The sequence below is a fragment of the Muriicola sp. Z0-33 genome (assembly GCF_026126425.1).
Taxonomy (GTDB): domain Bacteria; phylum Bacteroidota; class Bacteroidia; order Flavobacteriales; family Flavobacteriaceae; genus JAFMPW01.
Genome location: NZ_JAFMPW010000002.1, coordinates 1 through 115,343, shown reverse-complemented (window position 1 = coordinate 115,343; position 115,343 = coordinate 1). Strand labels below are relative to the sequence as shown.

Sequence of the window (115,343 nt, the reverse complement as noted above, 5' to 3'; positions counted from 1 at the left end):
ACTACCCTTTGGGAAAATCAGCCGGGCCCATTTTTCTATTTGGAGGGTGAAGGAAAATTAGGAACCAGTCCCAAAGGGAAGACGGCCAGGATCTATCACGGATTTGAATACAAGCCTTTAGAATTACAAATCCCGGAAGACGGAAAAGTAAATGTGGCTATGGAGCGCTGGATTAATATGCCCCATTTGGGTTGGTATTCCGGACAGACCCATATCCATACCACAGATTTAGGAAGTCCGGTACAATTTAGTCAGTATTGGCCGCTGGTTTCACGGGCAGAAGATTTAAAAGCTTCGTATATATTAACCCTTAAAGGGGAATGGAACACACATGCCATATATGCCAATGAGTATCCGATGGGTCCCAGAGACGCTTTTAGCACTGAGGAGCATCATATCAGCTACGGGGAAGAGTTTAGAAACAACCCCTATGGGCATCTTGCTTTTCTTGGACTTGGCTCTTTGATACAACCCATCAGTACAGGGGCACTGGGGGAAGTTGGAGGTCCCGATTATCCTGCCAATGCCACTATTCTAGATAAGGCTCTGGCACAGGGTGCAAATACTATTGCCGCACATTTCGGTGTTTTCAGGGCAAATAAGATTGGACAGATAAAGGCTGGTTGGCCTTCAACCGGCTTTGAAATGCCGGTGGATGTTGCGCTTGGAAAAATTCAAATAGCAGAAATTGAAGGCAATGGCGGGCAAACCGATGTCTGGTATGATCTTCTCAATTGCGGATTTAAGATTCCGGCCACGGCAGGCCCCGACTGGTTCCTGAAAGATACGCCCAGGGTCTATGTTTATTTAGGAGAGCAAAAATTTACCATGGATAACTGGAGAAAAAGATTGCGAGAGGGAAACAGTTTTATCACCCGCGGGCCCATGTTGTTTTTTAGTGTTAATGGTGAGCATCCCGGGAGTACTCTGGATGTTAAAAATGAACAGACTGTTTTTGAGATAAAGGCCCAGGCACTTAGTCCGAACGGTGCATTGCCCGTTGAAGTAGTATATAATGGGAAAGTCATACTTAAAACTTCTCAGACCTCTATTCAGGTAAATTTAAAAGATTCTGGATGGTTAGCGGTACGGTGCCAGGGGGCACATTCTAATCCTGTATATATTAATATGGAAGGAAGACCCGCAGGCCAGGCTGAACCGGCCAAAAAATTTATACAAATTACAGATCGTCTGGCCGATTGGGTTAAAACGAAAGGGTTATTTGATAATGAAAATCAAAAAACAGAAGTGCTCAGGATCATTGAAGAAGGCAGAATGGTTTATGAGGACATAGTGAAAAGCGCGACGGCCTTAGGACGAGAATAGACAAAAATATGCTAGCTATTATAACTGATTTATTAGGAGTGAATCTAATCCTACCAGGACAGCTCACCACTATCAACCCCTTTTCCGATACGCCGAAGGTGTAATCCCTTCAAACTTTTTAAAGGCGGTATTAAAGGAAGATAAACTGCTGAACCCTATATCAAAGGCGATAGAAGAAATGGTATACTTTTCTGCATGCCCATCTAGCAACAGACTTTTTGCATGCTGAATGCGGTAGTAGTTTATAAAATCATTAAAATTCTGTTTGGCATACTGGTTAATAGCCTCCGAGGTCTTCTGGGTGCTTTTTTCAAGAAGGGCACTTAAACTGCCCAGGGAAACATCGGATTCCAGGTAGATCTTTTTTTCTTGCATAATCCCGGTAATCTCTTCAAACAAAATAGCATTGTCGTTTTTGGCAAATACTTCGCCGTCTATCTGGGTGGCCTTCAGCCTGAAGGCCTGGTAACTTAAATAATAGATGACTAAAGAATACACAATAGGACCTACGATATAGGGCACTGTGTCTTCAATAATATTCAGGACATACGATCCCCATATAAACACAAAACCCACCAACAATAACCTTAACCATTTCAGCAGGGCGGTTTGTGATTTTGTGCGTTGAGCCTTCGGATGGTCAATGGCAATTTTCTTTACCATACGGGCGCTCATTAATATGTAAAAAGCCAAATGCAGGTAGATGAAGATTATACTACTGGCAAAGACGATTACAGCCTGTTTGTTGTTTTCATCAAACCAATCTTTGGTGATAAAAAAACTCATAACCAAAACCAGTATAAACGGCACCAGTTCTGCCAGGAAATTCCTGGGGATCCTAAAATGTGCCCTGGTCATTGTTAATACATACCATCGCAATAAGGGCCCTATAACAAGAAGCAGGGATAATCCGGCAAAAATAAACAGCGGCTCCAATTCATCTCCAAAATACAGCATGACAGATTTCCCGATCCTGAAGGCCATGAAAACCAGTACCAATCCCAGTAACAGGTTAGGGAGTGTTCTTTTCTTATTAAAAAAACAGAGATAGCTTGCAAAAAATACTCCATGCAAAAGCCCGGCACTACTGATTAGTATAAGAAGTATATCTGAAAACCCCAACTGCCTATTTTTCCCAAATTTAACTATAATCTATCCGCTAGCCTTCCATTTTTTTGGCAAAAGAAACCAGACCGATAAGATCATAGAACCCTCCAACATTGCCTTTCATTACCGCAATGATACCGTGTTTTGCAATCAGTACCCGGTTAACAGGGGTATTAGCATTACCCGCCATTTCTCTTAGCATTGTTCTGGCCTCTTCGGTACCTTGCTCATGATAGGCATTCAGGACTTTCACCGCATTTTCCTCATCAGTAATTTCACGGTACTTTGGGGTATATCCCAATTGCTTTACCATAGTTTCGGCCACTGCCCAAACAGACCAGGGATTCTGACCTGTGACCAAATTCTGGTCATGACTCATTTTTTCAAGGTACATAGCCCCGGCACTAAAGCGCGCCCCTCTTGAGGTTAACTTATCTTGTAAAAGAAAGGGGAATATAGATGCTGCATCAGGAATTAATAAGAGCTCCTCTTCATTGGTAAAACTACTCACGGTTTTATTCTCCAGAATAGATTTGCCATTCTCTAAGGTAACGTTCACCAGGGCGGCCGGGCCATGGCATACAGCTCCTACCACTTTGTTGTTCTGATAGTAGTTTCTTATAATACTTTGAATCTTTTTGTTTTCAGGAAAATCAAACATGGCCCCTTTACCCCCAACAAAGAAGACCGCTTCATAATCCTCTTCAACCACTTCCTCTATGGCAATGGTGTTATTTGCCTTCTTCTGGGCATTCGAATCATTTAGAAACGCGAAATCATAGGCGCCCATATCTTCATCATCTATAACCACAGGCGGTTTCCCTCCTTTTGGGCTTGCGACATCTACCTCAAAACCGTTGGCTTTAAAAACATAATAGGCGCGGGCCAGTTCAGTTAACTCATAGCCAGTAGTTTTTCCACTGCTACCCATAAGATCTGTACTGGTCACCACAGCAAGTATCTTTCCCCTTGTCTGAGGAACATTTTCAGATACATACGGAAGGTTTTCTACCAGGGTGTTCCCTATTTGTTTGTCACTTGGAGGAATTAAACCTTTAAACCAGAGTCCAAAGGAAAAGAGAAGAACAATTAAACCAGTAATGGTGATTAAGGTCCATTTTAAAATCGGATATTTTTTCAACATGATAATTAAGATTACTTATTAGATTTTGGGCTAAATAAGACCTTATATATCGTAAAAGCTGTTTAAATGATAATTCCGTCAGTATTAAATTACTTTAGAAGTATTGAAAAATTGGGATAGTAGAAAAGTATTTTAATCATAAGCAATCTTTGTCTGCACATAACACCAAATAACAAGAACACCCTATTCCGCAAGGGCTTTCGCTATTAACACATCCATTATCTGCTGTGTTTCCTTGTTGTTTTCCTTATGTACCTCAAAGATAGTGGCCACCGGATTTACCAGTGCCGCATTAGGAGAGTCCTTATCCAGGGTTGAAAACTTTTTATTTATCACATCTTTAATTAATGAAATGGCATCGGGGTATCCCAGGAACAAAATATTATCTAAACGCACTGTATTTAACAATAGATTTACTTCGTATTCACAACCTTTATTTTTTTCCGAAAAGCCCCTCAAATCCATCAGCACCACATTGGCTGTTACAACCAGCCGTTCTACCGTAAGCTTCCAGGTATTGTCATAACAAGACATGGGTTTTTCTTTAAATGTATTGTCTAGTTTTACCGGTTGCATTTCCAGTTTGTTAAGCTCTTTCTCTAGTGCAACCTTATCACTCACAAAATTAGACTTCAGGCGTTTAACACTAATAACAATAAATATCAAAGCCCCAATAAAAAGTAAGAACAGAAATGGGCCAAAAGGAGAACCCGAACCAGAATCGGACATAGAGTTCTCTATTTGGGTATAGACTAAAAATAACAGCACAATAAATACAGGAAACACATGGTTAAACCTTCTTTTCCAATAGACCTTGTAAAATGATGGGTCTGCCACAGTAAAGTACGCGCCAAAATGTTTCCAGAACCTGGCCAGTCTTGAAAAAGTAAACATAGAAGTTTTATTGATCAGGAATACCCTTAGAATAAGAAGCTTAAGATTAGGGCGTTTTTTAGCCCGGCCCCTGACTCGCAATATTATAACAATATGCAGCAACACCGGGAAGAGCATCGTCAACCCTTCGCTTGTAAGACCTGCAATGGTGGCAAAGGCACCATTCACAAAAGAATTCAACAAGACTACTGCCGCCAACAACATATACCACCTCGACTGAAATACCGCAAATACAAATTTCCACAACGGAGATATTAGTCCAAATATTCCTTCCTGGTAGGCCTTAAACTGATGTCTGAAACCAATATACCTCATAACTACCCAAACAAGGAAGAGGCCCAAATACAGAAAATAAAACATTCCCCGTTTTAATGTCTCTATATATAAGCCTTCGGCATTTTCATACCCGGTAATTAAAACGTAATTCTCGTATCCGGTGAATGCCTCCATATAAACAATTAAACCTGCTATGGCATAGATTACAACAATTAGCAAATCGAGCTTAAAATGCTGGGTCATACCCTTTTTGGCTCTGCTAACCATTGTTTCTCTGTCTACCGCGGTACTGCTAAAATCTGCATTGGTATCCAGCATATTAAAGCTGATGCCTGAGCTGTTTTTAACTTCAGGAGTGTTGTTTTCCTTTTCCTCAATAACTGCTTTCTCGGAGGCAGACATCATCCAGTGGTTCATCCTTTTAAGTAAGAAGAACCTGGAAACATAGGCAATACCTATCGCAACAAGAATAAAAACAAATCTATTGCCTAATCCGGTTTCAGGATCCTGTACCATCATATTGGCAAAAAATGAATATGATGCATTAATAAAGTTTGGTGGGTACATGCTAAAGAATTATGGTTGGTTGAAGTTTGTTTTCGATTTTTTGAAGATAGGAATTTTAATGAAAATGAATGAATATGCAGGCTTTCGTTCTCCTCTCAGAAAGTAATCCTCCCATAGTTATAGTGCATACTGCTATTCTAAAGAATATGGCCATAGAAAGAAATAAATAACCGCAATTAAAATAAAGATAATAACCGCGGCACAACCCACAAAGAAGCAACTTTTATATACTTCTTTGGTCCTGACTACTTCTTCTCTCATACAATCTAGAATTTATGCGTTAAGATGAGCCCCTTATAAAAATTACCTCGAGATAATGCTTCATAACAGAATGCTACTCATAAGGGTAAAATTAATAAAGACTTCTTACTGCATTACCATATCTTAATCCGCTCAGATTCGGGTTTGTAATTCTTATCCCCAGGTTGAACATCAAAGGCTTCGTAAAAGGGGGTGAAATTCATCAGAGGTCCGTTAACCCTCCATATTGCAGGAGAATGAGGATCGGTGGTTACATAATTTCGCATAAACTCATCTCTGGTCTTTACCCTCCAAATTCTGGCAATAGATAAAAAGAAACGCTGATCCGGGGTGTAACCATCAATGCGAGTGGTGTCTTGCCCCTGTGCGGTCATTTTAAAAGCATCGTAGGCTATTGCTATCCCGCCAATATCTGCAGTGTTTTCACCAACCGTCAGAGCTCCTTTAAGATGAACACTATCCAGGACAGAAAATGAACTGTAGCGGTCTATCACCTGCTGAGTTTTCGCTTTAAATTTCTCATAATCTTCCTCTGTCCACCAGTTATTGACATTTCCATCTTTATCATACTGGGCACCCTGATCATCAAAGGCATGGGTAAACTCATGGCCAATAACCATTCCTATACCGCCGTAATTAATAGCATCATCTGCGTAAAGGTCAAAATAAGGATCCTGGAGTATCCCCGCCGGAAATACAATCTCATTTCGAGGAGGATTGTAATAAGCTGTAACTGTGGGCGGGGTAGTCCCCCACTCTTCTTTATTTGGGGGTTGGTTAAATTTCTTCAGATTATATTGGAAATTATTCTTCTGCAATGCCACCACATTTTCAAAATAGGTGTCCCTGGCAATGGCCACCCCATCATATTCTCTCCATACATCGGGGTAGCCTATTTTCTTGGTAATAGCATACAATTTGTCTTTAGCCTTTAATTTGGTGCTATCGCTCATCCAATCGAGCCGGTCTATCCTTATTTCAAAAGCCTTCTGCAGGTTATCTACCAGTTCATTGGCCCTCTTTTTTGCATCTTCGTTAAAATACCTTTGCACGTACAATTGTGCCAGGGCAAACCCTATCTGACGATCCACATTTTGTGCCATGAGCTCAGCACGGGTCTTTTGTTCGGATTGGCCTGTTAATACTTTAGAGTACTCAAAACTGGCATCCTGGAATGGCTTGCTTAAAATATTGGCATAGTTGGCAATGGTATTGGCCTTTAAATAGGTCTTCCAATTAGCAAGCGGCACAGATTTAAGCATGCTATTTAACCGGTCATAATAAGCAGGCTGTTTCATGTCTATTGAATCTGGTGATACACCCAAATGCCCAAACAGTTGATCCCAACCGATGTTCGCCTGATTTTGATTTATCTCTGCCAGTGACATCTTATTATAATTCTCTTTTACATTCCGGCGTTCAATCCTGGTTTTATGAGCATCCGCTAACTGCTCCTCAATTGCATAAACCACCTGGGATTTCTCTTTGGCGGCCTTATCTCCAACTAGTTCAAAAAGGGTTGTAAGGTACTGTTTATAAGCCTTCTGAATGGCAACAGTAGAAGAATCTGTTTTAAAGTAATAGTCCCTGTCTGGCAATCCAAGACCAGACTGTACAACATGCAAAATATTAATGTTGCTATTAGCATTATCCGGAGAAACGTATGGCACTACTATAGAATAATCACTGGCCAGAAGCTGATTGGCTACAAAACGCATCATGCCCGGAACATCATCAACAGCATCCAATTCTTTTAAGCGTGGCATAATTGGCTCATGCCCGCGTTGGTTAATACCCGTGGTATCCATTCCGGAAGCATAAAAATCTCCTACCATTTGTTCCTTGCTCCCAGCTACATGCTCTTCTGCAGACAGTTCTTCCAGAATTTTCTGGAGCAGTTTCTTTTGAGGAATATTTAAAAATCGGTATGCTCCCACCCCAACCTGGTCATCCGCGATCACCGCCTGGTCATACCAGGATTTATTTACATGTTCAAAGAAATTATCTCCTGGTTTTATGGAAGGGTCTATTCCGGAGAAATCTATTTTTTTTAATTCGGGGGTACTTTCTTTTTTGCAGGCACCAAGCAGCACAAGAAATAATGCGCAGTATAGAAGATGTTTCATAAAATAATGTAGTTTTCACAAATATAGCTGATTTTTCAAGTAGCGCTAATGCATTATGTTGCATCAAGAAGCAACAATGCTCATTTTTTAAAAGTACAGCCTCATAGAATTTTCCTGATAGCTATAACAGCTTTTATTGTATGGAAGGAATGCTATTTATTAAATATGCTGTTTGGCATATTTTGAAGGTAAAATCCCGAATTTATCCAAAAAGCATTTGGAAAAATAAGACGGACTTCTGAATCCGGATTCGGAAGCAATTTTGGAAACATTGCCAAATCCTTTGTGTAATAACCCCAGGGCTCTTTGCAATCTATACTCCCTGATGAAGGTGTTGGGGGATTTCCCAGTTAATTTTATGAGTTTTCTATACAATTGTGATTTGCTCCAGCCCATTTCCGCACTCATCTTACTCACACTAAAATTGGGCGTATTCCAGCTCTTTTCAATGTATTCCATTAGTTGGTCTAAAAATCGCTCCTCCCACTGCTTTAAAGTCCGTATGAGTTCCTGATCTATAAGGGCATTTTTATTCTCCTGTTCATAAGCCCTTTTTATTGCGGAAGTTATAATGAGCTCTCCCTCAACCACGGCACACATCCGGGAGACCCTGGTTATAACTTCAGGCATGGATTTATTACTTTTCTTTTCAGCCTTGGCGGCACTTATTCCTATTTTTAATTTTCTATCCCCAGGAAACACTTTTGGCGTGATATACTTATAATTTGCCTGTATTTTTAATGCACATAGAACTGCATTGGTAACCGATGTAAACAAAACCAAATAGGTGTTATTTTCTTGCCGGACTATTCTTCCTTTAAAATGATCAAAAGTTTTGGAGACGCTTTTATGAAATTTTTGTGTAAAGATGTCGAACTGGTTGGCCTCGAGCCTGTTCAGATAATTACTGGTCTCTAACCACATAAAAATCTGTATGGGCAGATCATCCTGTTTTAGGGAGGGATGTAGCTGGACGTCTAATCTGGCTACTTTTTCTGTATTTCCCGATCTTGAGTCCATCTTATCTCCCTTATTGATACCTTTCTATTTAGTCTTTTACCAAATTTCTTTGAATATTATCCGGCACTGCCTCAAAGGAGGAGAACACAGAATTAAAGGTGGCCTTACCCTGTGTCAGAGAACGCAGGTTAGTAGAATATCCATACAATTCTGATTCCGGGGTGGCACACTTTAATATCTGAAAGCGATCACTGCTATCTATTCCCAGGATGACAGATCTTCTGGATTGAAGGTCTGTCATAACATTGCCTACCATTTCCTCCGGAACCTTTACTGTCAGTTCCCGAATTGGCTCTAACAGCTTGGGCTTGGCATTAAGAAAGGCCGCCTTAAAAGCATGAGCCCCAGCAATTTTAAAGGCAATATCATTAGAGTCTACCGAGTGCATTTTACCATCGTAGACCATAACCCTGACATCTCTGATATAGGAACCAGTTAGTGGGCCAGATTCCATTACCTCAAGAATTCCTTTCCTAATCGAAGGCAAATACCTTAGATCTATTACCCCTCCCACAATACAATTGTAGAATATTAATTTTCCACCCCATGGAAGCTCTATTTCTTCTTTACCTCTGATATTGAAACCCTGAGGCTCTGGCATTCCCGGGTGCCAGGGTTCTATCTTCATATGCACCTGAGCAAACTGCCCTGCTCCCCCAGATTGCTTCTTATGCCTGTAATTAGCCGATGAAGAGCGCTTAATGGTTTCCCTATAAGCAATTCTGGGCTTTTCAAATCTGGCCTTCACCCCGTATATATTTTCAAGGGCCCAATCTATGGTCTGTAAATGCAACTCTCCCTGGCAGCCCAGTATCTGTTGTTTTAATTCTTTGGAATAGGAAACAATTACCGTGGGGTCCTGACTGTGAATTTTCTTCAAGGCATCACTCAATTTTTCTTCGGCATTTTTATTTATGGCAAAGACAGATTTTTTTGTTCTGGGCTCAGGATAGGCTATCGGTTTTATCTTTAATTGATGGTTTTGCTCGTACAACGTATCATTGGTTTCTGTATATTTTAGTTTTAAGGTTGCACCAATATCCCCTACGGTAAGTTTTGAAACAGGCTCTCTTTTTTTACCGTCCATAATAAACAACTGGTTCAGGATTTCTACCTCACCTGTTCTAGAATTAACTAATTTGTCGTTTACTTTGACTTCCCCTGATTTTACCTTGAAGAAGGTTATCTGCCCCAAATTGGTCAGATGCACTGTTTTAAATACAAAGAGAACGGTTGGTGCTTCTGTAGCGCGCACAACTGTTTTCTCTTCAACACTTTGTTCGGGTTTCAAGTCTGCCGCAGCTGGGGCAACATTATCAATAAAACCCATTAATCTTCCACTTCCCATGTCTTTAAGGGCCGATACACAGAAGACAGGAAAAAGCTCATGGTTAAGCATTCCTGCTTTGATGCCCTGCCTCATTTGGTCTTCGGTCAGGGTACCGTTATCAAAAAATAATTCTAAGAGCTCTTCGTCATTCTCAGCCGCTTTTTCTACCAGTTCATTGTGTAACTGGTCTGCCAGGGCTTTCTGGTCCTCAGGAATGGGAAACTTTTCGGGTTTTCCTCCTTCTTTTGAAAACTTATAGAGCTTCATTTTTAAAACATCTACGATGCATTGTGCCCCATCTACCTTAAGTGGATACTGAATTTTAACGGCGTTGTTTCCAACCAGAGCTTTAATATCCCTGAAACTGTCATCAAAATTGGCATTCATATGGTCTATTTGGTTCACCACAAACAGCGTTGGCTTGTTAAAATGGTCTACATAATTCCATATTATTTCTGTACCGATCTCTACTCCATGACGTCCGTTGAGTACAGTGACTATTGTATCGGCCACTCTTATAGATGAAAGTACTTCGCCAATAAAATCATCAAGGCCGGGAGTGTCTATGATATTAATTTTGTAGTTACGCCATTCGGTATGCAGGGGGGTAGCAAACACCGACGTACCCCTCAGGTGTTCAATTTCATGATAATCCGATACCGTATTTTTGTTTTCTACCGTACCCCGTCTGTTAATCAGTCCTGCCTCAAACACCATGGTTTCGGCAAGGGTGGTCTTTCCACTGCCGTGGGCCCCTACTAATACAATATTCTTTAGATGCTTATCGTCAAATACTTTCATAGTCAAACATATTTGCGGTTATACAAGTTTGTTTAGACTAATAAGATAAAGATAAAAGCATTTTAGGGCAAATAATCTGCTATTAAAAGCAACGGTAAACTACCATGTTTTAATAAAAAAAGGCCCAAACAGGACCTTTTTAGCTTCTTTTAAATTTAGTGATGATTATAATTTAAAATCTTCGGCCTTAAAACCATTGTTAAATTTAATATCCTTAAAGGTGTAGATGCCATTCATTTGATATTCCCCTTGCTCATTTGGCCCGTAGGATTTCCGCACGGTAGACAGATATATCCCATCAACTTGTTCGTATTCCAGCGTCATTTTTAAAATGGGTTTGTCAATACCCCAATCTGGCAGTGAAAAAAAGAAAAGATCTATCAAATGGGTATTTGGGTTAAAATACAAGATGTACTCGTCGTTCTTTTCTTTCTTAGTGATATCGGCATCATACATTAAACTTACTTTATCATAGGAAATATCCCCTATTTTTTCGGTTCCTAAATAAGTATAGTTTGTTCCGGGATCTTTTAATTTATACATCATAGTAAACCAGTAAAAGTTTACTTTCCGCAAGAATACTGTACCCGCAATGGCCTTTTCATCTGTAATGGCTTTCCCATCTAATGTTAAAGCCGGTTTGCCATGAACCAGAGATTGGATTGCAAGGCCTTTTTGATTAGGAAGTACATTTCGTGCGTGTTCTTTATAAGCACCCCAGGAATGTTCCCCGTTAAAAATATGGCGCTCGGTAGAAACATCTCTCCCTGCGTCCATATTATCATAGATATAAGTGAATTCTACATCCTTTTTTGAGGCGATTTTATGGTACCCCCCATTTACCTCAGTTAAGGCATCCAATAACGCACTGGACTTATCGTCTGCCTGCTGGGAATTCACCACCAAGGTAAAACACAATAGTGTTACAAGGAATTGAATTTTCGTAATTAATTGTTTTGGTTTTGTATTCATTTTTTTAATTTTTATTCGGTTAATAAGAATTAATCCTGGCTTTCAATTCCTATATGTCGTAAACCCATTCTTCTTCTTTCAAAATATAAGTAAATAGTGGTAGTTTTAGGCTCTCCGATCTATAAAGCAACTACAATTTTCCCCACCGTTCTGCCCGTTTCCTGTTGTTTATGTGCCAGCGCCATTTGGTCGAAAGGAAAAGTTTTGAATATATGGGGCTTTAGTACCCCGCTGACCAGCATATTCTTAAGTGTGTTCATATCATTGCCGTTAGATTGCACCATAAGATTTGACACATTCACATTTCGTTGTTTTGCCTTCTCCATAGTTTCATCAGAAATAACAGGACTCATTATTGAAATTACTGTTCCTCCATTTCTAACCACCTTGACCGAGTTAAACAAGATATCCCCACCAAACATATCAAATACAAAATCCAGATCGCCTAAGATATCATGAAATACCTGCGTTCTATAATCTATATGCTCATCGGCCCCTAAAGCCATTATAAAGTCTTTATTCTTTGCAGAACTGGTACTTATGACATAAGCTCCCAAAGCTTTAGCAATTTGTATGGCAAAATGCCCTACACCACCAGATCCGGCATGTATAAGTACCTTGTCTCCTTCACCTACCCTGCTCTCCAATACCTGTAATGCGGTTAATGCGGCCAAAGTAGTAGCTGCTGCTGCTTCAAATGAAATGCCCTCTGGTATTTTGGCCAGATGTTCTTGCGGAGCTGCTACAAATTCTGCATATGCGCTGCCTGCCCCCGGGAAATTCACCATTCCAAAAACCTTATCCCCTGCCGTAAACTGAGTAACATTTTGCCCAGTAGTTTCCACGATACCGGCAATATCCCAGCCCAGAATAGCCGGCATTTGTTCCCCATAAATCCTTCTTAGCATATCTTTATTAGCACGCACCTTATAATCTACCGGATTAATAGCAATTGCTTTCACCTTTACCAGTACTTCATCTTCTTTTACTTCTGGTGGCTTTATATCTTTAATGACCAGGTTTTCCGCTGCTCCGACTTCTTCTAATATTATCGCCTTCATATTACTAATTTAAACTGTTTAAAGTATAGTAGTAAAAGTAAACAGAGAATTACAACATTACAATACTGGCCAACCGGATAATACTAAAATGTTGCCTGCTACCATGTTATAATCCGGGAAGCATAACAGGAATTATTATTAAGGTCTTAATAATGTACCAGCAAAGCTTATAAAAAAAATGTTGAAGTCTGTATTTAATTAGTAAATTAAGCCTCAAAACCAAGCCGCTTTGCATTAATGGAACAACCAACCAATAACATGAAGAAATTTGGAACTTTTGGTGGGGTATTTACACCTACCTTACTCACCATTCTTGGGGTGATAATGTACCTGAGGTTGGGCTGGGTTGTAGGTAATGCTGGCCTTCTTGGCGCTTGGATGATTATTATAATTTCCTTTCTGATCACCTTGTGTACGGCCTTATCTATGTCTGCCATTACTACTAACATAAGAATTGGAGCCGGCGGGGCCTACGCTATTGTCTCCCAGGCTTTGGGGCTCGAAGTTGGAGGTAGTCTGGGTATTCCCAGGTATGTTTCTCAGGGATTGGCGGTCACCATGTATATTTTTGGTTTCAGGGAAGGTTGGATGGGGATCTTTCCGGATCACAACGCTTTTTTAGTTGATATCATCGTCTTTGGAGTGCTTTTTACCATTGCCTATATCAGCGCTAACCTGGCCATTAAAACCCAATTCATAATTATGGGGATCATATTCCTGTCGCTAATTTCTATTATAGTTGCGGCCTATTCGGGGTCTATGGAAATCCCCGCAAGTGATGCCCTTAGCTGGGGATCTTTTAAAGGGTCTATAGAAAATAAATTCTCAGGGAGCAGTTTTTGGATTGTTTTTGCAGTCTTCTTTCCGGCCGCCACGGGTATTATGGCAGGAGCCAATATGTCTGGAGAACTCAAAAGCCCCAAACGCAGTATCCCTAATGGGACACTATGGGCTATTGGAGTCAGTTTTGTAATCTATATGTTGTTAGCCTTATGGATCTCCAGAAGCGCCACGGAAGATGAATTGTTGAATAATTATTACGTCATGGTAGATAAGGCCTACTTTGGACCACTAATCATTGCTGGTATCCTGGGGGCTACCTTTTCATCTGCCCTGGCTTCAATAGTGGGGTCTTCCAGAATACTATTTGCCATGGGAGAACATAAAGTACTTCCCTTTTCCAAATTCCTGGCTGGTCAGAGCAGCAATGGGCAACCACGCAATGCGATGATGATCACAGGTATCCTCATTTTCTTAACCCTACTGCTACGAAATTTAAATGCGGTAGCTCCCCTGGTGACCCTTTTCTTCCTGATCACCTACGCCATGATCAATATTGTGGTAATCATAGAACAGAAACTGGGGTTGATCAGTTACCGGCCCGTATTTAAGATCAATAAATGGGTCCCATGGTTCGGGCTAATTTCTTCGATTTTCGCAATGTTTATTATCAATCCGACCGTTAGTCTTATATCCCTGATGATTGTCCTGATGGTCTACTGGTACTTGTCGCGTCAGAACCTGGAAACCCCTTTTGAGGATGTACGTTCAGGAATATTTGTCTCCTTTGCAGAATGGGCTGCCAAGCATACCTGGGCCATGAAAAATATGCAGCAAAGGGCCTGGAAGGCTAATTTAATGGTGCCAGTAAGGGATGTAGATGGCCTGAAAGGTACTTTTGAATTTTTACGGAACATTGCCAGGCCAAAGGGGTCGATAAAATTATTGGGGATTGAACCCTCATCCGAAACAAGTACACTGGCAGAGGAATTGGAAGCCATTTCTGAATCGTTCAGGCAAAAAGAGGTGTTTTCTACTGCCTCCGTAATTCATACATCCGAGTTTGCCAAAGGGATCAATTACGGAAACCAGGCACTACAAGGGGCTTTTTTCAGGCCGAATATCGTCTTTTTAAACCTTCAAAATCATGACGATTACGAAAATGAGTTAAGACCTGTGATGAAAGAATCTATCCGTCTGGAAATTGGTATTCTTCTATATCTGTCGCATCCAACCGCCTTGCTGGGACAACGCAATACCATTAATGTTTGGGTGAGCGACCGAAGAACCAAATGGGATCTGGGTTGGGATATTGGCAACCTGGACCTGTCCATACTAGTGGCATACAAACTAAAGATGAACTGGGGGGCACGTATACGACTAATAACAGTGGTGGCTGATCCCAACGAGGAAGAAAATGCCAAGGCATTTCTCAACTTGCTAATTAATTTGGCAAGGCTGCCACAAACCCTGACCGAAGTACATGTAGGCGCATTCAAAGATGTTATACTAAACGCTCCTGCTGCAGATCTGAACATTTTTGGAATGGATGAAGATCTTAAATTTGAATTTGTGAAAGAGATGTCCAAAAAGACAAAAAGCAGTTGCTTGTTTGTGAGAGATTCCGGGCACGAGAGTATTCTGGCTTAGTTCCAGAGGAGAAACGAATTGTATTCTACCTATACCTTATCTGTTTAGGATGTTTTCGACATTTTTGATTGTATTCTGAACAACATTATGCTTTCAGCTGACCAGAATTCCATCCGAATTATTATTTTTAAGGGCCTATAACTTTTAACCAAAGTAATAGCACCGACCAAATCCCACTATTTCAATGCCAAAATATTACTACCGAGCAATACTAGTTTTATTCTTTATTCATACTGCCGCGATATCACAAATATCTGTGGCCAGGCAGTGGAATGAAACGTTACTGGAAGCCATACGAAACGACTTTGCACGACCAACAGTACATGCCAGGAACCTGTTTCATGCTTCCATTGTCATGTACGATTCATGGGCAATTTTTGACGATAAAGCGGAGACCGTTTTTCTAGGAAAGCGTTTTGGGAATTATTACTGTGCCCTAAACGAAATACAGGACCCTGCCAATATTGATGATGCTATGCATGAAATGATGAGCTATGCCCTATTTCGACTATTAAATCATCGTTTTTTAAATTCTCCCGGGGCTCTGGAGTCCCTCCCTGCCTTCCGGAATCTTTTTGAGTCTTTTGGCTATGATATAAATTTCACTGCCACAGATTACAGCGATGGTTCCTATGCTGCCCTGGGTAATTATCTTGCCGAACAGCTGATAGCATTCGGACAAACAGATGGCGCCAATGAATCAGAGGATTACGCCTCGCCACAATATACTCCTGTTAATGAAGGCCTGCTGCTTTCTAATTATGATGATAACCTCCTAAACGATCCCAATAGGTGGCAACCCTTAGATTTTACGCTCTTTGTGGATCAGAGTGGCAATGTCATAACCGAAAGCCCCACCTTCCTAAGTCCGGATTGGGGGCAGGTTATTCCCTTTGCGCTTAAAGGTGAAGATTTACAGAAATTAAACAATGGCTTTGATAGCTATGTCTACAATGATCCGGGTGCACCCTACCCTATTCAGAATTCTGATGAAGACGGGATAGATGACCCTTATAAATGGAATTTTGCTCTTGTTCTTGCCTGGTCTGCCCATTTAGACCCAGATGACACTACATTGATAGACATCTCACCGGCCAGTATCGGGAACACTGCGCTGATAGATTTCCCAACAAGTTTTGAAGAGTATAAGACGTTTTATGATTTTACCAATGGAGGGGATATCGGCATAGGACACGCTATGAACCCGGTTACAGGACAACCCTATGCACCCCAGATGGTAAAAAGGGCGGACTATGCCAGGGTATTAGCAGAATTCTGGGCCGATGGTCCTGACTCTGAAACCCCTCCCGGACATTGGTTTACTATTCTGAATTATGTCAATGACCATCCGCTGACTGTTAAAAAGATAGGCGGAATGGGTGACACCTTGTCTAATTTGGAATGGGATGTAAAATGTTATCTGGCACTTGCCGGAGCCATGCACGATTCGGCCGTTAATGCATGGGGCATAAAAGGCTATTATGACTATATCCGGCCAATTTCTGCCATCAGGTATATGGCTACTAAAGGTCAGAGTACCGATGCTACTTTGCCCGGTTATGATCCTCATGGATTACCGCTTATACCAGGGCTGATAGAGCTGGTTAATCCGGGAGATCCTCTTGAAGGTGCCGGTGGTGAAAATATTGGAAAGATAAAAGTATTTGCATGGCAAGGGCCCGACTTTATTCCAGATCCTGAAACTGATGTTGCTGGTGTCGACTGGATATTAGGAACCCACTGGTGGCCATATCAGCGGCCTACTTTCGTAACTCCACCTTTTGCGGGTTACGTATCAGGGCATTCCACATTTTCAAGGGCTGCAGCCGAAGTAATGACACTGCTAACGGGGAGCGAATTTTTCCCTGGTGGAATGGGGACTTTTGATATCATTGAGAATGATTTCCTGGTGTTTGAAAACGGACCAACACAGAACATGACTTTGCAATGGGCCACCTACCAGGATGCTTCTGACCAGACCAGCCTTTCCAGGATATGGGGCGGTATTCACCCTCCTATAGATGATATCCCGGGAAGACTTATCGGGGATAAGATAGGAAAGGATGCCTTTGCCCTGGCCAATAATTATTTTGAAGGCATAGCCCCCAACCATTTTTTACTTACAACAATTAGTGAAAGTTGTGTTGACACAGATAATGGAGGTGTTGAAATTAAAGCGCTTGTAAACGGAAACTATGTGGCGGTTGTGGAAGGCGCGGAATATACTTTTATGGAAACACTATCGATAGACAACCTGAGTCCCGGTAGTTATGAGGTATGTATTTATGAAGCTTCTGATCCTGACTCTCAGAGCTGTTATTGGGTCACCATTGACGAATTAACCCCAATGGACGTTAGTTCAAAAATGTATGATTATGGCCAGAGTACCAAGCGTACTTTGAACTTAAATGTGGATAGCGGCACCTCGCCATTTACAGTGGAAGTAAACAAAAAAATAATCGGAGTATTTCGTAATAAGGAGATTAGCCTGAACGTGTCCGAAGGAGATGAAGTGGTAGTAAAAAGCAAGCTGGCCTGTGAAGGCACCTTCGAGATCACCATCCCATTTGGTGAAAAATTGATGGCCTATCCCAATCCAACCACCTCGGTTATCAAAATTCTTCTGAATGAAGTTGAAAATGGCCCTGTCCCTGCTCTTGTTTACGATGCTACTGGCAGGTTAATTAATAAGGGGAAAGTAGAAGTCAATAACAATACCCTGGAAATGCCCTTACTGCAATATCCTAATGGTATCTATTTTATAAAACTGCCTTCACTAAACAATAAGGTATTTAAAGTTTTGAAACAATAAGGCAGCTTATAGCACTACCTCTTTCCTCTGGCCATTAAAAATGTAATTTCATTCCTTCGTGGGTAGCGGCAAACCCAAGTTTTTGATAGAACGCTATAGCTTTAGGTCGTTTCTTGTCTGTGGTTAGCTGAAGTACATGGGCCTTTTTTTCTTTTGCCCTTTCTATGGCCCACTGAAACATTTTTACTCCTAATCCTTCTCCTCTATGGGCTTTATGTATCCTCACCGCTTCTATCTGGGCCCGAATTCCGCCCCTATAAGTTAAATACGGTATAAATGACAGTTGTAGAGTGCCAATAACACTGCCATCCTCGCTTTCGACCACCATGAGTTCCTGATTCTTATCCGCCTTTATATGTTCAAAAGCTCTTAGATACGTATCGGGTATTGGCAGTTGATAATTTTCACGTTGTTTTCCCAGCTCATCATCTGCCAACATGGCAACAATAGATGATACATCTTCTGTTCTTGCTTTTCTGATCTTCATATAGCCAAAATTATTAAATCTGTCCGGTCTGCCAAATCGGGGACATTACATTAAGAAATGAAAAAGGGGGAGACAATTTTAGTTCAAAGAACTATAAGTCGTATATCATATACAACAAGGTAGAGAACAAGCCATAGAGCGACCGTTCGAAGAATAATATAGGTAGGTTCGGTAAATGTATGGGGCAAAAAAGGATTAATCCTTCCTTAACATCGCACTTAATAAAAAGCCAATAAATACTCCTACATTAACAAGAATAAATGCAACCAGGTATGTCATATTGTTTAATATAGTTCCAACTTACGTTGGAATTTACATTCCAGAACGCAAGTTTACTACAACTATTATTAATTTTAACAAGTTTTCGACCAAGCGGTAAATAATTTAACAAGCATTTAGAAAAATAGCGTCAATAATCTCAATTCTGAGGCTAATTCTGATAAATTATTCGCATAAGATTAAGGTGAAGGCACAAAATTAACCAGATATCCCAGGTCCTTACCATCCTCCGCCATGCCTTTCATTGGACTATCAGAAGTTAGGGAATAATCATCATTTTCAGGGTCCTTAAAACCAGGAAAATAACCCGTGTTTGATGTTCCCTCAGGTACAGCAAAACCATTGCTGAAATTGGAGAAACTGTATTCTATATTTAATTCAAAAGGGCCAGAAGTACCTCCTCTTTTACCCGGGCCATCATGGTAAACGGCAAGGTATTTTGCACCGATGCCATCTACTATTGAATTTTTAAATACGACTCCCTTATTAGGTTTGTCTACTTCCCATAACCTGGACCAACCACCTGCAAATGTACAGTGGTCAATAGTCAGGTTTTTTGTTTCATACAGCTCGCCTGGAAAACTATACCCAATGGCCAGGGGCGAATAAGGTGATCCTTTATTTATAAACAAACAATTCCGGATTTTGGCATCTACTGCTGCCGAAGTGTAACTATCTGAATAAATATGTTCGTTCCAGCCTTTTGAAACCACTCTGGTATTTATAAAGACCGTATTCTCAATGGTCACATATCTGCTTCCATTTGCAATATTAGCCTCGTGAACCTCAGAGCGTTGATCGAAATCAGTATCTTCCAAAATTCCGTTTTTAAAGGTAATATAAGTACAATCCGGAAATTGAGTTTCTATTTTGGAGTTCCTCACATAGAAACCATCAAACAAATGATTTGTTGCCGGCTTTCCTTCATTGGGTTTTACTACAATCCCGTGGCCCGGAGATACATTTCCCTCAGATCGTATTACTTTGGTGTTTTTAAAAATACCCCCTTCAGTATTTGAAGAGACCAGAAATGCATAGTCTGTACCATTGCCATCTGCCTTTGTATGAGCGGTATACGGGCCAACCCCCTTTTGAGTATAAACAGTATTATCATATCCCCTCGGATTAAGGGACTTAATTAATTTAATCCCTTCTGCACCTGCATCCAGTATAAAGCAATTGCTAAACTTTATATAATCGCCTTCCAGAATGAGTCCCCAACCAGAATAGGCCCCGTTAGGAAAAGATGGACTAAAATTTTTCAGATCAGACGGATTGTGCGTTCCGGAAGTTGAAGAATATATATTGTCTACCACGGCATTATGACCACGAACCTGAATAGGTCGGAAATAGCCATAAAACTGAAAATTTCTTAAAACCAGGTAGTCCACATGAAATTGTAAACCGTTTTCTTCATTGGGTCTGCTATCTGTAATTGTTCCGATAATTGCCGGCATTTCTGAAGGATCTATTGCATTTTTACCACCTTGTTGCAAACTGTTACCCCCTCTAGCCACAATATCTCCTGGTTTGTTTTTATACCCAATAAAAGATATGGGGTTACCTTCTACCCCATCCTGGTACATGCTTTGTTGCACAGCTCCATAATTCCCGGCCCTTACATAGAATATATCACCTGGGGCTGCATTACTCATGGCATGCGCAAGGCTCCATGGGTTTTGCTCACTTAATCCATTGTTAGCACTATTGCCCAAAGCACTCACAAAATACGTCTGGGAATACAGGTTCTTCTTTTCTTCGAAATTTAAGACATCCCACTGCTGTTTGGATATATAGCACGAATAATGATCTTTATTTATAATCTTGTTTAAATAAGTATCATAATCTATAAACTGGGTATCGACAAATCCATTGATTGCAAATATTAAAGTAATGAGCAATTCCTTCATTTTTTTGGATTACTTTTTTCTGAATACATCAGGCGCATAAGAAATGGCCTGATAAGATGTGTGCAAATAGCATTCCAAATTAAAAAAAATAAATGGCTTAGGCAGACAAACTTGCCAATGAGCACCAGGCAACATAACTTCTAGAGCATTGGAGAGGGGAGTTATAAATCTAATAAGTAAGAAAGCGAATGCACCTTTCCCAATCATTAATTGCTGTCTTTATTTTTGATAAGGAACTAATACTCTCAGGTTTAGATTGCTTCATTGGTTATTGAAGCCGTCGCTATAAATATTTTTGAAGGTGCTTCTTAAAGAATGCGGCACTGTCTGTAATGCTCTGCATAGAATTAACAGCAAAATTTCCTCCTTGTTCCAGGTAGTAGTATTCCAGACCTGAAAGGGGCTCTGCATATGGAATTATCTTGGTATAATCTATTGAGCCATTACCCAGTTCAGTATAGTCCCTGGTAACCTTATCCATGTCCTTTATGTGCCACATCACAAATCGGCCAGGCTGTCTTTTAATCAGGTCTATGGGTTTTCCCGGATAGGAATGTACTGCCCAGTAAAGATCTAATTGCAACTTCACCAGGTCGGGATCTGTTTCTTCAAGTATAATGTCGTACCCATTTTGTCCGTTGTGGTCTATAAATTCAAAATCGTGATTGTGATAGGCAAATCCGAGACCGGCTTTATTTACTTGTTCTCCGATGGTATTAAGTTTACCGCTAAGAAGTTTAAATTTTTCAATTGTCCTGTTCTCAGGGTCTAGCCATGGCCAGGTGATATAACTTTGTTCTAAGGCTAAGGCACCTTCTATACATTGGTCTACATAACGCTCCAATTCTGATGCAGATTTCAGCAAAAAGGGATGAAATCCGTAATGCCCACTTGTAGTGGTTAAACCAAGATCGTCTAATATTTCTTTAAACCTTGCCGATTTAAAACCGTAGTAACTGCCGTTATTTTCATCGTAACCATAGATTTCCAAATCCTCATAACCCAAAGCTTTCACTTTTTTTAATGTCCCAACCGCATCTTTGGCCATGGCATCTCTTATGGTAAAGAGTTGTAGTCCCATTTTGTATTTATGAGCTGGTTTAATTGCAAAAGTACTTAGAGGAAGCATCGTTGCCGATAGCAATACCCCGGATTTTTGCAGAAATGATCTCCTCGGTATAGGTTTGTTCATATTGCTTTTCTATTTGAAGTACCTAAGATAGCCAAATTCCTTATCTTACTGTATACTCTTTAGTTCGTTGAAATGACAGACACAGGCTTACAGCTGGCTAATTTCTTTTTCTACGTTTTCCATACCGTACTGATATTTTTTAATTTATTTGGATGGATCCCGGCCAGAACACGGAAACTTAACCTCATAACCCTTTTGGCAACTTTTGCCTCCTGGATCATTTTGGGGATTTGGAAAGGCTGGGGATATTGTTTTTTGACAGACTGGCATTACGATATACTCAGAAATCTGGGGGAACAAGATTTACCCAATAGTTATATTGCCTTCCTTGTAGAAAAATTGAGTGGTTGGTTACCAAACGCAGACCTGATTAATAGCCTGACACTTGGCCTGGCACTATTAGCATTGGCTTGTTCTCTCTGGGTGAATTGGAGACGGTCAGGGCGGTGATCAGGGAAAGCAAAAATGTAATGAAATGGGCTCAATGATTATTTCCATGAGGCGAATCCCTATCTCTTGTCCGAAAAGCGCTGTTTATTTATCAGGAACTTTTTTAATTGCAGTATTCCTTTAATGTTAACCTTTTGGTGACTTAAAACACTAAAGAGTAGAACCCTTAAATATTCTCCGATGAAAACATTAATTATGAAGTACGACCTAAGGAGCTTATCCTACCATACAGAAGATGGCTGGTGCCTGCAAAGGTGTTTTGCAAATCGTGGAGCTTTCTGGATACAGCTTACTACATTGCATTTGAGTTAAGAATTATATTCTGTTATAAAGAACGCCAGCCTTGTGTGTTGCTTACCGAATTGCCAAGACCTCCTCAACCTGATTTATTTCTTCGGAAGTCAGGATGATATCCCCGGCTTTGGCAGTTTCAATAATCTGTGATGGCTTTCTTGCCCCTACGATTGCCGAAGTCATCTCCTTTTTTCTCAGCACCCAGGCCAAGGCCAGTTGAGGAAGTGATATGCCTTTTTGTTCTGCTATATTTTTTAACCCTTCTACAATCTTCAGATGAACAGATAATTGTGGTTCTCTAAAAAAAGGATGTTTTGTACGCCAATCTGTTTGGGGCATTTGTGCAACTCTATCAGCACTGAATTTTCCAGTAAGTAATCCGGCCTGCATCGGGCTGTAAGCAAGAATTCCGATCTGGTTTTCGCCGCAATAGGGAATGATCTCCTCTTCTATTTCCCTTCGCAGCATACTGTAAGGAGGTTGAAGAGATGCTATTGGGTGAATGGCCTGGGCACGTTTTAATTGTGCCAGATTGAAATTGGAAACACCACCATATCTTACTTTTCCTTCTTTTATTAACTCGCTAACAGTTGCCCAGCCTTCCTCAATTTCCTGGTCCGGTTCTGGCCAATGTATCTGATATAAATCAATTACTTCAATCTGCAGCCGTTGAAGACTTGCCTCTACCTCTTTCCTGATACTGTCGGCTTTTAAAGATTTACCTATGTCCCTGCTATCGCCTTCCCAAACCCGTCCGCATTTGGTTGCAATGAAAAGTGAATTGCGTATCTCTTTAATAGCCTTTCCTACTACGGTTTCAGAATGTCCATGGCCATATATGGCGGCAGTATCTATCCAGTTAATTCCCTGATCAATAGCTGCCCTTATGGCATCTTCAGAAGCTTTATCTTCCTGTGGACCCCATCCAAAATTCCAGTCTCCCCCACCCATAGCCCAGGTGCCTAATCCTATGGTAGAAAGTTCAAGTTCCGTATATCCCAATTTTCGGTATTGCATAGTGGTATATTTTAATTTACATAAAAGTAGTTAACGCCGCGGAATATTGAAACCTTCAAATTGTAATTAGAACAAACAAACAATTTGCTTACCCTAATTGATATCTTTGTAAAACCTATGAAAAAAGAGCATTATCACTTTAAGGTATACAAGCCATTTGGGATGCTTAGTCAGCTAAAATCTAACAATCATAAAGAGACAAGAACCAAGCGTTTCCTATCCGAATTGTACAATTTTCCGGAAGGGACCATGGCGATAGGTCGACTCGATGAAAAATCTGAAGGGTTGCTTTTTCTTACCACAGACGGGAAACGCAGCGATATTATTAACCGAAGTGGTATTGAAAAGGAATATTTTGCCCAGTTAGACGGTATAATTACCGAAAGCGCTATTGAAGCATTGGAAAAGGGAGTGGTAATCGGATTTGAAGGAAAGAAATACAAAACAAAGCAATGCAAGGCTACCCTGCTGCAAACTCCTCCTGATCTGCCCCTGCCAAACAGCAAATTACGAATAGGAAGACACCGGCCCACCTCCTGGATAAAAGTAGTAATTACAGAAGGTAAATTTCGACAACTACGGAAAATGACAGCTGCGGTAGGTTACCCTACAGTCAGACTCATAAGAACAAGAATTGGGAATACGCTGCTAAGAGGAATGCAACCTGGTGATGTATTGGCCGAAATTATAGATCAAATTGAAACTTAGTATAGCAAAAAAAAAGACCCACTCACATGGGTCTTAAATTATCACAAGTTTTTTCTATTATTTCCTGGCCTCTTTTTCAAGGGCTGCTCCACCCCCGCTATTGTAATGATTTACCATTTTAAGGAAGGAGGCCTCATAAGATTTATTTACCAGTTTACCTTGCTTTAGCTCTTCACTGAATTGATTGCGTAAGCCATAGAAATTGTTATCATAATTTTCTTTTACGATGGCATTGTCACCTATAAAATTCAACAGGTTTATATGAATCACATTTCTCGGGTTCTTATGCTCTTTTTTAATTAAAAGCTGAAAATTGTTTTGAATATAATCTATGAGGTTTCGGCGACCTTCAGCGCTTAAATTGGCCTCATGTGTTAAATCTGCCAATTCGTATGAGATTTTACCGGTAGTTCTGCTATACAATTTATATAGATCTATTTTGCCATCGGCTAGTTGTTCTACAATCATTCGCTTAGGCAGCATTTTCTTTACCTTCCCTGTAATATCCATGTACTTAATGGAACTGAAACGCTGTCCGTTGGCCAGTTCAAATCCTATTATTTCCTTAGGTTTTAATTTGATCTTTTTCTTATTCTTGACCTTGCCTTTTTTTAAGTACTTGGCGTGGGTCTTTGGAGTCAGATAAGTAATGCCGTTCTGGAATCTTTGTGGAAAAGCGTAATTCATCTGAATGAAGGCCGCTTCTTTTTTACCGTTTTTATGAATGACATCTCCTTTTTGATAGAGTTGCTGTGCCGATACATTGAACATAAAAAACTGCAGGGCCAGAATTGCAATAATACAGCTTGTTTTTTGACGCATAATTATATAGGTTAAGAATTGTGAATGTTATAACGCTGCTCAGAATGGCATTATTGTTCAATAAGGGGTATTAATGCTTGGTTATCAAGAATTTGCAACAAGCAAGCACTGCTTATAAAATTCAAATGGGGGTACTTTTAAAACCTGCATCTATAAAGCCCATAAAAAGAAGCGACAAAACTATTCTGCAGCTATGGCCTTTACCCTGCCGGTATAGCGCATTGGAAAACGCTGTGAACTATTGATCTGAATTTCAGATGTAAGATTTGGATATAAGGTGAGGGTTACATCAAAGGCCTCGGTTTTATTTCTAACATCAAACTTTATGGTATGCTTTAATGTTCTTTCATCTTTTACAGCTTCGTAATTCCTGGGAGTTCCTTGTAAAATAATCCCTGATCCTGCATTGTTATAGCCTCCACCTACCTGCCGCTCTCCAAAAAAGGGCAAGGAGGCATCTAGCTCCCCAACACTCATTCTTAGATGGTTTGAGGTTCCGATAATACTAATTCTATTGGCAGAGCTCCCTGGCGGCATTATTCCGGCATTGGTCACCTGGTTTAAACTATTGGTCATTAATGGTATTGCCCAATCCGAGTTAATTTCGAAAGATTTTTGAGCCACCCATTGATCTAGTTGTCTGCTTTGGGCAGAGGGTTCAACGATCTTATTCGAAGATCCACACCCCATGCACATCAGAATAAATAATAACAAAAGTGAAGATGAAATTTTCATAATAAATAGCAATTAAATTGAACATTAAGATACGTACAATTTCCCTGCCATTAATCTATTTAGTGATCAAAATTATTGTAATAAAATAAAAGAGCATTTGGCCTGCCGAATTTCATTTAACAACAATTTATGCCTTCGCACAGTAACAATATTCTATTCGGCACGTCTTTTGTATATAGTGTATAAGAAATCATCGTCATGAGAACACAAGTAATTAAATACGACAAACGCAGTTTGTATTACAGCGAGATAGACGGCTGGAGTATTAAGAGATACTACTGGTTGCGTTAATTCTGGCAACAGTAAAATATTGCGATTATCATAAGGTCCAAATTCGGAAAATTGTAAAGGAGATACTATAATCCTGAGCAATTCTCATACCACTATTCAGGACGTTTGCACTTTATCTAGAATTGCTACCATACATCTGATATTGTAAATAGATTGGATGCTTTGTGATACTTTTAACAGTATTATACAACACCCCTATTTAGTTGAGCATGCAGATTATTAAGTCCAGAGCCTGGATCATAGTTTTATTTTCTTTTTTACTACTGGCGGCTGTCCCCATCTTTCAGGGACCTGGTTTAACAAATGTATATCCGGTAGGCAATTATTTAAATGGGAATTTCCCCTCTTTATCGCCCTCTCCATTACCTTACAAACCAGCTTTTCCAAATCTGTCTTTTGATTCTCCTCTGACCTTCAATATGCACCCAACTCAGAATATCATAATCCTTGGGCAACGCGATGGAAAAATATACTGGTTCAATAATCAGGATCAGACCACTGATAAAAATTTATTACTAGACCTTTCATATGAGGTAGGTGTAGTGTGGGACGGAGGTTTTCTAGGACTTGCTTTACACCCAGATTTTGGTAGCGGCAATAATAGCTACATGTATACTTATTATACTACAAAAGATCAAAATGGGAATAACTTTCCCAATTCCTATACGGTTCAAAATTGTAATACCGAAGAATACTGGGGCAATCATTTAATGTTGACCAGATTTGAAGTAGACCCCGTTACCCTGGCAGTTGTACCTAATTCTAAAACCACACTATTTAAAGTAAGGATGTACGGGACTACCCATAGAGGTGGAGGATTACTTTTTGGTGATGATGGTTTTCTATACCTCGCAACTGGAGATCAGACAGAGTGGCCAAAATCTCAGGATATTGTAAACAATATAGACGGAGGGGTCTTAAGATTAGACGTGGATAAAGATCCTAATAAGAGTCATGCACCCACCAGACAAATGCCCGAGGATCACGGTTTTGCTGAAGAGGTAACCGGAAAAGAGTACTGGATACCAAACGACAACCCTTTCTTGAGTGCAAATGGTGATAACTTTGAAGAATACTATTCATTAGGGCATCGAAATCCCCATCGGATGACTAAAGACACTGAAACAGGTACTTTATATATAGGGGAAATAGGATTAAGTACGCACGAGGAGATTAACGTTGTCGCCAAAGGAAAAAACTACGGTTGGCCGGTATATGAAGGGAATGTAAAGAAGAATTTTTGCGGCAATACCCTTTATAATAATATGGCCCATGAAGGACCCTTGGTAGCCTTCCCCAGATCTGCAGCAAATGCTATAATGGGAGGCTATGTCTATAGAGGAACAGAAATTCCTGAATTATACGGGAAGTACATATGCGGTGACTACGGATCGGGAGAGGAAATTTGGTCTGTGGATGTCAATACGGGATCCTATGAATTACTTGGTAATTTTCAACCTAACAATATTATCTCCTTCGGTCAGGACAATCTGGGAGAAATTTATATTATGAAACAAGGGGTTTCCACTTTGTATAAACTGGTTCAAAAAAATGATGCCACTGATAATCTTCCGGAATGGTTATCGCAAACCGGGGCGTTTAGCAACCTTGCCAACCTCACTCCTGCCCAGGGTGTAATTGAATACGACCTTATAGAACCGTTTTGGTCCGATGGGGCAATAAAGAAGCGTTGGCTGGTGATTCCAAACAATGGTTCTTATAATACGGCCCAGGAACAGATACAATTTTCCGCGGATGACGTATGGAATTTTCCAGTTGGGTCAGTACTTATTAAACATTTTGAATTACCTCTAAATGCTCAAAATCCAAATAATACTAAGCGACTCGAAACCCGATTTTCTGTAAAAGGCGAAGATGGCCAATTTTATTTTGCAACTTATAAGTGGAATGCCGGGCAGACCGATGCACAACTTTTAGATTCCGGTCTGGATGAGACTATAAATATAATCGATGAGAACGGTCAGAGCCAACAGCAAGTATGGCATTACCCTAGTGAATCGGAATGCTTGTCATGTCATAATTCCGTTTCCGGAGGCACTTTAGGGCCTAGAACCAGGTACCTGAATAAAAATATAACCTATCAGGAAACGGGTATTAATGCCAATCAGTTGGTTACGCTTAGTAGCCTGGGTATTTTAGATGCGACAATTGTAGATGCGCAAACATCTGCTTATTTAACGGCTGCCGAATATGATTCCGGAGCTACTTTAGATGAAAAGGCCCGCTCATATCTCGACCTTAATTGTGCTTATTGTCATCGTCCCGGGACGGGAAACAGAGCTGAGTTCGATCTCAGACTAAAGAATTCTCTCGAAGAAACCGGATTACTAACAGCAGGATTCAGCTCCAATCTGGGTATTAGTGGCGCCGCAATTGTGGTAGAAGGAGATGCCTCAAAATCGCTCTTATACCATAGGTTAAATAGTGTAGATCCCAATATTATGATGCCGCCACTGGCTAAAAATGAGATCGATTCTGAAGCGGCTACAATGATACAAACCTGGATAAACCAATTAGGGCAAAGTGCAGACCTAACCCTTAATTATACCTTACAGGGAAGAGCAGATCACAGTACCAGCCTTGAAGTAAAATTGTACGAACAGGGAAGCAGTACCCCATTGCTACAATTTACCCCAACGGGTTCTGCTGGCGGTGTCGCAGATATTATGGATATTTTGCCAGGGACATATATAATGACGGTAAAGACCATTAATCATTTACAACGCGTTCAGACCATAACTCTTGTAAATGGTGCAAATACAGAAACGGTATCTGAACTAAATGCCGGGGATGCAAATAATGATAATTTGGTAAGCCTGGCAGATTTCTCCATTCTTTCACAAAGTTACAACTTGCAAAGCGGTGACATTAATTTTGATCCCAGGGCAGACTTCAATGGAGACGGCTTTGTGGTACTTAGCGATTTTTCATTATTATCTACCAACTTCAATACGGCCGGAGAAGAAATACCGTAATCTTAATGAGATATTCTTTTTAAGACCCTCCCCCTTCTTATATCCTGATTTAAGGTAAATTATCTTCTGGTTTTATGCGATCAAGATATTAATTATCGTGCACCTTAAATGTGGGTTGGCTACTAAAGATGAAGGCAAACAGATGATACCAGCCGAAAAGTCATATATTTATGTAATGAAGCCCGTAGTTCAGATTTCTTTAGACCTGACAAACATAGAAGAAGCACTGGCAACAGCTAAAATGGCTGTACGCTCTGGTGTAGATTGGTTAGAAGCAGGTACTCCGCTATTACTTGCTGAAGGTTTGCACGGCGTCGAAAAATTAAGGTCTTCCTTTCCCGAAATACCTATAGTTGCAGATCTTAAAACCATGGATGGCGGTTACCTGGAGACAGAAATGATGGCCAAAGCCGGGGCTACCCATGTGGTGGTTATGGCAAGAGCACATGAAGAAACTATCCGGGTGGTGGTGCAAGCCGGAAAAGATTTTGGGGTTAAAGTAATGGGAGACAATCTTGGGTGCCCTGATATGGTGGAGGGAGCCAGACGCCTTGAGAGGCTTGGTTGTGATTACATTATTCATCATATCGGATATGATGAGCGCCGGGGTATCGCCGCAAGAGGTTTGCCTATGCCCAGCCCGCTAGATCAGTTGCGAGAAGTAGTAGAAGCCGTAAATATACCGGTACAGGCCGTTGGCGGGTTAAGTCTGGAACAAGCTATTCGCTGTCCGGAATTTGGCGCCCCCATGGTGGTGTTAGGGGCTCCTCTTACTATAGATGCAGATGCGTTTAAAACAGCAGATGGTGACCTGGAGAGTTCACTAAAACTGATCTGCGATAAAATACATGCCTATGGCGAAGTTTAATATTAATTGAGTGTAAAAATGAAGTCAGCCGCAGTAGTAAATTTTGCCCCTGAAAGAGGCAGTGTGGAGCTAAGAGAAATTGATAAACCTATTATTGGAAATGAGGATGTTCTGTTACAGGTAGAAAACGTAGGAGTATGCGGCAGCGATTTACATCAATGGACCGCAGATCATAGTTGGCCTGTAAATTACCCTGTTGTCCTCGGACACGAGTTTGGTGGGCGTATTGTTGAAGTTGGTGCAGCAGTCATAGGCTGGAAAGAAGGAGATCGGGTGGTGAGTGAAACTGCTGCTGTAATTAATGTTAATAGCCCTCTTAGCAGGGAAGGACTATATAATTTGGATCCTTCAAGAAAAGGCTTTGGTTATGGTGTAAATGGAGCAATGACAAAATATGTGAGTGTCCCTGCCAGGTGCCTGCATCGCATTCCTGAAAAGCTAGCTTTTGAGCAGGCCTGCCTTACCGAACCCTGTGCTGTAGCCTACAATGCCGTCGTTGTGAACTCGGATATAAAACCAGGCGATCGGGTCATCGTAATTGGTCCTGGCACCATAGGAATTCTTTGTGCTGCTCTGGCCGTATTGTCTGGTGCTGAAGTGGGTGTAGTGGGCCTGGAGAACGACAAAGAGCGCTTGCAAATTGCTGCTGGCTATGGTTGTCATATCTTCACAGATAATGCAGAAGCCTGGGCAAAAAAGCAAGACGGATTAGGGGTAGATTGCGTAATAGATGCAGCAGGAGTGAGTGCTACACTGAAGTTGGCCTTGCAATTGGTTCGTCCAAACGGACAAATTACTAAAGTGGGATGGGGTCCCAGGCCATTGCAGTTCTCCTTAGATCCCCTGGTGCAAAAAAACGTAAAATTACAGGGAAGTTTTAGTCACAACTGGCCCATATGGGAAAAAGTTTTATCGCTGCTAAGCAGTGGTCGCCTGGATGTGAGACCCATAATTGGTGGTGTCTGGGGAGTAAATGACTGGCATAAAGCCTTTGAGGCAATGCATTCTGGTTCCATTGTAAAAAGTATTCTAAAACCTATTTAAATGCAATTAAAGAATAAAGTAATTCTCATCACCGGAGGGTATACTGGAATAGGTAAAGCCATTGTCGAAAGATGTATACAGGAAGGAGCAAAAATCCTGGCAAATGGTCTTCGTAAAGAAAAGGGGGAAGAACTTGTTAAGCAACTAGATTCAGATCGTCTGATTACACATGCCCAGGATATCACAGAAGAGGGTACTCCGAAAAGACTAATTGAAGTAGCTCTGAAAAACTATGGCAAACTGGATGCTGTAGTCAATAATGCCGCCATCATAAGGCCTTCAAATATTGGAACCACGGATATGCCCTTTTTAAAACGCATGCTCGAGGTAAATACAATAGCCCCTTTTGCAATTATACAGGCTGCCCTACCCTATTTGACGAAAACTAAGGGCTGCGTACTAAATATCGGCTCTATAAATGCATGGAGCGGCGAACCCAATTTACTTGCCTATAGCATTTCAAAAGGGGCGCTAATGACAATGAGCAGAAATCTGGGCGACACTTTATTCAGAGAAAATGGGGTTAGAGTAAATCAAATTAACCCTGGCTGGGTGCTTACAGATAATGAATTTATCAATCAAAAAGAGCAGGGTAAAAAAGACGATTGGCATTTAAACCTTCCGGAGGTCTTTGCCCCTGCAAAACGCCTCTTTAAACCGGAGGAACTGGCAACGGCAGCCTTGTATTTATTATCCGACCAGTGCGGCCCGGTAAGCGGGCAGGTTCTGGAAGTAGAACAATTCCCTATGATTGGCCGTAATATGCCCAAAGAATGGTGAACCCTTATGTCTAACCTCTTTAATATCCTGTAATGCCCAAACTAGCAGTCTTTCCAAAAGCATATATGCAAGCACTTTGCAAGGATGGAACGATGAAAGTTTCACAATGGATAGATTTGGCTTGTAATCTCGATATCGACGGGTTGGAATGGTATGCCGGATTTTTAGAAATGGAAGATCGCAGAAACTGGGAATTATTTAGAAAACAGGTCGAAAATTATGGCAAAGTTATCCCCATGCTTTGTTGCTCCCCTGATTTTACTCATCCCGATGCTGAGTTCAGGAAAAATGAAATTCAAAAACAACACCACTGGATAACCATGACACATGAACTGGGCGGAAGCTACTGCAGGGTTTTATCCGGGCAAAGAAGGCCTGGTTTAAGCCTTGAGCAGGGCCTTGATCTTGCTACAGACTGTATAAACCAATGCCTGCCACTGGCCGAGGAACTGGGGATCACTTTAATTCTTGAGAATCATTATAAGGACGATTTTTGGGAATACCCCGAATTTGCACAAAAATTAGATGTTTTCTGTGAGCTGGTAGACAGGGTTCATCATCCCAACTTTGGTGTTAACTATGATCCGAGTAATGCTTTTCTTGCCGGGGATGATCCTTTGGAACTCCTTAAAAGGGTACTAGACCGGGTGGTAAGTATGCATGCAAGCGACCGCTATCTCATAAAAGGAACCATTGAAGATTTACGAAATGATGAAAATGGATCTGTCGGTTATGCCAAACGCCTTCGCCATGGAGAAATTGGCAAGGGCCTTAATGACTATGACGCTATTTTTAAATTGCTCAGTGGTGTGGGGTTCAACGGCTGGGTCAGCATAGAAGATGGCGTTGATGGTATTGATCAGTTAGAAAGAAGTGTTCACTTTTTAAGAACCAAAATGAAAAGGTATTGGCAATAATTCTGATAGGAAAACAGTATATCTTCCCGTAACTTATGCAATATATCTAACCTAAATTTTTTAAACAAGACCATGAGCAAAACGATATTACTAGATCAAAGGCCGGTAGGCATGCCAAAATTGTCGGATTTTAAATTTGTCACAGAGACTGTTCCTGAAATTTCGGATGGTGAAATGCTTTTGGAAACACTTTATGTTTCTGTCGACCCCTATCTCAGGGGAAGAATGAATGATGTTAAATCTTACATCCCTGCATTTGAACTTAACCAACCGATAAGTTCTGGAATTGTTGCTAAGGTTATTTCTTCCAAATCTGAGAATTTTAGCGCTGGAGACTATGTAACCGGAATGTTACCATGGAAAGAAAGACAAGTTTCGGACGGACAAGGGCTTATGAAAGTTGACCCTGAAGGAGCACCTTTATCTGCCTTTTTAGGGGTGCTTGGTCTGACAGGACTTACGGCTTATCTGGGTCTCATGGAAATTGGAAAGCCAAAAGCAGGAGAAACCCTTGTAGTTTCTGGTGCTGCAGGAGCTGTAGGCAGCATAGTTGGGCAAATTGGAAAAATACTGGGGATGAGAGTCATTGGTATTGCAGGTTCCGATGAAAAAATAAACATGATTAAATCCGATTTTGGCTATGATGAAGGGATAAACTACAATACCACTGAAAATATGGTGGAGGCATTAGGGCAATATTGCCCGGAGGGTATAGATGTATATTGGGATAATGTTGGAGGCACTATTTCTGAAGCAGTGTTGTTCCATATCAATAAATTTGCAAGACTCATCCAATGCGGCGCAATTTCTATGTACAATGATACCTCGTTTCCCAAAAGTATTTCTGTTCATAGCTTCCTGGTAAGAAACAGCGCCCTTATGCAGGGGTTTATTGTGTTCGATTATCAGGCGAAATATCCCGAAGCTATTCTTAAACTCTCCCAATGGCTGCAAGAGGGTAAACTAAAAAATGTTGAGACTATCAGAGAGGGTTTTGACACTATTCCCCAGGCATTCCTGGATCTCTTCCATGGAAAGAATAAAGGTAAAATGATTATTAAGACCGTATAGACATGCCTTAGTTTGTCGGGTTTAAGTATTGGTAAATTGGCAATATAGAAGAGGCATTTATTTGGTTATCCGACTGATTGGAGTAAGATCTACACGGCGAAATTCTACTTCCGCTCCTTCGGCCTGTAAGGCAATATGGCCGCTATTTGCTGTGGCTTCATATCCATGGTTTACGAGATCTCCATTTAGCCAAACCACAATTTCATTTCCAAGGCATTCTATTGTCATGCTATTCCATTCTCCCAGGGGCTTTTCAGATCCATCGGTCAGGTTTTTAATACGCCTTAGTTTTCCTTCAGTAATCCCCCACTCTGCTTTTGGGCCTCTCCGGGCTTCCATGTCATCGGTCTTAATATCTTCAACAATACACCAGAAATCTCCCGCATTCTTATGCATCATCTGAACCTCAATAGATTTAGGAAACATTTTATATAATGCCCTCGGCGTGGACGCAAAAACCAATACTCCACAATTCCCTGGTTCCCCGGCAAAACGGTATTCCAAGTCGAGTCTGAAATTTTTATAAACCGCATCGGTAATCAAATGACCCTGTGGTGTTCCCAGACTAACCAGCAACCCATCCCTAATTATAAAAGGGTTTATTGCATCAGCTATGCTGTCCATAGCGGGGACATCCACATGCCAGCCTTCCAGGTTTCTTCCGTTATAGAGCGAAATAGTTGTAGAAGAATAGCAACTACTAACTATGTACATCAAGACTGCCAAAAGTAAAACGCGGAACATTAGCTTTGCATTAGAGATCAGAATAGTAAAAGTATAAAAAACAATTTTAGAAGGTACTTATAACTGTAATACCGCTTGCATTGTATTCTGCCATTTTAGGCAATAGCAAGGGAACTTTTTCCAGGGATATGGTTGAGGAGATCATCGTGCTCAGATCAATTTCAGCAGAGGTGATTAAGCCGAACATATCTTTATACTTATGTGCCTGCATTCCATGACTTCCCAATATTTCTAACTCATTTGCGACTATCAACGACATGGGGATTGGTGGATTTTGATGTTGCCCGGCCATCAACCCCACTTGTATATGCTTTCCTCTTTTCCTGAGATTTAAAATAGAATTTAAACAGGTCTCCCGGCTACCCAAAGCATCTATGGAAAGATGTACACCACCTTTACTAATTGTTTTTACTGCTTCAACAACATTCTCAGTTCTTGCATTAATGCAGTGGTCTGCCCCTAGAACTTTGGCCAGCTTACATTTGTCGTCAGTAATATCTATTGCGATGACCTCTGCTCCCAGCGCCTTACCAATCTGTATTGCAGATAATCCCACACCTCCGCATCCATGGATGGCAAGAAACTGGCCGGACTTTATACTTCCCTGATCTTTTATGGCCCTGTAAGCCGTAATAAAACGGCAACCCAAACTAGCTGCAGCAACAAAATCTAGTTTTTCAGGTAAGGCAACAAGGTTTTCATCCGCATAATCAATAGCTACATATTCTGCGAAGGATCCCCATGCCGTAAATCCCGGTTGAAATTGATTATCGCATATATGTTGATTGCCCCCTGAACATGGCGTGCATTTTCCGCAACCGCAAACAAACGGAACCGTAACGCGCTGACCCACGGACCAATTCTTAATATTCTTACCCACTTCAACAATAGTTCCGGCCAATTCATGTCCTGGTACATGTGGAAGTGTTATGTCTTTATCATGACCCATCCATCCGTGCCAGTCACTTAAACAAAGTCCGCTGGCTTTAACCCTTACAACAACCCCATTATCTGCTGGCTCGGGATCCTGGACCTGCTGTATATAAATCGGTTGTTGAAATTTATAGTAAACTGCTGCTTTCATAACCAATTAGGGTTGTTTCATAAAGCGAGAGAAGATCACCAATTTTTTTCTGGTGTTAATGAAGTATACTCCTGTCAAAAGAATTGCAGCTGCAATAACAGACTGTGTAGTTATTTGCTCATTCAGGAAATACCATCCCAACAGAAGGGCTATAATCGGGTTGACATAAGTAGAAGTAGCTACTTTTTCCGGGGATACTACTTTTAACAGATAATTAAAGGAAGTGAAGGCCACTATGCTTCCAAAAATAATGAGTAATATCATGGAATATTTTACGGGGTTGCCCCAGCTTACGGGCGAAGTCCATTGCTCCTGAAATGCCAGGCTTGCAAGCATCAGCATAATACCTCCCGTAAACATCTGATATCCGGTATTCACAAAATAATTTTTAGGAAGATCCGCTTTCCCGACAAAAAGGCTGCCATAGCCCCAGCTAATCATACAGACAAAAATCATAATCATTCCCATGACAGAGTTCTCCTGGCTAATAATTTCCTTTTGGCTCACTAATAAATATATCCCAATAAATCCTAAAATGACGCCTATAACAGACATGGTCTGTATTTTCTTGCCCTGTATTAAGCGCATCAAAAGTAGTACGACTAAAGGTTGGGCAGAAATTTCCAGAGCTGCAAAACCACTATCCACGTATTTTAATGCCCAAACCACTACTCCATTTCCAAATGTAAGAAACAGGAAGCCTGCAATTATTGTGTTGAGCAATTGTCTGGGAGTAACAGAAATATTTATTTTCAGGGCTTTAGCAATTATAAAAATGATTATTCCCGCACTGACAAACCTAATCCCGGCCAGCATAAAAGGAGGTAATTCTGTTACTGCAATTTTGTTGAGTAAATAGGTAGACCCCCATATAAAATAGATAGAAAAGAAGGATAAAACAATTAGCGTGGTGTTTGGTTTTTGCTCCATGGTGCACTAACTCATTTGCTTTGGGAATTCAATATTAAGAAAACGTAATTACTCAAGTAATACAAGGGCTATTGAACTAACTGATGGAAGAGAGACAGTAAAAACTATAGTAAATTGTAACTACTACTGGCGCCTGCTTATCCCTTAGCGAGTTTTCTCAGTGCCACCCATTGTTTTAGCATATCTCTGGAATCACAAGCCGGGTATCCCAAAACCGTTTTGCCTGCAGCCACATCGCCAACTACCCCAGAACCAGCACCTACCGTTGCTCCGGAGTGTATAGTGGTATGATCTTTTATAGAAGCACTACCGCCAATAATTACCCCATCACCCAGGGTTACAGATCCGGCCAGACCACTATTCCCCGCCATAATACAAGAACGACCCATAACAGAATTATGCCCAATTTGCACCAGATTATCAATCTTACTACCGTCGCCAATTATGGTAGAACTGAATTTACCCCTATCTACACAAGAATTGGCACCAATCTCCACCGCATTGCCAATTATGACATTGCCAATATGTGGTATTTTGGTAAGTCCTCTTCCATCTTCACTAGGTCTGTAACCAAAACCGTCCGCACCAATGCTAACACCATTATGAAAAATGCAAAAAGCTCCAACTTCACATCGCTCCCTAATCACCGTACCCGGCCACATTACAGTGCCTGGGCCTATTTTGGTGTCGTCTAATATGGTAACATTGGGGTATAACGTACATCCCTCTCCCAAAACAACATTTTTACCTATATAACATCCGGCTCCAACTTTTGTCCCTTCACCTAGTGTAGCAGAGCTATGTACAATTGCGGTTTGATGTATTTCTTCCTCAAAATTAGGACCTTCCGGTTGATATAACTCCAAAAGTTTGGCCATCGCCAAATCTGCGTTTTGTACCCTGATCAGGGCTTTATTTTCACCTGGAGCAAGGTCAATATTATTGTTAATTATAGCTGCCGCGGCATTGGAAGCTTCCCACTTCTGGGCATATTTTCGATTGCCTATAAATGTGATATGTGTGGTGCCTGCCCGTTCTATTTGTTCCGGGCCTGTGATATCTACAGAAGTGTTACCTTCTAATTTCCCTTTTAAGATTTCATTTATTTCCTGAATAGTGAACGATTTCATGAGCAGTATTTAGTTGGATGTTTTTAAACTTGATATTAATTAGCTATTAAAAGTAAAGAATAGGATATCCCAGCTGTACTTCGGCAGTCGCCTTGCAGGGAGGTATATTAAAAACAGGGTGTAATGCTAAATTTTCTTCACCCGCACGGCATTCATGCCTTTCATTCCCTTTTCTAGTTCAAAAGAAACATTATCGTTCTCATTAATTTCATCAATGAGGCCGCTGACATGTGTAAAGTATTTTTCCTGATTTACAGCATCGATAATAAAGCCAAATCCTTTAGAGAAATCAAAAAACGATACTTTTCCAGTCCTGACGGGATCAAATTTATCCTCATCACTTTCTTCCTTCTTCGGTATACCAAGTACAATACTTTCTGCATCTACCTTTACTTTCAAAGAAGGGTCTGGCGGTGTATCTGTCAACTGGCCATTATGATCAACATAGGCAAACTGAATGCCGCCGCCTCTTTCCTTGGAAGCAAGTTTTCTGGCTTCTTTCTTTTTTTGCTTTTCCTCTCTTTTCTTTAATCGTTTTTTCTCTTTTTCACTTTTGCTGTACGTCTGCTGAGACTTCCCCATATTCTAGTTTTAATTCGTATTTAGTTTGTAGTTTAAAAAGAAGTAAAAACGGCAAATACGAATCAGGTAACAACTAGCTAAGTATTCTATTCAATAAATATCCGTAGCGGATACAGAACGATGGTTAATGAACCTCCTTTAAACTGTTGTAAAGATACTATTTTGCATCGAATTTATCCATTAAGAATTAACTCGCCATATTTAGTGAAGTATCTGTTTTTCACGAATTCATTCTTTATATTTTACCTATCTTCCATATCCGCTAAATTTAATTAAATGATGAGAGCCCTATTAATTATTTTTTTGTTTGGAACCACAATGGCATTTTGCCAGGAGAAACCAATTAAAATTGTAACCCAAGAACTTCCTAACCGTCTGGCCTTTTACGCTGTTAATGAGAACGAGCAAGATTTAGATGTGATGTTAAAAATCAAAGGCACTAATTTTAGACAAAGCAGCGCCAGACCCCGACTTATAAGGGTTCCGGCGACATCTAAGGTGCATATGAAAACCGTTGTGCTCATACGTGGCAAGCGTCCTTCCTATACTTATGATTTGGTGGTGAACGACAGTTTATCCAGAAGAGCCCTTAAGAAAGAGTATAAACCCGTCAAGATAAATCCCAAAAAACAGATAGTCGTTTACATCCCGGAAAATTGCCAAAGTTGCGATAGCCTTATCGTTCCCCTTACCAATGGCAAATATCTCTTTAAGATGCATGAGCTCGGTGAACGACCTGAAATTAAGGATCAGTTGAACAGGTCTTTCGCAAATAGAATTTTATTAGATTCTTTAGAAACACCCATTGTAAACCTGGGTGGCAAACTGTTTACTAAAATTGAAAATTACGATCAATTGCTATCTGAATTAAAGAAGGAGTAGCTTATTTGAAGTTATTTTTCAGAAAAGCTTTACCATTAGAAGACATAATTCTGCTGACAATTTCATCGGCCGGTATAATGTTCTCAGGTTTGGACAAATTGTGGTTTTTCATATAATTGTATACATGCCTTTCCAGGAAATCGGCTAAATAGGGCAATTCTTCTGCCGTCCAAAAACCATTTAGCGGATCTATTATTCCGTCAAAATCTGTTCCGAGGGCCATACAATCCCAGGCAAAAAGATTTTCATCATCCAATATTTCAATAATGTGTTGTATTTGATTCCAGAGTAATTCTGAGCGGTAATGCATAATCTTATTTCGTTTGACAGACTTTTTAGTGTCCTTTATGGTCTGCTTACTGGCAATTCTTCGCTCATCTAGTTGCAGGCCTATTATGCCCTTACTTTTAGCAATTCGTATAACTTCATCATCAAAAAAATTGATGTCCACCGGATTCAGTTTTGTGGCGACTGCTGAATTCCCCGGAATTCTGTTTGAAGAAGATTTAAGTCCATTACAAGCACCATGACTAACCACTACAGGAATATCCTGAAATTCTTGTTGATGTGAGTCGAGCATAGTATAGTATTCCTTCCGGGCTTTTGCACTCATATGTTTTATGTCGGCCAGAATACGTTTACCGTCAGTGTTGTCAACTAGACGAGTTAACACTTTTATGCCCAATGGAGTAAACCCGGTACCTAATCCTTCGCTTTGATCTGTTTTCTTTTTCACAATGCCGCTCAGACTCTCGGCATGGCCACAAATGTCATTATAAAAATGATGTGCCAAAGTGATCATAAACGGCCGATGATCCCAGTTTTTTATTTTTTCCAGATTGGCCAGAATTTCAACTTCATCAAGAGGTTTCTTTAAACCCGTATTGAGCACATGAAGTCCTTCAATGGACAACACAACGAAAATGGTTTTGATGTTTCCGTTTTCGTCATCTTTGGCGGTAATCTCCTCAATTTGACTGTAATTTTTAACCAGGCGATATTTAAAAAGCCCTTGGTTAAGCCGGATAATCTTACCATCTAACTGGCGAAAAAAATCGTACTGCATTTCAAGGTCCTTAAAATAATCTTTAATTCCCTGAATAAAATCTATGCGCTTATCTCCCACTCCTAAGGCAAAATTGGCGAGTAGATCTGCAATTAATTCGTTGTTGATCTTATTTCGGACAAACCACTTTTCCATAGGATAGAGCGAGACACAGACAATGCTCACACCACCCAGGGCAAGACTTGTAAAATTTGATTGTCTGAATTTTGTAAGTCCGCCGATATAGTTAATCAACTTATCTAGTAAAGTCGGCGGATCATAATGCCAAATGCTTCTGAGTGTACTTCTATGAGGATGGTTAATCCCTTTAGGACTGTAATTGAAACTTTTACCGAAAGGCTTAAGTGAGGGATGACAATGTAGGTCTACATATTCGTTGTTAAAATGCATAGGAATGGTGTATATGAAAACAGTAAGGACTCTGTTTTCGGGTAAATTCTGGCAAGTACTATTTCTAATTAAGGTAAAATACAATTTTAATCCGGACCCATTTAAAGAGGATGTATAGCAGGTAGGTTTTCTTGTGTGATTGGTTGTGCTAGGGGTATCTATTTATTGAAACGCCGTGATAATTGAATCAAATTTCAGGACGATTGAATTACAATTCTACTGTAAAATCATCACTATATGAACAAAATATTATAAAATTAATTTTTAACACATTTTTGACATATTCTTTATATATAGTTGTATATCAGAGTATTAAAGGTTATCCCTCTACCCCTTTATATCATTAATCTGTTAAATATTGTTTAAAACGGTACTATATTATACATAGTACTGTAACAAAAATGTTAATTCCTCGTCTATTAAGTGTAGGTCGTTTAAATCAACCGTCATGAAAACAACAGTTCACATCCATAAAAATTTTAATAAATACCTGATAATGGGATTTGGATGGAGTAATATAAACGATCTGAATAAGCAGAAAAAAACAAAAAAGTACAATAACAAATAAAAAATATTAGATATGAGACATTTTAGCAATCACACACCGACAGAAACGAGAAGATATTCATTCTTTTCAAAGTTTAAGAACACTAAAAGGGTACGCTGGTCAGAAGTCAGAAACTATACCGCATAACCTATCAACATCAACTATAATATTAAAAAAATAAGTCATGAGACATTTTAGCAATCACACACCGACAGAAACGAGAAGATATTCATTCTTTTCGAATTTCAAGAACAGTAAAAGGGTGCGCTGGTCAGAAGTCAGAAACTATACCGCATAACCCGTAAAATTCAACAACCATAACAGTAAAATCACAGGTCATGAAACATTTCATCAATCACACACCAACAGAGTCTAGAAGACACTCTTTCTTTTCTAGTCTTAAGGACAGTAAAAGAGTTCGATGGACAGAAAGCAGAAATTACGTTTACTAACCAAGCAGCTATCCCCCATTTTCCCTAAGAGGAAATAAAAAACCCTTATCTATCTGGATAAGGGTTTTTTTTATAAGTTAATTTTCACCTAATCGCCAATTGATACATCTTCTGTGGCACCATTAGGATATATTACCGTTACCATTTCATCACAACTTCCATCTCCAAAATCTACGCTAACCTCCAGACCATTTTTGTTGACATCCATACTTCCACTGGTGAGGTAGCCACAGCTAAAATTCCCCTCTAAGGTAGTTGTAACTTCAACGGCATAGCTGTTTCCATCATGGAAAACGGCCCAATTGCCATCAATTGTGAAGGTACTGGTCTCAAGGTTTTCTCCAAATGCAAAACCAAAGGTCCTGGTACCATTTTCAGCAATGGTATCTCCGTTTGGCATTGTTACTTCCATATCGCTGGTGACCGAAAATGAAAAGGATCCTTCGGCTTCATTTCCGTCCACACTATAGCTTCTGGTACCGTTTAGTTCAATTTCACCAACATAAAAGGCATCATATGTGGCGGTAAAGGTGGCACTTTCTTGTCCAACAGCGTAAGTCACCGTTAATGTTCCATTCACATTATCGGATCCGTTCAGGACGCAATTTTCAAAGACTACTGTAAAGCCAGTATCGGTATATTCTGCTCCATAACATTCGTTATTACTTTTAGCACTATTGCTATCATTCATATATAATTCGGCCAGAATAGAATCAACAACACTTGCTGCATCGTCTGTTTCCAGTATGGTTTTAAGTTCTGTGGAAGTCAGTTCTCCCTCGTTAATTACACTTTCGCTGTCCTCACTACAACTGTAGGCTGTTAAAAATACAACTGCCAATACCGCGAACTGCTTTGTAAAATTCAAGATTCCTTTCATGATAAGATTTTATAGGGTTAACCCTATAGAAACGCATCGCTTAGTGGATTATTTTAAACTGACGGTGATAAAATGGCCCAATTTTAAGGAAAAAGGGCCTGTTACTTGTTCTCTTGTTTTCTGGTTAGCGGTACAAAACGAACGGCGAGCAAGTTCTTTTTCTTTATCTTTTTAGGGGTCTTATCTATTTGTATTAACTGCCTGGTTCCTCTATGAGGCCCTACAGGAATTATCATTCTGCCGCCAACGGCTAGTTGTTCTACCAGCGGTTTTGGTATTTCCTCAGCTCCGGCGGTTACTATTATGGCATCAAAAGGGGCATGCTCTTCCCAACCATTATACCCATCTCCAATTTTGAGATTTATATCTGTATATCCCAGACCATATAAAACCTCCCTGGCCTGTAAACCGAGTTTTTCGACAATTTCAATAGAATACACATTATCAGTAATTTCGGCCAATACAGCTGCCTGGTAACCAGATCCTGTTCCAATTTCCAAAACTTTACTGTCTTTTTTAAGCTGAAGGCATTGTGTCATATAGGCCACAATATAAGGCTGAGAAATAGTTTGCCCTTCCCCAATGGTTAAAGCCCCATCCACATAGGCATAAGGTCTTTGATCTTCCGGAACAAATTTATGCCTTGGCACCTTACCCATGGCGGCCAAAGTGGCAACATCATCAATACCTCTGGAAATTAACTGATCTTCTACCATTCTTGTTCGCTGTAGCTGATAAGTGTCTTGCCATATTATCAGACTGGCCAGTGCAGGAACAATACTTAAGATTAGCAACTGGCGTAACATTTTCTTTTTTTTAAGGGTTAAAAGGCTTTAGGTAGTGGTCTTATATAACCATCATATGTAATACTGCTTCTACCAGTACTTTTTAGATACACCGAGGTATACCCGCGGCGGCGAATTGTCATTTCCACATTGTGGATTTCAGATCCATCTTTAAGATCAAACTTTATTTGAACCCTGCGTTTTTTATCTTCAAAATCTGCAGTATAATTCGCTACTGCTCCTTCAAATTTTATCACCGGCTGGTGACTGTATCCTCCTCCACCCCATACTGTGCCATAGTATGGTAAAATTATAGCAGCATTGCCATCCTCAAATCTAATTTCATTGAAATTTGTTACCATACTTATCCTGCCCCCTCCCATGGGAATTGCCCTGTCGGCTACAAAAAGAAAACTCCCAGAGGCAATTAATGTTTTTGTACCGGCATACTCTAAGTTGGCTTTACCGGTTTTTTCTGCTTTTCTATCCGCTTTGGACTGGCTATGCAATTGGGTACATAGTAATAAGCAAAGTACTATGGCTAAATTTTTCATTTGCGTGCTATTTAATCCAGGAATTTCCCTGGTGAATATGAATAATTCATTATCAGGCTTCGGGCACAACAGCAACGAGTACCCATATTTTTTTACCTGTCTCATTCTCCCAGTTTCCTATATCCCGGTACTCTCCGGTTATAGTGAAACCGGCTTCTTTTAATTCCTTTTTTACATATTTCGGAGAAAGAGTATGAGAATTAGTTTGTTCTTTTCTGGTTTTATTCTTTGCGTGATCCTTGAGTTTTTCAAGAATTAATACCCTGCCTCCGGGTTTTAACGATTCATGAATATGTGAAAGTATTGTTTGGTATTCGGTCATTTCATGGTAGGCGTCTATCACAAAAACAACATCCATACTGTTATCCGGTAGTTTTGGATCATCATAGTCCCCCAGGGTAGTAACAATATTTTGCAGTTTTCTCTCACTGGCATTGTCCTCGAGTTTTTCCAATCTGTCCTCCCGTACATCAACCGCGTATACCTTACCATTTTCCCCTACCTTTTTAGCTAAATGCATACTCAGGTATCCTTCATGGCAGCCTATATCGGCTACAGTGCCACCGGTGTTAACTTCCGCCCAATTGAGCAATCTTTCTACATTCATCCATTCATCGCGTTCTTTCCAGGAATCCTCTGAATATTGAGAATTACTGTTGAAAGTGACCAACAGACATAAACAAATGGCAAAAAAATCTAATTTTAGTTTCATAGCTAAAAGGTAGGAAATCAGAAGATATACTCACCTTAAAATTCTCTTAAACTATTTACCGACTATAGGTAATCGAATTGCAGATGGGTATTCAGAGGAATGATGTATAGAATTATTGGCTGTTATTCCAACTTTCTCGTCATAATTGCGTCCGCCGGTATTCAGGTTTCTGGCAAAACGGGGAAAGTTACTGCTAGAAATCTCGATGCGTATACTATGTCCTTTTTTAAAGAAATTGCTTGTTGCCATAGGTGTTAAATCTACCTTATACACTTTGCCCTTTTCCATAAAAACTTCTTTGTCGTAACCTTCTCTGTAACGCACTCTTTGTATAGTCTCATCCAGGTTATATGCCCGACCGTCAGGATAAACATCAATAAGTTTTATGGTGAAATCGGTGTCTTTTACATCCGATGATACGTATAGCGAGGTCTCTATAAATCCAGAAATTTCCAGACCTTCCTGAAGCGGTGCTGTGGTGTATACCAAAATATCATTTCTGGTTTCCATCACACGTTGATCAAAAGCCCCTCCTTCAACGGCGTTCCCGGTACAGCATACATTTCCCCCATATGAGGTAACAGGATTCATAGGGTCATAGGTGAAATTGTCTTGTTTATCAGTATTCGACGGGGGTTTAATGCTAAGCGTACCATCCCCATACAGACTGTTTGCGTTTCCTTCACTGTTTAAGTAATAAGTGGTCATTTCACTATTCTCAGGTGGCCAGGTATCTGCAGATTGCCATTTATTACTTCCCATGGTATAATACTGCACTTTAGGGGTTTCTGCTTTAAAACTGTTTTGCTCCCCTTTTAGCCATAAATCGAACCATGCGTAAATTTGTTCATCGTAGTTTAATCTCGCGTCACCCACGCTTCGTTCCCCAACGATGGTATTCTCTGTAGCCCTGGTGTACCTGCAATGCAAAGTTGGGGCAATTACCAGGTATTGATTGTCTCTTACCTCCGCATCTTTGGAGTTATTTCTAACATGGTTGTACAAAGCCAGATTGGGGCTGATAGATACGTCGTACCAGGAGGCAAACCAGAAACTGGGGGTAGCCAAATCCATATTGTCATGATATAAACCTCCTCTAAACCAATCTTCGTGATTTGGTGTGCGCCTTACCATTTTATCAAATATTTCTCTTTTGCCATTTATATTCTGCAACATGTCCTGAATAGGCAGATGTGCTAGGGCTTCTGACATATCAACAGGCGGATTTTCCGGAGCGAGATCATAAAATCTCGATATCCTGATCAGGTCTTCCTGTGTGGCACCGGCCGGGATTCTAGGTTTAAACTTGTCGTGTTCCACCCCGTATAACCAGGCAAAAAACAGCAGTTGTTCAGCTCCTCCCCTATACCAATTACCCTGCTCATAATAGGTGCCTACTCTTCCTACACCAGCACCAAAACTTTGGGGTACCATGGCAGCGTGAGCAGGATGATCCAATGCAGCCACAGCCATTTGCCATTCTGCAGTGGAGGAACAACCCAGTGTACCTATTTTACCGTTAGACCATTTTTGATCTTTCATCCAACTAAAGGCGTCATAACCGTCGGTTAATGGAGTACCCAGAATGTCCCATTCCCCTTCAGAATAATATCTTCCCCTTTCGTTTTGAACTACATAGGCATATCCTCTTTTTACAGCTTCATAGGCCCGTTCAGCCGTCCTGGTTCTTCTTTCCCCGTCTCCCCAGGAATTGAAGCTATAGGGTGTTCTGGAAAAAATTATTGGGACTTGTTCTTCAGTTTTCGGCCTGTATATATCTGTTGCAAGCCTTATCCCATCTCGCATAGGCATCATTACCTTCTTCTCGACAATCGCAATTTCCTCAAGTTTGGATAGTATTTCTTCCTGTGCAGAAATACTTGTTGTACCAATAATAAATACGATGATGATCCTTACGATTATTTCAGTTGTCTTTTCCATTTCCGCTTAATTTAGTTAGCACTTAAAAGTATGGAAAAAGTTGATTCGATGAAATTCTTAATACTATCTTAAATTTCTGTTTAGAATCCCTTGATTTTATATTTTTAATGCATACATCAATCTAAAGAACACTATTATGAAACCATTATTTTTAGTTATTGCCATTGCACTGGGAACGATATTAGGAAATGCCCAGGAAACTACAGCAGATATTGAAGGAGTCAAGGCTGCCTGTTTTGATTATATCAATACTTTTTACAAGGCCGATACCACCTTAGCTTATCGAAGTGTACATAGCTCTATTCGCAAGACTGGTTTTCATTTTAGTGAAGAGAAAGGAAGTTATTCTGATCAACTGGAAATGCCGTTTGACCAATTAATAAACCTTGCTAAAAGATGGAATGTCAATGGCAATAGAGCTGATGAAACATCGCCTCAGCAGGTTGAAATATTTGAAGTATCTGATAAAACCGCAATTGCAAAAGTTACTGCGGTCTGGGGAATAGATTACATCAGTCTAATGAAGATCGAGGATAAATGGATGATTGTAAATGTACTTTGGCAATCACCACCAAAATTTACAATAGTCGGGAAATAAACACCCTGCTGCCCTATCTCTTAAGTACAAAGTATCCTGCGATAGAATTTCCATTGGACGTATCTATGCGATACCAATAGGAATCGGCTGCCAGTGGTTTGCCATTAAAATTTCCATCCCATCCTACTCCAGGGCCTATCTGTTTAAGTAATTGTCCGTAGCGGTTAAAGATCCATACCCCTGTTATTGCTACTTCGTCCGTTGAATTAACCATCCAGCTGTCGTTAAATCCGTCATTGTTCGGAGTAAAAAATTGAGGGATCGGAATATTTTCAGTGATGACTTCCGGACCAAGAGTGGTAAATGATTCTACCCCGCAATTCTCTGCCGGGCCATTATTGCCGTAGGGTATAATGTTAACATAAATTTCTGTGTTTTCAGGTAAGAGTTCGGCAAATGTGTAGTTTGCAAGCCCAGCAACGTTTTCATTGACTACAATTTCTGAACCTCCGGGAGTTGTACCGACAGATAAAATATAGCCCGCTGCCCCCGATACAGCATTCCATGTCAGAATTGCATCAGTTTCAACATTTTTAGAGCCATCAGCCGGAATAATCAATGTTGTGCAATCCGGCGGCAAAGGTGCAATACCCGTAGAAAAAGATATGGGTTGGCAATTATTTGCTTCTCCAAGATCGTTATAAGGAGTTATTTTGACAAAATAAAGGGTGTTCTCCATAAAATCCGGCGGTTTATAATTAGTACCGGTACCCACATCTTCATTGTCCAGTATTTTTATACCCCCTATAGCCTTTTCCCATATGGTCATTCTGTAGCCGGAAGCATTAAAATCTCTGATCCAGGTAATATTGGCAGTCACCGATACAAACTGTCCCCCGTCTATAGGGTCTATTATTTCAGTACACATGGGAGGATTATTCCCTCTGGTCCTGAACGAGACCTCAGAACAACTGGCTGTATCCCCTGCTGAATTGTAAGGGGTGATGGTAACATAGATCCGTTGAAAAAGAGGTAAATCTGTCGGTAGATTATAAGTAGTTACATTACCAGCATCAAAATTATCCAGGATATCAGTACCTCCTGAACTAGTACCAATTGTAAGTAAATAGCCCGCTGCAGCAGCTTGTGGTGCCCATGTAATATTAGACTCAGGTGCAACACCATAAGAGCCGTCTAAGGGACTCAATAGCGTAGCACAGCCAGGGATAGCACTAGCGTCTCCTGTAGTGAAGCTTTCTTCTGTACATCCTATTGCATCGCCTGTATTGTTATTTGGTACGATGGTAATGTAATATGTGGTATTGGGCAACAGGCCCGAGGGAGGAGTGTAATTCAGATCGGGTCCTAAATCAGAATTGTCCAGGACGTCTGTTCCACCAGGACTACTTCCAATGGTTACAAAATATTTGGTGGCCGTTGGAACGGCCGCCCAGGAAATAAAGGTCGTAACCGGTACATTTGCTTCCCCATCTACCGGATTGGTAATTTGAGTACAATCTGGTATCTGTCCATAAGCAGTATAAATGCAAAGGGAGAACAATAAATACAAAAAGATGTTTCTTCCTGCACCTATTCTTCTCCCAATATTACATTTATTATAGTGTTCCACCCTTAAATATAAAAGAAATATTATAGCCTTAGTCGCCTTTTAGCACAGTTCCTAAAAAGTAACGGATAACTTCCCTCTTATAAAAAATGGTGATCCTGGTGTAAAATGTATTTCTTCAATCCCCTGAGGTTCGTTAAAGAGTCTACTCTCTGTCGCAAATTGGGTTTCATTCCATTCCGTGTCAAACAGGTTTTCAACGATTACTCCAAGGGTCCAGTTTTTTATGGTATAATTCAGATTAAGATCGGTAACCATATATCCTTCAGCTACAATAGAGTTGTCCTCATTAGCCGGCCGATCCTTTAAGTATCTGTAATTAATACCTCCACTGAAATTTCCAAGATCCCTGAATGAAAAACCACCAGAGGATGTAAGGTCCGGAGCTAGCGGGATATAATCCTGCCCTTCCGCTTCTTCAGTACTTCTGGCATAAGTATAGTTCAGGTCTCCATTGAAATAAAGCCAATCTAACAGCTGATATCGCAGTCCAAGATCCACACCCAGGCGTCTTGTCTTACCACTTGGCTCCACTATTCCTGCATCACCTACATATACAAATTCCTGCTGTAGAAATAAGGTCCAGAATGCAGCATTCACAACCAGCCGGTCTATAGGCTTAACAATAGCCCCAAGGTCTGCACCAAAGGCTCCGGGAAGGATCTTTTTGCCTTCATTTGCCACTACTACCCTGGTATCATTAGAATGAAAACCAAAGCCTGTTTTTGCAAACAGCTGAAGGTTTTCCGAAGCGGCATAAATGGCATTGAACTTTGGACCAACAAACACTTTACTTTCACTAAGGCTTGTATAGTTTTCTTGCAACAGGTCCTGATAATCGAACCTAAAATAATCTAGCCTCAAACCAGGGTTGAGGGTCCATTTTTTATTTTTATAAGTCGCCTGAAAATAGCCATATCCATTTAGTTCATCCGTATTCCCGTAGGCCAGACGTTCTAGCAGTGTTTTTCTATTCTGCGTTCTGGAAAGCTGTACATCATTTACATCGTCGTAACGGAAACCTATACCGGTTTCATAATTTAGCTGTTGATCATGATCCTCTATATGGAAAGATCTGCTAAAGCTAGATTGTGCACCGATGATGATCCGGTCTTCTTTTTGCCTTATTTGATCTGCATTAACCGGGTCTTCCAGGAAAAAAGTAAAGTTAGAAAACAGCTCAAAATCATAAGCTGAGACAAACGCATTGGTTTTAATATTACGATGTTCGTCTATTTGCTTACTGTGATTGAACCAGATATTAGATCTGCTGGTGTTTCCACCTTCGGTATCATCTATAGCTCCAAAGCGAGTGATTAATCCCTGATCAACCGCTCTTTGCGGTATCTGACCAGAAGCATCCCACTTACTTTGGAAATGAGAAAGCGATATACTAAGTTTCTCATCCACATGATTATTATAATTATAACGCCCCATGATGTTCAGCCTGTTAAAATTCTGCGGGGATTCAAAAACACCGTCAGACAGCATAAATTCTGATGCCAGATAGGCATTACTTTTATCCCCCTCAGACAATTTTAAGAGACTTAGGCCCCTTAATGTATTAAATTGCCCAGCTTCCATTGAAATGAGGTTATCATCTATGCGTTCTTTCAGTTTAAGATCCACATAGCCCGCAGTGTTGTAATTTCCTTTTTGAGCATAATAGGGACCTTTTCCAAAATCTATATTATCAATGACTTCCGGGATAATAAAATGCATGTCAGCATAACCTTGTCCGTGGGCATGAGAAACCATATTTACAGGCATCCCATCTACATTGATTGCGATATCTGTTCCATGGTCTATATCAAAGCCCCTTAGAAATATCTGTTCGGCCTTACCACCTCCTGCATGTTGTCCGATAATTAATCCTGGAATCTTTCTAAGTATTTCCTGAGAAGATTTAACAGGATTGGCTTTTATATCCATATTTACCAGCTTACTAAGGACATTTACCTTTGATACCAGTACTACCTGATCCAGGGAAACAGCCGACTCTAAGAGGACAATATCAATAGAGGTGTCTAGTTGCGATTCTTTTATTGTTATTTCCTGGTTTTCATAACCCAGGCTATGAAAAAACAGGACATCTCCTTCCGAAATATCATCCAATTCAAAATATCCTGAAATATTAGAATAGGTGTATGCCCCGGTGGTTTTGTTATAAACTCCGACGCCTTCAAGAGGTACTGCGTTTTCAGAAGTAATGGTTCCATTAATTTCGTGTGCGCTGATATTACTAAAACAAGCAATACCAATAATGCACAGTATATACTTTAACATAATTGATTTTTTTATTTAATATTTTCACTATATCCGGTCATATTCAAAAAATATGACAAGGGGTGTTGAGATAATAAATGAAATGGGGAAATAGCATTGTTTACCAGAGGGCTGCCCATATCAGGCAGCATCCTTTCTAGTAAAAGCTTTATCAAAGAAGTATATAAATGGGAGGTTCCTGCCACAAACTACTGTATCCTTTAAGAACATTGCGTTCGGGTGTTAGTATACTATTTTCTAGTTCTAAGACAGATTGGTTTTCGAGTGTATATTTAAAAGCAACCAAATGTTTATCAATTGATTTACCCGGCACCAGTGGATCGGATTGTGAATTATTTTCACTGGTGTTCTGTAGCAAACTTTGAACAAAATCTATAATCTGATGTTCATGTACTATTTTACTTGTTCTGTGTTGTCCATACTGATGGCTATATACTCCTTCTTCAGAAAACTCCGAAGCATGTGTCATCACATAATCCGGTAAACTCAAATCATGTGAAAGGTTATGCAAAACAGTACTTAATTGTTGCTGGAAAGGACTTAACAAATAGAATACAGCTATAATAAAGGCCAGTCGCTTTATCAGCCACGTCTTCATATCGGTATATCGACCTTTATTATTCATTGTTTGTATTAACTCAAAAGTTCTGTTAGGGTTTCTTCTATATAGTCAGCATATTCGGCAATTGTAGGATGCTCAAATATTTTATTCAATCTAAAGTTGATTTCAATTTCCTCGTTAATTCTTGTCGTGACGCGGATAGCGGCCAAAGAATGCCCTCCCAGGCTTATAAAATTATCGTGTACCCCTACTTTTTCTAATCCAAGAACCTCTTTCCAAATACCGGCCAATAGTTCTTCAATTTCCCCGTCAGGAGCTACATAGGAATCCACTTCATGTATGTGAGAGGTATCTAATGCTTGTAATGCTTTCTTATCTACTTTTCCATTTTTTGATAAGGGTAATTCTTCAAGCATTATGAAATGAGTGGGTATCATGTATTCTGGCAGCCACTCGAGAAGTATGCTCTTAAATCTAATGTCGTTATTGAATTCCGTTGTGTAATAGGCAATAAGTACTTCGTTTTTATCAACAATTACTGCAACCTGCGATACCTTGCAATGTTGCTCAATTGCATTTTCAATTTCGCCAAGTTCTACACGAATACCTCTTATTTTTATCTGACTATCCGTCCTGCCTAAATACTCAATTGCTCCATCATTACGATACCTTGCAACATCACCTGTCTTGTAAATTTTTGCCGAAGGGGTATCAGAAAAAGGATCCTTGACAAATCTCTCGTTGGTTAGATTTTCTCTATTTAAATATCCTGAAGCCAACTGAACTCCTCCAATAAAAAGCTCCCCTTTCATTCCAATGGGCACCTGTTTAAGTTGCTCATCTAAAATGTAGAGTTGTGTATTTGCCACCGGAAACCCTATAGGGATACCATTATCCAAATCATTTCTTGCACAATGCCAACTGCTAACGTCAACTGAGGCTTCCGTAGGGCCATATAAATTATAAATCTCTGTCTGATCTAATTTCTCATATGCCTGTTTTACGGTATTTAATGGCAGGGCTTCACCACTGCAAAAAATACGATTTAAGCCAGAGCAAGATGCGGCCCTGGTGTTGGCAATAAAAACACTAAGCATTGAAGGCACAAAGTGAATAACTGAAACATTATTTCTTACTATGGTTGTTATGAGCTGGTCAGGATCTTTATGGCCTTCAGGAATTTCGATAATTAACTTAGCTCCTTGCTGTAAAGGCCAAAACAATTCCCAGAGTGATACATCAAAAGTGATGGGCGTTTTTTGTATCAGGGTGTCTTTTGCCGTGATCGGATAATCACGATTCATCCAATTTAAACGATTGGTTATTCCTTTATGATGGCATTTAACACCCTTGGGCTCTCCGGTACTACCCGAGGTATATATGACATACGCCAGGTCATTGGGATGTGTTATTACATTTGGTTGGGAATTATCTTGTGAAAAGACCTGATCTTCTATCTGTTTAACATGATAACAGTTGATGTGTGGTATTTGCGCCGGGTCTATTTCATCATGATTAAACAGTATTGTTTTAAATGCAGCATCTTCAGCAATGAAACGCAACCGTTCTATTGGTGTGGCTGTATCTAATGGTAAATAGGCTGCCCCTGCCTTAAGAATACCGTAGATACTGACCATCATGTCTAATGACCTTTCCAGACTAACAGCAACGATATCGTTAGTCCTGGTTCCGTTTTCAATCAGAAATTGCGCCAGCTGATTGGCTCTTACATTAAACTCACTGTAGGTATAGGTATCTGTTCCAAAGACCAGTGCTGTAGCATCTGGTGATTTTTCTACCTGAGCTTCAAATTTAGAAAGAAGTGTTTCGTTTTGATTAAATACTGCTGAGGTATCGTTCCAGGTTTCAATTTTTGCTATTTCGTCCTTTGTAATAATACTTACTTCACCAAGTCTGGTGTTTTGATCAGCAATAAAAGCATCCACTACTTTTATAAAATGTTCAGGAATATACTTTCTGTTATCCTCGGTAAACACTTCATTATTTAAGTCGATATGCAAATTAAAATTACCGCTATCATTAAAGTCGGTAATATGGCATTGAAAATAATGAGCGGTGTCCATATGGCCATTATGAAGCCATGCAGTAGTAGTCGGGAACCCGGCAAAATCCGTGAAAACAGAAGTGATGTAATTAAAAATCACATTGTAACTGCGGTTAATTTCCGGACTTACCAAGGCCGATAAACCCTGTTTTAGATTCTCGTTATTTCCATAGGTAACCCGCCTGAGAAGCGCTGCAAATGTATCTTGCTCCAAAACTTCGCTTACCAAGGGAAACACTTTGACAAAATGGCCAACAGTCTGTTTAAATTTTCTGCTGCTTCTACCGTGGTTTGTTGTACCTATTGACAGGTTGTTCTGACCACTGACTTTATGAAGATAAGCCAGCAGTATAGCTGAAAATATATTGAAAAGCGTTAATTGCAAACTAAAACTTCTCTCTTCGCTGTATTGAGCAATAGCTTTTAGTTGCTCACTTCTTTGTTTTCCAAGTTGAATTGATATCCGGGTAGAAGCCGTTGTTGTATCTTTCGCCCTTTGACCATAAAATGCAGGTAAATTTTCTATTTCTTTAATTTTTCCAGACCAATAATTTTCTTCGAAAGCATGCTTATTAGCACCTTCTAATTCGCTTTTAACATATTCCAGATATGAAGGTATGCAGACTTCCTCTTGTTGCCCCTGACCATTGGTCAGATCAGAATAAAGCTGGGCCATTCTGGAGAAAATTATCTTTCTCGAAGAACCATCGGTAACCAGATGGTGAAGATTAAGAAACCAGATATACCTGTCTTCTTCAACTTTAAGTAGTGCGGTGTCAAAAACCTGATCAGAAAGGTCTAACATGCGTTTTGTGCGAGTAGAAAGCCAATCCGTAACCTGCTTCTCAGATATAGCTTCAGTAAAATCTATAACTTCCAGCTTATATTGAAATGGTGCTCTTACACTTTGAAATGGAATACCACTTTCTTCAGTGAATTGCATTCTCAGGGCATCTGTGGTATCTATTAGTTTTTGAAAGGCTTTTTGGAATACTACTACATCAACCGAGCCCGAAATATCATAAGAGGCCGCTGTATTGTATAGCGGAACATCAGGATGCAACTTTTGCCCCACCCATAACGACATTTGACTAGCTGTAAGTTTAAACTTCATGTATTCTCCTATTAATGGCCTACACTATCTGTTATATATCAAACTATTGAGTGAGATAATCAGAAATACTTTGAACTGTTTTAAAGTTTTCTACCGTCATATCCTCCGGCCCGATCTTTTTTTGAAATTCCTTTTCAAGAAATACTACAAGACGCATCATTCCAAGAGAATCTACAATGCCACTTCCAAGAAGATCTTCGTTTATATCGATATCATCTAAAGGTTCACTGGAAATTTCCTCTTTGAGGTATGCAATAATTTTCTCTTTCATACTACTTTGGTCTCCAATAATTTTAATATCTCGTTCCTGTCTATTTTTCCTGTTCCCGTCCTTGGAAAATCTTCTATTATGGTCATATGTTCAGGAACAGCATAGGACGGAATTATTTTTTTGCAAAAGAGCATCAGATCCCTGGTACTTACCTCTGCTCCTTTGGACAAACGCACTACAGCTTCCAGTTCTTTGTTTTCATCTGCTTTCTCAACTACAATTACTGCAGCTTCCTCAATACCTTCATGCTTCAACAAGGTGGCTTCTATCTCGTCAAGTTCTACTCTGTATCCCCGTAATTTAATCTGTCTGTCAATTCTCCCCAGAAACATAATTTCATTATTCTCGTTCTCCACAACCAGGTCTCCGGTGCGATAAAAAACATAATCATAGCCAGAGGCCACATGCTCTTTGTAGAAAGATTGCTCTGTAAGCTGTTGATTGTTCCAATATCCAATCATTAAAGTATCTGTTCGTACCACCAACTCTCCGGGTATTCCCTTGGTAACTTCCCGGTCATTCTCATCTAGTATCTTATATTCTGTATTACCCCATACGGTACCCAAAGGGATAGGGTCATCTGTTTCTGGAGGCTCCTCCAGTATATAATAAGTGCATCTGAATAACTCTGAAGGGCCATAGGAATTAATGAACTTGGCATGAGGCCACTTTTGCATCAACTCTCTTAGTTGTTTTACCGGGAAGACTTCTCCCCCAAAACGTACCCATCTTAAAGAACTGAAATCATGATCGTCTATATCTCCGTTAAGCAGAACCTGTGTCAATATAAGCGGTACGGAAAACCAAAGTGTAATTTGCTCTTTTGCTACCAAAGCAGATAAACTTTTAGGCAGTCTTACATATGCATCGGGAAAAATCACCGTAGTTGCTCCTACCAGGGGTCCTGAAAAATAACCGAACAAAGACTGGTCGAAGTGTAAGGGGGCAAAATTTCCAATGCGATCTTCATGCGTCGAATCATGAAGCTTTACCTCCAGTTTGGCCAGACTTAAACTACTGTAATGGGTGTGCATTATTCCCTTAGGAATCCCAGTTGACCCAGAAGTATACAATATGGAAGATAGATCTTTTCCTAAAATTTCCGGTGGATTATAATCATCCAGAGGTAGTGACGAAATATCTTCCCATGTAATGGTGTTAGTACCTTCTATTTCCGAAACCCCAATTATCGTATTCAAAAAATTAGCGGCTTTGGCTATCGCTTTAATCTTGCGCATTTGTGAAGGAGTACTCAATAGGAAAGCTATATCGCAATCCTTCATAATAGTCATTGTTCTTTCGAGCGGAGAAAAAGGGTTGATGGCCACAAAGGCCCCTCCGGCTTTAAGAATTCCATGTACCGCAATACATGTTTCCAAACATCTGTTCATATATATAGCAACCCGGTCTCCTTTTTGTAATCCGGCACCAATAAGATAAGCAGCCAACTGGTTGGTCCTGGTGTCTAACTCCTTATAAGTAATGGAGTCATCCAGGCATCTAAAGGCATCCTTTTCGGGGAAAAGTGAAGCAGATTTTGCTACTAATTGTGCTAGATTATAGATCATTTTACTTAGGGAAAGGCGTAAAAAATTGCCCTTTTTATATTGGTTTTTTCAGTCAAAAAATGCTTAATTTTCTGAAATATAAAGGTATATCAAGATATTCAGCTATTCAAACTAATAACTTACCGCTGAACTAAGATTAAATCAAGATCATCGAAAAAACAGTACTATCTTGATAAGATTTGAAAAAATATGTCATATTTATAACAAAAAAAGAGTTTGTTTAATCAGCTTAAAACACTGATAATTAGCTACATCCCTTTATATTTAGGGACTTCAGAGATATTCCGATTTTTGTCAAAGGGGAAAATGATTAAACAAAATTGTTTTTGAAAATTCGCTATTAATCAATATAAAATAAGTAAAACCTAACCTCTATGAAAAGAACACTGGTTCAACTCGTTTTCATTATCTTCCTTTTGATTCCCATAAGTATTTTTGCCCATAGGCCAGACAGGAGTCTTATATATTTAAGAGTCTACGAATCTGCTACTATTGAAGGGCGTTTTGAGATGAATGCTGTGGATATTAGCACCTATTTGGGTATAGACCTTCCTAAACACCCTACCGTTGAGGAAGTAAAAGAGTATGAAGATCAACTGCAGGCATATATTCTAAAGAATGCGGCTTTTTCTTCAATAAACGGAGATCACAAAATAATTTTCACTGGAGAAATAAGTTTGCTGAAAATTAATATAGGAACATTTGTCGCATTTCATTTTGAACTCGACAATACCAATCCACCCCCAGATGATTTAGAGGTAACATTTTCTGTCTTTTTGGATGAAAACCCTGCCCATAGTAATGGACTTGGGATGGAATATAACTGGAAAGCGGGACTAATAAACAACGAAAAAATTATAGCACTGGAATTTACCCAGAGCTACAAAACCAAAACACTTTCTTTAACAGATACTTCGCTATGGAAGGGTTTTGTAGAAATGATAAGACAGGGTATATGGCACATTTGGATAGGTCTGGATCATATCTTGTTTATACTGGCACTTATTCTTCCTTCTGTTGTAAGGAGAAGAAAAGATCCCCATGGGCCTGGAAAAGGTAATAAGATAGCAGCTTTTTTCATGTTGTCAAGTTGGGAGCCTGTAAAGAAATTCAGGCCGGCATTTTGGTATATACTAAAAGTGATTACATTTTTTACTATTGCCCATACAATCACCCTGAGTCTGGCCTCCTTAAATTTGATAAGTCTACCTTCCAGAATAGTAGAGTCCGTAATTGCCTTATCTATCGGATTAGCCGCCTATCATAACATACGACCAATATTTAGGGGCAGAGATTGGGTAATCGCATTTGTTTTCGGATTATTTCACGGATTTGGATTTGCTACCGTATTGTCAGAATTAGGTTTCAATGGGGAATTTTTGACTCTTTCTTTACTTGGTTTTAATATTGGTGTTGAAATTGGACAAGTAGCTATTATAGCACTTATTTTTCCAATGCTATATTTTATACGAAATTTAAAGTTGTATCCTATTTTTCTGACAGTTTTATCTGTTCTTCTTATTTTTATATCACTTTATTGGTTTATTGAACGCTCCCTTGAGATTGATCTCTTATTCGACAATTATTTAAGAAAGGAAGCTTTCAAATTAGCAGTCTTACTTGGACTTAGGTAAATCTTTTTAGAAATATTCTACCAATGAAAGACAGTAGTCAAAAGAAATCTCTTCTAAGCAAATGGAAAGAAAGCGATAAGAAGAAGTCGTTGACCTCTAGCATCCCAAGTGCTCCCTTGGATGCCGTTATACCAGCATCTCATGGTCAGCAACGACTTTGGTTTCTGCAGCAACTCTATCCCAGGAATCCGGTATATAACTACTCTGATTTATATACTTTTAAAGGTGATCTACAGCCTGAAATTCTTAAGTTGAGCTTGCATAAAATCTTTGCGAACAATAGAGTTTTAAGAGCTTTTTTTGTACTTGAAAATGGAATGCTTGTTCAAAAAACTTCCCCTGTTAGCAGTCTTAAGATCAAAGAATTTGATCTTAGTCAGCTTACCGAATCGGAAAGAGATGAACAAAAGCAAAAAATTCTGGCAGAAGATGCAGGAAGTGGCTTCGATTTGGATAAAGCTCCTTTAATGAGAGTCTCACTAATAAAGGTTGCGGCCTCCGAATGGGATTTGTTGGTCACAATACATCATATCATCACGGATAAATGGTCTATGGGCTTATTTAGGGAGCAAATGGCCAAGCATTATAAAAACCTGATCTCTGATGTACCCCTTGCAGTTGAAGCACCTCCCATACAATTTTCTGATTTTGCCTACTGGCAGCAAAGCCAGGAGGTAGATCCTGAACAATTGCAATACTGGAAGGAAAAACTTTCGGGGGAACTACCCACACTTAATTTGCCAACCGACTATGCTTTTACAGGAAGCACGGCTTTCAAAGGCGAACCTCTAAGACAACCTTTTAGCAAATCTCAATCTGAAAGAATATTAAATCTCTCCAAGGAATTGGGAACAACTCCTTACGTTCTCTTAATGTCTGTTTACCATCTTATGCTGCACAAGTACAGCGGTCAAAAAGATATTTTGCTCGGGGCACCAATTGCGCTGCGGAAAGGAAAGATTCTGGAAAATCTTATTGGCTTTTTCGATGAGACCATAGTTTTGAGAACCATCTTTTCTCACGAGGACACTTTTTTAGATTTGGTGAAAAAGGTCAACCAAACGGTCCTGGAAGCTTTTTCAAACAGGGATGTACCATTTGATTTGCTGGTAAAAGAATTGAAGCCAGAGAGAATTCCAGGCAAAACTCCTTTTTTCAGAGGTATGTTTATGTATCATGACATCCCTGAAACCCCCTCTTTTGGACCCGGAGTAGAGATGACATACGTATTGCTCAACAGCGGTGTATCCAAATTTGACCTTACTATGTTTATCTCTAATGAAAATGATCTTCTATCTTCCTCTTTTGAATACTCAAAAGAGTTATTTGAAGAAGAAACGATATTGCGGTTTCATGAGAATTACAGAACATTATTAGAGCATATTCTTGATAACCCCAATGAGAAAATTTGCAACATTTCAATGCTCAATGAAAGGGAGCTAGCCATATTAATGCCGGGAAAAGTTGTAAATGAGGGTCCTTTCAGCAATTATAATGGCATCCATGAAATCATTACAGAAATAGGAAATCAATATCCTGATAATGCCGCTGTAACCTTTAATGACCAAAGTATTTCATATAGACAACTGCTGCAGAGATCGGATATTATTGCGAAGAATATTATTTCTCAAACAGAAGGAAGAAATGAAATTGTAGGCTTATGTACAGAGCGTTCCATAGAAATGATTGTTGGCATACTCGCAATTCTAAAGGCAGGCTGTGCTTATCTTCCTATAGACCCTGAATACCCTGAGGAACGAATAAACTATATGCTGGCAGATTCTAAAGTACCTCTGGTATTTACCCAGGATAAACTAGCTGCTTTATTTAATACCTATGAAGGTGCGGTTCATCTAATAGATGGCCAGGTAGATTCCGAAGTCAATGACCCTGTTAGCTTACCAGTAGCGAGCGGAGATGATCTTGCTTATGTGATCTACACCTCTGGTAGTAGCGGGCAACCGAAAGGGGTGCCGATAAGCCATAAAAATATTATCCTTTCTACCGAAGGCAGACTTACTTTTTACCCGAATCATCCCAAGGCTTTTTTATTACTTTCCTCTATCTCCTTTGACAGTTCCAAAGCAGGAATATTCTGGAGCCTTTGCACGGGAGGTAACCTGGTCATTGCCGAAAAAAGATTAGAACAAGACATAACAAAATTAGAAGAGGTCATTTACAGGAATTCTGTAACACATACATTAATGCTACCCTCGCTCTATAAGACTATTCTGGACCACAGCGATATTTCTAAGCTTGGATCTTTAAATACGGTTGCCGTTGCCGGAGAGGCCTGTGGTATTTCTACAGTAGTTGCTCATTTTAAAAAATTACCCGGGGTTGCTTTATATAACGAATATGGGCCAACCGAAGCAACTGTTTGGTGTATTGCACATCAGATAACTGAAGATCAGAACAGAAATACTCCGATCCCTATAGGCAAAGCTGTAGGACATGCTGAAATCTATATTTTAAATGAGGAACTTCAATTAGTGCCTGTAGGAGCTGTTGGAGAAATCTATATAGGAGGTGCGTTATTAACTAGTGGATACCTGAACAACTCGGAACGAACTGCGAAATCGTTTATAAATCACCCATTTGATAAAGATGCGTCAAAGAAGCTTTATAAAACTGGAGATTTAGGAAGATATAATACATATGGTCAAATAGAATTTTTAGGAAGGGCCGACCAACAGATAAAGATTAGGGGATTTCGGGTAGAACTGGGTGAGATTGAAAAGACCGTTGAAGGTAATGCCGATGTGGACAAGGTAGTGGTACTTCTTGAAGAGTCTGCCAGAGAAGAAGTTGGAGAACATATCTCTGAACTAGATACAGATAGCATAGTTGAATATCTGGAAAATTTTAATGATCAAACCCAGATAGAAGAACTTATTGCCTCTATTCAGGCCCTTACTGACGATGAAAAGAAATATTTACTGAAACAATTGCAGGAATAAAAGCATACTGGGGTAATGAAAAAAAATAAGAAGGTCCGACAGCTATAAAATTTACATCGCAATTAGGCGTGATTTCACCATTGCGCCTCTTTGCCAAGTACGGCTAAATGCGGTAAAATAATGACAGAATCTATCAAGACAACAATAGAGACATTTACAGCTGAAGAGCGTAGACTATTGCTGTATAAGCTACAAAGCCTTACAGACAAAGGAGGTGGTTCTTCCCAAAGAAAGAGCTCCAAACGTCTGGTGGCTTATATAAGGCCTCATGATTCTTATCAGCCGGAAAACCTTCAGGCCTACATGAAAGAACAATTGCCGGCACATATGATTCCGTCTACGGTGCAATTGGTTGAAGATTTTCCCTATTTACCCAACGGGAAAATAGACAAAGGCGCTCTGAGAAAGACGAAACTAAAAGTAACTAAGAAGACAAAAGAAGCCAGGAAATCAACTTCAGAAGTTGAGAAAAAACTAATTGCGATTTGGGAAGATGTATTGGCTTTCTCTCCTATCCTTACCACCGATAATTTCTTTGAAATTGGAGGAGATTCTATTCTTAGTATTCAAATTGTAGCCAAGGCCAGAAAATTGGGCATTCAATTAAGTCCAAATCAGTTATTTGAAAATCAAACCATTGCAGAGCTTGCACTGTTTGCAAAAAGTGAGAATGACCAAATTAAAATAGCAACCGTTGAAGGTGATATACCATTAACTCCTATTCAACATTGGTTTTTTGATCTGCATAAATCGGCTCCTCATTATTGGAATCAAATAATGGAGGTCAGGAATACGGGGATTACACAACCGTCTATTTTGAAAGAGATTGTCGGCGAAATCATCGGTCATCACGATGCCTTAAGATTAAGTTTTAAGAAGTTGGGTGATGATTGGAGAGCTCGTGTTTTAAACCAGCAGGATATCCACTTCTTTTACCATATCGATATAAAACAATTCACAGATCAGAAAGAGCAAGATAAAGAGGTGAGAAATCAACTCATTGCCCATCAAACTGCCTTTGATATGAGTAATGGCGGTCTTTTCAGATGTGTCTTTTTTGAGGGTGGTAAAGCCGGGGAAAATAGAATTTTTCTCATAGGGCATCATCTTGTCACGGATATGGTTTCCTGGAACATTCTGCAAAATGATTTTAGACAATTATTGCGACAACAGCAGCAGCGTGAACATCTGGAGTTGGAAAATAAAATTGCAACAATTAAAGATTGGTCAGAACAGCTTTCTGAACTTAGGTCATCTGCCGACATAAATAAAGAAGTTTCGTATTGGCAATCGCAAGTCTGCGCACAAGATTTATTCCCCCCAGATACTGAAAGCCAGCAAAGTATATTTGAAGAAAGTTCGATTCACGTTTTAAAATGGGTTTTGAATGAGAACGATACTTCATTCTTAATGCAGGAGGCAAATGAGCTTTACAATACAAAAACAGAGGATTTGCTGATAACCGCTCTGGTTGCCACTATATGTTCCTGGGAAGAAATTAAAGAATTTTGCTTTTTGATGGAACGTCATGGAAGGACAGCAGAGCTACTAAGTGCGGATGTTTCTAACACTGTTGGTTGGTTTACTTCATTTTTCCCTGTCAGAATTGATCTTAATTCAGACGGAGACATAGGAGAACAAATTAAGGGCGTAAAGGAACGAATTAGAAATATACCTAATAATGGTATTGGTTATGGCGTTTTAAAATACCTTTCGGATGGCCAGCAATTACAAGGCAATCCCCCACTGGTATTTAATTATTTGGGGAATAAAAAAAGTACAAATTTGCCAGGGGAAATAATATTTACTCCAAGGCCTGAAGATATACGGCATCCTTCCAGTGAGCGTAATTACAGTATAGAGATCAATGCTTTTATCTCTGAAGGACAACTACACTTAAACTGGAGTTTTGCTGCTGATAAGTATAAGCCTGATACCATGGAGAACCTTACTGCTGAATTTGAGGCAAACATCAAAAATATAATTGAATATTGTAAAAATAAAGACTCGGGTGAGTATACCCCCTCCGATTTCCCAGAAGCAAATATTAGTCAGGAAGATCTGGATAATCTATTGAAAGGAATGTAATGGTACTATGAATACAGCAAAGAAATCAAAAATAGAGGCCATTCTTCCACTTTCAGAAATGCAGGAGGGAATTCTTATACATCACCTGCACAGCCAATGGGATGAAGGTTTCTTGCATGTAGAGTTTGGCATCAATGGAAAGCTGAACAGAGAAGCGTTAATAGAAGCCTGGGAGTTGGTGATAGCCAGGCACGAAATTCTCAGAACAACAATTCATTGGGAAAATATAGAAAAACCTTTACAGGTAATCCATTCTGATATAGCTGCAAAATGGCAGTTTGATGACTGGAATAATATAGATGTTACAGCACAAAGGGAGAAAATTAAACTACAAAAAAAACAAAACAGGATTGATGGATTAGATTTCCAAAAAAACCCTTCAAATAACTTCCATCTTATTGCCCTCGAAGAAAACAAGCACTATTTTCTTTGGCCCTGCCATCATCTCTTATTAGATGGATGGTCTAGTAGCAATATCATCAAGGATGTATTGGCTTTTTACGATGCAATTTGCAAGAATGAAGTTATAGATTTAGGCCCCCTGCCATCGCTTAAGTCCTATTATAACTGGATCAAAAAGAAAAACCCTCAGGAGGCAAGCCAGTTCTGGGAAGGCTATTTCGAAGGCTTTCAGAAAGTTCATCTTTTTAATAAATCCGGGGCTTCAGACAATGATCCATCAAATAAGTCTGTTGAAAAGATTCGTTTAACAGCTGAAACTTCACAAGAACTGAACAGATTATCCCAGAAATCTAAAATAAGCCTGAACACCTTAATTCAGGGCGTATGGACCTTATTACTTAGTGTATATTTTAATCATGACGACATAATTTTTGGGTCGGCCATATCCGGGCGTTCAAATGATTTTCCAAATATGGAAATGTTGTGTGGAGTATTTACCAATATTCTGCCTATTCGTGGTAAAGTAGTTCGGGAACTAACGCTAGATCAATGGCTGACTAAATACCAGTCAAAGCAACTTAGTGCGCTAAAATATGGACACGTAAATCAGAATGAAATTTCTGACCTACTTAAAGACATTACCAGTGGGAACTTGTTCGATAGCATATTAATCTTTGAAAATTATCCCTCTAAAAAAGCAAAAAGCGGTGATATAGAATTACAAGGATACAGAAGCGGGGTTACCTCAAATTATCCGTTATCCCTAATGGTACTTCCACATTCGGAAATTGTTTTTACTTTCATTTTTCAAAATGATCAAATAAATTCTCAGACAAAAAACTGGCTGGTCGGGAATTTGCAAAAGCTAGTCGATACCATTTTAGTTCAGCAAAACAGTACCGTACAAGAGATTATTAACAGTATTGCTCCCCCCAAGTTCGCAGTAGACAATACTTCAGGACCCATTCAAACTAAAGCAAAACCCACCTTTGTTGCGCCTGAGAATGATTTGGAAGTACAATTAGTTGCTATTTGGGAAGATATTTTGGGGCACAACGAAATTGGGGTAAACGATAATTATTTTGATCTGGGGGGCAAATCATTAATGGCGTTAAAAATGATTGCAAGGATCAATGAACAGTTTGATATTAAATTGCCAGTGACTGCTTTATTGCTTCATCCAACAATCAAAGGCCTTGCTCAGGAAATACACCATCAGAAAACTCCGGAGGGTAAAAAACCCTGGGAATTCCTAATCCCTTTAAAGCCCGAAGGCAAAAAAAGTCCGGTATTTTGTATACATGCAGGTGAAGGGCATGTTTTGTTTTATAAGAAAATGTCTACCCTTCTGGATGAAGACAGACCGGTCTATTTGGTTCAGCCAAAAGGAATTCATGGTGACGGCCCAATGCACAATAGTATAGAACAAATGAGTAAGGACTATATTTCTGAGATCTTAGAGGTACCAGATGTTGAATCATATAACCTTGTTTTTTATTGTTACAGTGCTATAGTTGTTGAAATGGCCAAACAATTCAGAAAACTGGATAAAAAGTTTAATCTTATTATTATAGACAGCTGGGGCAGACCCAAAACTTTGGAGAAAAAGCCAGGATATTACCAACGCCTTGGTAAATACCTGAAAACTCTTAGTCGTAGCCCTGTTTTAACCATAAGAAGTTCTATTATCTCCAGATACAGACAGTCTCTGGAGCCATTATATTTGAAATGGAGTAATAACAAGTTACAAATGCAGCTTAGGCATATAAGGCATCACCTTAGTGCAATCTACTATAAGTACCAATGGGAGAAGATCAATGCACCATGCACCCTTATTCTCGCAGATAAAGAACACCCGGAATTAAAGAAAGCGAAAGTGGCTTCCTGGGAATTTTGGGCGGAAGCTGAATTAAAAGTGCGTTATGCTCCTGGAAATCATTTCAGCATATTTGAAGAACCTAATGTTAAACATTTAGCTGAAATTATAGAAGAAGAGTGTGTATAGGCCAATGGTTTATACTTTTTGTAAATTATAGGCTTCATTACAAACAATGCTTTCGAAAAACACCATTGCGGTCTGGACTATCGATCAACGTTTAATCGAGAGCGTAAGTTTGCATCAAAAGCATTTGTCTTTAGCCGAGCTAGACCACGCAAAAAAATACCGGTTTGATAAAGACCGGTATACCTTCATAATTGGACGGGGAATATTAAGACATCTTTTAGGGCACTATACAAAACAGCATCCATCGGAAATCAATTTTAAATTTGGTGACCAGGGAAAACCTTTTATTGACGATAACAAAGCTCCTTATTTCAATATATCTCATTCAGGTAACATTCTTGTGATGGGTTTTTGCATGGAACATCCGCTTGGAGTGGATGTGGAACTTATTAAGTCCGATTTCGATCTTGCTGAACTTGCCAGACAAAATTTTTCAGAGAAGGAAATTAAAGCGCTAAACAGCTTAAATAAAAATGAGCAGGACAGGGCATTTTATCGCTGTTGGACCCGCAAAGAATCTTTTATAAAAGCAATAGGAAGTGGTCTCTCTTTTCCCCTTGATGCTTTTAGTGTTTGCCTGGATGATGATCTTACTGCCGAAATGCTGGAAACCAAATGGGAGAAAGCGGAAAGGCATCAATGGAAGCTGTCTTCATTTATTCCTGCAGATGGTTACCTTGCAGCTGTATGTGTCCAGGATAAAAATGTAAAGATTGTGCATCGCAATTGGAAAGAAATTGACAATTAGGCATTAATAAAACTAAAAAATTCTGGACAGTATTTTACAAATTTAAGTTGCAGTTTGTTCTTCTATTTTCTATCCTTCAATCTATACATAAACTTTAATCCACTCCAATCTGTATTTACAGCACAGACTTTTATATCTACCAGACCATGGGTCAATCCAAACCTGCGAACGACGTTACCATCGAGATCTTTCGGGATTTTTGAGTTTTTCTTGGGCCAACTCACCCAAAAACTACCATTCTTTTTCAATCCGGATTTAAGTATATCGAACTGTTGTTCCAATTCTATTAGATGAGTACAGAAAAAATGAATAAAATCTATTATTGCTTCATCGGGATTTGATAAAAATTCTACTTTGGGAAAGTCATCAAATAATTCAAAATAATAATCGGGCTGGTTGCACAGGAGTACTCTCTGACCTTCTTTAAGACCTAGTTTACGCGTTAGTGGTGTAGCTGAATAACCTGAACTGCTCATTTTTCTAATTGTTAAACCAATAATTCAGTTTTAAGGTGAGCGACCAACTTCTTCCTTCCAATGGTGAAATTAATTGGTTGTTGGTATACACCAGAAAAAGGTCTGAAGCCGGTTTATAGCGCCATTGCAACCTTGAGTTTAAGTTAAAATTTCTGGATTGCTCATTGTATTGAAAAAGGTTGGCAAAAAACAAGGTATTGGTAAAGGTAATATCAACCTCCGAGCCAATAAGCCAAAATTCTGTCGTATTCCAGGGAGCAGGCATATCCAGGTGATTATAACTTAGATTAGAGCTAAGACTTACAAAGGGTTGAAAACGGTATCCGAGTTCGGCCATAAGACCAAGTCGGGTTCCTTCAAGATAGTAGCCTCCATATTGCGCCCCTAAGGAATAGGTAAATAAGCTTTGGGGTTTGGCATCATACTCTATTTTTAAGGTGTTCCATCTGTGTCTGGTGCCTGTTGCCAGCGAATCTTTGCCAGATCTTGTAGGATCAAAAGGAGATAACAATTCAACAAACTCCTTAGAACCTTCAAATTCTAGCTGACTCCTATTTCTGAAATTTATCTCATATTCTAAAGAATTCTCATTGTCTGTGCGTTCAAAATTTGAATTGAAAAAATAGCTTGTCCTTAGACTGGGGCCATGACTTACTATTTTACCCTTTTTTGGAAAAAAGAGGTGTCCGGCAAAGGCACTTAGGTTAATATATCCTCTTCGCGGTACAAAACCTACTTCTGCGGTATACTCCTCTCCTACCGACTCTTCCTGTAACCCCCAGTTCCATTTTCTGCTTTTATATTCAAGATTGGCTGCCTGCGTAAGTCCGTTTCCACGCTGATTTGGTGCAAATGATTTTAAAACAAAAGCTTTCCCCGACCATAAATTATCTGCTGATGCCAGATTGTATTCCAGCCCAATATTTCGGTTAAACTCCGGAAACACTGTTTTTAGGGAATCTGCTTCCTGAGGATAACTGACAGATTGTTTGTTCACAAACATCAATCCAATACTAGATCTGCTAAACACTTTTCGCTGCAAAGAAAGTACACCAAAATTCTGGCTGGGCCGACCCGTAGATGTCACGCTGGCCGTTTGCATATCCATTAGTCCAAGCCGCCAGTTTTCATTGAGATTGCCACTCACTCTTGCCCCCGCCCTGATGGGTACCCCTAAACCAATTCTTCGGGAAAAGAAAGGCCTTATGTCCTGATAACCAAAACTTGCAAATAAGTCGGCATTTTCAAGGAAAAACTGTCTTCTTTCAGGAAAAAACAGTTCAAATCTATCCAGGTTGGTTACCTGCCTGTCTACTTCTACCTGAGAGAAATCAGGATTTATAGTTAAATCTAGATTAAGCGAGGAGCTAAGGCTGAATTTGATATCACCGCCAACTTTTAACTCATTATCACTTTGCTCGTTTATGTCTTCTGCTATTGTTCCTAAGGTATAAGGAATCAGAGAGAAATTAACTTTAGGGGAAGGTGGGGGTTCATCCCAGACCAAAACTCCTGCCAGCGCCAAAGAAGAGGTGGGGAACTGCCTGCCAATAGGCGTCCAACTAGATTTTTCACTCGATTTCAAATCCAGACGGCTAAAATTGATTCCCCATTCCTTTACCCCGTCCTTATATCGGATAGACTTAAAGGGCAGTGCCATTTCAAATACCCATTTGTCTTCATCGCGCTGCACTGCAGAAACCCATTTACTATCCCAATTTAAGTCAACACTGGAACCAGCGAACATTGTCCCGTCCCACTGGGCTCCCGCAGCATTTGAACCAAATGTGAAGCCCGTAGTCTTATTATTAAAAGGATCTATGAAAAGCAGGAAATTGTCGTTCTTACCAAAGCTAAAATCGCGTCTTAGCGACTCCACAAAATTCTTACCCTTGGTAGTATTGTAGAAAGTGGCAATCAGATAAATATTTTTATCATCATAGGTCATTCTAATCTCCGATCGCTCATTTGCCTTCCCCTCATCCATAGGAAGCACCATAAAGAAATCCTTAGCGACATCGGTAGTTTTCCAGACCATATCATCGGCCACTCCATCTATAACTACAGGTAAATTGGTTTTACGAATATTTAAGCGAAATGCTTCATTTTTCTTTTGCCCATATGCTGACAACGCAATGGTCATTACGAGCATATAGAAAAGTGGATTTTGATTGACGAGTTTCGGCATGGTATTCCTATCCAGAGGTCCTGACAAAGAACGCTTAAATATATGCTATTTTAAGTTGTTCCTAAGGAACTTTATAGCATACATTCAGGATAGAGGGCAATGTAAATTAGTCTGGCTATTTCAGAAGTTCCGGGAAATTGGAATTCTGAGCCCTGAATTACTCCAATTCTTTTAAGATATTTTCGGCAGAACTGGTGATGCTTTTGTAACAATTATAGCCCCATCTTGTAAAAAGAACTAATAACACCAATACCACTGCTGTGAAAATATATAACCCAACCTCTTGCTGATTTAGAAAGATATCTTCGTCATTGAACATTTTAGCAAAAACCGCAAGGGAAGTAAAGAAAACTATAATCCCGCCGTACATTCCAAACTGCTGTTGCATTAATAAATTCTTCTTCACCCTGGAGAATTTAACAATGGTATCTTTATAGCTGCCTTCGGTGATCTTTAAATTCTTAAGCTGACTCAGTGATCTCAGGACCAAAGTGGGCAGAATCAGCATAAATCCCAGAGTAATAATACCACAGACAACTAAATACCACGTATCTAGTTTGCCAAAATTGAGTAGTACATATAGGGCTGCAATAAAACAAACAATTGCACCTATGCTTTCTATAATGGTAATCTTTTGAAATTTATTAGAATAGCGTTCTTGAGTCATTTTTAATATAATTTCGTTGGTTAATTTCTTTTGTTTTTCCAGCTGGTCACTCATTTCAGACCATACTGCTTTTATTTCTTCTAAGTTCATCTTAACTATTATTAATCTGTGCTTTTAGTTTTGTTTTGATCCTTGAAATCCTGGTACCTACGTTAGATGGTGTAAGTCCCGTAATCTCTGCAATTTCCTCGTACTTTTTACCTTCCAGTAATAGCAGGATAAGTCCCTTTTCTAAAACATTCAACTGCTTAATATGACCATATAGGAGTTTTAATCTTTCCTCAAATTCTTTGTCATAATTTTCTGTTTGATGTGCTACTACCTGGTCTATAGGCACTCCTTTTGGCCGTCTTTTTTGCTTTTGTAATTGTCTTATTGCAGTATTTAGGGCCACGCGGTACATCCAGGTACTTATCTTGGCTTCATTTCTAAAAGAGCCGTAAGATTTCCATAATTGGTACACAATCTCCTGATAGAGATCTTTTTGATCTTGTTGATTATTGGTATAGATAGTAGTAATCTTAAAGATGACCCCTTCATTATCTTTTATAATCTGTGCAAATTCTTCTTCTTTACCCATACGGGATTTCTTCCATTTTTATTATTAGTTACTAAGTTGTGGAAAAAATCACAGAATGATTAAAGAATTTGTGATTCGCTGGCATCATTGCAGGTATAATGGCACCTTGCCTTGTAATTTAAGTAAAGCTAATCTAGGTTTGTCCCGGATATACCATTACTGAAATAAGCGCTCATCCAGACCTGGAAGAAGCTTCATAGCATTCTTGTAATATACTTTCTTAAGGACTTCATCTGGCAAATTCAGGCCGTACATGGACCAGAAGGCATGATATTTTTTGTAATAGGGGAAATATTCGTCATCCGTTTCCAATACCCTGAAATACGTAGGAAATTCTTCCGGTTTCCAGCTGTCTTTACCAAATAATATCTTGTCCTGGTAGGTGACAAAGAACTTGTGGGCATTCTTGGGTTGCCTTCCCAATTCTGCAATTACCGCGCCTATACCAACATACATATTTGGCATTTCATTCATTAATTCACCCAATTTGCCCAGGTTGTTTGCATACCATCCCATATGAGCGTTTATGAACTTAGTATCGGGGTGTTTCTTAAACATATTATGCTGTTCATTGATAATTTGTTGCCAGGGTGCCGGGTTGGTGTCAGACCTCTTGCGCCTGGGCCTGGTTTTAAGTTCTAACCAACGTTCATTGTTGTCATCCATCGGGTCCCAGAAAGATTTTGGATCCGCTGCGTGTATAAGGACGGGAATCCCCAGTTCACCACATTTTGCCCAAACCGGGTCCAATCTCGGATCATCTATCGCCAGTCTTTTGCCATTGACATCTTTATTGCGCAATCCCAGACTTTTGTAAACCTTTAGTCCCTTTGCGCCATTCTTTACATCATTCGTCAGCTGTGTAACCGCATTCTCTGCCCATCCTGGATTGCCTACGCCATCAAAATTTACATTGGCAAAAACAACAAACCTGTTAGGGTAATTGTTGTTCACATTTTCCAAAGCTGCTTTTAATCTATCTCCAGACCCGCCGCTAAGGTTTACCATCACGGCCATATTGATATTATCCATATCTGCAATAAGTCCGGACAGGTCTTGCTCCCCCATTCTAAATTGATGACTGTGAATGTCAATAAATGGAAATTTTGCTCTTTCTACCTTGTTGGTTGGTACTACGAGGGTTGAGGTAGGGTTATATTCCTCAAACCCCATGTCCTGAGCAATAAGGGATAGGCTAACTAATAACAGAAGCAGACAAAAGGAAGTATTTCTAATGTTTTTCATGGCACAAAAAATTTTGCATCATGAAAATACTATATTTTCTAAAATATGATCTACTTGTAATACATAAAAAACCCCAACATTTTAGTTGGGGTTTTTACTTTCCTAGAATTCACTATTTCCTTTTACTTTTAGCAACTTTCTTTTTGCCACTCTTGCTTTTCCCTTTAGATCTACTACCAGAATTCTTAGCAGCTGTTTTTACAGTTCTTTTGCCGTCAGAACTTTTATTTATAGCAACAGCCCTTTTGGAGCCATCCGGATTCTTTTTTACAGCAACAGTTTTTCTGCTACCATCAGTATTTTTTACCGTAGCCACTCTTTTCTTAGTGCCGTCTGCCTTGTTCACACCTGTAACCCGTTTTTTAGTTCCATCAGCGTCTTTAACAGCGGCCGTGCGGTACTTATCTCCATCTGCCTGATTTACTCCTACTGCCCGTTTCTTGGTGCCATCTGTTTTATTAACAGCAACAGCCCTCTTTTTAGTACCATCTGCCTTGTTAACACCTGCCACTCTGTACTTATCCCCATTTGCATGGTTCACACCCACTACCTTCTTCTTTGTGCCATTTACTTTGTTTACCCTGGTAACACGAGCAGCATAAGATCTATGCGGATGACTTATTGCAAAATCATTTCTCCTGATCTTGCTATGTAAATGCACAGCAGAATTGCTATAACGTACATGTGTATAATGGAATGTATGCTTCACATTTATATGGATGTGTACATTTTTTTTATAATGATGAGCATGGAAGGGTTTCCAAAAATGATAATGAGAAGGATAATATCCCCAATAGAAAACAGATCGGTATGGCCTGTAATAAGGTCTCCAGAAAATAGAAAACAGTACCGGACGGTGAATATATACCGGCTCTACAATGTAAGAAGGACCATATAAATATACATCACCAACCAGCTGTACTCTAGTACTGCCTTTGCTGTCTTTCTCCACCTCAATAGTTGCCACATCCTGATAGATATCTTCTCCCAGGACCGCTTGTAATGCAATTAAGTGGGTGTTACTCTCTGCAGTTTCCACTACTCTTAAATAGTCTACATAACCATCTTCATTGAGGTCTAGATTTGATATTTGAGTTTCAGGATCGTTTAGCTTAAATTCAAACTCTTCCAGATCCTTGGCATCACCTAAAATAGAAGCAACAGCTTCTAAATCTAAGTTGTCGCTTATTTCTTCACTGGCGGCATCTACTGTGGTGATGTCCTGAGCGGTTATAATCCCTGTCATAGTTAGTAACAGGCCAAATACTTTAACGATTTTAAATTTCATTAGATTTTTCATTGGGACTTATTTTTAGCTTTTGACTTTGAAATCAATACAAGGTTTAATTGCACTGTCTAATAATATGCAAATGGTATCCTATTTTCGACGAACTACACTGTGGAATTACTCCATGTTCTGTTCAAAACGAAGCAAAGGCCTGATATAGTATGCTTTACAGTGTTTTTATCTTTTGATTGTAGTGAGCGAAGATGCGAAGAACTTTGAAGTAAGAAATAGAGCTATTGCTGCTTATTGTGATTTCCGGTCTGTTCAATAAGTTGATTATATTCTTCAAGAGTGTCTATATCTTTTTGCTTTCCCTGCGGGTCTAAGGTTATTGTTGCTGACCGATGTGCGGCTATGACCTGCTTAGCGCCATATTCTTTATTCAGCTGTTGTAATTCATCAAAATGCACGCGATCAAAAATTGCCGGTACTCCCGGACCAGAATTATATGAAGTGGCAACAATCCCTCCCTGTTGTTTATAGGTACTAATTAAAATATCTAAATAACTGGCATCTATCAGCGGCTGGTCTGCAAGCATAAGTAACACTGCGCTGCATTGAGGAATGTTGTCTTTAATGTAACGTATTCCACAACCAATTGAACTGCCCATGCCGGAAGGCCAATCACTATTTTTTAATATCACTACCCCGTCCTGATCTAGATGGTTAACAATTTCTGTAGCATTGGCCCCTGTTACAACAATAACTGAACTGGCCGCAGAAGCCCTGGCGGTATCCATGGCATTGGACAATAGCGTGCCTTTTCTCCAGGGTAAAAGTTGCTTAATTTTTCCCATTCGGGTAGAGGCCCCGGCTGCAAGTATTAGAATACTTATGTTGTTGTTCATCTACTATGAATAGTACCCTTTTTATCTTTTAAAGGAATGGGTTTGTGTTGGCGGACCACCGAAATTATTTCGGAAAGCACCGATATAGCGATTTCCTGAGGAGTTTCAGCTCCAATTCCTATCCCGGCAGGCCCGTGTATACTATCAAAAAAGGCATCCGGAACCTCAGGACTGTGCTCTAAAAATTGCCCGAGTAATTTCTCCCTTCTCAAAGCCGGACCCAGCAGCCCCAGGTATATGGGAGTTATATCTTTAAGACGTAGCAAAAACTTAAGGTCCTTTACAAAGCTGTGGGTCATTAAAATGATCGCCGTCTGGTCATCAATTGTTGCTGTATCAAATTCTTCAGGGGCAACCGGTAAAAATTCATGAGCGCCGGGAAAATCCTTAATCGATTTCTGTTCATCCGGAGGCACAACCACAATTACTTCCCAACCGGTTAATGCGGCATAAGAACATATTTGCACTGCATCGTGTTCTGCACCCATGACAAGCAATCTAAAGCATGGCGACATTTTCTGAGAAAAAACCGCTGTTTGGCCGGAGGCTTCAAATGCTGTTCTAAAGGCTATGGTGGCCTCATTTGTTTTTAGAATAGAACCGTATGCTTTGGATGTACCTTCCTCTTTGTTGTAGTATGATTTAATCTGAAAATCTGCTCTTATATTGATAATATTCCAAAATAACGATATAAAGGTTTCATCGGGGTTGAAAGGTTCTAGTAATATGTATAAAATGCCTTCACAACCCAACCGGTACCTTCCGTCATAAGTCATTACTTTTGGCACCTGGGTTTTGAAAACACTGCTGGCTTGTCTTTTAATCTCCTTCTCAACGCAGCCTCCACTCACCGCTCCAACCATGCTCCCGTCTTCCAGGATCAGCATACTAACTCCCGGCCTTCTGTATGAAGAGCCATCTAAGGCAACTACGGTGGCCAAAGTTGCAGCCATGCCTTTCTCTTTTGCGGCCTGATAGGCCAAAACTATCTTCTTTAATTCATGTGTCATCTTAATAGTGGCTTGTAGTTGAAATAAAAGGTACAACAGCACCTTTTTTGTACTTCTTCAGTGGATCCAATTTTATAAATCCATCAATTTTAGATAGGTTGATCAAATCCCCTGATCCATTCCCTATTATCCTCCTGGCAATATTACATCCTGCTTCCAAATTAATCTTTACACCGAGAAAGCCGGTTAAGTTGGTCTGGTAATCTATTTCTTCCCCTAAAATTACTTGATTATCCTGTACCTCCCCAAGTAAAACCATTTGTAACCAGGGTTTAAAGTAGACATGGTAATTTACGTAGGTAGATACTGGGTTGCCCGGGAATGAAAAAATCACAGTATTGGCCTGCTTATGATAACCAAACCAAAATGGTTTTCCAGGACGTTGCCTTACTTTGTGAAAAATCTTCTCAGTACCAAGCTCATCAAGAATTTCAGGTATGAAATCGAACTTGCCTTTGGAAACACCTCCGCTAAGGAGTAAAACATCCATTTCCTGAATGGCGTATTGTAATTTTTGTCTAATAATATCCTTGTCATCATCTAAATGCAATAACAAAGGCAGTATATTATCCTTGGAAAGAGCCGCATATAGCGTATATGCATTAGACCTTCTTATCTGATAAGGTAGAGGAGTTTCTTTTATTTCCACAAGTTCCTTCCCTGTAGAAATAACTGATATAGCAGGAAGCTTTTTTACATGAACACGCTCTTTCCCTACTGAAGCCATTACCCCTATGACTGCCGGGCTTATAGTTGTGTTTTTTTCAAGAACAACCTCTCCTTTACTAATGTCAGTACCAATGCCGTGAATATTAGCACCTTTTTTGGGAATTTTATGTAATGAAGCCAGGCCATCTTTGATTGATATGTCTTCATACATAACTACCGTATCTGCATCATCCGGAACCATTGCTCCGGTCATAATTTCAATGCAATTTGTACTATTTTCAAGAGGTATGCTAGGAACTCCGGCAGCAAGAGTACCGGCAATACTAAAGGTGGTTTCCCCTTTTTCAATTGCTCCGTAATTTATCGCAATACCATCTTTAGTTGAGCGGTTAAAAGGAGGGAAATGACGGTCTGCTATGATCTCTTCGGCCAAAACACGCCCGAAAGCTTCTTTTATATTAACGCTTTCGGAACCAAAATCGCTGAGCTGATTTATTACCAAATTATATGCTTCTTCAAATGGGATCATTACCAGACTAATTATAACATCACATTTATATGCAATGCATTACTATTATATATGAATGGGCCGGTTAAAGCTATACCAACTTTAAATTACTTAAACAATTTGAAATTACCAATGGTCTATGAATATATATGTGAATACTGGTCCATTCCGCCAATTACATTATAGGTAATGCAATTTGGGAGTGCTTCCTGAAGCAGTAATTGGGCTGTTTGGGACCTTTTGCCAGATTGGCATAAGAGATATACTTCAGCATTGTGATTTATTTCACTTAGCCGGTTTTTAAGTTCTATCAGGGGTATATTCCGTGCATCTTCCACATGTTGTAAATTATATTCTTCAATTGTTCTTACATCGATTATTTGAAGATTTTCTTTTGACGCCAATAATTCCCCAAATTCTTCAGCGGAGATTTGTAGTCCAAAATGGCAAGATGGTGTTTCATAATTCTCCTGCAATACGCCAATATTCAGATTTTCTGGTACTAATGGAAAATTTACTTTTATGAATGAATTATTTAGTCCATTGTATAATAAAAGCACTCCAGTAAGCACCTCGCCTATGTCACTTATAATTTTTATAGCCTCCAAAGCCTGGAGATTTCCAACAATTCCCGGAACAACCCCTAAAACCCCATGTTCACTACAATTTGGAATTTCATCTTCAGAGGGTACTGTTGGGTATAAACATCTGTAAGTTGGCCCTCCTTTGTAGTTAAACACACTTATTTGTGCTTCGAACCCGTGTAGTGCTCCATAAACAAAAGGTTTATTTAGGATTACACATGCATCATTAATTAAATACCTTGTGGGAAAATTATCTGTGGCATCAATTACGATGTCATAATCCGAGATAATTTTTAAAGCGTTATCTCTTACCAGAAAAGTATCATGACCAATTAAAAGGGTGTCGGTATTCTGAGCTTCGAGCTTTTCAAGGCATGCGGCTAATTTAGCTCTACCCACATCATTTTCATCGAAAAGCACTTGTCTTTGCAAATTGGAAATGTCAACAATATCCTGTTCTACTATCCCAAGAGTCCCTACCCCCATTGCGTTCAAATATTGAAGTACAGGAAGTCCCAATCCCCCGGCACCGACAACAAGTACCCTCGCTTTGACCAATTTTTTCTGTGCTTCAGGGCCAAACTCTTTTAATATTGTCTGTCTTATATATCGCTTAGAGTTCATCTCGGAACTAATTTTGACAAGGCTTCTTTATAATCCTCCTCCGAATTAGCGTTAAGTAATCCAAGGTCTTTTTCAGGAACCACCAACTTAACATTACTATTTATAAGATATTTTCTGGGACAACTACTACTGCCATTATCTAAATATCCAATTGCCCCCTTAAGACCTTCAGGTTCCCAAATGGCGGCCAGTGGTTCTGGAAGACCGCTTTGGCTAACGCTAAATGCGGTTGCGTGGCAATTCTGATTCCGCTCTTCCAATAGTTTATTTAGCATGGCCAAATCTATAAATGGAAGATCGCATGCAAGCACCAACCAGGCTACATCAGGGAATTTCCTGTGTGCACTCAATATGCCATTTAACGGACCACGAAATATATTCTCATCTACAATAAGATGATCATCACTTTTAAATTCTTCTTGCTGATCCTCCCGAATACTGTAAAATGTCTTCTTACACAGGGAAGTCAGTAATCCGTAGAGGTAATCTCTTTGAGGGATATCATGATATACTATAGATCCTTTGTCTCTGCCCATACGGGTACTTTTACCACCCGCCAAAACCAAACCGTATACTTCTCGTTCCTTCATCATTTGTTGTTTTGTGGTTTACCCTCCAATGGAGGTCATAGAACTTTGAAAAACGCTACTGTGTTGTTTTTGTGCTTCAAAACCCGTTTTAGCTCTTTTGTTTAGTACCCGAACCAATGCGGATTGAACGCTCTCATTTTCATTGTCGCTCCTCATAAGATCTCGCAAATTAGTTACGGGTTTACCATACAAACACGTAATTACATCCCCAGTGGCAGTAATTCTAAGCCGATTGCAACTACCGCAAAAGGTTCTTGTAAAAGAAGGGATGAGACCAAAAGTACTGGTGTGTCCCTTTATTTTATAATTTATGGAAGTAGAAGTTGGTGGTGAAGGCAATTTCTCAAAATCCGGAAATTCAGTTTTTATGTGTTCAAGTATTTTCTTGTAACTCCAACTAAGGGCATCAAAACTCCTGCTTCCTCCATTAAATGGCATCTCTTCTAAAAAACGCACCGATACGGGATAATGCTTCATAAGTTCCAAAATGGGAATTATATCCTGCGTATTTTGATTTTCCAGAGCGATGAAATTAATTCTGACATTAAAGCCTTCAGTAATTAATCTGATAAGGTTATTGTGTACCGTATCATATAAATCTCTGCGCGTAATACGTTCAAAGGTTTCCCTGTCTATAGCATCCAGGCTTACATTTATATTATTTATTCCTAATGTTTTGAGTTCTGAAATATAGGGCCCAATAAGCGTAGCATTGGTAGTAATAGAAATATCATCAAGGCCATCTAATTCTGTGAGATAGCGAAGTAATACCATCAAATCTTTTCTGACGAATGGCTCCCCACCCGTAATTCTGATCTTGTCTATCCCCTGCTCTACAACAATTTTACTCAGTCTCGATAGTTCCTCTATGGTGAGTAGTTTATCGTTCTTCTCAAAATTTATTCCTTCAGAAGGCATGCAGTAATTACACCGTAAATTACAACGATCTGTAACGGCTAAGCGCAGATAGTTTATTGTTCTATTGTGATTGTCTACCAGCATATTTTCTTAAAAATAATTCATTTATTAACATCCGGAATGTTTGTATCAGGAATGTTCATACAATTTAGTTCTTATCCACCACTTACGGGAGGAATTAATGCAATTTCATCAAAGTTGTCAATTTTAACGCTATCCTTGGCGTAGGCATTATTTACAGCCACTGCCATAGATGAAAGCTTATTTAAACCTGGGTAGGTATTCCCCAGGTAGTTCTTTAATTCCTTGACAGTTTTCAATTTATTAGCACTCGAAATTGGCAGGGATATAGATGAACTTCCGACTATGTCTTTGGTAATTCCAAACAGTAATATCGTCATAGATTATCCAATAATTTCCTTATCCGGCAATGTCATAAGCTCTGGGTATTTTGCAAATGGTTGCTTGTATAATCGTTTGCCGGTTGCAGCTTTTAAGGCATTTGCAATGGCACCTCCTGCAGGTGGTAATGTGGGTTCTCCCAGACCAGTTGGAGCCAATTCGTTTTTAACAAAATGTACTTCTACCTCTGGGGCCTCTTTCATTCTAATTAATCTGTATTTATCAAAATTGGAAGCCAGAGGTGTACCATCTTTAAAATTAAAATCCCCAAACATCGCATGGCCCACTCCATCAATTACGCCACCTTCTGCCTGGTTAGCAGCTCCAAGCGGGTTTACAACTACACCGCAGTCCACCGCACAGGTAATCTTCTTCACTACAGGGGTGCCGTTTTCAATTACTACATCGGCAACTTCCGCAACATGGCTATTATGGCAATAGTAGTTTACAAAGCCCTGATAAACGTTTTCATTCTTCGTACCCCATCCAGACTTTTCTACCGCAAGTTGAATAACATCTTCCATTCGTTTTGGATCGTATTGTATATTCTCGTCGGCATCTGCATCTACTTTTCTTAAAAGATCCAGACGGAACTGTATTTTGTCAACCTCCATCATCTCAGCCAGCTCATCAAAAAAGCTTTGCTCTGCATAGGCCAGGAAATTGGTATATGGGGCTCGCCATGCACCAGTAGTGATACTACTACCATATTTTGCTACATCTACCTGGTAGTTTTCAATTGCTCCGGCAGGAAAAAAATGCGGGATTAAACCATACATATTAGAATTAATAGCAGCTTCCTTTAAATGGTAAGCGCTTACTTTTCCATCTTTAACTGCCGCTTTAATACGATATTTTATCGCAGGTCTATAGATGCCGTCGGCCATATCATCTTCTCTGCTATATACCAGTTTTACCGGCTTTTTTATTGCATCGGAAATTTCTGCGGCTTCAATAACAAAGTCTCCAAACAATCTTCTTCCAAAACCGCCACCCATACGGGTCATTTCTAAATGAATCTCCGAAGGATCTCTCCCAAGTAACCCTGCAACAACCCCGGCCTTCCATGCTGGGGTTTGTATTGGGCCCACCAGATGAACCTTTTCAGTGGTCACATTGGCAAAGAAATTCATGGGCTCTAGGCAATTATGTGGGAGAAAAGGGGATTCATAGGTGCGTTCAAGAACCTGATCTGCAGCCGCAAAGGCTTTTTTTACATCCCCATCTTTACGTAAAGTTTCAAATTTATTACCCTCCAGAAACCCCGTCAATATTTCATCGTGGTCTTCCGTACTTTCAATGGTAGAATCGTCTACCCATTCAGCTTTGATCGCATTCTTCGCTTTCATGGCCTCCCAGGTACTTCTTGCAATTACAGCCACTTTATCACTCCCGGATATTATACTGGAAGCATTCTGGTCTTTTTCCAAAAGTGCCCGAACTTTTTCACCGATTTTCACCACATCTATTACTCCGGGCATTGCCCGGGCTTCAGTATCATCATAGGATGCCAATTTCTTTCCAAAGGCAGGTGGCCTTACTACGGCGGCATATACCATTCCGTCTACCTTATAATCCAGGCCATAAAGTGGCTTCCCAGTGACAATCTTATCTATATCGACATTTTTGATGTCTGTCCCAATAATTTTAAAATCTTTTATCTCCTTCAGAGTTACCTCTTCAGGGACTTCCAGAGCAGCAGCATCATTAACCACATCTCCATAACCCAGGGTTTCTCCCTTACTATTGGTAATTATGCCTTCACTTGTAGTACATTCGGAAGGAGCTACTCCCCATCTGGCGGCCGCAGCATTCACAAGCATCTGTCTGGCTGTAGCTCCAGTTTTTCGTAAGGGCTCCCAGCCATGTCTGATAGACTGGCTCCCTCCTGCTACCTGGCGAGTATAGTTTTCAGTGTCTAGCACTCCTTGTTCTACATAGACATTTTTCCAGGCAACATCTAACTCTTCGGCAATGATCATTGGCATTGAAGTTTTTACTCCCTGGCCTATTTCCGGGTTGGGTGAAAATATAGTCACCGCACCGTTGTCTGCAATTTTAATAAAGGCATTGAAATCGTTATAATTAAGGCTCGCAAGATCTACCGGGGGTGCTGCATTAGGTTTGCAGGCATTAAAAAGGTTAAAGCCAATTAGTAAACCGCCACTGGCAAGTGAACTGGTACGCATAAAGGCCCTCCTACTAAATTTTTGTGATGCTATTGAAGTTGACATTAGTTTTAATTTTTTTGATTAGGCTATCCCATTTTGGATGCAGCAATTTCTACTGCCTTATATATTCTCTGATAAGATGCACATCTGCAAATATTTCCATGCATTGCATTCTTAATCTCTTCTTCGCTGGGGCTTGCATTTTTCTCTAAAAATGCAGAAGCGGTCATAATCTGACCTGCCTGACAATAGCCACATTGTGGCACGTCTACTTCTTTCCAGGCTTCCTGTACAGGATGTGTTCCGTTATCCGACAGGCCTTCAATTGTGGTGATGGCCTTGCTCTCTACCTGTGCTACTGTAAGGGAACAGCTCCTTACTGCTTCACCATCCAGGTGTACAGTACAAGCTCCACATTGAGCTATTCCACAGCCGTATTTGGTTCCTACCAGATCCAAATGATCCCGAAGTACCCAAAGGAGGGGCGTGTCTTCACTAACCTCTACCGATTTTGAGGTACCATTGACTTTTAATTGATACGTTGGCATATGCGTTGTTTTTGTTGTTTTAATTGATCTCTGAGAATCTTTTCTAAAGTTATCAAAAATCAATAGAAATCAGTTGGCTTTAACAATTTGTTAAACGTTAAAATACTAATTGGCACGTGTTATCTTATCTCGTATTGATCGCCAGCTAACCAAAATAATATTTTGTTCTTTCAGAATTTTGGCACATTCCGGACTATTGAAGAAGTCGTAATCTGCCTGCCTCCAGGCCGCACCCCAGCCGGGATGATCTATTGTCACTGCCTTCATTTCTGCATCGTCATAGGCCAAATGAATCAATAAACAGTTTAGTCCGGACTGCAGTTTTTCCAAAACGGAAGTATAGTATTGGTCCATACCTTTTTGAAAATCTCCAGGTGATGCTGAATAAATGGCATCTACCACTGCGGTATTTTCGGTAAGCAACTCTTTTATTTGCGGATGTTCTATACTGTAGATTCTGGAATCTAGTAATACAGGAAGTCTAAATTCAGCTGCTACTTTCATGTATGCCGCCGTGAAGTCCGGGGTGCTGACTGCCGCCCCCATATGAGCATCCAGATGGGTCACATCTATTCCTGCTTTATATGCTTTCTTTACCTGATTTCTTAATTCGTATTCTACTTCATCAGCCACACCAGAGGTGACAAGGCTGTCTACCAAAGCATAGAAGTATCCATTTTTATTGACCAGGCTGCTCACTTTGTCCAGCGAGCTAACGGGGCCCCATTTATAATGTTTCCATTCGCTGTTCAGGGTAAGATGCAGCCCTAAATCTGTTGATTTGTTCTTTCTGGCATAAGCAGCAATTTCTTCGAACCATGGACAGGGGACCATAATACTTGCAGAATTCACCGGGCCATTTGCTAAGGATTTTATGCTGGCTGCATTTTCCGAGTGCGTAACGCCCAGATCATCGGCATGTATAATCAACAATTTAGCATCAGCGTCATATCCCAGTCGTTCCGCAACACTTTTCTGCTGTGATCTTGTCAGGGAGCCAACAAAAATTAAAAAGCAAAGTAACATCCATTTTTTACTCATAAGTTATCAGGGATTATCTAGTTTGTATTCTCGCTGTTAAACTACGAAATTATGCAATTAGGGCTTTAACAAGATTTAACAAAGTTTTTAAATCCTCTGATAATTTTAGGCCTAATTCTTCGTTCTGATGGTTGAACAGAAAAACCATATGAACATGAAATCTCTTTTAAAAGTCTTTTCCATTTGTTGTTTTGTTGCATTGGCTATCTCCTGTGGCAATGCAGATGATGATGTAAATTTTGATCTTAACCTTGGCAGTCTTGGGGAAGGTAAACCGGTAGATGAATGTCTTAATCTCGGTGAAAATGACCTGGTTTTGTCTATTCAGGATCAGTATACAACTTTACCAGGGAAGGTATCCATTTTCTTTAAAGTCTCCGATACACAGGGAAAACCGGTTCCCGGACTATCAGCATCTCAATTCACTATATATGAACAGGGAAGGAATGACGATTGCTTTAATACCATATCTACCTCTGAATCTCTGGCAAGAATATCCCCTAATTCTCAAATTTTCAACAATAATACCCTCCTGGTACTCGATTTAAGCAATAGTGTCTTGAGCAGTAGTTTAAGCCAGTTAAAAACGGCAACCATCAGTTTTATTAATAATGTAATGCCTGCAGTGGCAGACGAATCCTTTAAAATGGCTATTTATTGGTTTGACGGGGAGGATGAACTGCACTTGCTGAACGACCTGACTACTTCAAAGAATGAACTTACGGCGGCTGTGGAAGGCATAGATGAAAATATTAGTAATGACCCATCTACCGATCTTTATGGTGCTGTGATAAAATCTGTGAATATTGCAGAAGATCTTTTGGCATCCAGCAATAGCAATGAAATTATCGGGGCTGCTTCAGTGGTGGTTTTTACGGATGGAACAGATCAGGCATCAAGATATACAGAGGCTTCTGCGCTTAAAAAAGTAAATGAAGCAAATCCTAATATTTCTTTCTTTACTATAGGACTGGGTGGCGAAATAGATACCCAGGTATTAACCGACATTGGTAAGACCTTTAGTGTATTTGCCGGGAACGAAGAGGAACTGGAAACTACATTTAATGATATCTCACTAAGAGTTTCTGAACAGGCCAATAGTTTTTATCTTTTTGAGTATTGCAGTCCCAAAAGGGATGGAAGTGGTGAAAACAACCTGGCTATACAGGTAATTGACGGAAGCCGGCAAGGTGCAGTACAAACAAAGTTTGATGCCAAAGGTTTTACTGGAGGATGTGAGTAAATCACAGGGTTTCAAGAATATCATATTAAAGGAGGATCTGACATGATCCTCCTTTTTTTTGTGCCATTCATCGTAAAAAAACATTTCAGAGTAGGGTTTTTGGCACCTTTCTTGTTTTATACACAGAAACACCAAACAAGTAACAACCCACATCCTAAAGACAGATAACCAAAGTTTAATGTAAAGAAGAGAAATTATGGATGTAATCAACGAGATTATTCAGAAAAGTGCCTTAGGATCAATGTCTAAGTTGTACAAAAGTTTAGTACTATTAGTATTTTCGTCAATAGTGTTTATTTTAATGTCAATGATCATATTCATGGTCATGAACGCTTCAAACCTGACGTTTAGCTATGGATACTAGGTGTTCAGGGGCTTATCCCCTAACCCTGAAGATATATATATAAATGCGCTCTTAATAGTCCGGAGCGCATTTTTTTTTGACTTAACGATATATCATTGCATTTTTAAACTCCCCGTAAGAACGTTTAAGATCGTCTTGAGACAAATTAATCAAAAAGCCATTAATTACCGCATATTTATTCACCCCGTCTTTTTGTAAAAGAAAACTTGGATTCATCCCCAATCCAATTCTGAATTCGGGTAATTCAAAGTCCTTCCCCACTACATTTATTGGTGAAGGAGAATTCAATGCTTTCTCAGGAATTTTGGCTACCCTAACGTAAATATGCCCTGATTTTAGCATATCAATACTATTCAATGATTCCAGATCATTTAATGAATTTAAGGTTTTGGGGTAAATACTCCCCTGTTTAACAGTATACCCTCTCGCATTGAAGTTTTCATAACCATAGTAAGTAGACAAATCTCCCTGATCAATGATTCTGCTGCTATACCAGAAATCCTTGTGGTCTTCTAACTCCACTTCCAATCTATGTATGCCCAGATCCAATATGTATTCACTTCCTAGTAATTCATAAGTAACCCCTTCAATTTTAAGATCGAATAATTTCCGGTCGTTCTCAGGTATATTGTCATAATCTGCAATAGCAATTTCTTTATAGTTGCCTTTGGCGATGGTATAAATCGCCGATAGAATAGAAACATAATTGAGCTTCCTTATTTCCTGCTTTTCCACATCACCGGGATACCCGCCAGATTCTATTAGTATAGTACTTGTCCCCCATTTCTGGATATTATCACCAAAGGCCCTGGGTTCAAAATCGTCGTTATATTTCCCTACCTGACCTGGGGCATACTTCTGAATGATATTGTTCATAAATGCGATTACCTTCATGGCATTGCCACGAACCTCATTAATGTCTTTTTCGTAATTATATGCTGGTGCCAGATAAGAGATCGTTGCTGGTTTCTCTGTACGCTCGGCATTGTAATAAGTGCTCTGATCATGCAGGTTGAAACCAAAGTCGGCTTCCAGGCTGTCTCTAACCCTCTTCAATGCCCGGCTTTCCGGAGATTGTAACCTAAGGGCATCCCTGTTTATATCTACTCCAAGGCTATTTCTTCGCTGAAATACTTCCGCCCCATCCGGGTTTAGCATGGGTAAAAAATGCAGTGTGAGATTATTTAATATTTCTTGTTTTTCGGCATCGAAATCCGGGCTTCTAAGAAAATTAAGTATATCAAATATGGCCTGTGTAGCCGTGGGTTCATTCCCGTGCATCTGCGACCATAAAAAAACATCTGTTTGCCCTGATCCTGTTGAAATCAAAGACAAACTCCTGCCTTCAATAGAGGTGCCTACTTGCTTTACTGTAAAGTCAACATCTTGTTTAATTGCCTCTATAAGGGGCTGCAGATCCAGATGCTTTATCCTTCTTTTACCTATAGATTCCTCCTTATACTTATCATAAGTCTCATAAAGAGAGCTGGTTATGTCCTCTTGTTGCGCAAAACAACTCGTGCTCAATAAAATAGATAAACCTATGCTTAGTACATTATTCTTCATATGAGATATTATTATTTGGTATGGGTTTAAAATTAAGTCTTTTAGATGCCTTGCGAACCTTTTTCATAAAGTCTTCCCCGGGATCTGTCTTCTCGGTTCTATAGTTGTTATCTTTTTCTAACCAAAGTTCGTGCCCAACAAAATTGGTATACTCATAATGGCCGATTAAATAATCTATATCGTAATTAGATTTCAGATAGTCTACCAACCAAATATTGGCTTTTAGTTGTGCTTTGGTAAGCGGTAATTCTTCGGTTCCGCCAACATTTTCTACCCCTATTGCACAGTGATTGAGACCAATTACATGCCTGGCCATCGTAGTTTCCGGCATTAATCTGTAAATGGTACCATCTCTGTTAACCAAATAATGTGCAGAGACGTTGAGGCCACTTATTGTTTGTACGTACTCCCTCCAACCTGCAATCTTGGGGTCATTAAAAACATCAAAAGAGCCTTCAAATGTTGGGATGACCGTCCAATGAAGCACTATCATTTTTGGTTCAATTTCCGGGGTGTCCTGTTCCAGGCCATAACGATCGGACATATACTCCAGGGTAAGAGCAGTTCTTTCTTCATCAAAAATTATTGGTTTATCAATAATCTCTTTGGTTACAGCACATGAGATGAAACATATCGGAAGAAACAGGATGAATATACGCTTCATTGGCAGATAATATAATATTCAAAAATACAATTCACTCTTTAATGGGGACCAAATTACTGCTATCCTTTTTTACTGCGAATTGAATCTTCAATTTTTTTTTACCCCAGGTCTTTGCAGCTGCAATATCCTTGCCCATGTAGATATCTATCCTATTTTTCCATCTGAAGTGCATTTTATCTTTGACAAGGAAAATGCCTTCAAATCCTTCAATCTTTACTTTGGCATTATGGTGGAGGCCTATGCCTATCAAATCCCGGGATACGGCTATACATTTCATCCCAGGATTCAGGGTATCTCCCCATGCTGCAATAGACGGATTGGCATCGGTCTGACCGGGAAGACTATTAAAGGCAGAGGCTGTTACCTCTAAAGTTTGCCATATAATTTGTTCTTTTTCCGGCTGACGGCATTGGGCAAGAAGAAGTAGAAAAGAACTAAATAACAAAACAGACCCTCTCCTGATACAAATTAAACTGTAAGGCGAAGACGATGTTTTTATTACCAGCAATATCTTGCTCATATTACTATCTTAGTGTTAATAAAATTAAGGGTAAATATTTTAATCCTTCCATTCTAGTCATTTGCTATGAAAAAAAAGAAATTAATAAAACGAGCAATTCTTACCATCCTCCTGCTTTTTATAGGCATTGCCACCTATAATTACCCAAAGTTGAACATAATATCCGGATACGCAGCCAAGAACATGGCTTCGAGCGTATTTATGGCTGCCCGCAGTCAACAAAGTATTGAAGAGAATGATAATAATGTCCCATTAATTAAACTGGCAAAAACATCGGTTTACCCTGAACAACATAAGGCTTCAGCTACTGTTTTTGGTTTGATGAAAAGGCAAGCGAATTATCGCGAAGGCCTGGGTTGTGTTCTCGTTAATGATGATTATGTTGCCGATGCTACTTACCTAACACCACAGCGGTTTCATTTGGCAAGTGATTTACCTTTCCCCTATGGATCAGGGCCAGCGAAAGACAGTGTATTTGCTAATATCGATTACAACTTGCTTCATAAAACGATAGACAAGGCTTTCTCACAGCCCGATGTTCAAAAAACCAGAACGGTTCTTATAGCCTATAAGGACCATATCATAGCAGAAAACTATTTGGAAGGATTTACAAAAGACACACCTATTCTGGGATGGTCCATGACCAAGAGTGTGCTGGCCACCTGTTATGGGATATTAGAGTACCAGAAGCGATTGAATGTCAAAACCTATAAGCCTTTTGTTATCCATAAGCTGGATGAAGACTCCGGGAGTGATTCTAAAAAAGAAATTACGCTTAACCACCTTTTAAGAATGCAGAGTGGTTTGGAATGGGATGAAGATTATAGCCGCATTTCTGACGTAACAAGGATGCTTTTTTTAGATGAAGATATGACGATTGGTCAGGGTAAAAAACCCATGATTGGTGCTCCCGGCGAAATTTGGAATTATTCATCCGGAACTTCCAATTTCCTTTCCGGAATATTGAGGAAAGAATTTAAAACGTATCAGGAATACCTGGACTTTCCCTATGGGGAGTTGATAGATAAAATTGGAATGAATTCGATGCTGATTGAGGCAGATATGAGTGGAAATTATGTAGGATCGTCATACGGGTGGGCCAGTACCAGGGATTGGGCCAAATTTGGATTGCTCTATTTGCATAAGGGGGATTGGAACGGAAACAGAATTTTTGCCCCGGAATGGGTAGATTATGTATCCAAACCTACAGCACTCTCCGATGGCACCTACGGAGCCCATTTCTGGCTGAACGCTGAAGGGAAGTATCCCGGGGTTCCCAAAGATCTTTTCTCAGCTAATGGATATCAGGGACAGTATGTGTTTATTATCCCATCCAAAGACCTGGTAATAGTCAGGACGGGGCTTGCCGAGCCACCTGATTTTGATTTAAATGCATTTCTAAAAGGAATTGTAGACGCCATAGATTAACTATTCCAGGATGGCATGGCCAAAACTAACAGAGAATTCTACACACCAAACCAGCACGTAGTTATGGGTTTCAAAATCTATCCCTGACGGAACATCATAAATATAATCACCCTCTAACCCCTGCAATTCTCCCAGAGTGGTATATTCGGTGGCTTGTAAGTCGTTGGCGATATACAATTCAAGAATAGGCCCGTCATCCGATCTAAAATCCTTTATCATCAATTCTGTTCTTTCTGCATTTACAGTCACAGTACCACTTGTAGGGTGCGCCCCGTCCATAAATTCTCCCATTATTGGAGCAGCAGCATCGCTATCCTCCGGGTTATCGGCTGGTTCATTCATCATCTCCGTTGCCGAAGGGGTATCACTTACACTATCCGATCCGGATTTGGAGCAGGCCATTATAAAACTCAGGAGTACCAGGTACAACAGCTTCTTTTTCATACAATCATTGTCTCTATATCGGTATAAACTGCACTATACCGATCATTCAGATACCGCTATTAGTATCATTTACAGCTAAATATACCCTTCAGATATCACAAAACCGTAACAATACCACAAAAACTAAGCGTTTCACAACAATAATTTCCCGAGAAGGCCTATGGATTGTAAGTTTACTATGTAATAATCAAGGAGTTAATTTTTTCATTTTCATATAGTGTTCTCGTAAAAGAGCCCTCATCCAAAAGATAGGGCTCTTTTTAGTTTATACCATACATTGCTAACTGTTTACTGAATCAAGGAATCCAATTGTCTTTGCCAAAATTAGGTTTTCTCTTTTCCAGAAATGCATTTCTCCCTTCCTTGGCTTCTTCTGTCATATAAGCCAGTCTTGTAGCCTCTCCGGCGAATACTTGTTGGCCTACCATGCCATCATCCGTAAGGTTCATTGCAAATTTTAGCATTTTTATCGATGTCGGTGATTTCTCTAGTATTTCCTGTGCCCATTGAAAAGCAGTGGCTTCCAATTCGTCGTGCGGAATTATGGCATTAACCATGCCCATTTCATATGCCTCCTGTGCTGAGTAATTTCTGCCTAAAAAGAAGATCTCCCTGGCTTTCTTCTGACCCACCATTTTGGCAAGATAGGCAGAGCCATACCCTCCGTCAAAACTGGTGACATCTGCATCGGTTTGCTTAAATATCGCATGTTCTTTACTGGCCAGGCTAAGATCACAGACAACGTGCAAACTATGCCCCCCTCCTACTGCCCAACCGGGGACAACAGCAATTACCACTTTGGGCATAAAACGTATCAATCGTTGTACTTCCAGAATATTTAATCGATGCATCCCATCTTCACCGACATAGCCTTTATGTCCACGGGCCTTTTGATCTCCACCGCTGCAAAAAGCATAGACACCATCTTTGGATGAGGGTCCTTCTGCAGAAAGTAGCACCACACCTATGGAAGTGTCTTCCTGGGCGTCATAAAATGCCTGATAGAGTTCAGAAGTTGTTTTGGGTCTGAAAGCATTGCGAACATCTGGCCTGTTAAAAGCAATTCTTGCCACTCCATCACATTTTTTATATGTGATATCTTCAAATTCCTTTGCAACTTTCCAATCTGGTGTATTCATGGTTGATTATCTTATTAGATTAAAGATAGGATTCTTTGACATAATCTGCCACATTAATTAAATTCAAGTGTTTTTGGCTGTTATCCATTTGGCAAGGTACATACTGGCAGCCATGGTATGATGCATTAACATTGCCCCGGTGAAATTCTGAATTCTGTGTTGGGATAAATTGGTTTGCAAATGTACTATTGCCTTATTAAGCGATGTGTAATGGACCGACTTGTTGAATTGTTGGTTAATAGCATTTAGCCCTTTGAGCTGTATGGCAGACCATTGTCTTTTATTGGTATATAGATCAATGGCCTGCTTTGCAAATTCCATGGCATCGTCATTTGCACATCCCTGGTTTTGAAAATATCCCGAAATGCCCTCGGCACCCACTTTAGTTGCAACATTAGGAGTGCCTTGCCGCATCGCCAGGACAAGCTTCCCTTTTATTCCTGCCCCATATCTCAAAGGGGCAAGGTTTACTTTTGCTCGGGACATAGACATATTTGCATCTTCAGCCCATCCTTTTACGATGAATCCTTCTGTCTGGTGGTTGAATTGCTTTACGGCTTGCGGTAAATAGGCACCGTAAATATGCAGTTGGGTCGCGGGCAGTGCTTCTTTTATCAATGGCCAGATTTCCATTTTTAACCATTTTATGGCATCTACGTTCGGTGGATGTTTTCCTGTTCCTATAAAAACAAAATGTTCTCTTTCTTCAAATGGAAGCCAATCTTTAGTTTCCTCCACTTCAAGAGGGTCTAGCATATATGGAAGGTATAGTAACTGAGATGCGGGAATTCCGAGTTCTTTTGTGAGCAATTGCATCTCGTACTCAGAAATTATCAACGACAGGTCGCAACGATATATAGCAGCAACTTCTCGTATGGTATGTTGGTGTTGTCTCCACAATTTGTTGGTAAAGACTGTTTGCTTCTCCAGGGCCTGCTTGCGCGCTAATCGCAGGGAATGCAAGTCTTCCGTATCGAGTATTTTTATAGCATTGGGTGCAAATTCTGTTACACGCCATCCAAACTGTTCTTCGGTAATAAACCTGTCAAAAACTACAATATCCGGTTTTAGCTGCTGCAGATAGGTATCAAAACTTTGATCATTTAATAATAGCTTAATGCTTTGGACACCAAGTTGATCTAAATCGGCTCCCTTATCTATGTTATTGGCAGTACTACCAAAACTAATGCTATATCCATGAGTTAAAAAAAACTGGATTAGCTGCATCATTCTCCCCCCGGCTGCAGTAGCCTTAGGTTCTGGCCAGGTATGGCCAATTATCAGGACCTTTAAATCCTCCATATTAGTGGTAGTGCATTACATTCTGGCCGCAAACTTTTGGGAAATACTCAGGCGAAGTTTTCGTTCGTAGTCTTCCTCTAACCATTCCTTGTAGTTTTTGGTGTTATTCATAATACAATAGGAGTATTGGCGTACCCTGTAGGCTATTTCCTCTTTCAATTGTTTTGCAAGGATACGCGCATCAAAAACATCTTCACTGTTTTCTACACAAATTTGTGCATGTTGCTCAATACTGCGCTCCAATACAGTTTTAGACTTAAGGCCCTGCGCAAATACCTTTTTGTATTCCGCTTTAATATCAAACTCGGTACTTTCGGACTTACTGAATTGGGCCTTGAGATCAGCTGGCATTTCATACACAAACTCCTTTTCAATATCCTCGTCATTTTTGATATTCTCCAAAAAGAAATCAGGGAAATGGAAAATCTCTTGCCAATCTATTGGTGCTTCCCACAACCCAAACCGGGCTACATTATTTCCGAGATCAACAACGGTAAAGTCCGATTTCTTTGGCAATATCCTGGATCCCCTTCCAATCATTTGAAAATATAATGTAAGCGATCTGGTTGCCCTATTCAGCATTATGGTCTCTACGGTAGGTTCATCAAACCCCGTGGTTAAAATACTAACGGAAGTCAGGATGGCATCCGGAGTTTTAGCAAACCACTCCAGAATCTCTTTCCGTTCCGGGGCACTATTCTTATTATCTAAATGCCTTACATTATAACCCGCCTTATTAAATGTTTCGTAGACATATCTTGAGGTATTGATTCCATTGTTAAATATTAAGGTCTTGGTGCCTTTCGCAATCTCCTCATAAGCACTGAGTAATTTCCCCAGCATGCTCTGATTTCCATAAAGTTCATCTGAAGATTTTACCGTATAATCTCCACTAATACCCAATTTAAGAGACCTTAGACTAACATCGTAGTTATATACATTGGCCTTTGCCAGGAACTTTTTTTCTATTAAGGATGAAATGGACTCCCCTACGATCAACTTTTTATAGTTGTCTTTCATGGGTAGCTTAATATTGGAGCTTAAAGGCGTAGCCGTGACACCAAGAATAATAGACTTCTCAAAATATTTAAAGAGCTTTCTGAAAGAATTATAATGTGCTTCATCTATAATAACCAGGCCAACATTATCAAGCTCAACCATCCCCTCCTGTAATCGGTTATTGAGGGTCTCTACCATGGCCACAAAACATAGAAATTCATTCTGATCTCGCAATTCTTTTATCTCGCTGTTGATGATCATGTTATTGACACCAAATCCGCTGAGCATCTTTGAGGTTTGTGTACTAAGTTCTATACGATGTGTCAGGACAACCACCTTCTTCTTGGTTTCCCGGATATATCGCCGGGCAATCTCTGAAAACACTACTGTTTTACCTCCCCCTGTCGGCAGCTGATAAAGTAAATTCACATCCGAACTCGACTCTTTCAAATACTTAAAAATTGTATTGAGGTCTTGTAATTGATAGTCGTAAAGTGTTTTTTCTATTTTGTCTGTTTGTAGCTCCAAGTACGAAAAGAATTATAATTTAAATTTTACTCAATGGCAGTTGTTAAGACTCCAATTTTGCAAAACTAGCAGAAATTTGTCCTTAAATGAAATTTAAGAGATGAAATATAAAATTTAATAGCCCTTAAGATCGGATACCACATTTTTTAGTGGCTGGCCAGACTGCAATCTTTTGTAGTTATCCAGGAGCTGGGGGGTAACCGAAGCAATATCTGAAACACTGGCAATATGCGGAGTTATATGCACTTTAGCATGGTTCCAGAATGGATGATCTGTATTTAAGGGTTCTGTGTGGAATACATCCAGACTGGCACCGGACAAATGACCTTCATCTAACATTTTTATAAGGTCATTATCTACCAAATGCCCTCCTCTGGCCACATTGATGACATAGGCACCTTTGGGCAGTTTACGGAACAATTCCTCATTTAGAATGCCTGTAGTGTTTTTTGTTAAAGGTAAAAGACAAACCAAAATATCTGCTTTGGCTAGAAATTTATTCCTCTGTTCCTCTCCGGTATATATGGGCATATTTATATTTTCTTTTGGTGAATTAGCCCATCCGATAACATTGAAATTTAATTTTAAAAGGTCTGTAGCCAGGGCCATCCCCAAAGCTCCCATACCCATTATACCTACGCAGACATCTTCAATTCTCTGATATGAGCGCATTACCCAGACCTTCTTAAGTTGATCTACTTTGTATTGGTTAAAATGTTTGAGATGACTTAGTATCTGACCCAGTACAAATTCTGACATGTCGCTAGCCAATTTTGGATCAACAACCCGGGTGATAGGAAGATTTAAGGGCCGTTCTGTATCTTCAAATATAAAATCTACCCCTGCACCAAAACAGGCGATGCATTTTAAATTTGGATAATGCTGAAGACTACCCTTAGGGTGTTTCCAGACAAGCGCCATGTCTATTTCATCTCTTGGGTGTTCTTCTAAAAAGCTGTAAATCGGGATTTCCGGATCAGCTGCCAAAAGAGCCTTTTTCCAAAGATCAATCTTATCGTCCTGTCTTAATATGACTATTCCCATATCCTGAATATTTTTAGTCTATCATATCTAAGGCTCTGGAAAAGCCTTCTTTATATGCCCACTGCTGTGTTTGCGTAAACTCATATATGGTAATAATTCGCTCTTTAAACTCGGGTAACAAGCTGTGGGAAGCTATATGTCCTACACTTTGTTCAAAAGAATTAAGCATGCTCTTAAAGAATGCTTCGGGTACATTTCTATCTTTTGAAAACAACTGTGCAATTTCCAGGTTATATAGCATAAGATCTGCAATATAAACCGGGTCCATTCCTAATTTCACGAACTGTTTTATATATTTCTGAGCTACAGAACGTCTGGCACGGGCACGTTTTCGTTTTACAGGAAAGTACTCATTAGAAATTTTAGCTTTTGCCTCTTGCAGCAGTTTATCTTCTTTTGGATTAAATACGAAATCGAAATAAGATTTAACCGCCGGAAACCGGTCATATAAATCCAGCAATTGTTCCTCCAATTGCCTTTTTTTTAATTCCGATACATATTTTTTTAACGCTCTTTTGCTCACGGTCCGAATATAATGATATACAAATTAACAAGGCACATAGCCATTAACATTAATTCTATACTGTGTAATGAACACTGTTTGAGGGTTTTAAAACCACTCTTAAAATACTTATAAAATATGTAAAAGAATAGCTGCTTCCTTTTGGAAAAGACAGAATAAAGATGTATTATGAGAAATCATAATTTTAAAATCCATACATCATATATGAGGCAATTAAAGATTATCAAGCAAGTAACTAACAGAGAATCAAAATCATTAGACAAATACTTGCAAGATATCAGTAAAATAGAATTGATCACAGCAAATGAAGAAGTAGAATTAGCACAGAAAATTAGAACAGGAGACCAGGCTGCATTGGAGAAATTAACCAATGCAAACCTCAGATTTGTGGTTTCTGTAGCTAAGCAATATCAAAACCAAGGGTTAAAACTACCAGATCTTATAAATGAAGGCAACGTTGGCCTGGTAAAGGCCGCCAAAAGATTTGACGAAACCAGAGGATTTAAGTTCATCTCCTATGCCGTGTGGTGGATTCGCCAGAGCATTTTACAGGCATTGGCAGAACAATCCAGGGTGGTAAGGTTACCTCTTAACAAGATAGGTTCTATCAATAAGATCAAAAAGACATTCTCATATTTAGAACAAGCTCATGAAAGGCCTCCTTCAGCTGAGGAAATTGCTTCTGAGTTAGATATGAGTGTGAGTGAGGTAAAGCAGTCTATAAAAAATGCGGGGCGTCATGTTTCCATGGATGCACCATTAAAAGAAGGTGAAGATTCCAATCTTTACGATGTGATGCGTTCGGGAGAGTCTCCCAAGCCGGACAAGGATTTGATGCAGCAATCTCTAAACACAGAAATTAACCGCGCATTAGAAACCCTGTCTCCGCGCGAAGCTGATGTTGTTAAGTTATACTATGGAATTGGCGATCAGCAATCCATGACATTGGCTGAAATAGGACAGACTTTTGATCTAACCAGAGAGCGTGTTAGACAGATTAGGGAAAAAGCCATTAGGAAGTTACGACATAACTCCAGAAGTAAGTTACTGAAAACCTATTTGGGATAAAGAGTTTTATTTTAATAGCAATAAAAAAGGGAGCGATTTTCGCTCCCCTTTTTTTAACAATCTAAACACTAATAACAATTAAGAGCAGTTGAGCCTGCTGATATCGTAATCCATTAAAATTTCATTTAAATCTTCAAGGAAGTTTAAATAAGCCGCATTGTCGTGATTCATATTAGCCATAATAGTAGGATTTGGGAATGAAAAAGCCGATTGAACTATAAATAATCCAATTCGGCTAATTCGTTTAAACTTAAAATTTCATTTAAATCGCGGAGAAATGCAAGATATTCCTCCCCATAAGTATCGTATAACATGGTAAGTTTGGGTTTCGTTCTTATTGAGATTTGGGTATCAATAAATACAAAGTAAACTTATCTATTCTTTGGCGGAAGCACAATTAATTGTGGTGTAAGCGCTAATTTTTGTTGTAAAATGATGTTAATTTATAGGTTTGGGCCTAAATATTAGAACTTTACCCTGTAAGTAAGCCCTGCAGAAACGGCCCAAAAGAAGTTCCCGGGAGAGGTTGTTAGCTCTTGCCTCACCAATCCAATTCGGGTTCTATAAACCGTTGGAGCATTCTTAGGTGTGAACTGATATTCCAGATTTAATCGTTGTGACTCCAGATATAAGAGGGTTTCTGAAAGCACTACTCCGTCTAACGTAAGCTGCCTGAATTCTGGTGCATATCCCATGCCGAAAGAAATTCCCGAGTAGTTTTCACCATCTCTTCTGTACTTTCTAACCAGTAAATTACCCGAAATAGTAGCCACACCCCCTGGTTTTGGAGTGATAAAGGACCTTAATGAGAAATAGTAGTTACCGCTGTAATGGCCAATAGAACTAGCAATTGAATAGATATCACGAGTATCGAAGCTAATAAATCTCATGCCGGCCGAAGCTTCCATTGCTCCTGGTAAATTAGCATAGAGGTCCCCTCCAGCCTTATGATTAGGATAAATGGTAGAATTTGAAAATCCGTAGTTCAGGTAGGCATAAAACATTTTTGAAAACTTTGGATAAAAATCTATGTCGTACTGAATACCATTGGTTTTTAACCGATTGCTGTAATTTATTCTGGGGATTACGCTACCCACCTTGGTTTGTCTTTTATACTCGATAGTAGAATATACAGTGGGTTCGTAAACCTTATCAAAGACCGTAAAGGCATTAGTAAAACCAATGATATTATTCAATTTCTTCTTTTCTTCTGATTTCTTAGTGGTCGCTTTCTTTTTGGAATTTAATTTTTTCGCGGGCTTCTTCTGTTTACCAATCGGCTTTTGAATGGTTTCATCTTTGGTATAGGGAGTGTAGCTGGTGTTTTTAATATTTGCTAAGGCCAGAGCCTGTAGCCTTTCCAATTCTATATCCCCTGGAAGGTGAATAAGGGCCTTATTGGTCAAACCCAGCGCAGTAGCGTTATTCCTGGCATAAAGCTCATTCTTTACAGCTGCGATCCAGAAGACCCTGCTTTTCTTGTCTTCGGAAGTAATTTTATTAAAATGTTTTCTAGCCTCATCATAATTACCGTCCCAACTATATGTCCTGGCTAATAAAAATCGTGCAGAACCGTTTTCCGGAAATTTATTGAGATAGTTGTTTAGGGTATTTCTGGCCGAGCCGTGTTTTCCTTCAAAAGCCAGGTTATGAGCTTCATTCAGGGCTTCTGAAAGGTCGTCACTACTACCAAGTTCCTGTGCCCACGAACAGTAGCTGAGCATCAATGCTAAAAAGGCGGTATGTACTATTTTATACTTCATTTGTGGCTTTGAACAGCTATCTCGTCTGCAGAAGGTGATTTTTTACTGGTTACAGAGGCGGTCGACTGCTTTTTTCTGTACTCGTTTCGCGCACGTTGAATCTTATCTTTTATGAGGTCGGCATCTGATGAATTTTGCTCAACGATATCTATTAATTCAAACCCTTCCTGCTGTCTTCCAGACCAAAAGAGAACATCAAACAGCGCCGAATAGGAATCAATATAGTTGGGATTCATTTTGATACAAGACCTTAATATTTCAATAGCAGTATCATGATTGCCCTGCCAGGCATTCACCCTGCCTGTAAGTATTTTAGTGTCTATATGACTCGGCACTTCTGCAAGGACATATTTACACAGTAATAAGGCCTTGTCATATTCATCATTAAATGCCAAATCTCTTGCGGTCAAATAGGCTTTGTCCGAGTCCTGACCATTATAAACGCTGTTAATCCAGACTATTTCACTCTCATTAAAGATGGTTTTTTCAAGGGTGAAAATTGCCAGACTATCCGGGATTATCTTATTGTTTGTGGTAACATAGGCATTCATTGCTTTAAATCCGGCGAGCTTACTTTCCAATTTGGAAGAACTCCCGCCAAAAGAGGTAGCCAGATTCATATTTTCGTCCAATTCAAAAAGTTCTCCATCCGATAGCACGTATTGTTGATGAATGTATTCTTTAAGTTCATTCTTATTCCTCATTAGAGGAATGTCTTTTTCAGAGCGAAATTCCTCTTGCATATCAAGAGCACCTCCCATCCAGGCCACTTTTTTAGGCATCTTTAATTCATATGCCTTATTTAACATTGACAGCAAACTGGGGGTAACATCGAAATGTGACGATACCGCACTCATTTTTCTGCTCTCCTTTAACATGGGACTGTAAATAATCAGAGGAACATGAAATCTGCTGATAGTATTTCTCTGTGGAATGGGGATAAGTCTGTGATCCCCAGTGATCACAAAGATTGTGTTTTCATAATTCGGCTGTGATCTGTACGCCTCAATAGCATATTTTATAGCATCATCGGTATATAATAAAGTGGCAAAAACATTATCGTTCTTTTCTATTATAGTCTTTTTCCTGCCACCGTATTGGCTTCCCGAGAGCAGTTGCTCTACCTTATCCTCATAATATTCCTGTCTGGGTGGAATAAAAGGTTCATGTGTACTTATGGTCATATAGACTTCTAACCTCGGTTGTTCTTTTGTCCTGGGCAGAGTCATACTTTTCTTAAATAATTCTTTGTCCGGATACCCCCAGGAGGAGCCAGCAGCATCTTCTGCCTGCAGTTCGTAGTTTTTGCCAAAGCCAGACCTATCAAGAACAAAATCCACATTTTCACTTAATAGAAACTTGTCTACGTTGTCGAATGAACTATTGGTGCCCTGTAAAAATGAAGTATGATAGCCGTTATTCTTCAGTATACTAAAAAGTGTAAGCTTGTTTGGGAACTCTTCGAGCTCCATAAATCCGCTTTTTCCAAAGGGCAATGATCCCATAAGAGAAGGCAAGATCCCAAATGTTCTCCCTGTATTACTAAGGCAGTTCTCCCAGTAGAGCGATTTGGTAGAGAGCGAATCCAGAAATGGCGTAAAACCACCATATTCAGCACCTTCCCCGACAAAGTCTCGTCCAAGACCTTCTACCATTATAAATACGATATTTGGTTTTTCTTCTTTCAAATTGAAATAATCCCCGAGAACATCCTCCATTTCGGGTCTTTTTATCAAAGGATATTCAACAGCTGAATCATAGGTATTGTCCTCGGTAGAAGTGTTGTACAGGTTGACAGCCAAATACTGCGTCTTATTCTGGTTTATCGGCTTACCTTCTGTAAATAAGGTAGTAATGAAAAGGCTGAAGAGTATTATAGTAAAAGGGTATAACTTACTAATACGATGATAGAATCTGGATGTGAGTTTATAAAGACCAAAGAATAGCAAGATTATGGCCAAAATTCCAAATATCATGGTAAAAGATATCCCTCCGGAGTTAGAAATGGTGGTTTTAATATCTGCATAGCTATATCCCAGTAAATCTGATCCCAGTGGAACCAGGGTAGTACAGTAATAGCTAATGAGCATGGCTTCTAAAATCAATAGTAATATCAGGGAGCCGAAGATGAGGTTGAATCCGTATCTGGGTCTTAAATTCTCCCAAAAATTGAATGGAAATACCAAAATTAGGCCAATTACAGAGGCGAAACCAATTTGATGTACCAGTGCTATGATAAAACTCATACTAAAAATACTGTCTACCACTCCTTTTAAGTATAAAGTGGTATACTGATATATAGACAAGAGTAACAGACAGCCAAAGAAGGCTATAATTAATCTGGTATAGTGTTTTAGTGTATAGCTGTCTAACTGACTTGTATTCATTATTCTAAGCTTTACTGAAACCTTTACGGGTAATGGTTCCCCAGCCCGCTTTAATATTAAATAGTTTTTTATAATTCCCCTTAATCGCCGAAAATGTAACTATAGGGTGGTATACAAAGGGTTCTATAAGTGCAAAAAGCATAAGTGTAATTATATCCTTGGTCTTGGTATACTGATTATAGGTGTAGATTTCCCATAGTATGGCATAAAAAGAAAACATTATGGCAAAAGCATATACCATAAATGTGATGGCAATAAAGAAATCTATGTTCAAAATCCCTAAGTAATAAAACAAGAGAATAGAGATAAGGCCTGTTACTTCCAAAATTGGAGCTAACCACTCATAAAAAAACCAATAAGGATAGCTCAATAATCCCAGTCTTCCATATTTGGAATTAAAGAACATTTCCTTGTGCTTAAACAGTGTTTCCAGGTTTCCTCTGGACCAGCGATCTCGCTGCCCTACAAATATTTTGAGATCTTCGGGAACTTCGGTCCAACACAAAGGATCCGGAATATATTCAACGGTATAGGGCTCTCTCCTTTCGTGCATGTATTTACGCATTCTAAATACAATTTCCATGTCTTCCCCAACAGTCTTGGTATCATACCCCCCAATTGCCAGAGCAATTTCCCTATCGAAAAATCCAAAGGCACCGGAAATTATTAAGAGACTATCCAGTCGTCCCCAGGCCATTCGACCCAGCAAAAAAGATCTGGTATACTCCAGCAGCTGAAACTTCGCAAGCCAATTTTTGGGCATCCTTATCTCTTCGAGTTGCCCCCCATCAATCTTACAGGAGTTGGCGACTCTCACTACCCCACCAACTGCAATTACTCTTTTCTTGCTTCTTTGAAAAAACGATTTCACAACATGTAAAAGCGAATCTGGCATAAGCAAACAATCTACATCTATACATCCAACATACTTGCTTTCTGCGAGATATATACCTGTATTCAGAGCATCAGACTTTCCTCCGTTCTCCTTGTCTATAACGGTTAGCTTCGAAAAGGAGCGCTGGCCAGATTTATACACCCCTCTTATAGGTTTGCATTTCCATTCCGGGTCTATATCGCGCTCAACTTTTACCAAATCATATGCGGCAATCATTTTTTCCAAAGTATCGTCCTTGCTGCCGTCATTAACTACCATAACTTCATAGTTGACATATTGAAGCGAAAGCAGGGAACGAATGTTTTCTACAATGGTCAGTCCTTCATTATATGCCGGTGCAATAATGGTAATGCTTGGTGCCAATGGCGAGGCCATAATTTTTGAAAGATCACCAAAGCTATTTTTCTTTTTGTAATGAATAGAGTTTCGCGTAGAGAGGTAACCCATTGTGGTAAAAATGAGGAATAGGGTAATAGTAAACATCATAAAAACGATGTTTATGTACTCCAGAATTACATTGAATAAACCACTATCCATTGAGCTTGTCCATTAACTTAGCAGGGAAGGATAAAATTTCATCTAGAATGTTATTCGACACTGATGATGTCAGTTCCTCTTCTTTTTGAACTGAAGCATCCGAATCTACTTCATCGGATACTGCTGTGTCTAACTGAAAATCTATATCGAAGATGTCTTCCGTAGATCCACCCTCGAGATCAAGGTCGGAATCTAAGTCGCCCTGTGCGTTCATCTGCCCTTCTATTGTTGTCTTATGATCTGATTTCTGAGAAGAATTTTCTTGTTTGTTATCTGATATTGAATTCAGATACTCTTCCAATTTTTCGGCTATAGCAAGAGCTTTTCTACGGACTCTTTGGTCTTCATCATTTGAAAGGGTATCCAGGAATTTAAGATCTCTTTCATCACCAACTGCTAATATTTCATCGAGCAAGATTAGTTTGGACTCTGCGTCACAGGTTCTGAACAATTCATTAAAAATACTGACCCGGTCTTCCAAAACGGCATTCAGTTCAAAAAGCGCTTCCTGTTCATCATTAGCCGATGCCCCTATCGAGGCTGCCGATACTACTTCTTCATATTCTAAGTCAATATCAGGCAGGCTCAGTTGATCTGCTTTATCTTCGGTACTGCTTTGGTTGTTTTCCCAGGGCAGGATAATCTCCTCTAACTCCTCCTCTATTGCCTGGGTCTGAACGTCTTCATTTACCTCCGGACTTTGCAATTCCTCTTCTGATTGAGCTATAGGACGAATGGTTTTATCCGCTTCGGCATCAATAACAAAAGGAATAAAATCGTCGGTTAGATCTTGCTGTTCTGCATCATCCGCTTTTTTAATTCGGTTCAATATCCTTTGTAGTTCTTCTGCAAACAACTCGTCCTGATGAACAACTTCCTCATTTACTTCAATATTCCATAGGGGGTCTGTAATTCTGGTTTGTACAGATGTATTTTCCTCATTGTCCTGAGCGATAATTGGTAAAAAGTCGAGCGGCAAAATCTCATCCGGAGCCCATCCTTGTTTTGGTGGAGCTGTGATGGAAAGTATCTCATCCAATTCTTCCATAAAGCATACTTCAAATATACTTTCATCTATATATTCCGGGTCCAGTACCGCTTCCCAGTAAGCCTCCTCACTATTCAGGTCTGTTAGATCTGTTTGTTGAGGCTCATTTTTTCTAAGTGCTTCGAAAATATCATCACTATCAAATTCTATTTCTTCCCTATGTTCCATTATATTTTCTTCTGAAAGATTAAAACCTACTTCTTCAGATTCAGGAAACAACAGTTCTTGCTGTGCCCCAACTTCAGACCTTACTGTCTTATTAATATCGGTGTCGTTAATAAGTTGTTGCCCCTCCTTTTTGACCTGCCAGTCCGTTGCTATATCCTTGGTAAACCCTATTATTTGTTCCTCAATAGAGAGTGGTTTCTCTTTCTGAACATTTTCCTCTTCGGCAACAGGACTTTTTACAATTTCCTCTGTTATTTCTTTGGAATTTGGAGCAGGAATTTCATCCAACACCTCTTGGGATGCATCGTAGTCCGGATAAGCATCAATGCCGTGTGTTGGCAGTACAGTTTCAGGAGAGATGGTATTAATTGCACTCAGAGCTTTGCTTTTAACCATGAAATTATTCTCCTTATTTTCAACCATCTTAAGAAATGGAATCTCATTGTCTTCTCCCAGGCTGGCCACCGTATCAAGCAAAACCAACTTGACACTTGGGCTGCACTTCCAAAATACCGTTTTCAGGGTATCCAGAGCTTCAAAAACTACAAACTCCTTTATACAATTAATGGCTTCAATTTTTATCTGATCATTATTGTGTTTTACCAGTTGTATCAGAGAACTGTTAGCATCGTTTTGCTTATAATATTTTATCAGTCGTAATGAGAAAAGGACCACGTCTTTATTCTTAGCGGTAAGCCAGGCTTTAAATCTGGGAGGCTGGAAATCTTCCAGATTGCGAATTTCGTTGAGCAATTTCAATTGCTGCCACTCGGAGATCCTGTATTTACAGGTGTCGAGAAAGTAAACAATACCTTCATGTTTTAGGCTAACCGTAGCCATTTGAGCCTGTTTCCGAATAACCCCCTTGCGATGATTAATAAACTTCTTAATAAAGCCGTACGACTCCTCTACCTGTAACTGGGTAAGTTCTAAAATCGCCTGAGAAATGATTTCCCAGCGCCAGCTTTTTAGTTTCTGGAAGGCATCAAGATGTAAACCCAGGTCTTTATAAAGTGAAAAAAGCCTGAATCTGGCGTCACCGGAGATATCTTTCTGAAGATCTAGTAGTATTTCGACAAGTACTTTCCGATTGAAATTATCTTTTAACAATTCCCTGATATCCAGCTTTAATTGTACATGATTGTATTTCTCTTGTAGGCTTACATCGTCTTCATAAAAGAGGAAGTTGCTTATCATCGGGCCTAATTCCTTCTTTCTTTGACGGACTGCTTTGTTTTTATGTAAGATTCTATTTCTAAAAACGAATGCAATTACTAAGTAAATGATTCCAAGACCAGAAAATATCTGAGTGAGCTCCCACAAAAGATCTGCGTCGATCTTCGGCACAAGTGGTAGTAGTAACAGATATGTGAATTTTAATATGCCCACAACTTACATTTTCGCCAACTCCCTTCCTACCCGAACAAGTAATTCCGAAGGGCTTACAGGTTTGGAAATAAAATCATTAGCACCCATTTCAAAGGCATTTAAGACATTTTCTTCGTTCCCGGCAGAAGAAATTATAATTACGGGGATTTGTAAATTCAATTCATTTCTGACGTGATCTACAATTTCGATTCCGGAGAAATAGGGCATCATGATATCACTGACTATGATATCAGGGGTATGCTCTTTTAAAAACTCCTTTACTTCCCTTCCGTCATAGGCTAAATGCACTTTATAGCCCCCTTTCTCGAGTCTATAATTAAGTAATGATGCCAATAATTCATCATCTTCCGCCAACAGTAAATGTTTTTTTTCTAAGATCATTTATACCTTTTCTAGTTCAATTCTTCAAAGGCCTTATCTATTGCCCTTTCCACTTCAGGGTATTCGGTTACAAAGCAGTTGAATAAAAACTTAAGGTGTTTGATGTCCTGTTTTTTTCTACTTTCCAGTTCAATTTGTTCTGCGATGACTAATAATTCTCGTGTATTCATCATTCGCAGGCCACTTTTTATTTTGTGAGATGCAAATCGGACTGCTTCAAAATCATGGTTTTCCAGATGAATCTTTAATTGTCCTATAAATTCCAGAGCGTTTCGCTTAAATAAATTTATGAGCTCTTTTAAAAGATCTTTTTTACCCAGGCAATCCTCGAGAATAGGATTTAAATCCAATTTTGACGGTACACTATTGCCCAATTTGGAAGAGTGTCCGGTTTTGGACGCCTTTTTATTTGTACTACTCATTGCTTTGGTTTTTAAATTCTCTTGCCGGCTGTCGTCTTCGTTCTTTTGAACTTCCTTAGCAGGCAAAGGAGTTATGGGATCATTGGTAATCCTTGTATCGATCTCCGCGGCTGCAAGTATGGCATTGATATAAGATAGTTGCCTATTGCTGAGTTCACTTTCTTTTAAATAGGCTGTGAACCGGGTTGAGCCAAAGGAAGAATGCTCCGCGAGTTCCCCATGGGCTGTGGAGATTTCAGAGTCAGTTTCACTCTTGTTGGTCTCCTCCTCCATGTTAAACACGGATTTAAATTCCTTTTCGGAATCTTCCTGGCTTTCCTGCTTCATTCTGTCTTGAAGCAACGTTCTAAATCTTTCTAAGGTATCCTTAAGTTCCTGGGCTTCAGCCGCAGTGAGACTTTCATATGAAAATTCATGAAGGGTCGCCTCCAGGTCGGATAATTTTGTTAGTAGGTCTTCTAGTTTCAAGGTTGATATAGATTTGGTTATTTGGCACATCAGGTAAATTTTTACTTGATGAATTGAATATTCTGATGTTTACTAAGTTTCTGAATATTATTTGTTTAAAACTCATCATTTCACCTGCCCTGTGCAATTAAATGTTACCTAGGCTTCATTTTCTGTTGTCAAATAGCTTTATTTGTAGGTTTAAAATTCTTACCAAATGCGAACTATAATTATTAGCTTTTTTATACTGGGATTTTTATCCTGCGGAGAATCTGAAAAAAAACCAGAAGAAAGCATGCAAGAAATAGCCCAAAGGATACATCAAAAAGTTGTCACTATTGATACTCACGCAGACATCAATGTGAAGAACTTTACTGATAGTATCAATTATACCCAAAATCTGGATACTCAGGTTAACCTGCCCAAAATGGAGGAAGGAGGCCTGGATGTTGCCTGGTTTATAGTCTACACCGGACAGGATACCTTAAGTGATGAGGGCTATGAAAAAGCCTATGATAATGCCATGTCCAAATTCGAGGCCATCCACAAACTATGCGAAGAATTTGCCCCGGAGCGGATAGCACTGGCTTTAAATTCGGAAGATGTCAGGAACATCTCAGCCACAGGTAAAAAGGTAGCCATGATTGGAGTCGAAAACGCCTACCCTATAGGTGAAGACCTTAGTCGGATTGAAGAGTTTCATGAACTGGGGGCCAGATATATGTCTTTGTCTCACAATGGGCATAGTCAGTTCTGTGATTCAAATACGGGTGAAAAGGATGGTCTATGGTCATTTAATGGTTTAAGTAAATTAGGAGAAGATGCTGTTAAAGAGATGAATAGGCTTGGTATAATGATAGATATTTCACATCCTTCCAAGGCTGCAATGGAGCAAATGATCGCCATTAGCAAGGCCCCAATAATTGCCTCACATTCATCCGCCAGGGCGCTTTGTGATCACAGCAGAAACCTGGATGATGAGCAGTTGCTTTTATTGAAAGAAAATGGCGGTGTGGTTCAGACTGTGGCATTTACTTCATATCTCCATACGGCTAAAAGCGATGCAAAAGCCGCCTATATGCGCACAGTTTACAAGGAAGTAGCAGATTCTTTGGGGATCGACTGGTACGATAGATCTGAATTCAACAATTTGAACGATGCTCAGAAAGAGGCATATATCACTAATTACCCTAAAGTCAGGGCCATTGCAAATGATGTTGTGGTGGACAGGCAAGATGTCCCAGAAGGAGTCAATGTGCAGGATTTAGTTGATCATATAGACTATATGGTAGAACTTATCGGAATTGACCATGTGGGCATTAGCTCAGATTTTGATGGAGGAGGCGGAATTGATGGCTGGTCTGATGCGTCTGAGACTTTCAACGTAACTCTAGAACTTGTAAAAAGAGGATATTCCGAAGAAGAAATTACGAAACTCTGGGGAGCAAATCTCATGAGAGTACTGGACGAGGTTCAAAAAGTGGCCAGGGAATGGCCTAATAGCTAAACCTGTACCATTTTAAGCGAAATTTATAATTGTCCATTCCCCCATAAAAGACTGTTATCATAGGTCTTAACAGAATTTTAGCACCCTTTAATAAAGTTTGTTAATCTTAGAATAAAATTTTCTTAAAACGTTTTTCGATTGGCGTATTAAAAAATACTTTCGTCACAGATCTAATCAAAAAACGTCATGCAAACACTCGCAAAGTACTTATTTGGCCTGCTCTTAATTATTTTTGCAAGCCTAACCAATGAAGAACCTGCTAAAGAAGAGGTAGCGGAAAAATGTTCGCAGTATAAGGTGGAAACTTTATATGTGTGTAAATCTAGTAACGAAACGGAGAATTATATTTAACAACCCCTGCAGGTTAGCTCCCCCTACTAATATACTTTTCCTGGTTGCACCAGCGTCTTGGGTATATGCAGCTTTACTCCTAGTTGCTCATTTAATTTTTCAATAAAATAAGCGGAAAGTAAAGGTGAAGCCAATTCCATATTCTGATGAATAAAAAAGTGAATATTCTTAAGTCCCTGTTCCCGCCAGCTGGCTATTTTTACTGCCCATTCATCTAAGCGCTCATAATCTGTTGGATGATTAGCGCCGACATATCTTACAAAAGCCTCATTATTACTTAGGCGCATATGTAGCATATCTCGCCTACCGGCGGTATCGACTAAAATATTAGCGATATTATTTTCATAAAGTAATTGATAAATTTCATTTGCGACCACAGTATCGTTATACCAGTCTGCATGTCTGAATTCTATGGCTAACGGAAACTCTTTTGGCCAATATTCTATGAACTTAACTACCCTGTCCCAGTTTTTGGGACCAAAATTGCTATGCATTTGCAAAAATATTGTACCCAACTTTTCCTTTAGCCTCGAAGTAACTTCAAGATATTCATTAATAATGGGATAGATGTTGTCATTTAAACGCCTTAAATGACTAACTCTATTGACCACCTTAGGGAAAAATCTAAAATCGTCAGGTGTTAAATCGTACCACTGGTCGTACGTATGCTTGGGAAAAATTCTGTAAAAGGTAGCATTGAGTTCTATACTATTAAATTGAGAAGAATAATGTCCCAACTCATCTTTAGTACCCCTGGGATAGAAGTTCTTCAGATCCTGTCGATTCCATTTGGCGCAGCCAACAAAAATATTCAGAGGACCGTCTTTTGATTCTGACAATCTCTTTTTGGTATCCGCATGGTCTTCCGGTAAAGAGAAATCTATCAGTTCCGGGTGGTCTACTCTTCCAAACTTCATTACATAGCAATTATTGGGCAGCTAAGTTATTGAATATTTTCACCCTCCACAATGCTATTTAATACTGTTCACAACCCGGTTAAAAACTATTTAAATTCTCTGGCCGATCCCTTGCTTTAATCTATAACTTTAAGAAAACTACCAGCGATGAACCAAAGGTCTGCAGATCTACTGCGTTTACGTCCAGAAATTCCCAATGCCAGATTAAGTCCCGATATGAGCCCTGATGAATATTTTCAGAATTCGTGTTTGCGTCCTGTGATTAAATTTCAGAACCATTTACTAGTTGCAGCTTTCAGAAACTATATCACTAAACATAAAGGAGCATTTTATGATTTGACGATGGATGGGAAAATAGAATTTGTTGAAAATGCAATTCAAAAGGACATCAAATTCAGGAATGCTTTAAAAGGAATGATAATCGGCCAATTTACTATTGAGGAATACGAAGCGTATATACTTAATTCTTCCGCACTTAATAAGCGAATGATGAATATGGTGAAGGAACGATTGAAAGATCAATTGCAACTATTCAGAATTGAAGAGTTGGTATAGCAGTGCTATTTTCCCTGCCTACCACCCTTTTTAAACAAAGGAAATCAACTCACGATAGATTCCCCGTTGATATTGGTCGTAAGCACCTCACTCATATAATCAAAATAAGGTCTTATCGCTTTAAAGGATGCATTTACCTCATTAAGGAAATCAGATGAAAGTACTTCCTTATCTGTAAAATTCCTGACAAAAATAAACTGCTTTTTTCTTATCAGATCAATATCCTTATGTTCTTTGTTAAAACCCTTAGGTGCTGTTTTAACTTCTTCGCCTTGCAGCTCTCCCCATATTTTTTTAAAATCTCCCGTTCCAATAATTTTTCTGAATTCATTGGCGTCCTGTTCCAGTTCTTTGCGTATTCTAAGAAGGTCATTTTTTTCCGGACCCCAGAATCCTGTGGCAATAAAAGACTCCCCTGGTTTTATTTTAAGGTAATACCCTCCGCGAAGCCTGGCCCCGGCTCTTGAAAATGAACCGGCAAAATGAGGTTGATAAGGCGTTTTATCATGAGAAAAACGAACATCTCTGTAAATGCGAAACATTTTTAATTTTTCTATGCTATCATGGGTATTCATCTGTTCTTTCAATTCTTCATAGAACTTTTTAATTTCAGTTTGCAAGGCCTTAAATTGGTTCTTGTGCTCTGTAAACCATTCCCTGTTATTATTCTTTTTCAGTTGTTCTAAAAAAAGTAACGCCTCTTTATTTATTAGGGTAATCGCCATAAGTATTTTTGTAACATATTTTAAGCTAAAGTTAACCTTTTAAACCGATAGGCTTTGTAATTAATAGTTAATTTTGATGACTAAACGCAGCATATATGGACAAGTCGACCATCATCGATAAAATTAACTACAATAAGAAACAGCCTAACCTGAGGTACCGATTAAAGCGTCAGACCGAGGTATTTACAGATTTACTATTTCTGACTCTATTTGATATAGAAACGGAAGTTGAAGGAAATCTGGATACCCTCGAAAGCTATTTCGATACCCTTGTAGATCTGGCTTGCTGGGATATTGAAAGACCTTGCAGTAAAATATGGGAGAATTACCTATCTCAATTACCTGCTGTCCTGGAAAAATTAAATTTAGATGCCGAGGCCATAGCAGATTGTGACCCTGCCTCCTTATCAATTGAAGAGGTATATATGGCCTATCCCGGATTTTATGCAATTGCTATTTACAGACTGGCTCACGAATTGTATAAAAAGGGTTTCCCTATGGTACCCAGGCTTATGACCGAATATGCCCACAGACAAACCGGTGTGGATATCAACCCGGGAGCACAAATCGGGGAGTCCTTTTTTATAGATCATGCTACCGGGGTGGTGATTGGAGAAACAGCAATCATTAAGAACAATGTAAAGTTATACCAGGGGGTTACACTTGGTGCATTATATGTTGCCAAGCATTTGCAGAAAACCAAAAGGCATCCAACTATTGAAAATAATGTCACCATTTATGCTAATGCCACTATTCTTGGAGGAGATACGGTAATAGGTGAAAACTCTGTTATCGGTGGTAATGCATGGCTAACATCATCTGTACCTGCAAATTCAACTGTCTTCCATACTCCTGAGATTAAAATTAAAACCAATTCGCATGCCTAATAGTCTTTTAAGCCTTATTGGTAATACCCCACTGGTAGCCTCCAGGAATCTCAATACCAATAAGAATGTTCGTTTATTTTTTAAAATGGAAGGTCATAACCCTGGAGGCAGTGTTAAAGATAGAGCGGCATATAACATGATTAGAAATGGCCTTGAACGAGGAGATTTCAATAAAAATTCAAAACTTATTGAGGCTACCAGTGGCAATACGGGAATAGCCCTTGCAATGATTGCAGGTATTTATGACCTGAATATAGAATTGGTAATGCCCGAGAATGCAACCAAAGAGCGCGTGCAAACTATGCGCGCCTATGGTGCCAAAGTTACGCTTACATCAGCGGATAAAGGCATAGAGGGTGCCAGAGATTACGCAGAAAACAAGGTAAAAGAAGATGGATTAATAATGATCAATCAATTTGCCAATGATGATAATTGGATGGCACATTACGCCAGTACGGGGCCGGAAATCTGGAAGGATACCGCCGGTAAAATTACTCATTTTGTCTCTGCAATGGGCACTACCGGGACAATAATGGGAACTTCTTCCTTTCTTAAAGAGCAAAATGAGGATATCCAGATTATAGGAGTGCAGCCCTCAGAAAATTCCAGTATTCCCGGAATCCGGAGATGGCCTCAGGAATATCTTCCTAAAATTTACAACCCTGATAAGGTAGATCAGATTTTGGAAGTTAGTACTGCTGAAGCGGCTGCAATGGCAAGGAGACTTGCTTCAGAAGAGGGTATTTTTGCAGGAATGAGTAGTGGTGGCGCGGCTGCGGTTGCTCTTCGTCTTGCAGAAACGCTGAAAGATGCAACCATTGTTTCTATTGTTTGCGATCGTGGTGATCGTTATTTATCATCAGATTTATTCGCCTGAGCAATTCCCAGTACCTGATCTATTCCCTTCCTGTAGGCATCAAAATCTACCAAATTATTATGTTCCCCGTCTGGCACCGAAATAAATTGTTTTTGTTTAATATTTAGCGAATTAAATAACCGTTCGCCTGAATCATATGGGACAACCTTGTCATCAGTGCCATGAAAAATATTAATAGGACATTTCACAAGCTGAGTATATTCATTTGAAGGTAATTGGTATTTTAAAAACCATTTTACCGGTAAAAATGGAAAGCGCTTTATCGCCAGGTCCAGAAGGCTGTAATATGGAGTTTCTAAAATTAATTGTCTAGGTTGGTTCTGAGAAGCCAGTTTAGAAGCAATACCCGTTCCTAATGAACGTCCATAAAGAATAATATTTTGTTCCTGATAATGATCCAATGCATAGTCGTAAAACAATTGCCCATCCTTATACAAAGCAGCTTCACTTAGTGTTCCGGAACTCTTGCCGTAGGTTCGGTAGTCCATCACTATCACATCAAAGCCCTTATCCACAAAAAATGTTACAATATTTCCCCATCTCGATAAATCTCCAGCATTGCCGTGAAAATAGAGGATAGTACCCTTAGGAGCTTCATTTTTAAAATGCAACCCATTAAGCACTGCATCATCTGCAGCAGTAAGAAATATCTCGTCAAAAGGTTGAGAGAACGAAAAACTGTAGTTCTGAGGCAGTGTTGTGGGTAGAAAAATTAATTTTTCCTGAAGAAAATAGAGCATAATAACAAGTAATAAATAACCCCCCAGAAGTACTTTTATACCTCTCTTTAATTTACGCATTTACCTTTTTTGAACTGTGTTGAACGCCGATGCTAGATCCACTTAGATCTACTTTAACTGGTCTGCTGGTGATAATTTCGCTTAGCATTTTATGATAAGACTCAAAGGTATTTAAGTTCTTATGTCCTCCTCCAATAACCGTATACAAAGTGGTGCTTCCAGGTTTAATTTTAGAAAGTTTAATACTTGTCTTATAAGGAATTAGCCTGTCGTCCGTACCGTGGATAATATGAATTGGGCAATTCACATATTTGAGCCACTTATATGTAGGCATTGGAAATTTTAGCAATACCGAAAGCGGCATAAAAGGTAAATACTTTTTTGTTACCTTACTTAGACTATAGTATGGTGCATCTAATATCAGCATTCGGGGATTGTTCATAGATGCCAGTTTGGTAGCAAAGCCAGAACCAAGTGAACGTCCGTAGAGAATAATATACTTTTCCTCTACGCTCTCCTTAATTTTGTTATAGATCACCTGCATATCCCTTTTCACGGCCTTTTGCGTTCGTCTTCCAGTACTCTTTCCAAAGCCCCGGTAATCTACCATAAGGACATCATATCCATGTCTTGTAAAATCTACTGCAAACTTTCCCCAGCCTTTGATACTTTTGGAATTCCCCTTCAAATAAAAAACGATTCCTTTGGGGTTTTGAGCTTTAAAACGGAGTCCGTTTATTATGGCTCCATCTCTTGTTTCTACATTGTATTCCTCTGTTTCCTGATTTTCATAATAAAACTGAAAATCGGCCGGTAATTTTTCGGGTTTAAACATGATATAATCCTGTAAGAAATATAAAAGGATGCTTATCACTACATAAATAGCGAGTACTAATCCTAAAATGTATCCCCAGCCTGGCATATCTCTACTTTATGTCAAAATACAAAATTAATTGATATGGCTATTTACACAGAATGGCGATCTGGGTAGATCCGATACCCATATAATGCCATCTATAAGTTATTCTTACTGTTCTTAAAATTTGTACGATGCAAAACTAGCCCCGAACCCGGAGCCACATAATCCTGAGTGATATTCGAATCTTCTTTTAAAGAGGCCTCAATCTGATCAAGGGTAATAACTCCCTTTCCCAACTGTATCAAGGCTCCCATTATTAACCTGATCTGATACCTTAAAAAACCCTTTCCAATTACAGTTAACACATAACTTTTCTCAGGAAAAAAGCTGGCCGTTAACTTTGTATTCAGCGAAATGTGACAGGTTTTGATACTCCTCTGGAACTTTGCGTTCTCTTTGTGTTTTACTGTATAAGATTTAAAATTGTGGTACCCCTCAAAAAGCGGTGCTGCTTTTTTCATTAGGTCAATGTCTAAATCTTCCAGAATATTTGCCATAAAAGGAGCACTGTATGGGTGATTTTTACTGCCATATGCAAAAAAGTATTGATACTCTTTTTGCGAAATATCCTTAATTATATTAAAATCATTGTCCACAATGCCGCAACTGATAATTTTAATATCTGCCGGTAGATTTGCATTAAATAGTACTATAAAATCCTCGATATTGACTATCTCGGCCCCTGTAAACAATTCAAAAGCACCATCTTCAGCTGAAACCCGGGCATCGGTTCTCCCGGCCCCCAGTATCTTAACAGGGGTATCAGGAAGAATAAATTTTAATGTCTTCAATAACATTCCCTCTACCGTTTTTTGTCCTGGTTGTCTTTGCCAACCACTATATCTAAACCCCAGATATTGAATTCTTATTATGTACCTGTACTTTTTGTAGTTCATTGCCAATTTATCTCCCCTCAATATTAGATTAAACCTGGTTATAATCCATAGTAATTATCTCAAAATTTGCGATTTAGGAATAATTATAAAGCACCGATGTGTGTATTGCAATGATAAGCACTATATGATTTTTTTGTATTTTGTGGACAACTAATTAACTAAACTTAAACGAAATGACAGACAATGTGAGTGTAAAACCACCTATGTGGTTTTGGATCGTAAGTGCTGTAGCGCTTGTATGGAATATTATGGGGGTCATGGCCTATTTAGGCAGTGCCTTTATCACCGAAGAAATGAAAGCCGAAATGCCCTCGGATCAATTGGCCCTGATGGAGAATACTCCGGCCTGGGTTACAGCAGCATTCGCGATTGCAGTATGGGGTGGATTTCTTGGATGTATTGCCCTGCTGCTGAGGAAAAAATGGGCCAGGCCTGTTTTACTGATCTCATTAATTGGTATCATTGTACAAATGTCTTATTCCTTTTTTATGACGAATGCTTCAGAGGTTTATGGTCAGGTTCAGGGGGTGATTATGCCCATACTTTTAATAGTCATAGGGGCCGCTTTAGTTTTACTGGCAAAAACGGCCACCAATAAGAACTGGCTGCGATAGTTTAAATATCTCGTTAAAAATAAGCGTGACACTTATCTGAATGAGGTTGCAGTTCAACGATTCATCGATAAAATTTATTTTAGCAACAAGCAAAAAACCTGTGTTAACCACAGGTTTTTGTACTTACTCAACATTGGTTGCGGTTCATCGATTAATTTAAAATAATCTTTTAAAAGCTGGCGTTTTAATCCCAAATATCTAGGCCCCCAAATCCTTGAAACCTGCTTATATGAAGAATATTTTACATTTTATTACATGGAGAAGATGTATGCTTCTTTCAATCGGAGTGCTTCTTGTGCTTATAGTTCTTAATTTCTATGGACTTTATTCAAATAAGTTCTATCTGCTAAAACCTGACAATTACATATTTCCACTACTCTCTATAGTCCATTTCGTGTTTTTATATGTCATGTGGTTTAAGATTAATGAAGATGAACTGACTGATCCAAAAATGCGCAATCTGGAGTACGCTATGTATGCCCTTGTATTGGTCTACATCTTTAAAATCTTCGATACAGCTTTTATTCTTTCTACCTATAACGACTTTGAAAATCACATAATGCCGGGGACATTTATGCCTATCGGCCTATTGATGATACTTTTACAAGCCGCATTATTATTTCTTACCCTTATCACCTTTATTCATAGAAAGGAAGAAATTGGCGCATACAATTTTGACAGTATAAATGAAAATATAGATTCCTGGTATTAAGGAATTCACTTGTGTTATGGCAAAGTAGAAGGCCCCGAAAATAATTTCGGGGCCTTCTCAATTTAAAAAACAAACCAAACAACCAATTACTTTTTCTTTATACTTAATAGTTAGTGTTTATCTATTGTATGATTACTTTTTTGGTGACCCTTCTCCCCTTACCATCATTGATACTAAGGAAATAGAGTCCGGATGGAACTTTTTGAATATCAAGAGTATTTTCGTTAATTCGATCGGTGGTTGCCGTGATATCATTTCCGGCCAGATCAAATAACCTAATACCCACTTTTTTACCGGCGGTAACATCCATATCAATATTAAGAACGTCTCTGGCAGGTAATGGATAAACCGTAAAAGTACTTTTAGCTGTTGTTCCTGAAATACGTTCAACACGTACTTCATTAGAAAAATCATAACAACCGTAAAGATCAGCTACATTATTTCCGCCTTCCAGGCCTTCCAATCCGTCGGCATAACTCAGA

General features: G+C 39.5%; 97 protein-coding genes (1 of these 97 running past the window's edge). 28 read left to right on the top strand and 69 right to left on the bottom strand.

Annotation, left to right across the window (positions count from 1 at the left end):
• On the top strand, positions 1-1,326 hold the 3' portion of the coding sequence (locus J1G40_RS03415; protein WP_265241001.1) for a CehA/McbA family metallohydrolase. The gene continues 915 nt to the left of window position 1, outside the view; 1,326 of the gene's 2,241 nt are visible here — the last part of the coding sequence; its start codon lies beyond the left edge, outside the window; the stop codon is at positions 1,324-1,326.
• Between the two features lie 72 nt (positions 1,327-1,398).
• On the opposite strand, the gene J1G40_RS03410 is transcribed toward J1G40_RS03415, so the two are convergent.
• From J1G40_RS03410 to J1G40_RS03370, 9 genes are all read right to left on the bottom strand, one after another.
• On the bottom strand, positions 1,399-2,448 hold the full coding sequence (locus J1G40_RS03410) for an AraC family transcriptional regulator (protein ID WP_265240999.1): 1,050 nt from the start codon (positions 2,446-2,448) through the stop codon (positions 1,399-1,401).
• A gap of 37 nt (positions 2,449-2,485) precedes the next feature.
• Positions 2,486-3,577 (bottom strand): type 1 glutamine amidotransferase domain-containing protein, encoded by a 1,092-nt coding sequence (locus J1G40_RS03405; protein WP_265240997.1) that lies wholly within the window; start codon positions 3,575-3,577, stop codon positions 2,486-2,488.
• A gap of 183 nt (positions 3,578-3,760) precedes the next feature.
• A complete protein-coding gene (locus tag J1G40_RS03400) occupies positions 3,761-5,314 on the bottom strand; it encodes a hypothetical protein (RefSeq protein WP_265240995.1) in 1,554 nt (517 codons plus the stop codon).
• A 132-nt stretch (positions 5,315-5,446) separates the two neighbouring features.
• Positions 5,447-5,575 carry a hypothetical protein gene (locus tag J1G40_RS03395; protein ID WP_265240993.1) on the bottom strand — a complete coding sequence of 43 codons (129 nt, stop codon included), beginning with the start codon at positions 5,573-5,575 and terminating at the stop codon, positions 5,447-5,449.
• Between the two features lie 113 nt (positions 5,576-5,688).
• Positions 5,689-7,701 carry a M13 family metallopeptidase gene (locus tag J1G40_RS03390; RefSeq protein ID WP_265240991.1) on the bottom strand — a complete coding sequence of 671 codons (2,013 nt, stop codon included), beginning with the start codon at positions 7,699-7,701 and terminating at the stop codon, positions 5,689-5,691.
• 159 nt (positions 7,702-7,860) lie between these two features.
• A complete protein-coding gene (locus J1G40_RS03385; RefSeq protein WP_265240989.1) occupies positions 7,861-8,721 on the bottom strand; it encodes a helix-turn-helix domain-containing protein in 861 nt (286 codons plus the stop codon).
• A 28-nt stretch (positions 8,722-8,749) separates the two neighbouring features.
• A complete protein-coding gene (locus J1G40_RS03380) occupies positions 8,750-10,852 on the bottom strand; it encodes an elongation factor G (protein WP_265240987.1) in 2,103 nt (700 codons plus the stop codon).
• Between the two features lie 165 nt (positions 10,853-11,017).
• Positions 11,018-11,824: a DUF6503 family protein gene (locus J1G40_RS03375; protein ID WP_265240985.1), complete on the bottom strand. Its 807-nt coding sequence runs from the start codon at positions 11,822-11,824 to the stop codon at positions 11,018-11,020.
• A 119-nt stretch (positions 11,825-11,943) separates the two neighbouring features.
• Positions 11,944-12,885 carry an NADP-dependent oxidoreductase gene (locus tag J1G40_RS03370; protein ID WP_265240984.1) on the bottom strand — a complete coding sequence of 314 codons (942 nt, stop codon included), beginning with the start codon at positions 12,883-12,885 and terminating at the stop codon, positions 11,944-11,946.
• A 258-nt stretch (positions 12,886-13,143) separates the two neighbouring features.
• Here J1G40_RS03370 and J1G40_RS03365 point away from each other — a divergent pair, with 258 nt between their 5' ends.
• The gene (locus tag J1G40_RS03365; RefSeq protein WP_265240982.1) at positions 13,144-15,315 is read left to right on the top strand and encodes an amino acid permease; all 2,172 of its coding nucleotides are present in this window, start codon (positions 13,144-13,146) and stop codon (positions 15,313-15,315) included.
• 184 nt (positions 15,316-15,499) lie between these two features.
• Positions 15,500-18,127, top strand: a complete 2,628-nt coding sequence (locus tag J1G40_RS03360; protein ID WP_265240980.1) for a T9SS type A sorting domain-containing protein — start codon at positions 15,500-15,502, stop codon at positions 18,125-18,127.
• A gap of 34 nt (positions 18,128-18,161) precedes the next feature.
• On the opposite strand, the gene J1G40_RS03355 is transcribed toward J1G40_RS03360, so the two are convergent.
• From J1G40_RS03355 to J1G40_RS03345, 3 genes are all read right to left on the bottom strand, one after another.
• Positions 18,162-18,614: a GNAT family N-acetyltransferase gene (locus J1G40_RS03355; RefSeq protein ID WP_265240978.1), complete on the bottom strand. Its 453-nt coding sequence runs from the start codon at positions 18,612-18,614 to the stop codon at positions 18,162-18,164.
• A gap of 458 nt (positions 18,615-19,072) precedes the next feature.
• Positions 19,073-20,803, bottom strand: a complete 1,731-nt coding sequence (locus J1G40_RS03350; RefSeq protein WP_265240976.1) for a DUF5123 domain-containing protein — start codon at positions 20,801-20,803, stop codon at positions 19,073-19,075.
• 283 nt (positions 20,804-21,086) lie between these two features.
• Positions 21,087-21,995 carry a sugar phosphate isomerase/epimerase family protein gene (locus J1G40_RS03345; protein WP_265240974.1) on the bottom strand — a complete coding sequence of 303 codons (909 nt, stop codon included), beginning with the start codon at positions 21,993-21,995 and terminating at the stop codon, positions 21,087-21,089.
• 72 nt (positions 21,996-22,067) lie between these two features.
• Between J1G40_RS03345 and J1G40_RS03340 the strand changes: the two genes are divergently transcribed.
• Positions 22,068-22,445 carry a DUF2784 domain-containing protein gene (locus J1G40_RS03340; protein WP_265240973.1) on the top strand — a complete coding sequence of 126 codons (378 nt, stop codon included), beginning with the start codon at positions 22,068-22,070 and terminating at the stop codon, positions 22,443-22,445.
• A gap of 180 nt (positions 22,446-22,625) precedes the next feature.
• Positions 22,626-22,757, top strand: a complete 132-nt coding sequence (locus J1G40_RS03335; RefSeq protein WP_265240971.1) for a hypothetical protein — start codon at positions 22,626-22,628, stop codon at positions 22,755-22,757.
• A gap of 42 nt (positions 22,758-22,799) precedes the next feature.
• On the opposite strand, the gene J1G40_RS03330 is transcribed toward J1G40_RS03335, so the two are convergent.
• Positions 22,800-23,756, bottom strand: coding sequence for an aldo/keto reductase (locus J1G40_RS03330; RefSeq protein WP_265240969.1), 957 nt, complete (start codon positions 23,754-23,756; stop codon positions 22,800-22,802).
• A gap of 117 nt (positions 23,757-23,873) precedes the next feature.
• Between J1G40_RS03330 and J1G40_RS03325 the strand changes: the two genes are divergently transcribed.
• Complete coding sequence (locus tag J1G40_RS03325; RefSeq protein ID WP_265240967.1) at positions 23,874-24,464, top strand: pseudouridine synthase; 591 nt, start codon at positions 23,874-23,876, stop codon at positions 24,462-24,464.
• 57 nt (positions 24,465-24,521) lie between these two features.
• Here J1G40_RS03325 and J1G40_RS03320 read toward each other — a convergent pair whose 3' ends face one another.
• Complete coding sequence (locus J1G40_RS03320) at positions 24,522-25,286, bottom strand: hypothetical protein (protein WP_265240965.1); 765 nt, start codon at positions 25,284-25,286, stop codon at positions 24,522-24,524.
• A gap of 180 nt (positions 25,287-25,466) precedes the next feature.
• Entirely contained in the window at positions 25,467-26,021 is a 555-nt protein-coding gene (locus J1G40_RS03315; RefSeq protein WP_265240963.1) for a DUF4251 domain-containing protein, read from the bottom strand.
• A 500-nt stretch (positions 26,022-26,521) separates the two neighbouring features.
• Here J1G40_RS03315 and J1G40_RS03310 point away from each other — a divergent pair, with 500 nt between their 5' ends.
• The 6 genes from J1G40_RS03310 to J1G40_RS03285 all read left to right on the top strand — a co-directional run bounded on the left by J1G40_RS03310 (position 26,522) and on the right by J1G40_RS03285 (position 33,988).
• Positions 26,522-29,308, top strand: a complete 2,787-nt coding sequence (locus J1G40_RS03310; RefSeq protein ID WP_265240961.1) for a PQQ-dependent sugar dehydrogenase — start codon at positions 26,522-26,524, stop codon at positions 29,306-29,308.
• Between the two features lie 175 nt (positions 29,309-29,483).
• The gene (locus tag J1G40_RS03305; protein WP_265240959.1) at positions 29,484-30,176 is read left to right on the top strand and encodes an orotidine 5'-phosphate decarboxylase / HUMPS family protein; all 693 of its coding nucleotides are present in this window, start codon (positions 29,484-29,486) and stop codon (positions 30,174-30,176) included.
• An 18-nt stretch (positions 30,177-30,194) separates the two neighbouring features.
• Complete coding sequence (locus tag J1G40_RS03300; protein ID WP_265240957.1) at positions 30,195-31,220, top strand: zinc-binding dehydrogenase; 1,026 nt, start codon at positions 30,195-30,197, stop codon at positions 31,218-31,220.
• Positions 31,221-32,000, top strand: a complete 780-nt coding sequence (locus J1G40_RS03295; RefSeq protein ID WP_265240955.1) for an SDR family NAD(P)-dependent oxidoreductase — start codon at positions 31,221-31,223, stop codon at positions 31,998-32,000.
• Positions 32,001-32,032: 32 nt separating this feature from the next.
• Positions 32,033-32,917, top strand: coding sequence for a sugar phosphate isomerase/epimerase family protein (locus J1G40_RS03290; protein WP_265240954.1), 885 nt, complete (start codon positions 32,033-32,035; stop codon positions 32,915-32,917).
• 72 nt (positions 32,918-32,989) lie between these two features.
• Positions 32,990-33,988, top strand: a complete 999-nt coding sequence (locus J1G40_RS03285; protein WP_265240952.1) for an NADP-dependent oxidoreductase — start codon at positions 32,990-32,992, stop codon at positions 33,986-33,988.
• A 57-nt stretch (positions 33,989-34,045) separates the two neighbouring features.
• Here the strand turns inward: J1G40_RS03285 and J1G40_RS03280 are convergent, their stop codons facing one another.
• From J1G40_RS03280 to J1G40_RS03260, 5 genes are all read right to left on the bottom strand, one after another.
• A complete protein-coding gene (locus J1G40_RS03280) occupies positions 34,046-34,732 on the bottom strand; it encodes a DUF1080 domain-containing protein (protein ID WP_265240950.1) in 687 nt (228 codons plus the stop codon).
• Positions 34,733-34,778: 46 nt separating this feature from the next.
• Positions 34,779-35,816 (bottom strand): zinc-dependent alcohol dehydrogenase family protein, encoded by a 1,038-nt coding sequence (locus J1G40_RS03275; protein ID WP_265240948.1) that lies wholly within the window; start codon positions 35,814-35,816, stop codon positions 34,779-34,781.
• Positions 35,817-35,822: 6 nt separating this feature from the next.
• On the bottom strand, positions 35,823-36,746 hold the full coding sequence (locus J1G40_RS03270) for an EamA family transporter (protein ID WP_265240946.1): 924 nt from the start codon (positions 36,744-36,746) through the stop codon (positions 35,823-35,825).
• A 137-nt stretch (positions 36,747-36,883) separates the two neighbouring features.
• Complete coding sequence (lpxD, locus tag J1G40_RS03265) at positions 36,884-37,876, bottom strand: UDP-3-O-(3-hydroxymyristoyl)glucosamine N-acyltransferase (RefSeq protein ID WP_265240944.1); 993 nt, start codon at positions 37,874-37,876, stop codon at positions 36,884-36,886.
• Positions 37,877-38,002: 126 nt separating this feature from the next.
• On the bottom strand, positions 38,003-38,458 hold the full coding sequence (locus J1G40_RS03260; RefSeq protein WP_265240943.1) for a cold-shock protein: 456 nt from the start codon (positions 38,456-38,458) through the stop codon (positions 38,003-38,005).
• Positions 38,459-38,734: 276 nt separating this feature from the next.
• Between J1G40_RS03260 and J1G40_RS03255 the strand changes: the two genes are divergently transcribed.
• Entirely contained in the window at positions 38,735-39,340 is a 606-nt protein-coding gene (locus tag J1G40_RS03255; RefSeq protein WP_265240941.1) for a hypothetical protein, read from the top strand.
• Between the two features lies 1 nt (position 39,341).
• On the opposite strand, the gene J1G40_RS03250 is transcribed toward J1G40_RS03255, so the two are convergent.
• The 6 genes from J1G40_RS03250 to J1G40_RS03225 form a co-directional block, all read right to left on the bottom strand.
• On the bottom strand, positions 39,342-40,796 hold the full coding sequence (locus tag J1G40_RS03250) for a dipeptidase (protein WP_265240939.1): 1,455 nt from the start codon (positions 40,794-40,796) through the stop codon (positions 39,342-39,344).
• A gap of 1,087 nt (positions 40,797-41,883) precedes the next feature.
• Positions 41,884-42,675, bottom strand: a complete 792-nt coding sequence (locus J1G40_RS03245; protein WP_265240938.1) for a hypothetical protein — start codon at positions 42,673-42,675, stop codon at positions 41,884-41,886.
• A gap of 101 nt (positions 42,676-42,776) precedes the next feature.
• On the bottom strand, positions 42,777-43,481 hold the full coding sequence (locus J1G40_RS03240) for a protein-L-isoaspartate(D-aspartate) O-methyltransferase (RefSeq protein ID WP_265240937.1): 705 nt from the start codon (positions 43,479-43,481) through the stop codon (positions 42,777-42,779).
• 17 nt (positions 43,482-43,498) lie between these two features.
• Positions 43,499-44,014, bottom strand: a complete 516-nt coding sequence (locus J1G40_RS03235; protein ID WP_265240936.1) for a DUF4251 domain-containing protein — start codon at positions 44,012-44,014, stop codon at positions 43,499-43,501.
• Between the two features lie 52 nt (positions 44,015-44,066).
• A complete protein-coding gene (locus J1G40_RS03230; RefSeq protein WP_265240935.1) occupies positions 44,067-44,726 on the bottom strand; it encodes a class I SAM-dependent methyltransferase in 660 nt (219 codons plus the stop codon).
• 51 nt (positions 44,727-44,777) lie between these two features.
• Positions 44,778-46,667 (bottom strand): CocE/NonD family hydrolase, encoded by a 1,890-nt coding sequence (locus J1G40_RS03225; protein ID WP_265240933.1) that lies wholly within the window; start codon positions 46,665-46,667, stop codon positions 44,778-44,780.
• Between the two features lie 136 nt (positions 46,668-46,803).
• On the opposite strand from J1G40_RS03225, the gene J1G40_RS03220 reads away from it, so the two are divergent.
• Positions 46,804-47,265 (top strand): nuclear transport factor 2 family protein, encoded by a 462-nt coding sequence (locus tag J1G40_RS03220; protein WP_265240931.1) that lies wholly within the window; start codon positions 46,804-46,806, stop codon positions 47,263-47,265.
• Positions 47,266-47,278: 13 nt separating this feature from the next.
• Here the strand turns inward: J1G40_RS03220 and J1G40_RS03215 are convergent, their stop codons facing one another.
• The 6 genes from J1G40_RS03215 to J1G40_RS03190 all read right to left on the bottom strand — a co-directional run bounded on the left by J1G40_RS03215 (position 47,279) and on the right by J1G40_RS03190 (position 56,698).
• A complete protein-coding gene (locus J1G40_RS03215) occupies positions 47,279-48,835 on the bottom strand; it encodes a T9SS type B sorting domain-containing protein (RefSeq protein ID WP_265240930.1) in 1,557 nt (518 codons plus the stop codon).
• A 51-nt stretch (positions 48,836-48,886) separates the two neighbouring features.
• Positions 48,887-51,118, bottom strand: a complete 2,232-nt coding sequence (locus tag J1G40_RS03210) for a TonB-dependent receptor (protein ID WP_265240928.1) — start codon at positions 51,116-51,118, stop codon at positions 48,887-48,889.
• 151 nt (positions 51,119-51,269) lie between these two features.
• On the bottom strand, positions 51,270-51,743 hold the full coding sequence (locus J1G40_RS03205; RefSeq protein WP_265240926.1) for a hypothetical protein: 474 nt from the start codon (positions 51,741-51,743) through the stop codon (positions 51,270-51,272).
• Positions 51,744-51,751: 8 nt separating this feature from the next.
• A complete protein-coding gene (locus J1G40_RS03200) occupies positions 51,752-54,859 on the bottom strand; it encodes a non-ribosomal peptide synthetase (protein ID WP_265240924.1) in 3,108 nt (1,035 codons plus the stop codon).
• 43 nt (positions 54,860-54,902) lie between these two features.
• Positions 54,903-55,130, bottom strand: a complete 228-nt coding sequence (locus tag J1G40_RS03195) for an acyl carrier protein (RefSeq protein WP_265240923.1) — start codon at positions 55,128-55,130, stop codon at positions 54,903-54,905.
• Positions 55,127-56,698, bottom strand: coding sequence for an amino acid adenylation domain-containing protein (locus J1G40_RS03190; protein ID WP_265240922.1), 1,572 nt, complete (start codon positions 56,696-56,698; stop codon positions 55,127-55,129). The genes J1G40_RS03195 and J1G40_RS03190 overlap by 4 nt, the downstream gene beginning before the upstream one ends.
• Before the next feature lie 374 nt (positions 56,699-57,072).
• On the opposite strand from J1G40_RS03190, the gene J1G40_RS03185 reads away from it, so the two are divergent.
• The 5 genes from J1G40_RS03185 to J1G40_RS03165 all read left to right on the top strand — a co-directional run bounded on the left by J1G40_RS03185 (position 57,073) and on the right by J1G40_RS03165 (position 66,535).
• On the top strand, positions 57,073-58,332 hold the full coding sequence (locus J1G40_RS03185; protein ID WP_265240920.1) for a HupE/UreJ family protein: 1,260 nt from the start codon (positions 57,073-57,075) through the stop codon (positions 58,330-58,332).
• Between the two features lie 23 nt (positions 58,333-58,355).
• Complete coding sequence (locus J1G40_RS03180) at positions 58,356-61,292, top strand: non-ribosomal peptide synthetase (RefSeq protein WP_265240918.1); 2,937 nt, start codon at positions 58,356-58,358, stop codon at positions 61,290-61,292.
• A gap of 120 nt (positions 61,293-61,412) precedes the next feature.
• On the top strand, positions 61,413-63,380 hold the full coding sequence (locus J1G40_RS03175; protein ID WP_265240916.1) for a condensation domain-containing protein: 1,968 nt from the start codon (positions 61,413-61,415) through the stop codon (positions 63,378-63,380).
• 7 nt (positions 63,381-63,387) lie between these two features.
• Positions 63,388-65,787 (top strand): condensation domain-containing protein, encoded by a 2,400-nt coding sequence (locus J1G40_RS03170; protein WP_265240914.1) that lies wholly within the window; start codon positions 63,388-63,390, stop codon positions 65,785-65,787.
• 46 nt (positions 65,788-65,833) lie between these two features.
• On the top strand, positions 65,834-66,535 hold the full coding sequence (locus tag J1G40_RS03165; RefSeq protein ID WP_265240912.1) for a 4'-phosphopantetheinyl transferase family protein: 702 nt from the start codon (positions 65,834-65,836) through the stop codon (positions 66,533-66,535).
• Between the two features lie 62 nt (positions 66,536-66,597).
• Here the strand turns inward: J1G40_RS03165 and J1G40_RS03160 are convergent, their stop codons facing one another.
• From J1G40_RS03160 to J1G40_RS03085, 16 genes are all read right to left on the bottom strand, one after another.
• The gene (locus J1G40_RS03160; protein ID WP_265240910.1) at positions 66,598-67,011 is read right to left on the bottom strand and encodes a DUF3052 domain-containing protein; all 414 of its coding nucleotides are present in this window, start codon (positions 67,009-67,011) and stop codon (positions 66,598-66,600) included.
• 4 nt (positions 67,012-67,015) lie between these two features.
• Positions 67,016-69,199: a carbohydrate binding family 9 domain-containing protein gene (locus tag J1G40_RS03155; protein WP_265240908.1), complete on the bottom strand. Its 2,184-nt coding sequence runs from the start codon at positions 69,197-69,199 to the stop codon at positions 67,016-67,018.
• Between the two features lie 157 nt (positions 69,200-69,356).
• Positions 69,357-69,956, bottom strand: coding sequence for a hypothetical protein (locus J1G40_RS03150; protein ID WP_265240906.1), 600 nt, complete (start codon positions 69,954-69,956; stop codon positions 69,357-69,359).
• A 1-nt stretch (position 69,957) separates the two neighbouring features.
• Positions 69,958-70,446, bottom strand: a complete 489-nt coding sequence (locus J1G40_RS03145; RefSeq protein WP_265240904.1) for an RNA polymerase sigma factor — start codon at positions 70,444-70,446, stop codon at positions 69,958-69,960.
• 156 nt (positions 70,447-70,602) lie between these two features.
• Positions 70,603-71,691: an amidohydrolase family protein gene (locus J1G40_RS03140; protein WP_265240902.1), complete on the bottom strand. Its 1,089-nt coding sequence runs from the start codon at positions 71,689-71,691 to the stop codon at positions 70,603-70,605.
• Between the two features lie 112 nt (positions 71,692-71,803).
• Complete coding sequence (locus J1G40_RS03135; protein WP_265240901.1) at positions 71,804-72,991, bottom strand: hypothetical protein; 1,188 nt, start codon at positions 72,989-72,991, stop codon at positions 71,804-71,806.
• Positions 72,992-73,212: 221 nt separating this feature from the next.
• A complete protein-coding gene (locus J1G40_RS03130) occupies positions 73,213-73,827 on the bottom strand; it encodes an NTP transferase domain-containing protein (protein WP_265240899.1) in 615 nt (204 codons plus the stop codon).
• The gene (locus J1G40_RS03125; protein ID WP_265240897.1) at positions 73,824-74,837 is read right to left on the bottom strand and encodes an XdhC family protein; all 1,014 of its coding nucleotides are present in this window, start codon (positions 74,835-74,837) and stop codon (positions 73,824-73,826) included. The genes J1G40_RS03130 and J1G40_RS03125 overlap by 4 nt, the downstream gene beginning before the upstream one ends.
• Position 74,838: 1 nt before the next feature.
• On the bottom strand, positions 74,839-76,035 hold the full coding sequence (locus tag J1G40_RS03120; protein WP_265240895.1) for a molybdopterin molybdotransferase MoeA: 1,197 nt from the start codon (positions 76,033-76,035) through the stop codon (positions 74,839-74,841).
• 116 nt (positions 76,036-76,151) lie between these two features.
• A complete protein-coding gene (locus J1G40_RS03115; protein ID WP_265240894.1) occupies positions 76,152-77,222 on the bottom strand; it encodes a HesA/MoeB/ThiF family protein in 1,071 nt (356 codons plus the stop codon).
• On the bottom strand, positions 77,219-77,815 hold the full coding sequence (locus J1G40_RS03110) for an NTP transferase domain-containing protein (RefSeq protein WP_321160189.1): 597 nt from the start codon (positions 77,813-77,815) through the stop codon (positions 77,219-77,221). The genes J1G40_RS03115 and J1G40_RS03110 overlap by 4 nt, the downstream gene beginning before the upstream one ends.
• 15 nt (positions 77,816-77,830) lie before the next feature.
• Positions 77,831-78,814, bottom strand: coding sequence for a GTP 3',8-cyclase MoaA (gene moaA, locus J1G40_RS03105; RefSeq protein ID WP_265240892.1), 984 nt, complete (start codon positions 78,812-78,814; stop codon positions 77,831-77,833).
• 71 nt (positions 78,815-78,885) lie between these two features.
• Positions 78,886-79,131 carry a MoaD/ThiS family protein gene (locus J1G40_RS03100; protein ID WP_265240890.1) on the bottom strand — a complete coding sequence of 82 codons (246 nt, stop codon included), beginning with the start codon at positions 79,129-79,131 and terminating at the stop codon, positions 78,886-78,888.
• Positions 79,132-79,134: 3 nt separating this feature from the next.
• A complete protein-coding gene (locus tag J1G40_RS03095; protein WP_265240888.1) occupies positions 79,135-81,366 on the bottom strand; it encodes a xanthine dehydrogenase family protein molybdopterin-binding subunit in 2,232 nt (743 codons plus the stop codon).
• Positions 81,367-81,389: 23 nt separating this feature from the next.
• A complete protein-coding gene (locus J1G40_RS03090) occupies positions 81,390-81,851 on the bottom strand; it encodes a (2Fe-2S)-binding protein (protein WP_265240886.1) in 462 nt (153 codons plus the stop codon).
• Positions 81,852-81,956: 105 nt separating this feature from the next.
• Complete coding sequence (locus J1G40_RS03085; protein WP_265240884.1) at positions 81,957-82,892, bottom strand: polysaccharide deacetylase family protein; 936 nt, start codon at positions 82,890-82,892, stop codon at positions 81,957-81,959.
• Between the two features lie 154 nt (positions 82,893-83,046).
• On the opposite strand from J1G40_RS03085, the gene J1G40_RS03080 reads away from it, so the two are divergent.
• Positions 83,047-84,135 carry a vWA domain-containing protein gene (locus J1G40_RS03080; protein ID WP_265240882.1) on the top strand — a complete coding sequence of 363 codons (1,089 nt, stop codon included), beginning with the start codon at positions 83,047-83,049 and terminating at the stop codon, positions 84,133-84,135.
• Positions 84,136-84,580: 445 nt separating this feature from the next.
• Here the strand turns inward: J1G40_RS03080 and J1G40_RS03075 are convergent, their stop codons facing one another.
• Genes J1G40_RS03075 through J1G40_RS03065 form a run of 3 tightly spaced genes read right to left on the bottom strand, consistent with a single transcriptional unit; the run spans position 84,581 to position 87,249 of the window.
• A complete protein-coding gene (locus J1G40_RS03075; RefSeq protein ID WP_265240880.1) occupies positions 84,581-86,065 on the bottom strand; it encodes a M14 metallopeptidase family protein in 1,485 nt (494 codons plus the stop codon).
• On the bottom strand, positions 86,055-86,729 hold the full coding sequence (locus tag J1G40_RS03070; protein ID WP_265240878.1) for an N-acetylmuramoyl-L-alanine amidase: 675 nt from the start codon (positions 86,727-86,729) through the stop codon (positions 86,055-86,057). Before J1G40_RS03070 ends, J1G40_RS03075 begins: the two co-directional genes overlap by 11 nt.
• A gap of 31 nt (positions 86,730-86,760) precedes the next feature.
• Positions 86,761-87,249 (bottom strand): hypothetical protein, encoded by a 489-nt coding sequence (locus J1G40_RS03065; protein ID WP_321160188.1) that lies wholly within the window; start codon positions 87,247-87,249, stop codon positions 86,761-86,763.
• 66 nt (positions 87,250-87,315) lie between these two features.
• On the opposite strand from J1G40_RS03065, the gene J1G40_RS03060 reads away from it, so the two are divergent.
• Positions 87,316-88,677 (top strand): serine hydrolase domain-containing protein, encoded by a 1,362-nt coding sequence (locus J1G40_RS03060; protein ID WP_265240876.1) that lies wholly within the window; start codon positions 87,316-87,318, stop codon positions 88,675-88,677.
• Here J1G40_RS03060 and J1G40_RS03055 read toward each other — a convergent pair whose 3' ends face one another.
• The 6 genes from J1G40_RS03055 to J1G40_RS03030 form a co-directional block, all read right to left on the bottom strand.
• On the bottom strand, positions 88,678-89,121 hold the full coding sequence (locus J1G40_RS03055; RefSeq protein WP_265240874.1) for a DM13 domain-containing protein: 444 nt from the start codon (positions 89,119-89,121) through the stop codon (positions 88,678-88,680).
• Positions 89,122-89,417: 296 nt separating this feature from the next.
• Positions 89,418-90,260 (bottom strand): 1,4-dihydroxy-2-naphthoyl-CoA synthase, encoded by an 843-nt coding sequence (locus J1G40_RS03050; protein WP_265240872.1) that lies wholly within the window; start codon positions 90,258-90,260, stop codon positions 89,418-89,420.
• Positions 90,261-90,323: 63 nt separating this feature from the next.
• Positions 90,324-91,562 carry a glycosyltransferase gene (locus tag J1G40_RS03045; protein ID WP_265240870.1) on the bottom strand — a complete coding sequence of 413 codons (1,239 nt, stop codon included), beginning with the start codon at positions 91,560-91,562 and terminating at the stop codon, positions 90,324-90,326.
• 15 nt (positions 91,563-91,577) lie between these two features.
• Positions 91,578-93,089, bottom strand: coding sequence for a DEAD/DEAH box helicase (locus J1G40_RS03040; protein WP_265240868.1), 1,512 nt, complete (start codon positions 93,087-93,089; stop codon positions 91,578-91,580).
• Positions 93,090-93,203: 114 nt separating this feature from the next.
• Positions 93,204-94,133, bottom strand: coding sequence for a 2-hydroxyacid dehydrogenase (locus J1G40_RS03035; protein ID WP_265240867.1), 930 nt, complete (start codon positions 94,131-94,133; stop codon positions 93,204-93,206).
• A 13-nt stretch (positions 94,134-94,146) separates the two neighbouring features.
• Positions 94,147-94,656 carry a DUF6155 family protein gene (locus J1G40_RS03030; protein ID WP_265240866.1) on the bottom strand — a complete coding sequence of 170 codons (510 nt, stop codon included), beginning with the start codon at positions 94,654-94,656 and terminating at the stop codon, positions 94,147-94,149.
• A gap of 204 nt (positions 94,657-94,860) precedes the next feature.
• Between J1G40_RS03030 and J1G40_RS03025 the strand changes: the two genes are divergently transcribed.
• Positions 94,861-95,724 (top strand): RNA polymerase sigma factor RpoD/SigA, encoded by an 864-nt coding sequence (locus tag J1G40_RS03025; protein WP_265240865.1) that lies wholly within the window; start codon positions 94,861-94,863, stop codon positions 95,722-95,724.
• 464 nt (positions 95,725-96,188) lie between these two features.
• On the opposite strand, the gene J1G40_RS03020 is transcribed toward J1G40_RS03025, so the two are convergent.
• The 6 genes from J1G40_RS03020 to J1G40_RS02995 are packed head-to-tail and all read right to left on the bottom strand — an operon-like array spanning position 96,189 to position 105,182.
• Positions 96,189-97,487, bottom strand: a complete 1,299-nt coding sequence (locus J1G40_RS03020; RefSeq protein WP_265240864.1) for a YaiO family outer membrane beta-barrel protein — start codon at positions 97,485-97,487, stop codon at positions 96,189-96,191.
• Positions 97,484-99,874, bottom strand: coding sequence for a sulfatase-like hydrolase/transferase (locus tag J1G40_RS03015; RefSeq protein WP_265240863.1), 2,391 nt, complete (start codon positions 99,872-99,874; stop codon positions 97,484-97,486). The genes J1G40_RS03020 and J1G40_RS03015 overlap by 4 nt, the downstream gene beginning before the upstream one ends.
• Positions 99,875-99,878: 4 nt before the next feature.
• Complete coding sequence (locus J1G40_RS03010; RefSeq protein WP_265240862.1) at positions 99,879-101,306, bottom strand: glycosyltransferase family 2 protein; 1,428 nt, start codon at positions 101,304-101,306, stop codon at positions 99,879-99,881.
• Positions 101,299-103,911 carry a hypothetical protein gene (locus tag J1G40_RS03005; RefSeq protein WP_265240861.1) on the bottom strand — a complete coding sequence of 871 codons (2,613 nt, stop codon included), beginning with the start codon at positions 103,909-103,911 and terminating at the stop codon, positions 101,299-101,301. Before J1G40_RS03005 ends, J1G40_RS03010 begins: the two co-directional genes overlap by 8 nt.
• Positions 103,912-103,914: 3 nt before the next feature.
• The gene (locus J1G40_RS03000) at positions 103,915-104,292 is read right to left on the bottom strand and encodes a response regulator (RefSeq protein ID WP_265240859.1); all 378 of its coding nucleotides are present in this window, start codon (positions 104,290-104,292) and stop codon (positions 103,915-103,917) included.
• 11 nt (positions 104,293-104,303) lie between these two features.
• A complete protein-coding gene (locus J1G40_RS02995; RefSeq protein WP_265240857.1) occupies positions 104,304-105,182 on the bottom strand; it encodes an Hpt domain-containing protein in 879 nt (292 codons plus the stop codon).
• Positions 105,183-105,378: 196 nt separating this feature from the next.
• Between J1G40_RS02995 and J1G40_RS02990 the strand changes: the two genes are divergently transcribed.
• On the top strand, positions 105,379-106,668 hold the full coding sequence (locus tag J1G40_RS02990) for a dipeptidase (RefSeq protein WP_265240856.1): 1,290 nt from the start codon (positions 105,379-105,381) through the stop codon (positions 106,666-106,668).
• A 377-nt stretch (positions 106,669-107,045) separates the two neighbouring features.
• Here J1G40_RS02990 and J1G40_RS02985 read toward each other — a convergent pair whose 3' ends face one another.
• Positions 107,046-107,936, bottom strand: a complete 891-nt coding sequence (locus tag J1G40_RS02985; protein ID WP_265240854.1) for a DUF72 domain-containing protein — start codon at positions 107,934-107,936, stop codon at positions 107,046-107,048.
• Positions 107,937-108,083: 147 nt separating this feature from the next.
• On the opposite strand from J1G40_RS02985, the gene J1G40_RS02980 reads away from it, so the two are divergent.
• Positions 108,084-108,491, top strand: coding sequence for a glyoxalase (locus tag J1G40_RS02980; RefSeq protein ID WP_265240852.1), 408 nt, complete (start codon positions 108,084-108,086; stop codon positions 108,489-108,491).
• Between the two features lie 44 nt (positions 108,492-108,535).
• Here the strand turns inward: J1G40_RS02980 and J1G40_RS02975 are convergent, their stop codons facing one another.
• Positions 108,536-109,216 carry a DUF2461 domain-containing protein gene (locus J1G40_RS02975; RefSeq protein WP_265240850.1) on the bottom strand — a complete coding sequence of 227 codons (681 nt, stop codon included), beginning with the start codon at positions 109,214-109,216 and terminating at the stop codon, positions 108,536-108,538.
• A gap of 95 nt (positions 109,217-109,311) precedes the next feature.
• Here J1G40_RS02975 and epsC point away from each other — a divergent pair, with 95 nt between their 5' ends.
• Both epsC and cysM read left to right on the top strand, forming a co-directional pair.
• A complete protein-coding gene (epsC, locus tag J1G40_RS02970; RefSeq protein WP_265240848.1) occupies positions 109,312-110,103 on the top strand; it encodes a serine O-acetyltransferase EpsC in 792 nt (263 codons plus the stop codon).
• Complete coding sequence (gene cysM / locus J1G40_RS02965) at positions 110,096-110,980, top strand: cysteine synthase CysM (protein WP_265240845.1); 885 nt, start codon at positions 110,096-110,098, stop codon at positions 110,978-110,980. The genes epsC and cysM overlap by 8 nt, the downstream gene beginning before the upstream one ends.
• On the opposite strand, the gene J1G40_RS02960 is transcribed toward cysM, so the two are convergent.
• The 3 genes from J1G40_RS02960 to J1G40_RS02950 form a co-directional block, all read right to left on the bottom strand.
• Positions 110,953-111,780, bottom strand: a complete 828-nt coding sequence (locus J1G40_RS02960; protein WP_265240843.1) for an alpha/beta hydrolase — start codon at positions 111,778-111,780, stop codon at positions 110,953-110,955. The genes cysM and J1G40_RS02960 overlap by 28 nt on opposite strands.
• Positions 111,773-112,642 carry an alpha/beta hydrolase gene (locus tag J1G40_RS02955; protein WP_265240842.1) on the bottom strand — a complete coding sequence of 290 codons (870 nt, stop codon included), beginning with the start codon at positions 112,640-112,642 and terminating at the stop codon, positions 111,773-111,775. The genes J1G40_RS02960 and J1G40_RS02955 overlap by 8 nt, the downstream gene beginning before the upstream one ends.
• Positions 112,643-112,734: 92 nt before the next feature.
• Entirely contained in the window at positions 112,735-113,535 is an 801-nt protein-coding gene (locus J1G40_RS02950; protein WP_265240840.1) for a tRNA pseudouridine synthase A, read from the bottom strand.
• Between the two features lie 173 nt (positions 113,536-113,708).
• On the opposite strand from J1G40_RS02950, the gene J1G40_RS02945 reads away from it, so the two are divergent.
• Together J1G40_RS02945 and J1G40_RS02940 are read left to right on the top strand one after the other, a co-directional pair.
• Positions 113,709-114,149: a hypothetical protein gene (locus tag J1G40_RS02945; RefSeq protein ID WP_265240838.1), complete on the top strand. Its 441-nt coding sequence runs from the start codon at positions 113,709-113,711 to the stop codon at positions 114,147-114,149.
• Positions 114,150-114,378: 229 nt separating this feature from the next.
• Positions 114,379-114,861: a hypothetical protein gene (locus J1G40_RS02940; RefSeq protein WP_265240837.1), complete on the top strand. Its 483-nt coding sequence runs from the start codon at positions 114,379-114,381 to the stop codon at positions 114,859-114,861.
• Between the two features lie 121 nt (positions 114,862-114,982).
• Here the strand turns inward: J1G40_RS02940 and J1G40_RS02935 are convergent.
• Positions 114,983-115,343: T9SS type A sorting domain-containing protein (locus tag J1G40_RS02935; RefSeq protein ID WP_265240835.1), on the bottom strand; the 361-nt coding region annotated here is incomplete at its 5' end.

Coding starts and splice junctions, on each gene's coding strand:
- J1G40_RS03405 (WP_265240997.1), bottom strand. CDS start 3,577: ATGTTGAAAAAATATCCGATTTTAAAATGGACCTTAATCACCATTACT.
- J1G40_RS03400 (WP_265240995.1), bottom strand. CDS start 5,314: ATGTACCCACCAAACTTTATTAATGCATCATATTCATTTTTTGCCAAT.
- J1G40_RS03395 (WP_265240993.1), bottom strand. CDS start 5,575: ATGAGAGAAGAAGTAGTCAGGACCAAAGAAGTATATAAAAGTTGCTTC.
- J1G40_RS03390 (WP_265240991.1), bottom strand. CDS start 7,701: ATGAAACATCTTCTATACTGCGCATTATTTCTTGTGCTGCTTGGTGCC.
- J1G40_RS03385 (WP_265240989.1), bottom strand. CDS start 8,721: ATGGACTCAAGATCGGGAAATACAGAAAAAGTAGCCAGATTAGACGTC.
- J1G40_RS03380 (WP_265240987.1), bottom strand. CDS start 10,852: ATGAAAGTATTTGACGATAAGCATCTAAAGAATATTGTATTAGTAGGG.
- J1G40_RS03375 (WP_265240985.1), bottom strand. CDS start 11,824: ATGAATACAAAACCAAAACAATTAATTACGAAAATTCAATTCCTTGTA.
- J1G40_RS03370 (WP_265240984.1), bottom strand. CDS start 12,885: ATGAAGGCGATAATATTAGAAGAAGTCGGAGCAGCGGAAAACCTGGTC.
- J1G40_RS03365 (WP_265240982.1), top strand. CDS start 13,144: ATGAAGAAATTTGGAACTTTTGGTGGGGTATTTACACCTACCTTACTC.
- J1G40_RS03360 (WP_265240980.1), top strand. CDS start 15,500: ATGCCAAAATATTACTACCGAGCAATACTAGTTTTATTCTTTATTCAT.
- J1G40_RS03355 (WP_265240978.1), bottom strand. CDS start 18,614: ATGAAGATCAGAAAAGCAAGAACAGAAGATGTATCATCTATTGTTGCC.
- J1G40_RS03350 (WP_265240976.1), bottom strand. CDS start 20,803: ATGAAGGAATTGCTCATTACTTTAATATTTGCAATCAATGGATTTGTC.
- J1G40_RS03345 (WP_265240974.1), bottom strand. CDS start 21,995: ATGAACAAACCTATACCGAGGAGATCATTTCTGCAAAAATCCGGGGTA.
- J1G40_RS03340 (WP_265240973.1), top strand. CDS start 22,068: ATGACAGACACAGGCTTACAGCTGGCTAATTTCTTTTTCTACGTTTTC.
- J1G40_RS03335 (WP_265240971.1), top strand. CDS start 22,626: ATGAAAACATTAATTATGAAGTACGACCTAAGGAGCTTATCCTACCAT.
- J1G40_RS03330 (WP_265240969.1), bottom strand. CDS start 23,756: ATGCAATACCGAAAATTGGGATATACGGAACTTGAACTTTCTACCATA.
- J1G40_RS03325 (WP_265240967.1), top strand. CDS start 23,874: ATGAAAAAAGAGCATTATCACTTTAAGGTATACAAGCCATTTGGGATG.
- J1G40_RS03320 (WP_265240965.1), bottom strand. CDS start 25,286: ATGCGTCAAAAAACAAGCTGTATTATTGCAATTCTGGCCCTGCAGTTT.
- J1G40_RS03315 (WP_265240963.1), bottom strand. CDS start 26,021: ATGAAAATTTCATCTTCACTTTTGTTATTATTTATTCTGATGTGCATG.
- J1G40_RS03310 (WP_265240961.1), top strand. CDS start 26,522: ATGCAGATTATTAAGTCCAGAGCCTGGATCATAGTTTTATTTTCTTTT.
- J1G40_RS03305 (WP_265240959.1), top strand. CDS start 29,484: ATGAAGCCCGTAGTTCAGATTTCTTTAGACCTGACAAACATAGAAGAA.
- J1G40_RS03300 (WP_265240957.1), top strand. CDS start 30,195: ATGAAGTCAGCCGCAGTAGTAAATTTTGCCCCTGAAAGAGGCAGTGTG.
- J1G40_RS03295 (WP_265240955.1), top strand. CDS start 31,221: ATGCAATTAAAGAATAAAGTAATTCTCATCACCGGAGGGTATACTGGA.
- J1G40_RS03290 (WP_265240954.1), top strand. CDS start 32,033: ATGCCCAAACTAGCAGTCTTTCCAAAAGCATATATGCAAGCACTTTGC.
- J1G40_RS03285 (WP_265240952.1), top strand. CDS start 32,990: ATGAGCAAAACGATATTACTAGATCAAAGGCCGGTAGGCATGCCAAAA.
- J1G40_RS03280 (WP_265240950.1), bottom strand. CDS start 34,732: ATGTTCCGCGTTTTACTTTTGGCAGTCTTGATGTACATAGTTAGTAGT.
- J1G40_RS03275 (WP_265240948.1), bottom strand. CDS start 35,816: ATGAAAGCAGCAGTTTACTATAAATTTCAACAACCGATTTATATACAG.
- J1G40_RS03270 (WP_265240946.1), bottom strand. CDS start 36,746: ATGGAGCAAAAACCAAACACCACGCTAATTGTTTTATCCTTCTTTTCT.
- lpxD (WP_265240944.1), bottom strand. CDS start 37,876: ATGAAATCGTTCACTATTCAGGAAATAAATGAAATCTTAAAAGGGAAA.
- J1G40_RS03260 (WP_265240943.1), bottom strand. CDS start 38,458: ATGGGGAAGTCTCAGCAGACGTACAGCAAAAGTGAAAAAGAGAAAAAA.
- J1G40_RS03255 (WP_265240941.1), top strand. CDS start 38,735: ATGATGAGAGCCCTATTAATTATTTTTTTGTTTGGAACCACAATGGCA.
- J1G40_RS03250 (WP_265240939.1), bottom strand. CDS start 40,796: ATGCATTTTAACAACGAATATGTAGACCTACATTGTCATCCCTCACTT.
- J1G40_RS03245 (WP_265240938.1), bottom strand. CDS start 42,675: ATGAAAGGAATCTTGAATTTTACAAAGCAGTTCGCGGTATTGGCAGTT.
- J1G40_RS03240 (WP_265240937.1), bottom strand. CDS start 43,481: ATGTTACGCCAGTTGCTAATCTTAAGTATTGTTCCTGCACTGGCCAGT.
- J1G40_RS03235 (WP_265240936.1), bottom strand. CDS start 44,014: ATGAAAAATTTAGCCATAGTACTTTGCTTATTACTATGTACCCAATTG.
- J1G40_RS03230 (WP_265240935.1), bottom strand. CDS start 44,726: ATGAAACTAAAATTAGATTTTTTTGCCATTTGTTTATGTCTGTTGGTC.
- J1G40_RS03225 (WP_265240933.1), bottom strand. CDS start 46,667: ATGGAAAAGACAACTGAAATAATCGTAAGGATCATCATCGTATTTATT.
- J1G40_RS03220 (WP_265240931.1), top strand. CDS start 46,804: ATGAAACCATTATTTTTAGTTATTGCCATTGCACTGGGAACGATATTA.
- J1G40_RS03210 (WP_265240928.1), bottom strand. CDS start 51,118: ATGTTAAAGTATATACTGTGCATTATTGGTATTGCTTGTTTTAGTAAT.
- J1G40_RS03205 (WP_265240926.1), bottom strand. CDS start 51,743: ATGAATAATAAAGGTCGATATACCGATATGAAGACGTGGCTGATAAAG.
- J1G40_RS03200 (WP_265240924.1), bottom strand. CDS start 54,859: ATGAAGTTTAAACTTACAGCTAGTCAAATGTCGTTATGGGTGGGGCAA.
- J1G40_RS03195 (WP_265240923.1), bottom strand. CDS start 55,130: ATGAAAGAGAAAATTATTGCATACCTCAAAGAGGAAATTTCCAGTGAA.
- J1G40_RS03190 (WP_265240922.1), bottom strand. CDS start 56,698: ATGATCTATAATCTAGCACAATTAGTAGCAAAATCTGCTTCACTTTTC.
- J1G40_RS03185 (WP_265240920.1), top strand. CDS start 57,073: ATGAAAAGAACACTGGTTCAACTCGTTTTCATTATCTTCCTTTTGATT.
- J1G40_RS03180 (WP_265240918.1), top strand. CDS start 58,356: ATGAAAGACAGTAGTCAAAAGAAATCTCTTCTAAGCAAATGGAAAGAA.
- J1G40_RS03175 (WP_265240916.1), top strand. CDS start 61,413: ATGACAGAATCTATCAAGACAACAATAGAGACATTTACAGCTGAAGAG.
- J1G40_RS03170 (WP_265240914.1), top strand. CDS start 63,388: ATGAATACAGCAAAGAAATCAAAAATAGAGGCCATTCTTCCACTTTCA.
- J1G40_RS03165 (WP_265240912.1), top strand. CDS start 65,834: ATGCTTTCGAAAAACACCATTGCGGTCTGGACTATCGATCAACGTTTA.
- J1G40_RS03160 (WP_265240910.1), bottom strand. CDS start 67,011: ATGAGCAGTTCAGGTTATTCAGCTACACCACTAACGCGTAAACTAGGT.
- J1G40_RS03155 (WP_265240908.1), bottom strand. CDS start 69,199: ATGCCGAAACTCGTCAATCAAAATCCACTTTTCTATATGCTCGTAATG.
- J1G40_RS03150 (WP_265240906.1), bottom strand. CDS start 69,956: ATGAACTTAGAAGAAATAAAAGCAGTATGGTCTGAAATGAGTGACCAG.
- J1G40_RS03145 (WP_265240904.1), bottom strand. CDS start 70,446: ATGGGTAAAGAAGAAGAATTTGCACAGATTATAAAAGATAATGAAGGG.
- J1G40_RS03140 (WP_265240902.1), bottom strand. CDS start 71,691: ATGAAAAACATTAGAAATACTTCCTTTTGTCTGCTTCTGTTATTAGTT.
- J1G40_RS03135 (WP_265240901.1), bottom strand. CDS start 72,991: ATGAAAAATCTAATGAAATTTAAAATCGTTAAAGTATTTGGCCTGTTA.
- J1G40_RS03130 (WP_265240899.1), bottom strand. CDS start 73,827: ATGAACAACAACATAAGTATTCTAATACTTGCAGCCGGGGCCTCTACC.
- J1G40_RS03125 (WP_265240897.1), bottom strand. CDS start 74,837: ATGACACATGAATTAAAGAAGATAGTTTTGGCCTATCAGGCCGCAAAA.
- J1G40_RS03120 (WP_265240895.1), bottom strand. CDS start 76,035: ATGATCCCATTTGAAGAAGCATATAATTTGGTAATAAATCAGCTCAGC.
- J1G40_RS03115 (WP_265240894.1), bottom strand. CDS start 77,222: ATGAACTCTAAGCGATATATAAGACAGACAATATTAAAAGAGTTTGGC.
- J1G40_RS03110 (WP_321160189.1), bottom strand. CDS start 77,815: ATGATGAAGGAACGAGAAGTATACGGTTTGGTTTTGGCGGGTGGTAAA.
- moaA (WP_265240892.1), bottom strand. CDS start 78,814: ATGCTGGTAGACAATCACAATAGAACAATAAACTATCTGCGCTTAGCC.
- J1G40_RS03100 (WP_265240890.1), bottom strand. CDS start 79,131: ATGACGATATTACTGTTTGGAATTACCAAAGACATAGTCGGAAGTTCA.
- J1G40_RS03095 (WP_265240888.1), bottom strand. CDS start 81,366: ATGTCAACTTCAATAGCATCACAAAAATTTAGTAGGAGGGCCTTTATG.
- J1G40_RS03090 (WP_265240886.1), bottom strand. CDS start 81,851: ATGCCAACGTATCAATTAAAAGTCAATGGTACCTCAAAATCGGTAGAG.
- J1G40_RS03085 (WP_265240884.1), bottom strand. CDS start 82,892: ATGAGTAAAAAATGGATGTTACTTTGCTTTTTAATTTTTGTTGGCTCC.
- J1G40_RS03080 (WP_265240882.1), top strand. CDS start 83,047: ATGAAATCTCTTTTAAAAGTCTTTTCCATTTGTTGTTTTGTTGCATTG.
- J1G40_RS03075 (WP_265240880.1), bottom strand. CDS start 86,065: ATGAAGAATAATGTACTAAGCATAGGTTTATCTATTTTATTGAGCACG.
- J1G40_RS03070 (WP_265240878.1), bottom strand. CDS start 86,729: ATGAAGCGTATATTCATCCTGTTTCTTCCGATATGTTTCATCTCATGT.
- J1G40_RS03065 (WP_321160188.1), bottom strand. CDS start 87,249: ATGAGCAAGATATTGCTGGTAATAAAAACATCGTCTTCGCCTTACAGT.
- J1G40_RS03060 (WP_265240876.1), top strand. CDS start 87,316: ATGAAAAAAAAGAAATTAATAAAACGAGCAATTCTTACCATCCTCCTG.
- J1G40_RS03055 (WP_265240874.1), bottom strand. CDS start 89,121: ATGAAAAAGAAGCTGTTGTACCTGGTACTCCTGAGTTTTATAATGGCC.
- J1G40_RS03050 (WP_265240872.1), bottom strand. CDS start 90,260: ATGAATACACCAGATTGGAAAGTTGCAAAGGAATTTGAAGATATCACA.
- J1G40_RS03045 (WP_265240870.1), bottom strand. CDS start 91,562: ATGGAGGATTTAAAGGTCCTGATAATTGGCCATACCTGGCCAGAACCT.
- J1G40_RS03035 (WP_265240867.1), bottom strand. CDS start 94,133: ATGGGAATAGTCATATTAAGACAGGACGATAAGATTGATCTTTGGAAA.
- J1G40_RS03025 (WP_265240865.1), top strand. CDS start 94,861: ATGAGGCAATTAAAGATTATCAAGCAAGTAACTAACAGAGAATCAAAA.
- J1G40_RS03020 (WP_265240864.1), bottom strand. CDS start 97,487: ATGAAGTATAAAATAGTACATACCGCCTTTTTAGCATTGATGCTCAGC.
- J1G40_RS03015 (WP_265240863.1), bottom strand. CDS start 99,874: ATGAATACAAGTCAGTTAGACAGCTATACACTAAAACACTATACCAGA.
- J1G40_RS03010 (WP_265240862.1), bottom strand. CDS start 101,306: ATGGATAGTGGTTTATTCAATGTAATTCTGGAGTACATAAACATCGTT.
- J1G40_RS03000 (WP_265240859.1), bottom strand. CDS start 104,292: ATGATCTTAGAAAAAAAACATTTACTGTTGGCGGAAGATGATGAATTA.
- J1G40_RS02990 (WP_265240856.1), top strand. CDS start 105,379: ATGCGAACTATAATTATTAGCTTTTTTATACTGGGATTTTTATCCTGC.
- J1G40_RS02985 (WP_265240854.1), bottom strand. CDS start 107,936: ATGAAGTTTGGAAGAGTAGACCACCCGGAACTGATAGATTTCTCTTTA.
- J1G40_RS02980 (WP_265240852.1), top strand. CDS start 108,084: ATGAACCAAAGGTCTGCAGATCTACTGCGTTTACGTCCAGAAATTCCC.
- J1G40_RS02975 (WP_265240850.1), bottom strand. CDS start 109,216: ATGGCGATTACCCTAATAAATAAAGAGGCGTTACTTTTTTTAGAACAA.
- epsC (WP_265240848.1), top strand. CDS start 109,312: ATGGACAAGTCGACCATCATCGATAAAATTAACTACAATAAGAAACAG.
- cysM (WP_265240845.1), top strand. CDS start 110,096: ATGCCTAATAGTCTTTTAAGCCTTATTGGTAATACCCCACTGGTAGCC.
- J1G40_RS02960 (WP_265240843.1), bottom strand. CDS start 111,780: ATGCGTAAATTAAAGAGAGGTATAAAAGTACTTCTGGGGGGTTATTTA.
- J1G40_RS02955 (WP_265240842.1), bottom strand. CDS start 112,642: ATGCCAGGCTGGGGATACATTTTAGGATTAGTACTCGCTATTTATGTA.
- J1G40_RS02950 (WP_265240840.1), bottom strand. CDS start 113,535: ATGAACTACAAAAAGTACAGGTACATAATAAGAATTCAATATCTGGGG.
- J1G40_RS02945 (WP_265240838.1), top strand. CDS start 113,709: ATGACAGACAATGTGAGTGTAAAACCACCTATGTGGTTTTGGATCGTA.
- J1G40_RS02940 (WP_265240837.1), top strand. CDS start 114,379: ATGAAGAATATTTTACATTTTATTACATGGAGAAGATGTATGCTTCTT.